The 96,435-nt window shown below is 47.5% G+C and carries 88 protein-coding genes, 1 other RNA gene, 1 pseudogene and 1 riboswitch (1 of these 91 cut by a window edge); of the genes and pseudogenes, 74 read left to right on the forward strand and 16 right to left on the reverse strand.

Annotated elements, in window-relative coordinates:
- A protein-coding gene (locus BLA28_RS29610; RefSeq protein ID WP_044966794.1) for a 2-isopropylmalate synthase crosses the window boundary here: on the forward strand, positions 1-1,293 show its 3' portion. Its footprint begins 699 nt before the window's first position; only the last 1,293 of its 1,992 coding nucleotides appear in the window; the start codon falls outside the window, past its left edge; its stop codon occupies positions 1,291-1,293.
- Positions 1,294-1,347: 54 nt separating this feature from the next.
- Here BLA28_RS29610 and BLA28_RS29615 read toward each other — a convergent pair whose 3' ends face one another.
- Positions 1,348-1,908: a TetR/AcrR family transcriptional regulator gene (locus tag BLA28_RS29615; RefSeq protein ID WP_009252967.1), complete on the reverse strand. Its 561-nt coding sequence runs from the start codon at positions 1,906-1,908 to the stop codon at positions 1,348-1,350.
- A gap of 191 nt (positions 1,909-2,099) precedes the next feature.
- On the opposite strand from BLA28_RS29615, the gene BLA28_RS29620 reads away from it, so the two are divergent.
- Complete coding sequence (locus BLA28_RS29620; protein WP_009252966.1) at positions 2,100-2,474, forward strand: MerR family transcriptional regulator; 375 nt, start codon at positions 2,100-2,102, stop codon at positions 2,472-2,474.
- 5 nt (positions 2,475-2,479) lie between these two features.
- On the opposite strand, the gene BLA28_RS29625 is transcribed toward BLA28_RS29620, so the two are convergent.
- Complete coding sequence (locus tag BLA28_RS29625) at positions 2,480-4,393, reverse strand: sensor domain-containing diguanylate cyclase (RefSeq protein WP_069159393.1); 1,914 nt, start codon at positions 4,391-4,393, stop codon at positions 2,480-2,482.
- Positions 4,394-4,618: 225 nt separating this feature from the next.
- Here BLA28_RS29625 and BLA28_RS29630 point away from each other — a divergent pair, with 225 nt between their 5' ends.
- The 5 genes from BLA28_RS29630 (at position 4,619) to BLA28_RS29650 (ending at position 15,740) form a co-directional block, all read left to right on the forward strand.
- Positions 4,619-5,038 carry a hypothetical protein gene (locus tag BLA28_RS29630; protein ID WP_069159394.1) on the forward strand — a complete coding sequence of 140 codons (420 nt, stop codon included), beginning with the start codon at positions 4,619-4,621 and terminating at the stop codon, positions 5,036-5,038.
- Positions 5,039-5,061: 23 nt separating this feature from the next.
- Entirely contained in the window at positions 5,062-10,191 is a 5,130-nt protein-coding gene (locus BLA28_RS29635; RefSeq protein ID WP_069159395.1) for a DUF4132 domain-containing protein, read from the forward strand.
- Between the two features lie 12 nt (positions 10,192-10,203).
- Entirely contained in the window at positions 10,204-12,903 is a 2,700-nt protein-coding gene (locus tag BLA28_RS29640) for a DEAD/DEAH box helicase (RefSeq protein WP_069159396.1), read from the forward strand.
- Positions 12,896-15,049, forward strand: a complete 2,154-nt coding sequence (locus tag BLA28_RS29645) for an ATP-dependent helicase (protein WP_069159434.1) — start codon at positions 12,896-12,898, stop codon at positions 15,047-15,049. Before BLA28_RS29640 ends, BLA28_RS29645 begins: the two co-directional genes overlap by 8 nt.
- A gap of 106 nt (positions 15,050-15,155) precedes the next feature.
- Entirely contained in the window at positions 15,156-15,740 is a 585-nt protein-coding gene (locus BLA28_RS29650) for an SOS response-associated peptidase (protein ID WP_044972625.1), read from the forward strand.
- Positions 15,741-15,842: 102 nt separating this feature from the next.
- Here BLA28_RS29650 and BLA28_RS29655 read toward each other — a convergent pair whose 3' ends face one another.
- The gene (locus BLA28_RS29655) at positions 15,843-16,163 is read right to left on the reverse strand and encodes a hypothetical protein (protein WP_009252959.1); all 321 of its coding nucleotides are present in this window, start codon (positions 16,161-16,163) and stop codon (positions 15,843-15,845) included.
- 36 nt (positions 16,164-16,199) lie between these two features.
- Complete coding sequence (locus BLA28_RS29660) at positions 16,200-17,498, reverse strand: DNA polymerase Y family protein (protein WP_069159435.1); 1,299 nt, start codon at positions 17,496-17,498, stop codon at positions 16,200-16,202.
- A 216-nt stretch (positions 17,499-17,714) separates the two neighbouring features.
- Between BLA28_RS29660 and BLA28_RS29665 the strand changes: the two genes are divergently transcribed.
- The 5 genes from BLA28_RS29665 (at position 17,715) to BLA28_RS29685 (ending at position 21,570) form a co-directional block, all read left to right on the forward strand.
- Positions 17,715-17,903 carry a FeoB-associated Cys-rich membrane protein gene (locus tag BLA28_RS29665; protein WP_069159436.1) on the forward strand — a complete coding sequence of 63 codons (189 nt, stop codon included), beginning with the start codon at positions 17,715-17,717 and terminating at the stop codon, positions 17,901-17,903.
- A 20-nt stretch (positions 17,904-17,923) separates the two neighbouring features.
- The gene (locus BLA28_RS29670) at positions 17,924-18,385 is read left to right on the forward strand and encodes a transcriptional repressor (protein WP_081330232.1); all 462 of its coding nucleotides are present in this window, start codon (positions 17,924-17,926) and stop codon (positions 18,383-18,385) included.
- A 165-nt stretch (positions 18,386-18,550) separates the two neighbouring features.
- Positions 18,551-19,618, forward strand: coding sequence for an alcohol dehydrogenase (locus BLA28_RS29675; RefSeq protein ID WP_069159398.1), 1,068 nt, complete (start codon positions 18,551-18,553; stop codon positions 19,616-19,618).
- Positions 19,619-19,964: 346 nt separating this feature from the next.
- Positions 19,965-21,149 carry a serine hydrolase domain-containing protein gene (locus BLA28_RS29680; RefSeq protein ID WP_069159399.1) on the forward strand — a complete coding sequence of 395 codons (1,185 nt, stop codon included), beginning with the start codon at positions 19,965-19,967 and terminating at the stop codon, positions 21,147-21,149.
- A 163-nt stretch (positions 21,150-21,312) separates the two neighbouring features.
- Complete coding sequence (locus tag BLA28_RS29685) at positions 21,313-21,570, forward strand: HPr family phosphocarrier protein (RefSeq protein ID WP_009252953.1); 258 nt, start codon at positions 21,313-21,315, stop codon at positions 21,568-21,570.
- Between the two features lie 122 nt (positions 21,571-21,692).
- On the opposite strand, the gene BLA28_RS29690 is transcribed toward BLA28_RS29685, so the two are convergent.
- Positions 21,693-22,265 carry a TetR/AcrR family transcriptional regulator gene (locus BLA28_RS29690; RefSeq protein ID WP_071699679.1) on the reverse strand — a complete coding sequence of 191 codons (573 nt, stop codon included), beginning with the start codon at positions 22,263-22,265 and terminating at the stop codon, positions 21,693-21,695.
- A gap of 227 nt (positions 22,266-22,492) precedes the next feature.
- Here BLA28_RS29690 and BLA28_RS29695 point away from each other — a divergent pair, with 227 nt between their 5' ends.
- The 6 genes from BLA28_RS29695 (at position 22,493) to BLA28_RS29720 (ending at position 29,202) form a co-directional block, all read left to right on the forward strand.
- Positions 22,493-24,598, forward strand: a complete 2,106-nt coding sequence (locus tag BLA28_RS29695; protein WP_069159400.1) for an efflux RND transporter permease subunit — start codon at positions 22,493-22,495, stop codon at positions 24,596-24,598.
- Positions 24,599-24,600: 2 nt separating this feature from the next.
- Positions 24,601-27,012 carry a YhgE/Pip domain-containing protein gene (locus tag BLA28_RS29700; protein ID WP_069159401.1) on the forward strand — a complete coding sequence of 804 codons (2,412 nt, stop codon included), beginning with the start codon at positions 24,601-24,603 and terminating at the stop codon, positions 27,010-27,012.
- On the forward strand, positions 26,982-27,182 hold the full coding sequence (locus BLA28_RS29705) for a DUF6718 family protein (protein WP_069153282.1): 201 nt from the start codon (positions 26,982-26,984) through the stop codon (positions 27,180-27,182). The genes BLA28_RS29700 and BLA28_RS29705 overlap by 31 nt, the downstream gene beginning before the upstream one ends.
- A 205-nt stretch (positions 27,183-27,387) precedes the next feature.
- A complete protein-coding gene (locus BLA28_RS29710; RefSeq protein WP_069159402.1) occupies positions 27,388-27,936 on the forward strand; it encodes a DUF402 domain-containing protein in 549 nt (182 codons plus the stop codon).
- Positions 27,933-28,478, forward strand: a complete 546-nt coding sequence (locus tag BLA28_RS29715) for a GNAT family N-acetyltransferase (RefSeq protein ID WP_069159403.1) — start codon at positions 27,933-27,935, stop codon at positions 28,476-28,478. Before BLA28_RS29710 ends, BLA28_RS29715 begins: the two co-directional genes overlap by 4 nt.
- A 403-nt stretch (positions 28,479-28,881) precedes the next feature.
- Positions 28,882-29,202 carry a hypothetical protein gene (locus tag BLA28_RS29720; RefSeq protein WP_141703000.1) on the forward strand — a complete coding sequence of 107 codons (321 nt, stop codon included), beginning with the start codon at positions 28,882-28,884 and terminating at the stop codon, positions 29,200-29,202.
- A 101-nt stretch (positions 29,203-29,303) separates the two neighbouring features.
- On the opposite strand, the gene BLA28_RS29725 is transcribed toward BLA28_RS29720, so the two are convergent.
- A complete protein-coding gene (locus BLA28_RS29725; RefSeq protein ID WP_044972988.1) occupies positions 29,304-29,888 on the reverse strand; it encodes a helix-turn-helix domain-containing protein in 585 nt (194 codons plus the stop codon).
- Between the two features lie 368 nt (positions 29,889-30,256).
- On the opposite strand from BLA28_RS29725, the gene BLA28_RS29730 reads away from it, so the two are divergent.
- The 17 genes from BLA28_RS29730 (at position 30,257) to BLA28_RS29810 (ending at position 44,006) form a co-directional block, all read left to right on the forward strand.
- On the forward strand, positions 30,257-32,785 hold the full coding sequence (locus BLA28_RS29730) for a glycyl radical protein (protein WP_069159437.1): 2,529 nt from the start codon (positions 30,257-30,259) through the stop codon (positions 32,783-32,785).
- Positions 32,786-32,808: 23 nt separating this feature from the next.
- Entirely contained in the window at positions 32,809-33,600 is a 792-nt protein-coding gene (locus BLA28_RS29735; RefSeq protein WP_069159438.1) for a glycyl-radical enzyme activating protein, read from the forward strand.
- Between the two features lie 54 nt (positions 33,601-33,654).
- Positions 33,655-34,029 carry a BMC domain-containing protein gene (locus tag BLA28_RS29740; RefSeq protein ID WP_044972986.1) on the forward strand — a complete coding sequence of 125 codons (375 nt, stop codon included), beginning with the start codon at positions 33,655-33,657 and terminating at the stop codon, positions 34,027-34,029.
- Positions 34,026-34,493, forward strand: coding sequence for a EutP/PduV family microcompartment system protein (locus BLA28_RS29745; RefSeq protein WP_069159405.1), 468 nt, complete (start codon positions 34,026-34,028; stop codon positions 34,491-34,493). The genes BLA28_RS29740 and BLA28_RS29745 overlap by 4 nt, the downstream gene beginning before the upstream one ends.
- Positions 34,494-34,656: 163 nt before the next feature.
- Positions 34,657-35,460 carry a class II aldolase/adducin family protein gene (locus BLA28_RS29750; RefSeq protein WP_009252941.1) on the forward strand — a complete coding sequence of 268 codons (804 nt, stop codon included), beginning with the start codon at positions 34,657-34,659 and terminating at the stop codon, positions 35,458-35,460.
- A complete protein-coding gene (locus tag BLA28_RS29755; protein WP_069159406.1) occupies positions 35,460-36,011 on the forward strand; it encodes a GlcG/HbpS family heme-binding protein in 552 nt (183 codons plus the stop codon). Before BLA28_RS29750 ends, BLA28_RS29755 begins: the two co-directional genes overlap by 1 nt.
- Complete coding sequence (locus BLA28_RS29760) at positions 36,002-37,393, forward strand: aldehyde dehydrogenase family protein (protein ID WP_069159407.1); 1,392 nt, start codon at positions 36,002-36,004, stop codon at positions 37,391-37,393. Before BLA28_RS29755 ends, BLA28_RS29760 begins: the two co-directional genes overlap by 10 nt.
- Before the next feature lie 67 nt (positions 37,394-37,460).
- Positions 37,461-38,672 carry a zinc-dependent alcohol dehydrogenase gene (locus BLA28_RS29765; protein WP_069153535.1) on the forward strand — a complete coding sequence of 404 codons (1,212 nt, stop codon included), beginning with the start codon at positions 37,461-37,463 and terminating at the stop codon, positions 38,670-38,672.
- 22 nt (positions 38,673-38,694) lie between these two features.
- Positions 38,695-39,009 (forward strand): BMC domain-containing protein, encoded by a 315-nt coding sequence (locus BLA28_RS29770; RefSeq protein ID WP_009252937.1) that lies wholly within the window; start codon positions 38,695-38,697, stop codon positions 39,007-39,009.
- A 50-nt stretch (positions 39,010-39,059) separates the two neighbouring features.
- Positions 39,060-39,335 carry a BMC domain-containing protein gene (locus tag BLA28_RS29775; RefSeq protein ID WP_009252936.1) on the forward strand — a complete coding sequence of 92 codons (276 nt, stop codon included), beginning with the start codon at positions 39,060-39,062 and terminating at the stop codon, positions 39,333-39,335.
- 19 nt (positions 39,336-39,354) lie between these two features.
- Entirely contained in the window at positions 39,355-39,717 is a 363-nt protein-coding gene (locus tag BLA28_RS29780; RefSeq protein WP_069159408.1) for a BMC domain-containing protein, read from the forward strand.
- 240 nt (positions 39,718-39,957) lie between these two features.
- Positions 39,958-40,236 (forward strand): BMC domain-containing protein, encoded by a 279-nt coding sequence (locus tag BLA28_RS33545; RefSeq protein WP_025483876.1) that lies wholly within the window; start codon positions 39,958-39,960, stop codon positions 40,234-40,236.
- 70 nt (positions 40,237-40,306) lie between these two features.
- The gene (pduL, locus tag BLA28_RS29790) at positions 40,307-40,909 is read left to right on the forward strand and encodes a phosphate propanoyltransferase (protein WP_390577024.1); all 603 of its coding nucleotides are present in this window, start codon (positions 40,307-40,309) and stop codon (positions 40,907-40,909) included.
- A 96-nt stretch (positions 40,910-41,005) separates the two neighbouring features.
- Entirely contained in the window at positions 41,006-41,272 is a 267-nt protein-coding gene (locus BLA28_RS29795; protein WP_009252932.1) for a EutN/CcmL family microcompartment protein, read from the forward strand.
- Positions 41,273-41,294: 22 nt separating this feature from the next.
- Positions 41,295-42,623, forward strand: a complete 1,329-nt coding sequence (locus tag BLA28_RS29800; protein ID WP_069159409.1) for a 4Fe-4S dicluster domain-containing protein — start codon at positions 41,295-41,297, stop codon at positions 42,621-42,623.
- 44 nt (positions 42,624-42,667) lie between these two features.
- Positions 42,668-43,216 carry a BMC domain-containing protein gene (locus tag BLA28_RS29805; RefSeq protein WP_009252930.1) on the forward strand — a complete coding sequence of 183 codons (549 nt, stop codon included), beginning with the start codon at positions 42,668-42,670 and terminating at the stop codon, positions 43,214-43,216.
- A gap of 22 nt (positions 43,217-43,238) precedes the next feature.
- Positions 43,239-44,006, forward strand: a complete 768-nt coding sequence (locus BLA28_RS29810; RefSeq protein ID WP_044972980.1) for a DeoR/GlpR family DNA-binding transcription regulator — start codon at positions 43,239-43,241, stop codon at positions 44,004-44,006.
- Here the strand turns inward: BLA28_RS29810 and BLA28_RS29815 are convergent.
- Entirely contained in the window at positions 43,981-44,973 is a 993-nt protein-coding gene (locus tag BLA28_RS29815) for an AraC family transcriptional regulator (RefSeq protein ID WP_009252928.1), read from the reverse strand. The genes BLA28_RS29810 and BLA28_RS29815 overlap by 26 nt on opposite strands.
- 212 nt (positions 44,974-45,185) lie before the next feature.
- On the opposite strand from BLA28_RS29815, the gene rhaB reads away from it, so the two are divergent.
- The 8 genes from rhaB (at position 45,186) to thiD (ending at position 54,897) form a co-directional block, all read left to right on the forward strand.
- Positions 45,186-46,592, forward strand: coding sequence for a rhamnulokinase (gene rhaB / locus BLA28_RS29820; RefSeq protein WP_069159410.1), 1,407 nt, complete (start codon positions 45,186-45,188; stop codon positions 46,590-46,592).
- 121 nt (positions 46,593-46,713) lie between these two features.
- Entirely contained in the window at positions 46,714-47,970 is a 1,257-nt protein-coding gene (locus BLA28_RS29825; protein ID WP_069159411.1) for an L-rhamnose isomerase, read from the forward strand.
- Positions 47,971-48,285: 315 nt separating this feature from the next.
- Positions 48,286-49,455, forward strand: coding sequence for an AAA family ATPase (locus BLA28_RS29830; RefSeq protein WP_009252925.1), 1,170 nt, complete (start codon positions 48,286-48,288; stop codon positions 49,453-49,455).
- Positions 49,445-50,203 carry a hypothetical protein gene (locus BLA28_RS29835; RefSeq protein ID WP_081330227.1) on the forward strand — a complete coding sequence of 253 codons (759 nt, stop codon included), beginning with the start codon at positions 49,445-49,447 and terminating at the stop codon, positions 50,201-50,203. The genes BLA28_RS29830 and BLA28_RS29835 overlap by 11 nt, the downstream gene beginning before the upstream one ends.
- A 105-nt stretch (positions 50,204-50,308) precedes the next feature.
- A riboswitch (TPP riboswitch) is annotated at positions 50,309-50,415 on the forward strand.
- Positions 50,416-50,561: 146 nt separating this feature from the next.
- On the forward strand, positions 50,562-51,869 hold the full coding sequence (gene thiC / locus BLA28_RS29840; RefSeq protein WP_069159440.1) for a phosphomethylpyrimidine synthase ThiC: 1,308 nt from the start codon (positions 50,562-50,564) through the stop codon (positions 51,867-51,869).
- Positions 51,870-51,886: 17 nt separating this feature from the next.
- Positions 51,887-52,780 carry a hydroxyethylthiazole kinase gene (gene thiM, locus BLA28_RS29845; protein WP_069159412.1) on the forward strand — a complete coding sequence of 298 codons (894 nt, stop codon included), beginning with the start codon at positions 51,887-51,889 and terminating at the stop codon, positions 52,778-52,780.
- Positions 52,770-54,074, forward strand: coding sequence for a thiamine phosphate synthase (thiE, locus tag BLA28_RS34600; protein WP_069159413.1), 1,305 nt, complete (start codon positions 52,770-52,772; stop codon positions 54,072-54,074). Before thiM ends, thiE begins: the two co-directional genes overlap by 11 nt.
- Positions 54,043-54,897, forward strand: coding sequence for a bifunctional hydroxymethylpyrimidine kinase/phosphomethylpyrimidine kinase (gene thiD, locus BLA28_RS29855; protein WP_069159414.1), 855 nt, complete (start codon positions 54,043-54,045; stop codon positions 54,895-54,897). The genes thiE and thiD overlap by 32 nt, the downstream gene beginning before the upstream one ends.
- Here thiD and BLA28_RS29860 read toward each other — a convergent pair.
- Positions 54,877-55,263 (reverse strand): M48 family metallopeptidase, encoded by a 387-nt coding sequence (locus tag BLA28_RS29860; RefSeq protein WP_044972975.1) that lies wholly within the window; start codon positions 55,261-55,263, stop codon positions 54,877-54,879. The genes thiD and BLA28_RS29860 overlap by 21 nt on opposite strands.
- A gap of 250 nt (positions 55,264-55,513) precedes the next feature.
- Here BLA28_RS29860 and BLA28_RS29865 point away from each other — a divergent pair, with 250 nt between their 5' ends.
- The 7 genes from BLA28_RS29865 (at position 55,514) to BLA28_RS29895 (ending at position 61,815) form a co-directional block, all read left to right on the forward strand.
- Positions 55,514-56,872 carry an MATE family efflux transporter gene (locus BLA28_RS29865; protein WP_071699680.1) on the forward strand — a complete coding sequence of 453 codons (1,359 nt, stop codon included), beginning with the start codon at positions 55,514-55,516 and terminating at the stop codon, positions 56,870-56,872.
- A gap of 27 nt (positions 56,873-56,899) precedes the next feature.
- Complete coding sequence (locus tag BLA28_RS29870; protein WP_071699681.1) at positions 56,900-57,547, forward strand: thiamine diphosphokinase; 648 nt, start codon at positions 56,900-56,902, stop codon at positions 57,545-57,547.
- A 149-nt stretch (positions 57,548-57,696) separates the two neighbouring features.
- Positions 57,697-58,221 carry an RNA polymerase sigma factor gene (locus BLA28_RS29875; protein ID WP_009252914.1) on the forward strand — a complete coding sequence of 175 codons (525 nt, stop codon included), beginning with the start codon at positions 57,697-57,699 and terminating at the stop codon, positions 58,219-58,221.
- 3 nt (positions 58,222-58,224) lie between these two features.
- On the forward strand, positions 58,225-59,052 hold the full coding sequence (locus tag BLA28_RS29880) for a hypothetical protein (protein ID WP_071699682.1): 828 nt from the start codon (positions 58,225-58,227) through the stop codon (positions 59,050-59,052).
- Positions 59,040-59,912, forward strand: coding sequence for an ABC transporter ATP-binding protein (locus tag BLA28_RS29885; protein ID WP_009252912.1), 873 nt, complete (start codon positions 59,040-59,042; stop codon positions 59,910-59,912). The genes BLA28_RS29880 and BLA28_RS29885 overlap by 13 nt, the downstream gene beginning before the upstream one ends.
- Positions 59,909-61,006, forward strand: coding sequence for a hypothetical protein (locus BLA28_RS29890; RefSeq protein WP_071699683.1), 1,098 nt, complete (start codon positions 59,909-59,911; stop codon positions 61,004-61,006). Before BLA28_RS29885 ends, BLA28_RS29890 begins: the two co-directional genes overlap by 4 nt.
- Complete coding sequence (locus BLA28_RS29895; RefSeq protein WP_071699684.1) at positions 61,003-61,815, forward strand: hypothetical protein; 813 nt, start codon at positions 61,003-61,005, stop codon at positions 61,813-61,815. The genes BLA28_RS29890 and BLA28_RS29895 overlap by 4 nt, the downstream gene beginning before the upstream one ends.
- A gap of 19 nt (positions 61,816-61,834) precedes the next feature.
- Here BLA28_RS29895 and BLA28_RS29900 read toward each other — a convergent pair whose 3' ends face one another.
- Both BLA28_RS29900 and BLA28_RS34840 read right to left on the reverse strand, forming a co-directional pair.
- Positions 61,835-62,545, reverse strand: coding sequence for a YitT family protein (locus BLA28_RS29900; RefSeq protein ID WP_071699685.1), 711 nt, complete (start codon positions 62,543-62,545; stop codon positions 61,835-61,837).
- 194 nt (positions 62,546-62,739) lie between these two features.
- Entirely contained in the window at positions 62,740-62,790 is a 51-nt protein-coding gene (locus tag BLA28_RS34840; protein ID WP_408607644.1) for a DUF6783 domain-containing protein, read from the reverse strand.
- On the opposite strand from BLA28_RS34840, the pseudogene BLA28_RS34745 reads away from it, so the two are divergent.
- Both BLA28_RS34745 and BLA28_RS29910 read left to right on the forward strand, forming a co-directional pair.
- Positions 62,770-62,940: pseudogene (locus BLA28_RS34745) on the forward strand (DUF6783 domain-containing protein). The gene BLA28_RS34840 and the pseudogene BLA28_RS34745 sit on opposite strands and share 21 nt — an antisense overlap.
- Before the next feature lie 269 nt (positions 62,941-63,209).
- On the forward strand, positions 63,210-64,064 hold the full coding sequence (locus BLA28_RS29910; protein ID WP_071699686.1) for a MerR family transcriptional regulator: 855 nt from the start codon (positions 63,210-63,212) through the stop codon (positions 64,062-64,064).
- A gap of 100 nt (positions 64,065-64,164) precedes the next feature.
- Here BLA28_RS29910 and BLA28_RS29915 read toward each other — a convergent pair whose 3' ends face one another.
- From BLA28_RS29915 to BLA28_RS29925, 3 genes are all read right to left on the reverse strand, one after another.
- On the reverse strand, positions 64,165-65,943 hold the full coding sequence (locus BLA28_RS29915) for an ABC transporter ATP-binding protein (protein WP_009252907.1): 1,779 nt from the start codon (positions 65,941-65,943) through the stop codon (positions 64,165-64,167).
- Positions 65,944-65,947: 4 nt separating this feature from the next.
- Complete coding sequence (locus BLA28_RS29920; protein WP_071699687.1) at positions 65,948-67,690, reverse strand: ABC transporter ATP-binding protein; 1,743 nt, start codon at positions 67,688-67,690, stop codon at positions 65,948-65,950.
- 427 nt (positions 67,691-68,117) lie between these two features.
- On the reverse strand, positions 68,118-69,287 hold the full coding sequence (locus BLA28_RS29925) for a cation diffusion facilitator family transporter (RefSeq protein ID WP_071699688.1): 1,170 nt from the start codon (positions 69,285-69,287) through the stop codon (positions 68,118-68,120).
- A gap of 252 nt (positions 69,288-69,539) precedes the next feature.
- On the opposite strand from BLA28_RS29925, the gene gpmI reads away from it, so the two are divergent.
- The 15 genes from gpmI (at position 69,540) to BLA28_RS30000 (ending at position 87,062) form a co-directional block, all read left to right on the forward strand.
- Positions 69,540-71,081, forward strand: coding sequence for a 2,3-bisphosphoglycerate-independent phosphoglycerate mutase (gene gpmI / locus BLA28_RS29930; protein WP_071699689.1), 1,542 nt, complete (start codon positions 69,540-69,542; stop codon positions 71,079-71,081).
- Between the two features lie 186 nt (positions 71,082-71,267).
- Positions 71,268-71,669: a GntR family transcriptional regulator gene (locus BLA28_RS29935; RefSeq protein WP_044972965.1), complete on the forward strand. Its 402-nt coding sequence runs from the start codon at positions 71,268-71,270 to the stop codon at positions 71,667-71,669.
- Positions 71,662-72,567 carry an ABC transporter ATP-binding protein gene (locus BLA28_RS29940; RefSeq protein ID WP_071699690.1) on the forward strand — a complete coding sequence of 302 codons (906 nt, stop codon included), beginning with the start codon at positions 71,662-71,664 and terminating at the stop codon, positions 72,565-72,567. Before BLA28_RS29935 ends, BLA28_RS29940 begins: the two co-directional genes overlap by 8 nt.
- Positions 72,539-74,728, forward strand: coding sequence for a DUF6449 domain-containing protein (locus tag BLA28_RS29945; RefSeq protein WP_071699691.1), 2,190 nt, complete (start codon positions 72,539-72,541; stop codon positions 74,726-74,728). Before BLA28_RS29940 ends, BLA28_RS29945 begins: the two co-directional genes overlap by 29 nt.
- Before the next feature lie 80 nt (positions 74,729-74,808).
- A complete protein-coding gene (eno, locus tag BLA28_RS29950) occupies positions 74,809-76,113 on the forward strand; it encodes a phosphopyruvate hydratase (protein ID WP_009252897.1) in 1,305 nt (434 codons plus the stop codon).
- Positions 76,114-76,582: 469 nt separating this feature from the next.
- Positions 76,583-77,494 (forward strand): ABC transporter permease, encoded by a 912-nt coding sequence (locus BLA28_RS29955; RefSeq protein ID WP_009252896.1) that lies wholly within the window; start codon positions 76,583-76,585, stop codon positions 77,492-77,494.
- A 13-nt stretch (positions 77,495-77,507) separates the two neighbouring features.
- Positions 77,508-78,584, forward strand: a complete 1,077-nt coding sequence (locus BLA28_RS29960) for an ABC transporter permease (RefSeq protein WP_009252895.1) — start codon at positions 77,508-77,510, stop codon at positions 78,582-78,584.
- A 4-nt stretch (positions 78,585-78,588) separates the two neighbouring features.
- On the forward strand, positions 78,589-79,596 hold the full coding sequence (locus BLA28_RS29965; RefSeq protein WP_009252894.1) for an ABC transporter ATP-binding protein: 1,008 nt from the start codon (positions 78,589-78,591) through the stop codon (positions 79,594-79,596).
- The gene (locus tag BLA28_RS29970; RefSeq protein WP_044972963.1) at positions 79,589-80,572 is read left to right on the forward strand and encodes an ABC transporter ATP-binding protein; all 984 of its coding nucleotides are present in this window, start codon (positions 79,589-79,591) and stop codon (positions 80,570-80,572) included. Before BLA28_RS29965 ends, BLA28_RS29970 begins: the two co-directional genes overlap by 8 nt.
- Before the next feature lie 104 nt (positions 80,573-80,676).
- Complete coding sequence (locus tag BLA28_RS29975) at positions 80,677-82,473, forward strand: peptide ABC transporter substrate-binding protein (RefSeq protein ID WP_069159424.1); 1,797 nt, start codon at positions 80,677-80,679, stop codon at positions 82,471-82,473.
- Between the two features lie 172 nt (positions 82,474-82,645).
- Positions 82,646-82,885 (forward strand): preprotein translocase subunit SecG, encoded by a 240-nt coding sequence (gene secG, locus BLA28_RS29980; RefSeq protein ID WP_009252891.1) that lies wholly within the window; start codon positions 82,646-82,648, stop codon positions 82,883-82,885.
- Positions 82,886-83,013: 128 nt separating this feature from the next.
- Positions 83,014-85,194, forward strand: coding sequence for a ribonuclease R (gene rnr / locus BLA28_RS29985; protein WP_069159441.1), 2,181 nt, complete (start codon positions 83,014-83,016; stop codon positions 85,192-85,194).
- Positions 85,157-85,624: an SsrA-binding protein SmpB gene (smpB, locus tag BLA28_RS29990; protein ID WP_009252889.1), complete on the forward strand. Its 468-nt coding sequence runs from the start codon at positions 85,157-85,159 to the stop codon at positions 85,622-85,624. Before rnr ends, smpB begins: the two co-directional genes overlap by 38 nt.
- 70 nt (positions 85,625-85,694) lie before the next feature.
- Positions 85,695-86,039, forward strand: a transfer-messenger RNA (tmRNA) gene (ssrA, locus tag BLA28_RS29995).
- 204 nt (positions 86,040-86,243) lie between these two features.
- On the forward strand, positions 86,244-87,062 hold the full coding sequence (locus BLA28_RS30000; RefSeq protein ID WP_069159425.1) for an alpha/beta fold hydrolase: 819 nt from the start codon (positions 86,244-86,246) through the stop codon (positions 87,060-87,062).
- Between the two features lie 121 nt (positions 87,063-87,183).
- Here the strand turns inward: BLA28_RS30000 and BLA28_RS30005 are convergent, their stop codons facing one another.
- From BLA28_RS30005 to rbr, 3 genes are all read right to left on the reverse strand, one after another.
- Positions 87,184-87,396 carry a DUF3006 domain-containing protein gene (locus tag BLA28_RS30005; protein WP_009252887.1) on the reverse strand — a complete coding sequence of 71 codons (213 nt, stop codon included), beginning with the start codon at positions 87,394-87,396 and terminating at the stop codon, positions 87,184-87,186.
- A gap of 77 nt (positions 87,397-87,473) precedes the next feature.
- Entirely contained in the window at positions 87,474-88,661 is a 1,188-nt protein-coding gene (locus BLA28_RS30010; protein WP_081330228.1) for a ComEC/Rec2 family competence protein, read from the reverse strand.
- A gap of 141 nt (positions 88,662-88,802) precedes the next feature.
- Positions 88,803-89,399, reverse strand: coding sequence for a rubrerythrin (gene rbr, locus BLA28_RS30020; RefSeq protein WP_009252885.1), 597 nt, complete (start codon positions 89,397-89,399; stop codon positions 88,803-88,805).
- Positions 89,400-89,638: 239 nt separating this feature from the next.
- Here rbr and BLA28_RS30025 point away from each other — a divergent pair, with 239 nt between their 5' ends.
- The 7 genes from BLA28_RS30025 to BLA28_RS30055 all read left to right on the forward strand — a co-directional run bounded on the left by BLA28_RS30025 (position 89,639) and on the right by BLA28_RS30055 (position 96,049).
- Entirely contained in the window at positions 89,639-90,034 is a 396-nt protein-coding gene (locus BLA28_RS30025; protein WP_009252884.1) for a hypothetical protein, read from the forward strand.
- A 12-nt stretch (positions 90,035-90,046) separates the two neighbouring features.
- Entirely contained in the window at positions 90,047-90,886 is an 840-nt protein-coding gene (locus BLA28_RS30030) for a DUF5685 family protein (RefSeq protein WP_009252883.1), read from the forward strand.
- Positions 90,879-91,619, forward strand: coding sequence for a DnaJ domain-containing protein (locus tag BLA28_RS30035; RefSeq protein WP_044972959.1), 741 nt, complete (start codon positions 90,879-90,881; stop codon positions 91,617-91,619). Before BLA28_RS30030 ends, BLA28_RS30035 begins: the two co-directional genes overlap by 8 nt.
- Before the next feature lie 37 nt (positions 91,620-91,656).
- Positions 91,657-92,181, forward strand: a complete 525-nt coding sequence (bilS, locus tag BLA28_RS30040) for a flavodoxin family protein BilS (protein ID WP_044972958.1) — start codon at positions 91,657-91,659, stop codon at positions 92,179-92,181.
- Between the two features lie 111 nt (positions 92,182-92,292).
- Positions 92,293-93,657 carry an MATE family efflux transporter gene (locus BLA28_RS30045; RefSeq protein WP_009252880.1) on the forward strand — a complete coding sequence of 455 codons (1,365 nt, stop codon included), beginning with the start codon at positions 92,293-92,295 and terminating at the stop codon, positions 93,655-93,657.
- 158 nt (positions 93,658-93,815) lie between these two features.
- Complete coding sequence (locus BLA28_RS30050) at positions 93,816-94,499, forward strand: response regulator transcription factor (RefSeq protein WP_009252879.1); 684 nt, start codon at positions 93,816-93,818, stop codon at positions 94,497-94,499.
- Positions 94,496-96,049: a sensor histidine kinase gene (locus tag BLA28_RS30055; RefSeq protein ID WP_016360271.1), complete on the forward strand. Its 1,554-nt coding sequence runs from the start codon at positions 94,496-94,498 to the stop codon at positions 96,047-96,049. The genes BLA28_RS30050 and BLA28_RS30055 overlap by 4 nt, the downstream gene beginning before the upstream one ends.
- Positions 96,050-96,435: the final 386 nt, after the last annotated feature.

The raw sequence follows: 96,435 nt of genomic DNA on the forward strand, positions 1-96,435 counted from the left end.
TACAGGGACAGCGTGGTTTTGAGCGTACATCCTCACAATGACAGAGGCTGCGGAATCAGCGATGCGGAATTTGGGATTCTTGCAGGAGCGGACAGAGTGGAAGGGACGCTTTTTGGAAACGGTGAGAGAACCGGTAATGTGGATCTGGTCACATTAGCCATGAACATGGTATGCCATGGCGTGGAATCCGGCCTGGATTTCAGCCGCATTATGAAAGTCAGGGAGAATTACGAGCTCTTGACCGGTATGAAGGTGGATGAAAGAACGCCCTATGCGGGGGATCTGGTATTTACCGCGTTTTCCGGTTCCCATCAGGATGCGATTTCCAAGGGTATGGCCTGGCGGAATGAGGGAAAAAGCGGAAGTAAATGGACGGTTCCTTATCTGCCGGTGGATCCCAAGGATGTGGGAAGAGAGTATGAATCCGATGTCATCCGGATTAACAGCCAGTCGGGAAAGGGCGGCATCGCTTTTATTCTGAAACAGAATTTTGGGTTCTCCTTACCGGATGGAATGAAGGAAGAGGTTGGGTATCTGGTGAAGGGAGTTTCCGATAAGCGTCACCAGGAGCTGGCTCCGGCGGACATTTATCAGATTTTCAAGGAAAATTATATTTCACCCAGAACGGTCTTTCAGATTCCGGAGTTCCACTTCCGCCAGGAAAATGGGATTACCGCGCAGGTAACCATCGAACAGGGAAAGGAAAGAAGAGTGGTGGAGGCCTCCGGCAACGGCCGTCTGGATTCGGTAAGCAATGCGGTTAAGATGTATTTCGGAATCGATTATGAACTGGCGGTTTATGAGGAACATGCGATTTCCAGGGGGTCTTCCTCCAAAGCAGCGGCCTATGTGGGGATTTCCTGCAAGGGCAAGATGTATTGGGGCGTGGGAATTGATGAGGATATTATTAAAAGTTCTGTGGCTGCGCTTGTATCAGCGGGCAATAAGCTGGCGGAAGGTGAAAATTTTCAGGAAGGCAGGGAGGAAAGAGTTGTGGATATTATCAAATATATAAACGGACATTATGCGGAAGTAACTTTGGAAAATCTGTCGGAGAATTTTAATCTTTCCAGACCTTATATTTCAAAATATATCAAGGATAAGACAGGGATGAATTTCCAGGATGTGGTAAGAGAAGCCAGAATGAGAAAAGCCAGAACGCTTTTGAAGGAATCAGGACATTCGGTGGAATCGATAGCTGCGGATGTGGGTTATGAGAGCGTAGAGCATTTTAACAGACTGTTCAAAAAATCCTATGGGATAACTCCCGTACAATTCCGGGTACAGAAATAAACGGATTTAATAGAGTCAGGAAAACATAAAAAGAAAGGCCCTGCGGAGGATTGGCTAATAAAGAATTTTCCGCAGGGTTTTTTCGAAAAAGTCGCAGTTTTTATGTCCGGCATGAAGAAGGACGATAAGGTGATGGAATACGAACTGAAGAAATTCCTCCTGTGTGTATTCCTCCGACCATACGGACTCGGAAATGGAGGTATCCCTGTGGAGAGCCTTGCGGAGAACATCAAGAAGCACCTGGAAACATTGGTCTTCCAGCTCCCGGCCTCTTTTTTTATCCTCAGGAGGCATGGTCTCCAATTGAGTCAGCCAGTCCTTTTCGAATTCAGAAAGCTGTTCATTTATCAAGGCATAATACTGGGACACAAATTGCGGGAAACAGGTGCTCTGTGGTACCATCCCGGACAGATTCTGTATGACATCAGCCCAGAAGGAATTCACAACAGCAAAAATAAGCTCTGTTTTGTTGGGAAAGTAATTATAAAGAACACCTACGGAAATAGAGCATTTCCGGGCTATATTACGGATATTTACTTTATGGATGCCTTCGGTACGGGCTATTTCCATGGCAGTGTCAATAAGCTCCTGACGGGATGTAACATTCTTGTTCATCTTTTTTCCTCCTATTGAACCATGCTCATTATATAAAGCTTACCTTTTGATGTCAAGTATTCTGCAGTTAAAAGTAAACAGAAGGTCTGTGCAAAGGGCTCTTTGTAAAAAAATGATTGACTTGGAGTTAAGTCCCGGTGGTATGATTAGACAGAGTTAAGTGATTCTTTTTAAGAGAAAGGCGGGCAGTCATGACTATTGCAGAGGTAAGTAAGAAATATGAGATGTCTCCGGATACACTGAGGTATTACGAACGTATCGGCCTGATTCCCCAGGTACCCAGAAATAAGAGCGGAATCAGGGATTATGATGAAAATTCCTGCCGCTGGATTGAATTGATGAAGTGCATGCGCAAAGCGGGCGTGCAGATTGAAGCCTTGATAGAATATGTGTCTCTGTTTCAGCAGGGTGATTCCACTGTCAATGCCAGAAAAATGCTGCTCATAGAACAGAGGGATCAGCTGCTGGCGAGGATGGAGGAAATGCAGAAATCCCTGGACAGGCTGAATCAGAAGATCGACCGTTATGAACAGGGACTTATGCAGGCGGAAAAAAAGCTGCACTGACAGTGCTATTCCCGGAAGAAGGAATATCTGTTTTTTCCCAGCCGCTTTGATTCATAGAGGGCCGTATCCGCATTTTTATACAGGGTATCAAAATCCGTGCCCGCATCAGGGTAGAGTGCAATACCTATGCTGGAGGTTATATTCCAGCTGGAGGAATGATAGCTGCAGGTCTGTCTCAGGGAAGAAACAAGCAGTTCTGCTTTTGCTATTGTCGATTCCATATCATTAACAGGAATAAAAACCACAAATTCATCACCGCCGATACGTCCGAGAATGTCATCGTTGCGGAAATTGCTTTTCATGATATCTGTAAAACGGATAATTACATAATCGCCAAAATCGTGCCCATGCAAATCATTGGCCTGCTTGAAATTATCAATATCGAGAATGAAAAAAGCATACTTTTTTTCCGGATTAAGGGTGAGGGCGGCGCTGATATGCTGTCTGGTAGCGGTTTTGTTAAGAAGCCCCGTCATTTCATCCGTCTGGATTTTCTTTTCCGTTTTCAGTTCATGCCGTTTTTCCGCATCAATATTTTTCCGGTAGGTGAACATATGGATCGAATGATCTTCCGTGCATAAATAAATATATGCGTCGATGCGCATCCAGAAATAACCGGAGTCATCCAGGCTTATCATGAAGTCATACTGCAGATGGGTATTATTGCTTCTGTAATTCTTCATGACATTTTCCGGAGAGAACATGGAAATGTAGCCTTCCCGGTATTCCTCCTTGATCTGTTTTTCCGCTATAACGCGCAGCGCCTTGTCATAAGGGGTATTGGCCGGGACACCCAGGCTTTCAAAGTATCTCTGGGTACTGACCCCGGCGGCGCGGTTTTGAGTGATGTTCAGTTCATAAATATTATCATAAAGCTGTTCCGTTGCCTTTCGGAAGGCTTCTTCTTTTTCCTGGGTCAGCCTGAGAATATGTTTGTTGAATTTGCCGATGACAAAACCGATAACAAACAGGATGATCAACAGTATGGCGGCTATGGCGACTGCAGTATGATAAAGCTGTTGGCGCAGTTTGGCAATCAGGCTGGGGGGATCCTGCTCTACAATCAGATGCCAGGAAATTTCCGGGATATAGCGCGCCACAACATAAGCCCGTTTCCCGGAAGGAGCGGAGCCGGAAGACCAGAGGCTTTTTGATGTCCCTTCTTCTTTCCAGCCAAGCAGTTCGTCGCGGATATCTGTCAATCCATTTTCTTCAAATAAATTTAGATGCTCATATCCGGAATGCTCGGAGGAGACTTCTATCATTCCCTGTTCATTGATCAGATAGGCATTTACATCAAAATCATTCTGATATTCCCTGAGAATAGTCTGAAGATAATCTACACGAAGCCCGACACCAATAATTCCTATGGTATTATCCTTTTCATCATATATCTTGCAGTTCACGAAAATAGTGATGTCGTTATTAGCATTGACCACTTCATCGTTATCCACATTGAGAGAATAATCTTCAGAATCCTCAAGCATCGCGTAATACCAGACATTTTCCGGGTTATTCCTGGTCAGGATCCGGTCAAGGCCCTGAAAATTATAATAACGCCCGGAGGCTGTGGAAATAAGAAAAACGGAATCAAAGCCATATTTTTTCTGATAGGCGCCAAGATATTCCTTCAGGGGCTCGATATAGCTGTCGTCCTCCAGGCGTCCGGCTTCCCCGGCAAGATAATTTTTCAGGAAGCTGTCATTGGCCATGGTCAGGGATACGTTTACCGGTTTTGTAAAAATTGTGCTCAGCTGGTAGTAAATGCCTTCTGAGGTCAGGTCTGTAATCTGCTCCACATTTTCCAGTGCGGAGCTGTAGTTGGCGCGGTAGCTTAATATAGCGGTTAACAGGAAGCCTGCGAGGATAATCAGGCATACCAGAATATTGGTTTTTATAAGAATGTTTTTCTTTGACATGGATGACTCCTTCCCGATGCACTTCATATATTGTAAGGCATAGAATGAGAGCTTGCAAGAGAATCGTGTCGGTTAAATCCATTCTCTTTTCCGAAATAATAAAAATGGATTTGCGATTCTGATTGTTTTCTTTTTGTTGCCGGCCTGTACCGCCCCGTTGTATAATAAAAAGAAAGTGTCAGAGCCGGGCAAAGTACTGGTGTATGGGAACAGGTGGATACATATATGAAGGTGAAAATTCAGGTAAAAAAACTGGGCAAAAACCACAGTAAGATAACTCCGGTTTTTTATGATTATCCGGAAAACGTGGATACGGTACGAAGGCTTCTGGAAGAAACCGTGCGCATTAATCTGGAGGAATATGGGAAGAGACGCAGGCATACGGAGGTGGAGGCTGTGCTGTCAAAGGAAAGCATGGAAGAACAGGCGGGCGCCGGAAAGATAACCTTCGGCCTTTCTTTTCAGGACAAGGTGCCGGATTACCGAAAGGCAGCGGAGAATGCATGCCAGTGTTTTGAAGATGGGATAGCTGTGGTGTTTCTGGACGGGAAAAAGCTGGAAAGACTGGAGGAAAAAATAAGCCTTCAGGAAAACAGTGAACTTGTATTTGTAAGGATGACAATGCTGGCAGGAAGAATGTGGTAGCAGCTACAGGGAGAGGCAGAAGGATGGAATATAATTATCAAAGCAGACAGAAGCTTGTGGAAGCTTATAAGGGAAAATGGAAAAGGAAGCTGATTCTTGCTTCCGGGGATACCAAAGAAGCGATGGAGCAGATGGAGAAATTCGGACAGTACAGGCCGGAAGTAAACGCCTTCTTAAAAGGGGTGGAGGCGAAGTTTGGCGACGGGGGCTTCCTTACGCCTTCCGAATTTATGCGGAAAAAATATAAAAAGCTGGTTGACCTTTATGCGGGCAAAGCCTTCGCCGAGGACTTTTATTATATCATTGATAAGTTTAACCAGTTTCCCTATTCCCACAGTGTTTACCGCAGATCGGTGCGTACCAAATCGTATTTGCCGTGCCTGGAGCATGTCTTCCGGCTGCTGTATGCATGCCGGGTGATGAATTTTTATGAGTGCACGCTTGCGGATTATCTGCTGGATCGGCTGCCCGAGGAAAAGCTGGACTATAAGAGACATCCGGTTTACGGTTTTACGATGCAGTATCTGGATGATTTGATTGCGGCTGCGATTGACAGGGGAGATGAGGCGGTGACAGCGGCGGTGAAGGATATCCTGCTGAGTGACAACAATACTGCGGTCATCACCGTTGACTTAATAAGGGGAATTATCAAAAGCTCCAGTGCGTCTCTTCACCGGCTCCTTTCGGATTTCCTGCTTGCGGCCAGGCTTCAGGAGGGAGTGAGGCAGGCGATCTGTGAAAATGCGGACTGCGGAACTGTGGAAGCTTTTCAGACGATTTTCGCCGCCGTATGTGAGAATAACCTGATCCGCTTTGCCTCTGTAAAAAGGGCGGTGGCTGTCTGGACAGGAATCTGCGATGTGGAAAATGCGGATCGCATCTCGGATAAAATGCTTGTTCTCATGAAGGACGCACTCAACGATCCCGGAGCAGCACAGACTTATATAAGCAGCAATGACAGCATCCGGATTGGGATAGGACTGTGGACGCTGGCCTTTTATGAGCTGCAGGATGCCATTGGGGTGATGGGAAAGTTTCTGGAGCATGGAACGAGAAATCAAATCCTGACCATGTCTTATTTTAACCGTACTCTGGAATGGGAAGCGTTTACGGGGATTACGGCGAGGAAGGCCATACTGCAGTTTGCATCGGATCCTGAGATGGCAGCGGCCTTTATGCCCACTTATCTGAGCGGGGTGGAGGAGTATGTCAGATATGCGCTTGGCGGCAGCAGGCCGGGGAATACAGGAGAAAAGACATACATGCCGATTCCTCTTAACTGGCTGTTTGGAAGCAGGGAGGAGGCTTTGGAGCACTATAGCGTGCTGAAGAGCCTGCTGGAAGGCATGAAGAAAAAGAAGCTGGAATTTGTACCGTGTGTTTTCCCGTGGTATGGGGTTGAACTGTCGAGAGGACAGCTTATCAAACGCATGTGTGTGATAGCATATGCCCTGGAAGATTCGGCTTTCATAGAAGATGCTGCCGGAAAAGTGATGGAAATCGATATCAGCGGTACTTATGAGAGCCGGTCGAAATGGGTGGAGCTGCTGCTTCACAGCCCGGAAAATGAACGGCAGAAGGCTCTTCTGCTTTCTTTCCTGGGGGATAAGGAGACGATGACGAGAAAGACGGCCTTCCGGCTTGTGGAGGAGCTGGAATTATCCGATGCGGATTACCGGGAGCTGGAAGGGCTTTTGAAGTATAAAAAAGAAGATATCAGGCAGAATGTCCTGAAGCTGCTGGAAAAACAGGAGGATAAAGGACTGGAGGAATCAGTGAAGCGGCTGCTGGCGTCTCCCCTGCCGGCTGTCAGGGAGGGCGGCCTTACTTTGGTGAGAGAGGCACGGATCAGGGGAAGATCCGAAGAACTGCTGGAGAGACTGGCAGAAGAGGCCGGAAAGCTGGAAGGAAGCTCGGATAAGGAACAGATTCTTTTGGAGGAGGTCAGAGGCGAATCGTCCTCCAGCCAGATATTGGAAACGGAAGGGTATGGCCTGTATCGGAAGGATGTGACGCCTGTGTGCCCGAAGCCGACGGAGGGAAGGGAAAATCTCCGGGCTTATTTCCGTACGGATCCGGGCAGGCTGGAGGAAATCATCCGCAGCCTGTACGCATTGCTGGATGAAAATGCAGACCTGGAATATAAGGCGGCAAACGGCTATGAGATGCTTTTGGGGAATCATCTGGTCATGACCAGCCATGATGCCTCTCTTACTCTGGCGGACCGTTATCCCTTCAAAGAGCTTTGGATCCGCTTTTATCAGGAGCATATCGGGGATCCCCATTTGGTTAAGCTTCTTCTTCTGGCCTGGAGCAACGGGCTGGGAGAAGGATACAGGGTGAAGCGACAGGAAACGCTGCTCCGGTACGAGAAAATGCTTTTGGGAGATATCGTAAAATTCAGAATACCGCAGAAACAGGGTGTACAGCACGGATACGGAAACAGCCCGCACACAGTGCTGACCATATTGAACAGTATATATGGGGAAACACAGGGACGTTGTGCGGCCCTGGAAATGGCGGCGCTGATAGCGGATGAGATTCCTGCGGAGGATTTGTGGTACGAGAAAATAAAGGATACCCGGTATTACTATGTATCGGATCCCGGTGAATTTGCCCTGACGGATATTACCGCGGTCAACAGTATGATCCGTTCTCTGGCAGTGTGGAAAACAGAGGAAGAATTCAGGGAAGGTTTTTTTGCCCTGTACCGTCTGGATCAGCTTTTTGACTATAATGCCCATAGCAGTACCGGCTATTACTCTTATAACCGTAATTCCCGTACCCTGCTGACCATTTATGAATATATCAGGGCCTTTCAGCTGGGACTGATTCCTGCGGATACGGTTTACAAGGCGGCTTTTGAAACGATAGGCCTCGGCGTTTCCCTGGAGGATCTGTCACGCCTTGTTTCGGAGCGGCTGCTTCCTTATGATAAAAACAGGCTGTCCGCCTATCTGTCGGAGGAAGAGCTTGTGGAGGAGAAAGTAAATCCGGAGAATCCCTTTGTGAAGCAGGGAAAGGAGTTTTTCTTCCGTATTACCGATACGATTCTGGATGTGGAACTCAAGAGAGGGGATCTTCCCACTGTGTTTTCATCCAGTATATCCTCTATCAAGCGTATTTACGGCATGGAGCGTATGATTGATATCCTGAAGGCTCTGGGAAATGACAAGCTGGATCGGTCCGCTTATTATTACTGGTCGGGGAGCCGGACGGGGAAAAAGGAGTGTCTGAGCTATCTGCTTCAGATATGTTACCCTCTGGAAGGCGAGGATGCCGGAAAGCTGAAGGCCCTGCTGAAAGGAACTAAAATAAAGGAACAGAAAATCATTGAAACTGCCATGTACGCGCCCCAGTGGCTGGATATTATAGAAGAATACCTGGGCTGGCCCGGGCTGAAAAGCGGCTGCTATTATTTCATGGCTCATATGAACGAGAGATTTGATGATAAAAAGAAGGCGATGATAGCCCGGTATACGCCGCTTTCCCCGGAAGAACTCAATAACGGGGCCTTTGATTTGAACTGGTTTGAAGAGGCGTATTCGCTGCTGGGAAAAGAACGCTTCGACAGGCTGTATGATGCCGCCAAATATATTTCCGACGGAAGCAAGCATGCCCGGGCAAGAAAATATGCGGATGCTGCCCTGGGCCGGGTTACGGCGGAGGAAATGGAACCGGTAATCCGGGAGAAAAGGAATAAAGATCTGCTGATGAGCTATGGTCTGGCGCCTGCCCGGGAGAGGAGGGAGCTTCCCCACCGGTATGAATTCCTGCAGCAGTTTCGGAAGGACAGCAGGCAGTTCGGCGCACAGCGCCGGGCCAGTGAAGCGCTCGCCGTATCGGTGGCAATGAAAAATATGGCCACCAGGGCCGGTTTTGCGGATGTAACACGCCTTACCCTTGCCATGGAAACGGAGCTGGTAAAGGAATACCGTCCTTATTTTGATAAAAAAGAGGAAGACGGAGTCTTTCTGCAGCTAAAGGTGGATGAAAACGGAAGGCCGTCGATTGCGGCCGAAAAAGCCGGAAAACCTTTAAAATCGGTACCAGCCGGCTTGAAGAAGAACGCCTATTATCTGCAGCTGAAGGAAATCCATACGAAGCTTAAGGAACAACATTCCAGGTGTGTGAAAATGTTTGAACAGGCCATGGAGGAGAGAGAAGCTTACCGGTATGAGGAACTGCAGGCTCTTTGTGAAAATCCCGTAACGAGGCCGGTAGTGCAGAGCCTTGTGTTTATCGGGGCGGAAAGGGAAGAATCTGCCGGAAGCCCGGCGATTGGTTTCCTGAAGGCGGAAGGGCTGTATGACTGGGAAGATAAATGTACGCACCCTGAAGGCGGGGAGCTGTTCCGGGTGGCGCATCCTGCGGACTTTTACGAAGCAGGCTGCTGGAGAAAGTATCAGAAGAAGCTGTTTGCGGAGGAGAAGAAGCAGCCTTTTAAGCAGGTTTTCCGTGAATTATATATCAAGCTTCCGGAGGAACTGGACAGAACCCATTCCCTCATGTTTGCCGGAAACCAGATTCAGCCTGCCAAAACGGCGGCCTGCCTGAAGACCAGGCGCTGGGTGGCGGACTATGAGGAAGGGCTTCAGAAGATTTATTATAAGGAAAATATTATCGCCCATATTTATGCCCAGGCGGACTGGTTTTCACCCAGTGATATAGAGGCTCCGACCCTGGAATGGGTGGAATTCACCCACAGGAAAACAGGGGAAAGCATAAAGGTAAAGGATATTCCTGCCATTGTATATTCCGAGGTTATGAGAGATGTGGATCTTGCGGTGAGCGTAGCCCATGCGGGCGGAGTGGATCCGGAGACCAGTCATTCCACTGTGGAAATGAGAAAGGCCATTGTGGAATACAACCTGCCTCTTTTCGGCATAGACAATGTTGTGCTGGAGGGAAGCCATGCGCTGATAAAAGGCAGCAGGGGGAATTACAGTATTCATCTGGGAAGCGGCGTGATCCACCGGCAGGGAGGGCATCAGATTCAGGTACTGCCCGTTCATTCCCAGAGCAGAGGAAAGCTGTTCCTGCCGTTTCTGGATGAGGATCCCAAAACGGCGGAGATTATGTCCAAGATCGTATTATTCGCCGGAGATACTAAGATCAAGGATCCTTACATACTGAATCAGTTACAGGAATAACAGGAGTTGTAAATGGAAATTAAGGATCTCATAACATATACCAAGGAATATCCGGCGAGGGAAGCCATATATTCCGATTTTCCCGAAGATATGCTTCCGGAGCTTTCCGCATATCTGAAAAAACAGGGGATTTCGGGATTGTACTGCCATCAGGCGGAAATGTTTGAAAAAGCGCAGGAAGGGAAGAATCTTGTGATCACAACGTCTACCGCCAGCGGAAAAACGTTAAGCTTTCTTCTGCCTGTGCTTCAGGAAATACTGAAGGATCCGCTGGCGCGGGCCGTATTTATTTATCCGACCAAGGCGCTGGCGGCGGATCAGTACCGGGCGATTCAGCCGGTGATTGATTATTTCGGGGAAAACCGGATTTCGGCAGGAGTTTATGACGGGGATACGCCGGCAAGTGAGAGGAGCAGGATCCGTAAAAATGCGAACCTGATACTCACTAATCCGGAAATGCTTAACGGGGCATTCCTTCCCAATCACAGCAGATATGGATTTGATTTTATTTTCAGCAATCTGAAATTTGTGGTGATCGATGAACTGCATACCTACAGGGGGGCTTTCGGCTCTCATCTCGCCAATGTGTTCCGGCGTCTCGGGAGAATCTGCAGATATTACCGTTCTTCCCCCAGGTTCCTGTGCAGCTCGGCCACCATCGCCAATCCTGTGGAGCTGGCGGAGGAGATATGCGGGCAGGAATTTACCCGGATTTCCAGAGACGGTTCACCGGCCGGGCCAAGAAGATATGTATTTCTCCAGCCTCCGGCTATTAAGGGAAAGGATGGAAAAAATTACGGACAGGTTTCTTCCACGGAAGTGGCGTCCCATCTGATCCCTCAGCTGGTGGAGGCGGAAAGAAGCTTTATTGCCTTCACCAAATCCCGGAGGAACGTGGAAGTTGTTTTGAAGGAGTCCTCGGATATCCTGGAATCGGAAAGCTTTTCCGGAACGGGCAGGAAGGATAAAATATCCGGCTACAGGGGCGGCTATACGCCCAATGAACGGAAGGAAATCGAAAATAAAATGGTATCCGGAGCTCTGACAGGCCTGATATCCACCAATGCGCTGGAGCTGGGGATTGATATCGGAAAGATCGAATCCACGGTACTGGTGGGCTATCCCGGTACCAGGGCCTCCTTCTGGCAGCAGACAGGACGGGCGGGGAGAAACGGAAAGGGGTGCGTGAACTATCTGATTCTTGAGAACCTCCCCTTTGATCAGTATGTAGCCGTGAATCCGGACTGGCTGTTCGGAGGAGAGAGTGAAACGGCGATTGTGGATAAGAACAATCTGCTCATCGAGCTGGCCCATATCCGGGCGGCCGCTGCGGAAATGCCTCTGACACTGGACGACATCGCCCTGTTTCCTGATTTGGGGGAGGCCATACCGGTTTTGCTGAAGGTAAAGGAAGTGGACAGCCGGGACGGAAAGTTCGCCTGGTCGGGCGGAGCGTTCCCGGCAGGGGATTTCAGCCTGCGCAATATCGACAAGGCCAGGTATAAGCTGATAAATCAGGAAAACGGCCGGGAAATTACGGAGATGGACGAAATGCAGGCCTTCCGGGAAATCCATGAAGGCGCGGTATATATGCATGACGGGGTACAGTATCAGGTAACCTCCCTGGACAGGGAAACAAGGATTGCATCCGCGCAGCCCTTCTTTGGAAATTATTACACCATGCCGGGAGGAGAAACGGAAATTTCCGTGATACACAGCAGCCGGGATACGGATTATGGACGGACGCGCATATCCTTCGGGGATGTGAACGTGCATACCATGGTTTCCATATACCGTAAGCTGCAGTTCCACAACCACCAGAATCTGGGCTTTGAGCAGCTGCCGAAACCTCTTTCCAAGGATTTCGATACGGAAGGGGCCTGGATTGCCATACCGGATAATGTGTCCGCCGTCTACCGGAGGCTGCTGCAGGTGAAGGAAGACGGGAAAATCATTCGGAACAATCACTTTGAAGGATTGGCCTATGCATTGAAAAATGCGGCAATGATGGTGACGATGACAGAACGGGAGGATATCGGTACGGCGGTTTCCGGTGATATGAGCGGCGGGGAGTGGGATCCTGCGCTGTGGCAGGAGGATTCTCTTCCGCCCGGAGAGGAGACCGCGTTGTTTTTTTACGACCAGTATGAGGGCGGACTGGGGTATGCGGATAAAATAGCGGATTTTATTCCACGGATCATAGATAATGCAATAACGCTGGTGTCAGGCTGTCCCTGTGAAAACGGCTGTGCAGCCTGTATCGGTGACCACTGGCTGGATAAGAGCCTGGTTTTATGGGGACTGAAAAATCTGCTGGAGGAGTCGGCGCCGCCGGCAGAAATCCGCCTGAACCGTCATCGGGAAATTCCTTCCCTTCAAAAGCCCTTTCTTTTGAAGGAATTGGGGGAACCGGAGAAATGGATGGAGTTCTGCACATATCTGAAAGAAAAGGGAGATCCTTTCGCTTCCTTTTTAAGTATGTCGCCCGGTGCCGTTCTGGAAGGGAATACTCTCAGTCTGAGCACTGCCAACCGTTTTTACCGGGACTGGATTATGGAAAAGAATAATTATAACAGCCTTCTGAATATTTTCCGCTATTATACCCAGGCTCCCGGAGATCTGAAGCTGGAAATCCGCCTGACGGAAAAGGAAGATGGGGAGGAAAGGAAGCAGATACAAAAGAAGCTGGAAAAAGGAGTATTTCATGGGTGAGTTTGTGATGCCCGGTTATCTGAATGAATATCAAAGGAAGGCGGTGCTGGACAAAAGCAGCGCCTGCCTTGTTAATGCCAATGTGGGGAGCGGCAAAACCACGGTCCTTACAGTGAAAATAAGGTATCTCCATGAATCGGCGGATATAAGCTACCGGGACATGGTGGTGTTCACCTTTACCAATAAGGCGGCAAATGAGATAAAAGAGAGGCTGGCGGCATCGGAAGAAGCCTCCAATCTGCCTGATATGCGGTATTTCGGTACCTTTCACAGCGTGGCGCTGCAGCTTCTGCGGGAGGTCCTGCCTGTGGGGCAGTTGGGCTATACTGCTGATTTCCAGGTGATGGACCCGGAAGAGGAGCTGGATTTGGCACTGGAACTGATTCGGGAAAGAAAGCTGCAGATCAAATACAAAAACCGTCTGAAAAAAAGACTGGAACAGGAGACGGCAGGTACCCCGGGACGGAACAGTTCCCGTATTCAGGACGATATGCCGCTCCTTCAGGAAGCGCTGAAGGAAGAAAAAAAGAAAAGAGACAGGATGAGCTTTTCCGATCTTCTTTTTAACACGGAGCAGCTGCTGGAAGGTACGGAATGGAAGCCGCAATGGGTGATTATTGATGAGGTACAGGACTGCGACGCCCTGCAGCTGCGTCTGATTCAAAGGCTGGTGGACAAGGGGGCGTCTCTTTTTGCCGTCGGGGATCCCAATCAGGTGATTTACAGCTGGAGGGGCAGCGCCTGCAATGTGTTTTATACCCTGCGGTCGGCTTATGATGCTGTGGAGCTGTCCCTGCCTGTAAACTATCGTTCCAGCGAAACGATTCTTCAGGCAGCGGGCGCTTTCGCGCAGAACGGCGGCGGGTTTACCGGCAGCAGGCAGGGCGGAAGCAAAATCGTGGTAAAAAACCACTATGATCCCTTTCAGGAAGCCTGTTATCTTGCGGATCGGATCCGGGGGCTGGTGCAGGATGGGATTCCCTTCAGGCAGATAGCTGTTTTTTACCGGCTTCAGAACCAGTCCGGGGTACTGGAGGAGGTGTTCGCCCAAAACGGAATCCCCTTTCAGGTGTCGGTCAAAAAAACGATCCGGGATATCCCTGTGCTTTACTGGATGCTCCAGGTTCTGCGTTTTTCCCTGAATCCCAAAGACAGAGGGGCGGGGATTTATGTCCTGAGCCATAAAGAGTATGGGGAACGCAGAGCGGGCAAGCCTCTTTCCGAGAAGGCAGCTTCCTCTATTCTGAAGGAAGAAAAGACGGAAGGCTGCCCTCTGTATGAGAGGATGACCGGTTTTTTGGAAGCTTGTCCGGAGATAGACAGCCCGGAGGCTTTGTATTCCTATTTTGATCTGGACAGCTATATCCATCCCACCTCGCGTACCTGGCAGGAGGACAGGGATTCCCTGCTGATGCTGTTTCAGACGGCTTTTGAGACGCTTCCTTTTCGTGAAAACGCTCTGCTTCATGGAAATGCCCTGCGTCAGGGAAGCGATCTGCTTCACGGAGAATCTCCGCAGCCGGAAGGAGAGGGACAAACGGCTTTGGAGGCCGCATGGAGGGCATTTTTGAATACCTCCGTATTGTACGGGATTTCGGTGAAGAAAGAGGACGAAGAAGTGGACGGTGTGAGGCTGATGACGCTGCATGCTTCAAAGGGGCTGGAATTTTCCCATGTGTTTATCATTGGAGTAAACTACGGGCTGATTCCTCTGCGCACACGGGATTTTGAGGAGGAAGATGAGGAGAGGCGGCTGTTTTTTGTGGGAATGACCCGGGCAAAGGATTATCTGGAGCTTTCCTTTTATACCAATCCGGAAAGCAGGGTGATGCCGGGGGAAAGCCGGTTCCTCAGAATGATTCCGCAGGCTTTGGTTGAAAACGATGCGGCAGGCGGGGCGGAAAATGATCTGCAGACCCTGAAAAAAATGATATTGGAAGAAAGAGCGGCAGGAGAGTCGGCAAAGAAGCCGGAGCCAAAGGAAGAAGCGCCGCAGGAAAGGTATATTACCCACAGAAAATATGGGAAAGGGAAGGTCGTCGCTGAGGATGAGGCTGTGCTGACGGCTGAATTCCCGGGTTACGGAGAAAAGGAATTCCTGAAGGCTTTCTGCGGAATGGAATATACGGAAGGCTCCGGAGACTGAGGAATGAATTCCTGATTTTGTGTAAGAATATAAAAAGAAGCTTTGACAGAAAAACGCTTCTGCGGCGGACAAAACCGCAGAACAGGAAAATCCCGGAGGACAGGCGATGTGCGGAAGATATTATATCAATGATGAAACGGCGAAAGAAATAGAGAAGCTTATCCGGCAGATTAACGACAGCCTGCTGCTCGCCTGTAAGGAAAGGGATGTATATCCTTCCGGAAAGGCGCCGGTAATCATCGGACAGAACGACCGGATGCTGGCGGAAGAATTTACGTGGGGCTTTCCCGGCTTCGATAAAAAAGGTGTTATTTTTAACGCCCGCAGTGAAACGGCCCTGGAAAAGAAGACATTCCGGGACAGTGTGAAGGAACGGCGCTGTATTATTCCGGCAACGGGTTTTTATGAATGGTCGGAAAAGAAGGATAAATATTTTTTTCGCTCCCCGGATCACAGAGTACTGCTGTTTGCCGGGTTTTACAGGCAATATGAGGGCAGTGAACGGTTTGTGATACTGACCACGCAGGCGAATGCCTCTTTGGAAGGAATCCATCACAGGATGCCGCTGATCCTGGAGCCGGAGGAAGCGGAAAGCTGGATGTTTGATTCGGAGGCCACGGATATCCTCCTCCATAAAAAGCCGGGGCTTCTGGAAAAAGAGGTAAAAGGGCAGCTTTCCCTTTTTGATTAGGCGTTCTGGCTGCCGCGCCGCCCTTGCTGTCCTCCCTGGCCCCGCCCGGCCGTTCCTGCCGTCTCCCGGTGAGGCGGTAGGAACGGCCGGGCGGGGCCAGGATCATGGGATTTCGCTTAAGGTCCAGCGGCTGTCTTCCGGATAATACTGGAGCAGGACATTTACCACGAGGCCGTTTACGAGGACATCACAGTCGAATTCATAGGAAGGGATTCCGGCATAAAGTTTTTTGGAAGAATGGTTTACGTGGATTTTGCTGAAGGTGCGGACCAGCCCTTCTTCATCCTGCATTTTAAAAAGAATGGGAATGATCTGACCGGAAGCGGTCGTCCAGCTGCAGCAGGCGATCTCTTTCCGGTTTTTTTTCGGCCTTTCTTCCGTTTCGTGATTGTAGTTAATATCGTTATCCGTATGAATGAGCAAGGCTTATGTCCTCCTTTCTTTATCCTTTCCGAAAGCTTATAAAAGACTTTCCTTTTCGTAATCCACATCTAATTTTTCACGGGTAATACCGCCTGACATGTGATCCATGGCATTTTGTTTTACAAAAACGGCCCTTTTGAGAGAATCGATACCGTAACGGCTCCGAATCCGGTCGGCCATGGCGTCCGCCTGCTCCAGCTTTTCACAGCAGGGAATGTCGTCCCTGTAGAAGGGGGACAGTTCCATATCCAGTAAATGCAGCTGCCGGTAATCCGCGTTGTCCCGTACATGGTTCGTATGGATTCCTAGATGCCGGATTGGCGTGCAGCCGTCCCAGGATTCACGGAAGAGCTCCAGGGCGGTATGATAAATTTCGTTGGTGATGTTGGTGGGGGCGGGCAGGGTTTTCTGGTGGGAGCAGGATGAAAAATCCGCATATTTAATGCTGACGGCGATCACCTGGATTTTGACCTGGTCCCTGCGAAGGCGCATGCCTATGGTTTCCGCGAGGGAAAGCAGTACAAGGCCTGCGGAAACCGTGTCGCATATATCAAAAGCGATGGTGGTGGAGTTCCCATAGCCTTTATTGGGCGGAACAACGCTTTCCACCTGGGCGCAGTCCCTGCCGTTGGCATAATTCCAGATAACCTCCCCATAAGACTTGAAATGAGTCCGCAGCAATTCCCTGTCCGTGTGGGCCAGTTCGCCGATGGTAGAAATCCCAAGCCTGCGGAGCCGGGAAAAAGAGGCTCTTCCCACAAAGAAAAGATCGGTGACCGGTAGCGGCCACATTTTGCGGGGGATTTCCTCCGGGAAAAGGGTATGGGTACGGTTGGGCTTTTGAAAATCAGAGGCCATTTTTGCCAGAAGCTTATTTTCCGAAATCCCGATATTCACTGTAAAGCCCAGCTCTTCATGAATCCTCCGGCGCAGCGTATCCGCCGTCAAAAGAGGATCTCCCCAGAGAGACTGCGTGCCGCTCATATCCATAAAAGCTTCATCAATACTATACTGCTCCACACAGGGAGTGTATTCCCGGAGAATATCCATAAATGCGCGGGAGCAGCGGCTGTAAAGCCGGTAATGCGGAGGAACCACAAGCAGATCAGGACATTTCTGACGCGCCTCCATCAGGCTTTCCCCGGTATGGATCCCGCAGGCCTTTGCGGAAAGGGATTTGGCCAGGACAATGCCGTGCCTCTTACTGGCGTCGCCGCCCACCACACAGAGCTGTTCGCGCAGATCCGTCCTTCCGCCCAGGTGCTTCAGGCGGTATACCGCTTCCCAGGACAGGAAAGCATTATTTACATCCACATGAAAAATAATTGGTTTCATGAGAAGAGTATATGCCAGAACGTATGTTCTGTAAACAGGAAATATAAGGGAATCAGGCGGCATCCAGGGGAATCAGGAATATGGATGGCGGCGTTCCTTTTTTTCTCTTCCCTTAATTGCAAAAGAAAGGATTGACAAAAAATAAAAGTTAGCTTATACTAACTGTAGATGGATTAAATGATAACCATTCTCAAAAAGAAAAAGGAGATGGAAAATATGACCTTTCTCATAAATAACATTGGAACCATATTAACAGGAGCAGTTCTTCTTATCATTGTGGCATTGGTGCTGCGCACCATGATCCGGGATAAGAAAACGGGAAAAGGCGGCTGCGGAGGTTCCTGCGGGGGCTGTTCCAACGCATGTGCCTGCCATGGAAGCGTAAAAAGCGGCAAGGTAAAATGAAACAGACAGGAGTGAATCGAATGATAAAAGAAAAACAGGATAACAGAGAGTTTATGAAAAACGCCGGACGCAGGGACCGTATTCTTGCGGAACTGAAAAGGAACGGCTTCCGTATTACCAACCAGAGGAAGCTGCTTGTGGATATTATTCTTTCGGATGAATGCTCCTGCTGTAAGGAAATTTATTATAAAGCCGTACATGAGGATCCCTCTATCGGAATTGCCACCGTATACCGCATGGTAAAAACGCTGGAAGAAATTGGAGCCATAGACAGAAAGAATTTATACCGTATTTCCTGTGAAGAAAACTGCGAGTTCCAGGAGGGCTGCATTTTAGTCCTGAAGAATAAGGAGAAGGTTAAGCTTTCCATGGAAGACTTTAAGGAAGCGGTTAATGAGGTGCTCCGCAGAAAAGGGTACCGGGAGGCCGACGGGGTGGAAGCGGTCATCCTTAAGGACTGCAGTATGGTGGAAGGTGCATAAAATCAGAAGAAACAGATGGAACACGGAAAAAACATCCGCAGTGCCATCTGTTTTTATTTGCAGGCCGGGCTTGCGGAGGGAATGTCCTGGTGGTATACTTTGCTGTGTCGCGGCAGTGTCTCAGAGGAGGAGACTGCGGGATGAAAAGAATAAGTGAGGGCTGTTATGAAGGCGGTAGTGTATAAGGAAAAAGGGGTTTTCAGTCTGGAGGAACGCGAGGTTCCTATGATTAAGGATCCGGGGGATGCTGTTGTCCGGGTGACATTATGTTCCATATGCTCCAGCGATATTCATATTAAGCATGGAAGTGTGCCGCGGGCGGCTGAAGGAGTTATCGTGGGACATGAAATGGTTGGGGAAGTGGTGGAAGCCGGACCGGGAGTGAAGAAATTCAGGGCCGGCGACAGGGTGAGCGTTAATGTGGAAACCTTTTGCGGGGAATGCTTTTTCTGCAGGAAGGGTTTTGTGAATAATTGTGCGGATGAACAGGGCGGATGGGCGCTGGGGTGCCGCATTGACGGCGGGCAGGCGGAATACGTGCGGGTGCCTTTTGCCGATAACGGCCTGAATTTGATTCCGGAGAATGTGAGTGATGAACAGGCTCTTTTTACCGGGGATATTTTGGCTACCGGCTACTGGGCGGCGCAGATCAGCGAAATTCATAAAGGGGATACGGTGCTGGTGCTGGGAGCGGGTCCTGCAGGGCTGTGTACGCTTATGTGCGCTGCGCTGTATGAACCGGGAGCTGTTGTCTGTGCGGATATCAGTGAGGAACGCCTGGAATTTGTGAAAAGCAGAGGGCTTGCGGATCGGGTAATCAATCCCGGAAAAGAGGATGTGGAAGCGGTTTTGAAGGAAATGACGGAAGGCAGGGGCGCCGACGTGGTTATCGAGGCGGCAGGCGGGGCGGACACTTTTCAGTTGGCATGGAAGGCGGCGCGGCCAAACGGTATCGTATGCATAGTGGCATTGTATGAAGAGGCACAGACGCTTCCGCTGCCCGATATGTACGGTAAAAACCTGACCTTTAAAACAGGAGGCGTGGATGCCAATGCCTGTGATGACATTCTGGCCCTGATCGCCGAAGGACGGATTGATACCACTTGTATGATAACCCACAGATTTTCTCTGGATGAAATCATGGAGGCTTATGATATCTTCGAAAATAAGCGGGATCATGTGATGAAAATTGCAGTGGCTCCTTTTCAAAAGGAAAGCGCTGTGAGAAAATAAGTACATAACTCACCCTTCGCATATGCCTCTATCCCCTCCGGCCAGTGATTTGGGGACTGCCCTCCGGTTGGATTTCCTCCCCGCCTTCTGCCGGCCATGCAGGAATCCTTACAGGGGACGCTCTCGCTCGGATAAACACGCAGCGGTACTAAGGCCGCAAAATACGCGGCCTAAGGACCGGCGAGTTTATATGCCCCTTACAGGAAAACCTGCATGGCCGGCAGAAGGCGGGGAGGAAATCCAACCGGAGGGCAGTCCCCAAATCACTGGCCGGAGGGGATAGAGGCATATACGAAGGTTGAGTACACAACATAAACAGAAAACAAAGGGGAAGGAAGACGCAGAAATGAAAGCAGAAATCAAAGAAAAAATGCAGGAAATGCTGGACGCGGCAGTTGCTGATAAGGAACTGGCAGGCGGAAGCATGCTCATCAGGCAGGATGGGGAGGAAATATGTTATCTGGAAAGCGGTATGGCGGATAAGGAAAAGGGAGAGGCCATCCGCAGGGATCATATTTACCGTCTTTATTCCATGAGCAAGCCGGTGACCGGGGCTGCGGCCATGATACTGTTTGAGCAGGGAAAGCTGGATTTGGCTGAGCCGGTTTCTTCTTATCTGCCGGCCTTTAGCGGGCAGATGGTGGAAGAAAACGGCAGGCTGGTGCCGGCGGAGAGAGAGGTTACGGTTAAGGATCTGCTGGGTATGACCTCCGGGCTTGTGTATAATGGAAATCCGGGACCGGCAGGAGAATATGCCACAGAGGTATTTAATCAGGTGGATGAAAGACTGCTGACGGCTCAGGCCATGACAACGGTGGAAATAGCGGAAGCGCTGGGCAGAGGGCCTCTGAAATTCCATCCCGGGACTTCCTGGCTTTACGGGACTTCCGCGGATGTCCTCGGAGCGGTGATTGAGGCGGCGTCCGGCATGACATTCGGCGCTTTCCTGGAAAAGAATCTTTTCGGGCCTCTTGGGATGAAGGATACGGGATTTTTTGTGCCGGAAGAGAAGAAAGGGCGTCTGGCGGCGGCATACCGGTTGGATGAAAATGGGGAACTGGTGAGATACGAAGAGAACCATCTGGGAATAATCAACGCCATGGACAGGCAGCCGTCATTTGAATCAGGCGGGGCCGGACTAGTTTCCACGATTGATGATTATGCACGGTTTGCCCAGATGCTGCTGAATGAAGGGGAACTGGACGGCAGACGGATTCTTCAGCCTGCCACGGTACGCTTTATGACGGCAGGACAGCTCGACCAGGTACAGCGGGCGGCATTTGTCCGTAACTTTTCCAATATGCCCGGCTTTAGTTATGGGAATCTGATGCGGGTAATGAAGGATCCGGGGCAGTCCGTAACCCTGAATCATGTGGGAGAATATGGCTGGGACGGATGGCTCGGCTGTTACTTTGCCAATGATCCGGCGGCCGGGATGACAATGCTTTTTATGATGCAGAAAACGGATTCCGGCCTCACATCGGTAGTCCGCAGAATGAGAAATCTCTTTATAAGCGGGACAGAAGAATAACGGATTCGCTATAATATGATAAAGGTGCACAAAAACCTTTCATAAATGCAAAAAATATGTAAAATCGCACAATGAATTGACGATAAATGACAGGAATACTTGTGCGGTGTGTATGCATATGATATAATGTTTGTGTAACAAGGGGCATTATGGAGGGCATTTTATGAGAGAATTTGATCACACGGTACGATCGGTTGTTGGGCTGCACCCGCGTGTGGCAGGGGTAATGATGCATCTTGTAAGGGATTTTGAGAGTGATGTTATTCTTACGGATGGTGACAGGAGCGGTAATCTGAGAAAGCTGCTGGGGATCCTGCATATGAACATCCGGGAAGGGGACAAACTGCACTTGCAAATTTCCGGGAAGGATGAAGAAGTGGCCTATCAGGAACTGCAGGCATTTATGTCACAGAATTTATAACGGGCTGTCTTTTATTGAAGATAGGAGATGGGAACGCGAGTGGTAAAAAGGGCTTCCTGCCGCTGACAGACAAGGAATAAAACCTGCTGTCCGCATGGCGGGAAGCCTTTTTATATAAAAAACTAAAAAACCGGGTTGATAAAGCCCTGTTTAATTAAATCACCGGCCAGTATGGCAATTTGCTTGGGAGTCTCCGGAGTCTCTTTGTTAAGCCAGGCTTCAACCAGTCCGATACAGCCGGATACCAGAAAAGAATAGTAATAGTCAAATGCTTCGGAAGGCTGCTGGTTTGCCCGCCAAATCTGAAGGATGCGCTGCTTTACCACGTCTTTCATCCGGTTTATAAAGGTGAGATCCCCATGAGGGCCCATCAGTGCCTGGGCCGTCTGTACGTTGTCATAAAGAAAGGTGAAGATATCCTCCAAAATGGTATAGATGGTATCCTCCGGCACGATTGTAAAATCCCGGTTCAATATTTCATTGAATTCAGCGAAAAGCTCATCCTCTACTTTATTCAGCATATCGTAGACATCTCTGTAATGCAGGTAGAAGGTACCCCGGTTGATATCGGCGAGATCGGAAAGCTCCTTGACGGAAATATCTTTAATATCCTTTTCTTTCATCAATGCCGTCAGACATTCCAGAAGATGCGCTTTTGTTTTCCGGACCCGGCGGTCGGTTTTTGCAGGTTCCATATCATTCCTTCTTTCATGAGGCGAACTTTCCAGCGTACAGGTTTTGGCGCAGAAATATTAAAAAAATATAAAAAATAAACATAAAGTCCAAAAATGTTCATTAACAAACACAAATATGAACACTGATTATTGTATTAGATAATTATAGTTAATATAATTTAGAAAAGCAAGAAAATGAACAGTTGTTGAGTAATAAAATAGAGTTGAGTAAATTGAGGAGTGAAAAAATGGAACGATATACCCAATTTTTACTGAAACATAAGAAGCTTATCATAGGTGTATTCGTTTTGGCAGCTGTCCTGTGTGCGGTTCTTTCCGGTCTGGTGGGTGTGAATTATAATTTTGCCGATTATCTGCCTGACGATGCCGCTTCCACCAGGGCGCTCGAGGTGATGGATGAGGAATACAGCCAGTCCGTGCCTAATATGAGGGTGCTGGTATATGAAGTTTCCATTCCCCAGGCGCTTGCGTATAAAGAAAAGATAGCGGATGTGGACGGCGTGGAAGAGGTCAACTGGCTGGATGATGCGGTAGATATTTATGAACCGTTGGAACTGGCAGAACAGAAGACGGTGGAGGATTGGTACAAAGACGGAAACGCACTGTTCAGCGTAACTGTCGATGAGAAAAAGCAGGACAGTGTGATACCTGCAGTAAGGGAGATTATCGGAGAAGAAAACTGTATGTCGGGTACTGCGGTGACCTCGGTTCTGGCTCCGGTAAATACCTCCGTAGAGGTGCAGCAGATTATGTTTCTGGCTGTTCCCATTATTTTCTTGATTCTTATTCTGACCACCAATTCCTGGTTTGAACCGGTGCTGTTTATGATAACCATCGGAGTGGCGATCCTGATAAACCGAGGAACGAATCTGATGTTCGGAACCGTTTCCTTCGTGACCAATGCGGCGGGAAGCGTACTGCAGCTGGCGGTATCCATGGATTATTCCATTTTCCTCCTTCACCGGTTTTCAGAAAACAGGGAAGAGGGCCTGCCGGTGGAAAAAGCGATGATCGAAGCGGTAAAGCAGTCTGTGGGGAGCATTCTTTCCAGCGGACTTACGACAGTTACCGGCTTTTTAGCCCTGGTGCTCATGCGTTTCAAAATCGGGCCGGATATGGGCTGGGTTATGTCGAAGGCCATTGTCTTAAGCCTGGTGAGCGTGTTATGTTTCCTTCCGGCGCTGGCTATTTCCACATACCGGTTGATAGATAAAACACAGCATCGTACCTTTGTTCCCAAATTTGATAAATTCGCCGGCATGGTCATGAAACTTCGGATCCCGGCGCTTGTGCTTGTCATTCTGATACTGCCGGTTTCCTTCCTGGGGCAGATGAAAAACGACTTCTTTTATGGAGGAAGCCAGGTATACAGCACGCAGGCCACACAGATGGGCCGTGATATGGAAGCTATTGATAAAATGTTTGGTTCTTCCAATCCGGTAGTGCTTATGGTGCCCAAAGGAGATATGGAGAAAGAAATCGCCATGAATGAGGAACTGAAAAAACTGGACTGCGTAACAAGTGTTGTTTCCTATGTGAATTCCGTAGGGAATGCCATTCCTTCCTCTTTCCTGCCTTCCGAAACCGTATCCCGTCTTTATTCCGCCCATTACAGCCGGTTTGTCATTACCATGGAAGCGGAGGAAAAGGATCCGGACTGGTATGAAAAGGTGAATGATATCCGGAATATAGGTGAAAAGTATTATGGTGATAAAATCCAATATGCAGGAGATTTGGTGAGCACCGAGGATCTGAAAACTACGATTACCCAGGATAACGCCAAAGTGAATTTCCTGGCTATTGCCTTTGTATTCTGTATTTTGCTGGTAAACTTTAAGTCCCTGTCCCTGCCGGTTATTTTGACGCTGGTTATAGAATCCTCCATCTGGATCAACCTGGGAATCCCTTATTTCCGGGGACAGACATTGTTTTATATCGGATATCTGATAATCAGTACCGTTCAGCTGGGGGCTACCATCGATTATGCCATCCTGTTTTCCGATCGGTATATGGATTTCAGGAAAACACTTCCCAAAAAGGAAGCGGCGTTTATGACTCTCAGGACCTGTACCATATCTATTCTTACGTCCGCCGCCGTACTCACTCTGGCAGGAGTGATACTGGGAAAGGTATCCACCAATGGCGTATTGAGTCAGCTGGGAATACTGATTGGACGGGGAGCGGCGCTGTCCTTTGTTTTGGTTATTTTTGTTCTGCCGACTCTGTTGATCCTTTTTGACAGAGTGATAAGACGGACGACTCTGCACTGTGATTTTTTCAGAAAAGAAAAGGAAATGGCGGAAATTGGTAAAGCAGCAGATAAGGAGGAGTGACTATGAAAAAATATAGAAACCTTGCAGTAAAGAGCACAGCCTGTATTTTGTCGGCGGCCATGCTGTTCGGCAGCGGGTTTTCCGCGGTGGCAGCAGGTTCTGATATACCGAAAGATGAAAACGTATATGTGAACCTGAACCAGGACGGAAGTGTGGACGGCATTTATGTGGTCAATGCCTTCCGGCTGGAAAAGGAAACGGATATTGTGGATTACGGAAAATACGATTCCGTAAAAAATCTTACCACGGATGAGGAACTGACCAAAAAGGGAGATACGATTACCACGACGGCTCCCACAGGTAATTTTTTCTACCAGGGGAACCTGAAAACCAAAGAAATGCCATGGGAAATCACAATTCATTATTATCTGGACGGAAAAGAGATGCAGGCGGATGAACTGGCCGGAAAGAACGGAAGCCTGAAAATAACCATACATGTAGGAAAAAATGACAGTGTGGATGAAGAATTTTTTGAAAATTACCTCCTTCAGGCTACCGTAACCATGAATATGGACAACTGCAGCAGCCTGAAGGCGGCGGGAGCCACAGTAGGCAACAAAGGAACCTCCAAGCAGCTGGTTTATAATATCATGGCAGGCCAGGAAAAAGATATCGTCATTACGGCAGATGTCCTGGATTTTGAAATGGATCCAATAAGCTTCCAGGGAGTTCCCATGTCCTTTGATCTGGACAGAGATACTTTATCCATGGATAGCCTGTATGATAAGACCGGTGAGATAAAAGATGCGGCGAATGAATTTTCCGATGGCGCAGCAGAATTATCCGATGGAGCCGGTGCGCTTAAGGATGGCGCGGCGGATTTGAAGGATGGGGCAAACAGCCTTAAGGAGGGGATTGAGAGTTACGCGGATGGCGCATATTCCCTGGGAGACGGCGTCGATACCCTGAAAGACGGAACGGACGATCTGGCCGACGGAGCCAGTGAACTGGCCGATGGTATTTCCTCTTTGAAAGAAGGCGTGGATAAACTGGCCGGAGGCTATAATGGAGACGAAGGCGCGGCTGCCGGAGCGAAGAAGCTGGCGGAAGGGGCGGATAAGCTGAAGAGTGGAGCCGGGAAGTTGAGTGATGGGGTTAATTCGCTGGTGGGGATGATGCAGGGGATTGGAAAGACGGATCCGCTGACGCAGGAGAAGAAGGAAGAGCTGGTAGGGCTTGCCCAGAAGGTTGGATATATCGAAATAACGGATACTAATTCAGTGAATGCAATAACATTAAGTGGGTTGTCCAAATATTTGCAGGCTCAAATAATAGGTATATTATCTTCTCAGGGAGGGGGTAATGCCATATTAGAGGATAAGGATTCGCTCAAACGTCTGCCGGAGGAGCAGGGGAAAAAGGATATACAGGATACAGAAGAAACTGAAACGGCAGATGAAACCGATGCGTCGGAAGAAACAGAAGAGACAGAAGAAACAGAAGAAACAGAAGAAACAGAAGAAACAATGACGGCTGAGGAAGAACCGGAAAGTACGGAAGAACCGCCGAAAAGTGCGGAGGATTCAGGGAAAGAAAGCAATTCAGAGGAAGATCAAGGCGAAGCGGATGCTGCAGTTTCCAATGTAAAATATGAGAAACGATACAATGCCTATACCCTGGCAACACTGGATTATCAAAGAAAAAACTGGAATGACGATAGAACGAAAGTAATGATAATACAGGCGGCGGATTTAGGAACTCTTCCAAATCCTGGTGATGCCTTAGTAGAATTGCTGGTAGCAAAAGCAGGTGTGGATCAGGCTCTTGGCAGCTATTTAGCCATAGGGGGAATTCAGGGTAAGCTCGATGATCCCACCGTCCAGGCCCAGTTCAAACAGCTCACCGAGGGCGCTTCCGCCTTAAAAGACGGTGTCGCTTCCCTTGCAGACGGAGCAGGTTCCCTCGCGGATGGAATCAGTCAGTTGGCAGACGGCACCAACCAGCTGCAGTCCGGGGTATCCGAATTAAATGACGGAGGCTGGGAACTGGCAGATGGTACGAAGGATCTGCAGTCCGGAGTATCTGATCTGGCGGATGGCGTGAAAGAACTCACAGATGCTTCCGACGATCTGAAAGACGGATCCGGTCAGCTTGCGGATGGAACCGGTGATTTATTTGACGGAACCAGTGATTTGCTGGATGGCGTGGGAGAACTGAAGGACGGAACCGATGAATTCAAAGAAAAAACTTCAGACATTGATGAGAAGATTGATGAAGAAGTGAATAATGTAATAACCAATTTTTCGGGAAGTGATTTCACTCCGCTTTCCTTTGTCTCGGATAAAAATACAAATGTTAATCTGGTGCAGTTCATCATGAAGACCGAGGGGATTAAGATACCTGAAAAAGGGAAAACGGAAACAGTAGAAGAGCCGCTTACCTTTTGGCAGAGGCTGCTGAACCTGTTCCGGTAATTATGGAGGAGAGTGCTAAAGCGGGGACGTTGGAGGCTTTAAGAGCTGACGGAGTACAGATTGTAATTTTGGATGAACCGGAAATTTATTCGGAATATGCACCATACACTTATATAGATGATATGAAAGAATTTATTGATAAGGTAAGTCAATTGAATCGAGTAGCGTAATTCATCAAGTAAAAAATGTGTAAAGCCGCCGCCATCCGTATCTCAGATCGTAGTAAAAGTCATTTATAACAGAAAGCACTGTATATCAGAAATATAAATATACAGCGCTTTCTTTTTACTTATTACACTGGTATAATTTTAGCCAAGCGGAATTTATCTACATAATAACAGCAAAGAATGTTAAGATATTAAGGAGATATCTGATATGTATAAATGCAGACTTGTCTATGATGAATGGAAATGCATGAAATCGAAAGAACAAAAAGGAAAATTTATTAAAACAGAGGATTTTGTCGGATATATTGGTGATTTGAGAATACATGAAGTAAGTGAAAAACAAATATGGAAATATCGAGATAAAGATATCATTGTTTGCGATAATCAGTACAGATGGCTATCTATTATGCCGAAGGATGATTTCTACTGCATTACAGTTATGATGAACCAGCTAAATGAAATACAGGTTTGTTATATTGATATGATTGAAAGTCAGGGAATTGATGAGGATGGAATTCCTTATTTTATAGATTTGTATTTGGATTTAGTGGTGTATCCAACGGGAGAAGTTATCGTTGATGACAGGGACGAGTTGGAAGAGGCCTTCAACCAAAAAGAAATATCAGATGAACAGTATGAACGGGCAATAAAAACTGCTCAAAAGTTACAGCATGACATGTTAAATGACTATTGTATGTTTGAAAAAAGAATATTGGAATTAAGAACATTACTTGATATAAAGGAGTATTTATTTTGAAATACAATAAGAAGATAAGATTAAAGAACAACAAAGAATGCTGTTTGAGAAATGGAAATGAAAACGACGGACAGTCTGTATTTGAAAACTTTAATTTAACTCATTCCCAAACAGACTATTTGCTTTCCTATCCGGACGAGAATAGTTTTGATGCCGAACAGGAGAGTAAATTCTTGAAGGAAAAGTCCGAGAGTGAAAATGAAATAGAGATAATTGCCGTGGTTGACAATGTAGTTGCAGGAACTGCCGGGATCGAAGCAGTAGGCACGAAGTACAAGGTAAAGCATCGTGCGGAATTGGGTATTAGTGTCGCCAAAGAGTTTTGGGGATTGGGAATCGGATGGGCATTAATGAATGCCTGTATTGAATGTGCGAGAAATGCGGGATATGTACAGCTTGAACTCAATGTAGTTGCTGAAAATACAAGAGCAATAGCTATGTATGAAAGAGCAGGCTTTGTTGAATACGGCAGGAATCCAAAAGGTTTTCAGTCTCGAAAGACAGGATTTCAGGAACTTATCTATATGAAAATGGAATTGTAATGTATATACAGTAATCTCTCTTGGGTTAACTCTTGAGAGTCGGTTATCAATTTATCGGGAATCTGTACCATATAAAAAGTCGGAACGGGAGGATAATATTATTAAGAAAAAGATTTTATTACCCATAGTAATTTTACTCATTGCACTGTCGGCCGTTACAGTATGTTATGCCGGGGACATTCCGGAAAGTCTGCTTAATAGTGATTCTGCACAGGTCTATTTTGGTGAAATTATTGATATTGACGGTGAAAGTATTACCGTAGTCCAACGTCAAAATATTAAAGGCGAATTTTCAAAGGACAGCGTACAGACTTATGAGAAGTATATAGCCCAAAGCCCTACAGTCGGCGAGATATATCTTTGTGGTTTTCTTGATGAAGATAATCCCCTGTACATATGGCAGGTGTCAGGTTTAGAATTGAACAATTTGAAAATTGTAGATGCTGCGGCAAATTCAATGGCAGAGAGAATGCAGAATTATATCAATGAAGGAACTTTTACGGAAAAAGAACTGGAAAGACAGGCAAAGGCAGAAATAAACAATGCTGATGAAACGGAAAGCATTCCGATAGATACAGCAGATGCAGTGGCCGCTGATAATTCTGCGGCAGAAGTTTCCGGCTGTCCCGGAAATATATTAATATTTGTTTTAATCGTACTGGTAATTATTGCAGCAGTTGTTTTTTTGTTTTTAAAAAAAGGAAAGGGCATCAGATATAAATAAACAGGAATAAGAAAATATGCGCAATTTATAATCTGAGACGCGGAAGGCAGCAGCTTTCCGCGTCTCTTTGAAGAATTCACAAAAATAATTCAAACCCTTTGTCAGATCCTCCGCCTCATAAGCCCATGTTTATTGCAATAAATATACAGACAGCCATGCCCTCTGAGCCGGAACCGGCCTTCCGCATTTTGCTCCGGATAAAGCTTTAAAAGTTCCAGTCTGCCGGAAGTCACCCAGGCAATAAAGGAAATATGATGTGACTTACTCATTTCATGGTCTATGGTGACATAGGATTCATCCTCCACCTGCTCAATTGCGATGGTATGGGCGCTGTCTGTTTCTTCAGCCTCCTCAGGAAGCAGAGTAATGCCGCAGCAGCTCACCACACATTTCCCCATGGCATGGATAACATTTCCGCATACGGGGCAGATATAGAAGACACTGCGAAGCATATTCCCCATTTTATTCTGATTTGTCACATAGTCACCACTGAGTAGCTCGGCAACGGAGATGTCCAGAGCTGCAGCCAGAGGCTCCAGCAGGCTGATATCGGGATAGCCTTTTGCGGTTTCCCATTTGGAGATGGTTTTGTCGCTTACGCCTAATATCTGAGCCAGTTCTTTCTGGGTGATTTGTTTTTTCTCCCGAAGAACCCGGATAGTATTTCCGGTAATATAATGATTCATTTTTTATCCTTTCCGCTGTCAGAAACAGCACACTGATTGGAAAAACAAAGCTGTCTTTCTTTATTCCAAGCATAAGGGAGATGAAAACGGATTGCAACCTACGCTTCGTGGAGAGGTACAGTTAAAAATAAAGCCTACAACAAAACAACAGATGCATGGAAAGAAAACAACAAAAAACAAATATAAATCATGAGGTATTTATTGACATTTTGGACCGCAGCAACTATACTGATTATGGAAAACCACATAAAAGATGCCTGCTTTTGGGCAAAACATAAAACAGCGATATGCAGTACGATATAATGCCTTCCGGTATGAGAATTTTTCAGTATATGTTACCGGGAGAGAACTATGGAGGGAAATGCAGGATGAGCAGTAAATTCAACACCGATCCTACAGCCAAATCGGAACGTATCTCCAGGCTGGTTGAAAACCTGTACCGTAAGATGCCGGAAATTGAGCCGGACAGGGCGGTACTGCTGACGGAAAGCTACAGGGAGACGGAGGGCGAACCTATTATTATGCGCAGGGCCAAGGCCTTTGCCCATATTCTTGCCCATATTCCAATCACTATCCGTGAGGAAGAGCTTGTGGTGGGAAGCTCCACACTGGCGCCCAGAGGCTGCCAGACCTTCCCGGAATTTTCTTATGAATGGCTGGAAGCGGAATTCGATACGATCGAAAAAAGGAGTGCGGATCCCTTCTATATTTCCGAGGATACCAAGAAAAAATTACGGGAAGTACATAAATACTGGAAAGGGAAAACCACAAGCGAGCTTGCTCTTTCCTATATGGCGCCGGAAGCGGCAGCTGCGATTGAACATAATATCTTCACGCCGGGGAATTATTTTTATAATGGTGTGGGACATGTGACCGTCCAATATGAAAAAGTATTGGAAATCGGTCTGGAGGGCATTATCAGGGAAGCAGCCCGGGAACTGGCCGCCTGTAATGTGGGCGACGGGGACTATGCCAGAAAGCACTGCTTCCTGGAAGCTGTAATCATGAGCTGTGCCGCCGTTATCGGTTATGCAGGCCGTTATGCCGCACTTGCAAAACAGGAAGCCGAAGCCTGTACGGACAGGAAGAGAAAAGAGGAACTGCTGCAGATAGCTTCTGTCTGTGAAAGGGTGCCTGCCAGGGGAGCGCGCAGCTTCCATGAGGCCTGTCAGAGCTTCTGGTTTATCCAGCAGCTGCTTCAGATGGAATCCAGCGGGCATTCCATTTCTCCGGGACGTTTTGACCAGTATATGTATCCTTATTATCAGAAGGATATGGCAGAGGGAAAAATAACCAGGGATGAAGCCCAGGAACTGGTCGACTGTATCTGGGTAAAACTGAATGATCTGAATAAGGCGAGAGACGCCGCCAGTGCGGAAGGCTTTGCTGGCTACAGCCTGTTCCAGAATCTGATTGTGGGCGGCCAGAATGAAAATGGAGAGGATGTGACCAATGATTTATCCTTCCTGTGTATCTGGGCCTCCGCCCATGTATTCCTCCCGCAGCCGTCCCTGTCCGTCAGGGTATGGAACTGTACGCCTCATGAACTTCTGGTGGAAGCGGCCAAACTGACAAGGACCGGAATCGGACTTCCGGCTTATTATAATGACGAGGTGATCATTCCCTCCCTGATGAACCGGGGGCTGACCCTGGAGGATGCCAGAACCTACAACATCATCGGCTGTGTGGAGCCGCAGAAGGCCGGCAAGACCGAAGGCTGGCATGACGCCGCATTTTTCAATATGTGCCGCCCGCTGGAGCTTGTTTTCTCCAACGGAAAAGATAAGGGAGAGCAGGTGGGGCTTGCCACCGGCCCTGTGGAACAGATGGGCACCTTTGAAGAATTTTATGATGCATACAAAAAACAGATGGAGTACTGTATCAGCCTGCTGGTAAATGCGGACAATGCTATCGATACCGCCCATGCGGACCGCTGTCCGCTGCCTTTCCTTTCCAGTATGGTTGATGATTGCATGAAGAGAGGGAAAACCGTTCAGGAAGGCGGCGCTGTTTATAATTTCACAGGCCCTCAGGGCTTCGGAATCGCCAATGTGGCGGATTCCCTGTATGCAGTCAGAAAGCTGGTATTTGAAGAAAAGAAAGTGACCCTTTCGGAATATAAGAAAGCCCTTGCACTGAATTTCGGAAAAGGATTTGATTCCATCACCGTTCAGGAGATGACGGAAGAGATAATCAAAGAACTCGCGAAGGCGGGACAGCAGCCCAGCCAGGCTCAGATTGCCGGTATCGTAAAAGGAATTATGAATACGGAAATTCCCGACAAGGACAGAGAGCTTTGTGAAAAGCTGCTTGCCATGATTGACGAAATCCCCAAATACGGCAATGATATCGAAGAAGTGGATTCCTTTGCCAGAGAGGTGGCCTACACCTATACCAAGCCCCTCCAAAATTACAGGAATCCCAGGGGCGGGATTTTCCAGGCAGGCCTGTACCCTGTGTCTGCAAATGTGCCGCTGGGAGCCCAGACAGGGGCTACCCCGGATGGACGTCTTGCCCATACCCCTGTGGCGGACGGCGTTTCTCCTACGGCAGGCAGAGACATCCATGGCCCTACGGCGACGGCAAATTCCGTTTCCAAACTGGATCACGGCATAGCTTCCAACGGAACTCTGCTGAACCAGAAATTCCATCCTTCCGCATTGAGCGGGGATGAGGGGCTGAATAATTTCGTGGCTCTTATCCGTTCTTATTTTGATCAGAAGGGAAGCCATATGCAGTTTAACGTAGTGGACAGAAATACGCTGCTGGATGCCCAGAAGTATCCGGAAAAGTATCAGCATCTGGTAGTGCGTGTGGCAGGCTACAGCGCCCTCTTTACCACCTTGTCGCGTTCTCTGCAGGATGATATCATCCGCAGGACGGAGCAGGGGTTCTGATGGCAGGAAGAGAGGAAAGTGAAATGGATTACCTTGATACAACCGGCCGTATTTTTGACATACAGCGTTATTCCATTCATGACGGCAGAGGGATCCGCACCATTGTATTCCTGAAAGGCTGTGTCCTGCGGTGCCGGTGGTGCTGTAATCCGGAGTCCCAGGAATACGGGATACAGACCATGATGGTGCAGGGAAAGCCGAAGATTATCGGTGAGGATGTAACGGTCCGGACGGTAATGGAAACGGTGGTAAAGGATCGGCCTTATTACAGACGTTCCGGAGGAGGCCTCACTCTTTCCGGAGGAGAAAGCCTGTGTCAGGCGGATTTTGCGGCGGCGCTGCTGCGTGCGGCAAAGGAAGCCGGAATCAATACGGCGATGGAAAGCATGGCCTGCGCTCCTATGGAGACTATCGACAAGCTCCTTCCCTGGCTGGATCAGTATCTGATGGATATCAAACATATGGACAGCGGGAAGCATAAGGAATTTACGGGAAAAGGCAATGAACTGATGCTGGAGAATGCCCGTAAGATCGCGGAGAGCGGGAAGACGGAGCTGGTTATCCGGGTGCCGGTTATCCCCACCTTTAATGACACGGAAAAGGAAATCGAAGAAATTGCAAGGTTTTCGGATACCCTGCCCGGCGTGAAGCGTATTCACCTGCTTCCTTACCATCGGCTGGGACAGGATAAGTATGAAGGCCTGGGCCGGGAATATCTGATGAAGGATATTCTTCCGCCTGCGAATGAACATATGGAAAGCCTGAAAAGGGCAGTGGAACGGGTGAGCAGCCTGGACTGCCATATTGGCGGCTGAGTGTGAAAAGAATTATGGAATTCATGTCCGCTGAAGCGGACAAGGAGTATAAAAATGGAATTTGAAAATTATAATCCGGAAAGAAAACAGAGAATTGTCCAGGAACTGGTTCCGGGCAAACAGATTACGCTGGCCCATATCATCGCCAGTCCTGACGGGGAGCTGTATGAGAAACTCGGGCTGGATCCGAGAGTGGAGCTGGACCGGGCGGCTATCGGGATCATGACGGTAACCCCGGCGGAAACGGCTATTATCATGGCGGATATCGCCATCAAATCTTCCGGCGTGTCTCTGGGCTTTGTGGATCGCTTCAGCGGTTCCCTGATCGTGACCGGAACGGTGTCTCAGGTGGAGGCGTCCACTATGGCGATTCTGGAGTATACGGCAGACAAACTGGGTTATGAAGTCTGCGGCATAACACGGACATGAAAAAGATCATTCTTATCGGAAGGAGCGGCGCGGGGAAAACCACTCTGACACAGGCCCTGAAGGGGGAAGAAATCAAATACCACAAAACCCAGTATGTGAACTATTTCGAGTGTATTATTGATACCCCCGGGGAATATGCCCAGACCCATGAACTGGGATATGCGCTGGCGCTGTATTCCTACGAGGCGGATGTGGTGGGGCTTCTGCTGTCCGCCACGGAACCCTACTCCCTGTATCCTCCCAACATTACCTGCATGGTAAACCGGGAAGTGGTGGGAATTGTGACCCAGATCAATGAACCGAAGGCCGATCCGGAAAGAGCTGCCAGATGGCTCCGGCTTTCCGGCTGCAAAAAGATTTTTTACGTGGATTCCACAGTGGGAACGGGCGTTCCGGACATCCTTTCTTATCTGAGAGAAGAGGAAACGGAAGAAATCAGTACAAACAACAAAAACAACAGTTGAAAAACTGGATAAAACAAATAAAAACCACATGAGAAATGTTGACATGTGTTGTATTTGGGGCTATAATGAACAGGAAAAGCAGTCAGAATTTTATCATTCAGAATACGCATAAGGATGCGGACATATTTTTACGCCGCGGGAAGGCGGCAGAATGGAGGAAATAATGCAGAACGAGTATGAACTTAAGAAATTGATGTGTGACATCGGAAAGAGAATCTATGACCGTAACATGGTGGCGGCCAATGACGGCAACATTTCCGTAAAGCTCAATGACAATGAATTCCTTTGCACCCCCACAGGTGTTTCCAAAGGCTTTATGACACCTGATTTCATCTGCAAGGTGGATGCACAGGGAAATGTAATCCAGGCGAACAAGGGCTTCCGTCCTTCTTCCGAAATTAAGATGCATATGCGTGTATATCAGAAACGTCCTGACGTGGGAGCCGTGGTACATGCCCATCCTACATTTGCAACCTCCTTCGCTATTGCAGGTATCCCGCTTACACAGCCTATCATGCCGGAAGCGGTTATCGCTTTGGGATGTGTTCCGATTGCTGAGTACGGCACCCCTTCCACAACGGAAATTCCCGACAACGTGGAAAAATACCTTCCTTACTATGATGCGGTTCTGCTGGAAAGCCATGGCGCCCTTACATGGAGCACTGATTTGACAGCGGCTTATATGAAGATGGAATCCGTGGAATTTTATGCAGAGCTTCTGTACAAGTCCAGAATGCTGGGCGGACCGAAGGAATTCGATCAGGCTACGATTGAGAAACTGTACGAAATCAGAAGAAAAATGGGTCTGCCCGGAAAGCATCCCGCAGATCTGTGCCAGAATAAGGGCAGGAAAAACTGCCATAACTGCGGAAACGGCTGTGGTTCCGTATCCTCCCCCGCATCCAAGGATGTAAGCGAAGATATGGTAGCTGAAATCGTAAAAAAGGTCATGGAGCAGATAAAATAATGGACGAAGAGCTGATTGCAAGAACTGTCCGCGAAGTCCTGCAGGAGATAGGCCGTATGGAAGCATCTGCGGAGAATTCCGTATCCATGGATGCGAAGACGGCTGTGAATGGATATATCCATGGATACATCCATGGAATGTCTCTCAGGCTGGCCGAAGCGCTGGCGGCAAAGGTGGAGGAAAAGGCAGAAGAGCTGGGAATGCGGGTAGTTACCGCCGTCGCGGACGAAGCCGGACATCCGAAGCTGGTGCGCAGTATGGACGGAGCTTACATAGGAAGTCTGGATGTGGCGGTGAATAAGGCTTATACATGCGCGGCTTTTCAGATGTCCACTGCGGTGCTGGGAGAGCTTGCCCGGCCGGGTGAACCTCTTTACGGCATCCAGCATACGAACGGCGGCAGGATTGTGATTTTCGGCGGCGGGGAACCGCTTGTATATAACGGCAAAATAATAGGAGCTCTCGGCGTCAGCGGCGGAACAGCCGAACAGGACACCAGCCTCGCGGCTTATGGAGCGTCCTTGTTGAAGGAGGTAATCTCGTGCCTGTAAGTGAAAGTATGGTACAGGATATTGTGAAGGAAGTGGTTGCCAGAATGCAGCTTTCCGGCAGTGCCGGGACAGCACAGCACGGCGTGTTCACAGATATGAACCAGGCGATTGAAGCGGCGAAGGAAGCGGAAGCCAAAGTACGCTGCATGACCATGGATCAGCGTGAACAGATCGTCTCCAATATCCGCAGAAAGACTCACGAGAACGCGGAGCTTCTTGCCCGTATGGGTGTGGAAGAAACCGGAATGGGCAACGTGGGCGACAAGATTTTAAAGCATCACCTTCTGGCGGACAAAACCCCCGGAACGGAAGATATAACAACGACGGCATGGTCGGGGGACAGAGGACTTACCCTGATCGAGATGGGGCCCTTTGGCGTTATCGGAGCCATTACTCCCTGCACCAATCCCAGTGAAACCGTCCTGTGCAACAGCATGGGCATGATAGCGGCAGGAAACACAGTAGTATTCAACCCTCATCCCCAGGCAATCAAAACTTCTATTTTTGCCATCAACATGGTAAATGAAGCTTCCCTTGAGGCAGGAGGGCCGGATAATGTAGCCTGTACGGTGACCAGGCCCACACTGGAAACAAGCAATATCATGATGAAGCATAAAGATATCCCTCTGATTGCCGCGACAGGAGGACCGGGAGTTGTTACCGCGGTTCTTTCCTCCGGAAAAAGAGGAATCGGCGCCGGGGCAGGAAATCCGCCCGCACTGGTGGATGAGACTGCCGATGTGAGAAAAGCGGCGGCCGATATCGTAAACGGATGTACCTTTGATAATAATCTCCCCTGTATAGCGGAGAAGGAAATTGTGGCCGTGGACAGCGTGGCCGATGAACTGATGAATTATATGATCAGCGAACAGGGATGCTACCTGATTTCCAAAGAGGAGCAGGATAAACTCACCGCGACTGTGATAACCCCTAAGGGGCTGAACCGGAAATGCGTGGGAAGGGATGCCAGAACACTTCTTTCCATGATCGGCATTCAGGCTCCGGAAAATATCCGCTGCATCGTTTTTGAAGGGGAAAAAGAACATCCGCTGATTGCAGAAGAGCTGATGATGCCTATCCTGGGACTGGTAAGGGCAAAGGATTTTGACGATGCGGTTGAAAAGGCCGTCTGGCTGGAACACGGCAACCGTCATTCCGCTCATATCCATTCCAAAAACGTGGATAACATCACCAAATATGCCAAGGCAATTGATACGGCGATTCTGGTTAAGAACGCACCTTCCTATGCGGCTTTGGGATTCGGAGGAGAAGGCTTCTGTACCTTCACCATTGCCAGCAGGACCGGTGAGGGCCTGACGAGCGCAAGCACCTTCACTAAGAGAAGAAGATGCGTCATGTCAGACAGCCTCTGCATCCGCTAAAGGGCAGAACGTGCAGACATGCCGGTAAAAAAGGCATGTACGCCGGAAGGCAGGAAAGGAAAAGAAAATGGACGTTAATGCAACAAATATAGAAGAGATTGTAAGACAGGTCCTTAATAGCATGGAAGGGCATACCGGCGCGGGAAAAAGCGTATCCGGAAATGTGGCGGGAGAAATCCCGAAAACAGCCCGTGTTGCCATGCTTACAAGCCTGGAGCATTATGACATTAAAGAATTCCCCATCCCCGAGGTAGGGGATGACGATATCCTTGTTAAAGTGGAGGGCTGCGGTATCTGCGGTACCGACGCCCATGAATTCAAAAAAGATCCCTTCGGACTGATTCCCGTAGCCCTCGGACATGAGGGAACCGGTGAAATCGTAAAGATGGGGAAAAACGTAAAGAAAGACAGTGCCGGAAATGATCTGAAGATAGGAGACAAGGTTGTAACCTGTATGATTTTCAAGGATAACCCGGATATCACCATGTTCGATCTGAACAAGCAGAACGTGGGAGGCGCGGATGTTTACGGCCTGCTTCCCGATGACGATATCCATCTCAACGGCTGGTTTTCCGATTATCTTTTCATCAGGGGAGGCTCCACCGTATTTAAGGTAAGCGACCTGGATTTATATTCCAGAATCCTGATAGAGCCCTGCGCCGTTCTGATTCATGCGGTGGAAAGAGCGAAATCAACCGGTATCCTCCGGTTCAACAGCAGGGTAGTGGTACAGGGCTGCGGTCCTATCGGCCTGATTTGTATCGCCATTCTCCGTACGATGGGAATCAATCATATCGTAGCTGTAGACGGAGAAGAAAAACGTCTGGAATTCGCTAAGGAAATGGGTGCGTCCGATACGGTAAACTTCAAGGATCATAAGGGCATTGAAGCTCTTGCAGGAGCGGTGGAAGCCAAATTTGACGGACATCTGGCAGATTTTGCATTCCAGTGCACCGGTTCTCCGTTTGCCCATGCTAATATTTACAAATTTATCCGCAACGGCGGAGGGCTCTGCGAGCTGGGATTCTTTATCAATGGCGGCGATGCCACCATTAATCCCCACTTTGACATCTGCTCCAAAGAAATCACAATCGTGGGCTCCTGGGTATATACTCTTCGGGATTACGCCACCACATTTGAATTCTTAAAGAGTGCGAAGAAGGCCGGGATTCCCATTGAGAAGCTCATTACCCACACCTTCCCGCTGGATGAAATCAATGAAGCGCACAGAACCAATCTGGCGATGAGCGGTCTGAAGATTGCGATTATCAATCAATAAACAGTGTTAGGAGGCGAAGCCCATGGGAGAAGCCGTAGGAATTTTGGAAGTATTTGGTCTGGTATGTGCATTTATGGCGGCAGATGCCGGATGTAAGGCAGGCAATGTGCGGCTGGAGCCTTTTGATAAAAATAAGCCGGCCAACGCAGACAGCCTTCCGGTCCCCCTGCTGGTAACCATCAAATTCAGAGGCAGCATATCCGACGTGGAAGCTGCCATGGAAGCGGGAGAGCGGATGGCAAAAAGCCTTACCGGAGTCGTGCAGAAGCATATCATTCCCAGGCCCACAGAGGATACGGAAAAAATGTTGAAGCTCTGCGCATTTGACAAGTCATAACTGGTTATGTCACAATAAAAAAGAAATGTAAATTAGTGGAGGAAATTAAAATGGCACAGGAAGCATTGGGAATGATAGAAACAAGAGGTCTTACCGCAGCAATTGAAGCGGCGGATGCAATGACCAAATCAGCAGAGGTGACTCTGGTGGGAACAGAGAAAATCGGTTCCGGTCTGGTAACCGTTATGGTACGCGGCGATGTTGGAGCTGTTAAGGCTGCAGTAGAAAGCGGATCCGCAGCGGCAGGCAAGCTTGGCGAACTGGTAGCAGCACACGTAATTCCGAGACCGCATTCGGATGTAGAGAAGATTCTGCCTTCTATCTGATAATTAGGAGAAAACGTTCATGGGGAAATCATATGGCCTGATAGAAATAACAGGAGTGACAGCGGCGGTGGATGCCCTTGACATTATGTGCAAAGCGGCGGAAGTGACTCTGGCAACCTGGGAAAGAAAACTGGGCGGAAGGCTTGTAACCATTATTGTGGAAGGCGATGTGGCGGCGGTAACCGCAGCCGTGGAAGCGGCAGCTCATGCGATTAAACCGCTGGTGGCTTCCGGGGTGATTGCCAACCCCCATGAAGAGATTGTCGGATTGGTGAAGCGCAGTTCAAGCCGTTTTATGACCGCTTCCATAGAAGCCGGGGTTGAGGCTGAGAATCCGGCAGGAGGAATGCTTTCGGAGGAAAGCTATCTTCAGGAGGTATAGGCAAGGGGCAGCGCGCCCGCCTGCCTAATGCCGCTTTTGCCGTAGCTGCGGCAATGAGGAGGAATCATGCCAGACAGTAATAATAAAGATAAGACAACACAAAAGGAAGCCGGACAGAGTGCGGCAGCTTCAAAAAGCAGTACGATTAAAACAGCACGCAAAACAACGTCCGGGACAGTACAGAAAGCCGAAAAGGCGCAGATAAAAGAAGAACCAGTTGTTAAAAAGGAGGAAAAAAGAATGTCACAGGAAGCATTGGGAATGGTGGAAACAAGAGGTCTTGTTGCAGCAATTGAGGCAGCGGACGCTATGTGCAAGGCTGCAAATGTAGCTTTGGTAGGAACAGAGAAAATCGGTTCCGGTCTGGTAACCGTTATGGTACGCGGCGATGTAGGAGCTGTTAAATCCGCAGTGGAAGCAGGCGCAAGCAGCGCAGGCAGACTGGGCGAATTAGTGGCTACCCATGTAATCCCCAGACCTCACACTGATGTAGAGATGATTTTGCCCAAGGTAAAATAATTCTATAATCTGAAGAAAAGTGGGTGTGGCTGTGGAGACGAATCAAATTGAACTGATTACCAGATTGGTAATGGAAGCCATGGAGAAGGAACCTGCCGGAAACGGGTTTATGGTTCCCGTAGGAGTATCCGCCAGACATATACATCTTACCCAGGAGCATGTGGAAATCCTGTTCGGCCCCGGATACCATCTTACCAAAAAAAAGGATCTCATGGGCGGGCAGTTCGCTGCCAACGAGCAGGTGACCATAGTTGGGCTTAAGCTGCGGGCCATTGAAAACGTAAGGGTTTTAGGGCCTGTAAGGAAAGCCTCCCAGGTGGAAATTTCCGCTACGGACGCCATGAAGCTGGGAATCAAAGCCCCGATTCGGGAATCAGGCGACGTGGCAGGAAGCGCAGCGATCGCGGTGGTTGGGCCTCAGGGAGCAATCTATCTGAAGGAAGGCTGTATCGTGGCTATGAGACATATACATATGTCGCCCCGGGATGCGCAGGCAGCAGGGGTAAAGGACGGTGACTACGTTTCTGTAAAAGCAGACAACGAACGGGGAACTGTTTTTGACCACGTTAAAATCCGTGTGGATGACAGCTTTACGCTGGAAATGCATATCGATACGGATGAAGCGAATGCGAGCAGGATCGCTACCGGAGATACCGTAAAAATTGTCCGCTGATGGAGTTGTTAACCGTCTCCCGGTATTCTTATTCTTTTTGTCTGGAATACCGGGAGATTTTTTTAACAGGCTGCCGAGGCAGGGGAAAGAGGAAATATGATAGTCGGTAAAGTAACAGGAAGCATTGTTTCCACGAGAAAAAGTGAGAAGCTGATAGGAAATAAATTGATGATTGTAGAGCCTCTGGAGTCGATGAAAAGCCATGCGGACAGACTGGTGGCTATCGATAATATCGGCGCAGGAATCGGAGAATACGTGCTTGTAGCCCAGGGAAGCGCGGCCAGGATCGGCTGTGATATGGAAGACGCCCCTGTGGATGCCGCAATAGTGGGAATCATTGATGATGCCAGCAGATTAGTGTGATTCCGGGAAAGTGGAGCAGGCTATGGATTGTAAAGACTTAAGCAGTATGATAAAAGAAAATGGGATAGTGGGCGCAGGCGGCGCAGGCTTTCCCACCTATATGAAAATTGATGAACGTGCTCAGATCATATTATTGAACTGCGCGGAGTGTGAACCGCTTCTGAAGCTGCACAGACAGCTTCTTGAAAAGTATGCGCAGGAAATACTGGAAACATTCCAGCTGGTGGCGGATACCGTGGGAGCGGAACAGGCCATCGTAGGAATCAAAGGCGAATATAAGGACACTGTGGCGGCATTAAACAGGTGCATTCACCGTTTCCCTAAGGTATCACTGCAGCTTCTTGACAGCGTATATCCTATGGGGGATGAGGTAGTGCTCATTTATGAGGCGACCGGAAGGGTTGTCAGGCCAGGGGGTCTTCCCATAGAAGAAGGCATTGCTGTCTTCAATGTAGAAACGATGTATAATATTTACAGGGCTTTGAAAAAAAATAAGCCCGTTACGGATAAGCTGGTAACCATAGTGGGTGAGGTGGAAAGTCCGGTGACCATCCGTGTTCCTCTGGGAACGGCGCTGCAAACCTGTGTGGAATTTGCGGGCGGTGCGACGACAGCGGATCCGGTCTTTCTGGTGGGCGGCCCTATGATGGGAAACATCAAAGGGGCGGATTCTCCGGTGACCAAAACGACCAACGCGGTGCTGGTGCTCCCGAAAGAACATTCCCTGATTCAGAAGAAAAACCAGAATCCGGCGATAGGCCTGAAGCGTGCTGCATCTGCCTGCTGTCAGTGCCAGGCGTGTACGGACTTATGTCCAAGGCATGCGCTGGGACATCCAATCGAACCTCATAAGTTCATGCGTGCGGCCGCGAACAGGGATTTCAGGGATGCCAATCCTTTTGTGAATACGTTTTTCTGCAGCTCCTGCGGTTTATGCGAGCTGTATTCCTGCCCGCAGGGCCTGGCTCCGAGAAGCCTGATGGCTGAATATAAGACTGGCCTGAGAAAAGCGGGATTAAAGCCTCCCGCGGACGTACTTCCCACCCCGGTGAGAGAGTCCAGAGAATACCGTAAGGCTCCGGAAGAACGGCTGGAGGCGAGATTAGGGCTGTCTGCTTATGACAGGGAAGCGCCTATTGAGGATGAAGTGAAAAAGGTGAATGTGGTGGTTATCCCTTTAAACCAGCATATCGGTGCGCCGGCGGAGCCGGTGGTATCCGTGGGAGATGCGGTGGAAAGAGGACAGATAATAGCGGCTGCGGCCAAAGGATTAAGCGTTCCGATTCATGCATCCGTCAGCGGTAAAGTAACCAAAGTGGGCGGCGGTGAGATCACTCTGACTGTGTCATAATCATCAGAAAAGCGGCGAAACGCGCAGATGAGAGGTAAAGATATATGAGCAAGGCTATTGGCATGATTGAATTTAAGACGGTTTCCGCGGGCATTACCGCTGCGGATGCGATGGTAAAGACGGCGGATGTGGAGCTTCTGGAGGCACAGACGGTCTGCCCGGGTAAATATATTGCTTTAATCAGCGGATCCTTAAGCGCGGTGAATGCGGCGGTGGAAGCTGCAGGAAAGGTGAGGGAGGAGGAGCTGATAGACAGCTTCGTCCTTGGCAATCCTCATGAAAGTATCTTCCCGGCTATTTACGGGGCTACGCAGATTGATAAGATCAGCGCCTTCGGCATACTGGAAACCTACGATGCGGCATCTATTATTGTAGCTGCCGATGTGGCGGCCAAAACAGCTATTGTGGATCTGATTGAACTCCGTATCGCCAAGGGAATGTGCGGGAAATCATATCTGATATTGACCGGAGAGGTTGCGGCGGTGGAAGCAGCCATAGAAAAAGCAAAACAATCAGTGGCAGGCAATGGAATGTATCTGGATTCTTCCGTGATTGCCCATCCGGACGAACAGATCTGCCGTTCCATTTTATAAGGCATATAAGGAAGGGTTGCTTATGTTAGCAGTAGAAAGAAGAAATCTGATTCTCGAAAAGCTGCAGGAAGATAAAAAGGTTATTGTCAGCGAGCTCAGCCAGGAGTTCCAGGTGTCCGAGGAGACTATCCGAAGGGATTTGGATAAGCTGGATAAGGATGGGCTGGCGGTAAAAAGCTATGGCGGGGCGGTATTAAATGAAAATACCAGCCTGGATATGCCCTTTAATATCCGAAAGAAAAATAATCCTGCGGGAAAGCAGAAAATAGCAAAGATTGTAGAGACTCTCATCGAAGACGGCGATCATATCATACTGGATCCCAGCACCACCGCTGTGTTCATTGCCAAAGCGCTGAAGCAGAAGGAGCGCCTGACAGTAATCACCAATTCCATCGAAGTGATACTGGAGCTTTCCGATGTGGCGGACTGGAATATCATTTCCTCCGGCGGAAGCCTGAAGGAAGGGTATCTGGCGCTGGTTGGGCCGAGGGCCATTGAAGGCCTTGGGGCTTTTAACGTGGAAAAGGTGGTTCTTTCCTGTAAGGGCTTGGATATGGAAAAAGGGATTACGGACGGAAATGAACTTTTTTCCCAGGCGAAGCAGACCATGCTGAAATCAGCCAAGCAATGTATCCTGGCTGTGGATCACACCAAATTCGGAAAGGTTGCTTTTTCCAAAATCTGTGATATCAATCATATCCATATGGTGGTTACCGATGAAAAGCCGTCTGATACCTGGCTTGAGCTTTTTGAACGTTCCGGCATCACCTGCCTGTATCCTGAGAACTGACCGAATCATGTGACAGGCGGTAGGAGCGCGGCGTCATACCGAACTGCGCCCTGAATATCCGGTGAAAATAACTTGTGTTGTCATAACCCACAGACGCTATAATTTCCTCCACGGGAAGTGTTGTTGTGGTGAGCAGAAAGGCTGACTGGTTCAGCCTTTTTGTCTGCAGTAAATTCTTGAAAGTCTTTCCTGTCATCCGGCTGATCAGCCTGCTTAAATAATAAGCCGGTTCCTTCAGCTGCGCGGAGAGTTCGTCCAGCGTGGCTGTCTTATAATTTTCCTCCACATATTTCATGGCGGTGAACACCATATTCTGTTCGTGCTGCCCGGGATCGTCCTGATTGATCTTATCCGTATGGTTTAAAAGCTGGATAAACAGAAGCCCCATGGTAGTCTGGTTGATGTTCCTGCGGTTAGGCTGGCGGTAAACCAAAGACCAGATGAGATTTTCCACCAGGTTCTGTATCGGCAGGACCTGACTGACATGGAAATGCAGGTAATCCGTAAAGCTGCGGTTCTTTTTCAGGGCTCCCACCAGAAATTCCTGCAGGGCACTTCGTTCATCTATCATAAGAAAGGTCCTGTCAAAAAACTCGGGAAGCACAATAAAATTTACGGCGATGTCCTCTTTCCCGGCAGGCAGGATTTCCTGTGTGGCATTCTGATTCAGAAACAAGAGATCACCGGTATCCAGAGTGACTTTTGTGGTGTCATTGATGATGTGGGTGGTGGTTCCGCTGCACATGTAAATGATTTCAATATAATTATGCTTGTGGCGCGGGAAGTGCACAAAACGGGTATGAGGCCTGATATCAATCAATTTCCCGGCATCCAGCATCTGGCTTCCGTCCACGATAAAATCATCGGCGGCTGTATAAATACTTTTCTGCACTTCCGTCTCTCCCGCAAGGATTTGTTCTTCTTCCGGTGAAATCACCTTCAGTTTATCTAAAAGTTCCTGGTTCATCGTTTCCCTTCCTTTATACGCGTATATACTATTGCCATTTTATCATTTCAGGCAGAGTAAGTCAAAGAAGCTGTAAAGAAAGCACCTGCAAATAAGGACGGTAAATTTGCAATCACCGTCCTAAAAAAAAGAACGGCAAAGGAGTATAATAGACTCAGTGAAGTCGGGATTACAAAGAGTGGCGCCAAGTCACGGGAAGGAAGGGGAAGATTATGGCTGAATATTATCTTGCGGTAGATATCGGAGCTTCCAGCGGCCGGCATATTCTGGGGCATCTGGAAAACGGCAGAATAGAGTTGGAAGAGGTCTACCGGTTTGAAAACGGTATGGATAAAAAGGACGGTCATCTGTGCTGGAATATCCCCAGGCTGTTTGAAGAGATCAAAGCGGGGCTGAAGGCCTGCAAGGCGGCGGGAAAAGTGCCTAAGTCCATGGGAATTGATACCTGGGCGGTGGATTATGTGCTGCTTGATGGGGAGAACAGGATACTGGGCAATACATATGGCTACAGAGACGGAAGAACAAAAGGAATGGATAAGGAGGTTTACAGGATCATTCCTGAGGATGCCCTGTACGCCAGAACCGGTATCCAGAAGCAGATTTTCAATACGATTTATCAGCTGATGGCGGTGAAACAGCAGGAACCGGAAAACATGGAAAAGGCGGAATGGCTGCTGATGCTTCCCGATTATTTCCATTTCCTGCTCACAGGAAATAAGATGTCTGAATATACCAATGCAACATCCACACAGCTTGTCAGCCCGGAAACCAGGCAATGGGACTGCGAGCTGATTGAGAGGCTGGGCTATAAGCCCTCGATATTCCGGCCGCTTCACATGCCCGGAACGGTGGTGGGGCCTTTTTCCAAAGAAGTGGAGGAAGAAGTGGGCTTCTCCTGCGAGGTGGTAATGCCTGCCACGCACGATACGGCATCCGCGGTCATTTCCGTGCCGACGCTTACGGAGGACTGCCTTTACATAAGCTCCGGGACATGGTCCCTGATGGGAATTGAAAATGACAGAGCTATCTGTACGCCGGAAAGCAGAAAGAGGAACTTTACAAATGAGGGCGGTTATGAATACCGTTTCCGTTATCTGAAGAATATCATGGGGCTCTGGATGATACAGTCCGTCCGCCATGAACTGGAGGATAAATATTCCTTTGCCCGGCTTTGTGAGATGGCGGAGAAGGAAAGTGATTTCCCTTCCCGCGTAGATGTTAATGACGACGCTTTTCTTGCGCCTGATAATATGACGGAGGCGATCAAGACTTACTGCAAAAAGCATGGATGGAAGGAACCGGAAACGGTCGGACAGATTGCCGCAGTTATTTACCAGAGCCTGGCGGACAGCTATGCTGAGACCGTCCGGGAAATTGAATCGCTGACAGGAAGGCATTTTGAGGCTGTTAATATCGTGGGAGGCGGTTCCAATGCGGCCTATCTGAACCAGCTTACCGCGGATAAATCCGGCCGCACCGTTTACGCCGGGCCGGGAGAAGCGACGGCTATCGGCAATCTGGCGGTACAGATGCTGAAGGATAATCAATTTGCAGGACTTGCACAGGTCAGGGCATGTATTTATGAATCCTTCGGTGTGGAAAAGTATGATCCCAGCTGACAGCAGGCAGGTATTAAGAATAGCAGGAATGGAGCAGTGCCGGAGGGCAGTAATCTGAAAATAGAAAACAGAAAGCACGTGTCAAAAACGTGTTGTCCGAAAAGGACGGAAAGGAGAATTCATGAACGTAAAAGAGAGATATGAATCCGCAAAAGAAATGTATGCGGCAGTGGGGGTAGATACGGACAAGGCCGTGGAAACTCTGGAGAAAATTGCAATTTCCATGCACTGCTGGCAGGGGGATGACGTAACCGGTTTTGACCAGAAGGGGCCTCTTACCGGAGGAATCCAGGCTACCGGAAATTATCCCGGAAAGGCAAGGACACCGGAAGAGCTGATGGCGGATATTGATAAAGTATTCAGCCTGGTGCCCGGTAAGCATAAACTGAACCTGCATGCCAGCTATGCGATTTTTGAGGACGGCGAATTCGCGGACAGAGATAAGCTGGAGCCCAAACATTTTAAGAAATGGGTGGATTTTGCCAAAGAAAGAGGAATCGGCCTGGATTTCAACCCTACCTTCTTTTCACACAGCAAGGTAGTGGACGGACTCACTTTATCCAGCCCTATTGATGAAGTCCGCAGCTTCTGGATTGAGCATGGAAAAGCATGTGTCCGCATTTCCCAGTATTTTGCTGAGGAGCTCGGAATCCCCTGCGCCATGAATATCTGGATTCCTGACGGCTATAAGGATATCCCCGCAGACAGAATGGGCCCCAGAGCCAGATTTAAAGATTCCCTGGATCAGATTTTATCCATTCCTTATGATAAATCCAAGGTACTGGTATGCCTGGAATCCAAGGTGTTCGGCATCGGACTGGAATCCTATACCGTAGGATCCAGTGAATTCACCATTAATTATGCAGCTAACAACGACATTATAAGCCTGATGGATAACGGACATTATCATCCTACGGAGCTTGTATCCGATAAGATTTCTTCCATGCTTCTGTTTAATGAAAAAATTGCCCTTCATGTAACAAGGCCGGTACGCTGGGACAGCGACCATGTAGTGCTGTTTGATGATGAGACAAGGGAAATTGCAAAGGAAATCGTGAGAAATGATGCTATCGACCGTGTCCTTCTTGCCCTGGATTTCTTCGATGCCAGCATCAACCGTATTTCCGCATGGACGGTTGGCATGAGAAATATGCAGAAAGCCCTTCTGTATGCCCTTGTTTCTCCGAATAAAAAATTCAAAGAGCTTCAGGATACCAATCAGTTTACCGAGCTGATGGCTATGCAGGAAGAAATGAAGATATATCCTTTCGGCGATGTATGGGATTATTTCTGCGAGAAGAACAATGTGCCTGTCAAAGGGGAATGGTTCAAAGAAGTGAAGAAGTATGAAGAGGAAGTTCTTTCTAAAAGAGCATAAGACATCAGGAGAATAACCTTGGGAATATCCGAAAAAAAGTATCTGGCAGGGTGAGGATATTTTTGCTTGATTTTAGGAGGATAAAGAGTAGGAGTACGAAGATAAAATCGTACTTCTATTTTTTATCTTCAAGTTTCTTACAGATTTCTTTTACCTGAGACTGACATTTCTTTTCATCCAGGTTATATATAAGATTCAAGATGAGCACGTAAAAAAAATACGATTAAGTATCGAAAGAGAGTAAAAAACTTGCATTAAATTAGCGCGGATGGTATATTATAGTAAAAAGAAAGGTAATGCCATGGGAGGTCAGTTATGCTTACGAAAATTACGATGAATAATTTTAAGTCCTTTAAAAATCAGACGACAGTTGATCTCACGAAAACAAATTATACGGTTTTGCCTAAAAATGTATCAGAGAATGGTGTTCTGAAAGGGTGCATGTTTGTTGGGGCAAATGCTTCTGGTAAATCCAATATCATTCTTTCAGTGAAGCTGCTTCTGGATCTTTTGTTCTCAGAGAGAAGTATTAATTCCGGTATGTTTAAGTGCATGTTTGGAACGGGATATAGCTATTCGTTGGTTTATGATTTCCTGATTGATACAAAGAAGGTTAAGTATGCAATAGAAGTCGATACCAGAAAAGTTGGAATTACAGAAAAGTTGTATGTTGAGGATCAGCTTCTTTTGGACCGTATTGGAGTTTCTGCAAAGTCTTATATTGCTGAGAAAGCTGGGAATTTTTATGATGAAAGCGATGTAGGTAAGGATACTCTATTCCTTAGAACATTGTATTTTAATACAAAGTTTGCATCTAATAAGATTTTGGTTAAATGGATGGATTACCTCAAGAATTCTGTTTATATCAATATGTTTGATCAGGTGATTCAATCCTACGGAAAAACAGATTTGTCCTTGGCTCAGTATTTGGATAGAGATGGATGTAATGAGATTAATGATTTTTTTACAGAGTATAATTTTGAGCAAAAGGTAGAGTACGCTCATTCAGCAGAAGGAACAAATTATAGAATTATAGCAGGAGATGATGAAAAGGAGAAATCGATTTTCTTCCGTAGAAAGGACGTGGATGTGCCGATTCCATTTGTAGAGGAATCCATGGGAAACCAGAATCTGCTCCGGTTGCTGCCGGCCTTTTTGTATGTTCTTAAAAAAGGGGGAATGCTTCTGATCGATGAGTTCTCCAGTGGCTTTCACAATCAGCTGGAAAGTTTGATGGTACGCTACTTTATGCAAAAATCAAAAAATGCACAGATGATTTTTGTATCGCATTCTACGAATCTTTTGTCGAATTCTATTCTCCGGCCGGATCAGGAGTATACTGTGGAGTTTCATGGTAATGAAGGGAGTTCTATTCATAGAATTTCATCGGATCAGCCGCGTTCTGCTCAAAATGTGGAAAAGATGTATGTGAGTGGAGTGTTTGGCGGTATTCCTTTGTATCATGAGGTGGCGGATGAGAATTAACAAAGAGAAACGAATTGGTCAGGTTCTGTTTATCGTAGAAGGCAGCAGTACAGAATTCAATTATCTGTATAAGATATTCTGCGGACTCTTGGGATATAGCTATGTTGCAAAGAAGCGAAATACGCCTGATTACTATGTAAAAGACAGCGATCCCTATTCAAGAGTGGCTGTTGTAAATACGAGGGAAAGCAATATTCGGGATATTAGTGAGAATCCGAAGTATCTGGATGAAGTGTTTGATGTGCTGAGAGAACGATATCATTTTCCGGTGGAACAGTCGGCTATTTATTATTTATTTGACAGAGATCCTGAATCGAATACAAATATAGAACTGATTGAAAAGTATATTAAAATACTTGCAAATCCCTATGACAATGAAGATGGGGAGCAGGCGGGGCAGTTGCTGTTGAGCTATCCGAGCATTGAAAGTTTTATAGTTTCTAACTTTATTGATGAAACCATAAATTTATATTTTGGTTTGGGCAAGGAAGTAAAAAATTACATCGGAAAAAATAAACAGATTCAGCTTAATAAAATTTCTGATAAAACGTTAATAAAAGCAGCATATGAGTTTATGAATTATCTGACGGCAGAGGAAATTACATGGGATATTGATGACTTTGCACCTGCGAGTTTTGCTGTATTCACAAAGCAGGAAGCCAACTATTTATTAGGCGGCGGCTTCCGGTTATTTTCTATGCTGACACTGGCTTTATTCCAGATGGGAATTTTAGAGTTGGACAAGTAAATACAGGAATGAAGTAGTACTTTTCAAGCTCATTTGACAAAGAATGGCAATCGTGATATGATTTCCAGCAGAAACAACAATCGGATCATTCCGAAGTTGTAAAATACATATGTTCAGGGGAGCTTGTGAGCAGGCTGAGAGGAAGTAATCCAACTTCGACCCTTAAACCTGATTTGGGTAATGCCAACGTAGGAAGAAGTGAGAAATCAGCTTATCGGCGGAGTATACCTATATGGGTATGCTCCGTTTTTTTTCGTATGAAAGGAGTCCTGCCCGGAAGGGCGGCCGATGGCTTCCGGGCAGAAATACACAGGCATTCCCAACAGACAGGTCCCCGGACAGGAAAGAAGGAATAAGGATGAATTATGCAACACAGATGGAAGCTGCACGCAGGGGGATTCTCACCGAAGAAATGAATGCCGTTGCGGCAAAAGAAAAAATTCCTGCAGCACAGCTTGTAAGCCTTATGGCGGAAGGAAAGATAATCATTCCCTGCAATAAGCGGCACAAATCACTGGAACCGAACGGACTTGGTTCTATGCTGAAGACTAAAATCAACGTGAACCTGGGAACCTCCAGAGACATGACGGATTTGGAAATGGAGTATGAAAAGGTACACAGAGCTGTGGAAATGGGGGCGGAGGCCATTATGGATCTGAGTTCCTTCGGGGATACCCGGAAGTTCAGAAGGCACCTTACGGAGAATTGTCCGGCCATGATCGGTACGGTTCCCATTTATGACGCGGTGGTTTATTACCATAAGCCGCTGAAACAGATTACCGCCAGGGAATGGATTGATATTGTCAGGATGCATGCGGAGGACGGAGTGGACTTCATGACAATCCATTGCGGCATTAACCGGGAAACAGCACATAAGTTCAAGAAGAACAAAAGGCTGACGAATATTGTTTCCAGAGGCGGTTCCATCATATTTGCCTGGATGGAAATGACGGGGGAGGAAAATCCTTTTTACGAATTCTTCGATGAAATACTGGAAATCTGCCGGGAATATGACGTGACTTTGAGCCTGGGGGATGCCTGCCGTCCCGGCTGTCTCGCGGATGCTACGGATGCCTCCCAGATAGAAGAACTGATCACTCTGGGGGAATTGACGGAAAGAGCGTGGAAAAAAGCGGTTCAGGTTATGGTGGAGGGCCCCGGACATATGCCGCTGAATCAGATCGCCGCGAACATGGAAATCCAGAGGACTCTCTGTCATGGCGCACCTTTTTATGTGCTGGGGCCGATAGTGACTGATGTCGCCCCGGGGTACGATCATATTACCGCCGCGATTGGCGGTGCTGCTGCGGCTGCTGCGGGGGCCTCGTTTCTGTGCTATGTGACCCCTGCCGAGCATCTGCGTCTTCCTGATGTGGAGGACGTGAAGGAGGGGATTATCGCCGCCAGGATTGCCGCCCATGCAGCGGATATCGCAAAAGGGGTTCCGGATGCCATGGAATGGGATAATTCCATGAGCGCGGCGAGAAAGAAGCTGGACTGGAAGGAAATGTTCCGGTTAGCCATGGATCCGGAAAAGGCGGAAAGATACCGGGAAACATCTATGCCGGAAAAAGAGGATACCTGCAGTATGTGCGGCAATTTCTGTGCAGTGAAAAATATGAACCGGATTCTTGATGGTGAGATCGTATCTATTTTTGAAGAGTAAAAGGGAGGATGGGATAAATGAAGAAGGGACAAAAGGAACTGGCTATATTGGTGGAAAGAGTGAGGGAACGGACACCTCTGATCCATAATATTACGAACTATGTTACCGTAAATGACTGTGCCAATATTCTGCTAGCCTGCGGCGGTTCACCTATCATGTCTGATGAACTGCAGGAAGTGGAGGAAATTACATCCATATGCGGAGGCCTGCATATCAATATCGGGACATTAAATCAACGCACCATTCCGGCCATGAAGGCGGCCGGAAAAAAAGCGAACGCCTGCGGGCATCCGGTGCTTCTGGATCCGGTCGGGGCCGGGGCCAGCCGCCTGCGGACGGAAACGGCGGAGGAATTGCTGAAAGAAGTAAAATTTACAGCGATCCGGGGGAATATTTCCGAAATCAAAACCCTGGCCCTGGGAATGGGGACGACCAAAGGAGTGGATGCGGACAGTACGGACGCGGTGACGGATGCCACGCTGGAGGCGGCAGTCATATTTGCCGCAGAATTTGCCCAAAGGACCGGAGCCGTGGCAGCGATTACCGGTGCGGTGGATATTGTGACGGATGGCAGGGAGGCTTTTGTCATAAGCAACGGCCATCCCATGATGAGCAAGGTAACAGGTACCGGTTGTATGCTGTCCGCCATGATGACGGCTTATCTTACGGCAAATCCTGACCATCCCCTGGAAGCAGCCGCAGCAGCGGTATGTGCCATGGGAATCGCAGGGGAACAGGCCTATAAGAGGCTCACACCACAGGAAGGCAACGCTGCCTATCGGAATCATATTATTGACGCCATATATCATATGGACGGGGAAACGCTGGAAAAAGAGGCGGAAGTACGGAAATATATATGGGAAAAGGATGGGATGAAGCCTGCTTCCGGGGAGGACAGCCATGAAATGTGACAGAAAGACAATGCTTCTTTATGCGGTGACCGACCGGGCCTGGACAGGAGAAAAGACACTGCTTACGCAGGTCGAGGAAGCGCTGGCAGGAGGTGTAACCTGTGTCCAGCTTCGTGAAAAGGATATGCCAAAGGAGCAGTTCCTGGAAGAAGCGGAGAGTATAAAAAGACTTTGCCATAAATATGGTGTCCCTTTTATAATTGACGATGATGTGGAGCTGGCCGTACGCTGCGGCGCGGACGGGATCCATGTGGGACAGCATGATATGGAGGCAGGCGCGGTCCGCCGGAAAATCGGAGACGGCATGCTGCTGGGCGTATCAGTCCAGACTGTGGAACAGGCAGTGAAAGCCGAGAAAAAGGGAGCGGATTACCTTGGTGTGGGCGCTGTGTTTTCCACTTCCACGAAAACGGACGCACAGGAGGTTTCCCTGGATACCCTCCGGGAAATCTGCCGGGCGGTGTCCGTACCTGTCTGTGCAATCGGAGGGATACACAAAGGAAATATGCATTTGCTGCAGGATACGGGAATCGATGGGGTGGCTTTGGTGTCGGCCATCTTTTCCAGTCCCTGCATACAGAAGGAATGCAGGGAGCTGCGGGCCCTGGCAGAGAGACTGAAAAGGAAAGGGGCTATTTTTGATGCGGACGGAACCCTGCTGGATTCCATGTCTGTTTGGGATACCCTGGGTGAAAAATATCTGCGGAAAAAGGGTATTGTTCCGGAAAAGAACATCAGGGAAACAATAAAAAATATGAGTCTTCCTCAGGCCGCGGTCTATTTTCAAACTGCTTATGGGATCGCGGATACAGAAGACAAGATTATAGAGGATATTAATGAAATAGCGGCATCCTTTTACATCAATGAGGTGAAGCTGAAGGAAGGCGTGAAAACGGTTCTGGACAAGCTGAAGCAGAAAAACGTAAAGATGTGTGTGGCGACGGCTACGGACAAAGGGCTGATTGAAAAGGCACTTGAGAGAAACGGAATCAGAGATTATTTTGAGGCTGTTCTCATCTGCACGGATGTGGGCGCGGGAAAGGATGAGCCGGTTATCTTCCGTAAGGCCGGGCAGCTTCTCGGAACCGCAAAAGAGGATACCATTGTAATTGAAGATGCCCTGTATGCTGTTAAGACGGCGAAAGAGGATGGTTTCCCGGTGGCGGCTGTTTATGATCCGTCAGCAGAAAAGGAGGAACCGGATATCCGGGAGATCTCAGACTTCTACTTCCGGTCATTTAATGAAATGGAGAGTTATCTGAATGAAAAAAGTTCTTACGATAGCGGGCTCTGATCCCAGCGGCGGGGCAGGTATACAGGCAGATATAAAGACCATTACGGTACATGGCCTCTATGCCAGCGCCGTTATAACCTCACTGACCGCACAGAACACCACAGGGGTATATGCGATTTCCGATGTGGAGCCGGATTTTATAGCCGCCCAGCTGGATTGTGTATTTTCCGATATTTTTCCTGATGCCGTAAAAATCGGCATGGTATCCGGGGAAGAAATATTGGAAGTAATCATGCATAAGCTGAAGCAATACCGGCCCGGCAATATCGTAATCGATCCGGTTATGGTATCCACCAGCGGCCGGGAGCTGCTTTCTTCCCGGGCGCTGAAGCTTATGGAAGCAAAATTGCTGCCCATGGGAACTCTCATCACTCCCAATATCCCTGAAGCGGAGATTCTTACCGGTTTGTCTGTCAAAACCGAAGAGGATATGAAAAAGGCGGCAAAAGAGCTTGCTCTTCGGACAGGAGCTGCGGTATTGGTGAAAGGCGGGCACCGGAAGAGTGAAGCGGCGGATATTCTGTTCCGGGACGGCTGTTTTACCCGTTTTTCCTCTCCCCGGATAGATAATCCCAACACTCACGGTACGGGCTGCACCCTGTCATCTGCCGCGGCCTGTCATCTGGCGGAAGGAAAAAGCCCGGAGGAGAGCATAAAGCGGGCGAAAGAATATCTGAACGGCGCACTGAAGGCTAAGCTTGACCTGGGAAAAGGCAATGGGCCGCTTAACCATATGTATGCGGTAAAGCAGGAAGGCATAAAGGAAGAGGTGAAGGTGGATAGGATAAAGGAGTGCCCTGAATCAGGTATCCAGAACAAATAATTCCATCCCATGCTCCTTCAGCCATTTTTTCTGTTCTTTATAATCAGGCATTACTTCAGCCACCGCATTCCAGAAATTCCGGGAATGATCCATATGCTTCAAATGGCATAATTCATGGACAACAACGTAATCCAGCACCTTGGGAGGGGCCATCATCAGGCGCCAGTTAAAGGAAAGGGTCCCGCGGCTGGAACAGCTGCCCCAGCGGGTGTGCTGCCCGCGTATGGTGATGCGGCTGTAGGTGCCGCCTGTAAATTGATGATAGTAAGACACTCTCATAGGAAAATAGGATGCCGCCGCCTGGCGGTATCTTTTTTCAAAGGCCTGTTTCTGGGAAACGGTCATGTCAGCAGGAAAAGTAAGCATAATAACCTCGTTTTCTGTCTTAGGGCAGGGAATATCGGGCGGGCAGAACCATAAGGTCGGCAACACCGGGCCGTGAATTGTAACTAGGAAAATATACAATTATAGATTTTATCACAAAATCTTTTCATTTTGGGAAAAAATTGCTACAATAGATAAGAATGTATGTAAAGGATGTATCCTGGGAAGTGTTTTTGGGGATCGTGATAAAAAAGAGAAAGGAAGGAATCCCCGGCACGAGGATGGAAAAAGAATGGAAAAAAGAAAATCTCAAAAATGGAGCATGCTGGAGGGAACTCCGGGAATTGCGCTGTTCCTCTTTGCTCTCCCTTTGATTTTAGGCAATCTGTTCCAGCAGTTTTATAATATGGTGGATTCCATGATTGTGGGACAGTTTGTGGGAGAAAATGCTCTCGCGGCGGTGGGCGCTTCTTATGCGCTGACCAACGTGTTTGTTATGATTGCCATAGGAGGAGGAATGGGAGCTTCCGTAATAACGTCGCAGTACCTGGGCGCCGGTGATACGGAAAAAATGAAAACCTCGGTTTATACGGCTCTTCTGACCTTCCTGGCGGTTGGAAGCCTGCTGGGAATTTTCGGCTTCCTGATGAACCGGCAGATCCTGCTGTGGCTCCATACACCGGATAATATCATAGCGGCGGCAGGCACCTATCTGGGAATTTATTTTTTGGGAATGCCGTTTTTGTTTATGTATAATATTCTTTCTTCCATGTTCAACTCGTTGGGAGATTCCAGGACGCCTTTATTTCTGCTCATTTTTTCTTCTGTGCTGAACGTGTTTCTGGATCTGTGGTTCGTACTGCAGTTCGGAATGGGTGTGGCAGGGGTGGCGATCGCCACGGTTATCGCCCAGGGGACGGCGGCAGTGATTTCGTTTTTGCTGCTTATGCATCGTCTGAACGGGTTTGAGACGGAAGAGGCAGTGCCCAAATATGATGTGGGAATTTTGAAATCCATGGTAAAAATAGCGCTTCCGTCTATTCTGCAGCAATCCATTGTTTCCATCGGGCTGCTGCTGGTACAGTCTGTGGTAAACGGATTCGGTTCTTCGGTTTTGGCAGGCTATGCGGCCAGTACAAGGATAGAATCCATTTGTATCGTGCCCATGATATCAACAGGAAACGCCATGTCTACCTTCACAGCCCAGAATATGGGGGCGGGCAGGCCGGAGCGTGTCCGCAGGGGATACCGGGCGGCATATGCGATTACCGGAGGCTTTGCACTGCTGATTGGACTGATTCTGTTTTTCTTTGATAAGCAGATTATCGGAGCCTTTATGAACAGCCAGAGCGGCGGGACAGCATTTGCTACCGGAACGGGATATATATCCTTTATGAAATTTTTCTTTATCTTTATCGGCCTGAAGGCGATTACGGACGGAGTCCTGCGGGGAGCGGGAGATGTGATGGTGTTTACACTGGCTAATCTGGCCAACCTGGCTGTCCGGGTTCTGGGCGCATTCCTTTTTGCGCCTGTAGTCGGGGTAGCGGCGGTATGGTATGCGGTACCGGCGGGATGGGCCATTAATTATATGATTTCTTTATGCAGATACCTTACCGGAAAATGGAGTAAAAAGAGTCTGGTGAACTAGCCGGATAACAAGAAAAGGAGAATAACTATGGCAGGAAGATGTGTGATTATCGGTGCGGGGGACCTGAGTGTTTCGGAGATCCCGCTTCATGAAGGCGATTATGTAATTGCAGCGGACGGCGGTTTTTCCTATTGCAGATATCTGGAGATAGAACCGGATTTGATCCTGGGGGATTTTGACTCTGTGGATGAGCGCAATATGGAAGATATCATGGAAATGCGCGCCCGTTACCCGGAAAAGGTGAAGGTACTTCCTGTGGAGAAGGATGATACCGATATGCTGGCAGCTATTAAAGAAGGCCTGAATAAAGGCTTTGAGGAATTTGTCATCTATGGAGGCCAGGGAGGCCGGCTTGCCCATACCATGGCCAATATACAGTGTCTTAATTACCTGAAGGAAAAAGGGGCGAAAGGATATCTGATGGACGGAAACGGCATGATTCTGGTGGCCAAAAATGAAACCGTGCGTTTTAAGAAGAACCTGGAAGGCTTCCTGTCTTTGTTTTCTCTGGGGGAAAAGGCGGAAGGGGTCACTATCGCCAACATGAAGTATCTTCTTGATAAGGCGGTTGTCACCAATGATTTCCCGATTGGGGTAAGCAATGAATTTATCGGAAAAGAAAGCAGTGTCACTGTGGAAAATGGCACGCTGCTGATTATGATAGACTGGAACTGAATGGAAACGGCAGAATTGTTATTTGATAAGCTTAAAAAAGCAGGAGAGAAAATCTTCTGCTTTTTTAAAACCTTTTTTCTCCCAAAACAGTTATATAAGGTGCAACGGTTCCAAACGCTGCAATCAATAACACAAAAGGGGCCTCTTTCGTGGATAAAACAGGAAAAACCAAAGGAATACATAAAGGAAACAGTCTGCTGCCGGAAGAGGCGGCGGAAAAATATTATGACGACATCTACCGGTTCTGCTGCTATCAGACAGGCAGTACGGAGGATGCCTATGACTGCGCCCAGGAAACCTTCATCCGGTTTATCCGCTATACGGACAGTTACAGGGACAGAAATCTGAAGGGCTATCTGCTTACGATAGCCAGAAATGTCTGCCGTGACTATTTTAAGCGGGCGGCCAGGGAACAGGAATTTATGAAGGGACAGCTGGCCAGGGCGGAGGAAGAAAGCAGGGAAGAACAGACAGACGAGTCACAATACCAGGAGACACTGCTTTCAGCGCTTACGTCTTTGCCTGAAATGCAGAGGGAAGCCTTAATCCTGTATTATTATGATGAACTCAGCATACGGGAAATAGCCCGGATTACGGAAACAAATGCGGCAACGGTAAAGTCCAGGCTGCATCAGGGGAAGCTTAAGCTTAAGAAATATTTGGAGGAGGCCTGACAGATGGGGAATAAGAAACTGAAACAGCAGACGAAACAGGAGTGGACCAGACAGGAGGGAAGACAGCTCTTCGGAGAAGGACCCGTGGCCGATCCTGTTCGAAAAGCCGCCGCACTGCAGGCAATCCGTCTGGAAGCCGAGAGAAAGAAAGTGAGCTGCAGGCCTTCTCTGCCGGAGATTTTCCGGAATGAGCTGTCCTTAATATCCGTTAATTACTGGTATCTGCAGGCTGTGCTGCTCTGTGTGGGAATATGGCTGTCCGGCAGGGCGGATAGCCTGTATGGTCCGGAAAGCCTGCTGACAGAGGCCGGAATCAGTCCGGAGATGTTTTTGCTTCCTGTTTTGTCCGCCCTGCTGGCGCTGACAGGAATAACAGGCTTCGGAGAGCTTGCCAAATGTTTTTCCTGCCGCATGGCGGAACTGGAGCAGAGCTGTTATTTGAACCTTCGTCAGCTGATGATGGTGAGGATGGCGATTACCGGAGCGGTGAATCTTCTTTTTCTGGGCTGCTTTATAGGAATATCCCAGGGCAGACTGCAGGCGGGGCTGATTCGGATAAGCCTTTATCTGATGACGCCGTATGTGTGCAATATGCTGCTGTTTTTTACTGCGTTTACCTTTATGCGTTCAGGAAGGAAACTTTTTCAGGTAAGCGTTCTTCTGGCAGCAGGCTTTCTGTCTTTTCTGCCGATGCTGTTTCCGGGACTGTATGGAAAAGCCGCTGTCGGACTGTGGGTGGCCGTTCTTCTGGGGGCCGCCGCACTCATGGCTGCGCAGATGCTATACCTGACTAAAGAATTGGATAGAGGAGAAAAAATATGCTGGAACTGACATTAAACCAGGTGACAAAAAAATATAAAGATCTATGCGCGGTAGACCATGTGGAAGCTGTTTTCACCCATGGCGTATACGGGCTGCTGGGAGCTAATGGTGCGGGAAAAACAACGCTGCTCCGGCTTATGTGTGATATTCTGAGACCCGACGAGGGGGAAATCCTTCTGGATCGGAACCCGATTAATCGGCTGGGAGCCTCATACCGGCGCTTTTTGGGTTATCTGCCGCAGGATTTCGGATTTTATCCCGATTTTACCGCAGAACGGTTTCTTTTATATATGGCAGCGCTGAAGGCGCTCCCGTCATTGGAAGCGAAAAGAAAGACTGCGGAGCTGTTGGCCATGGTAGGGCTGGAGGACAGTAAAAATAAGAAAATCAAGACTTTTTCAGGAGGAATGGTACGCCGTCTGGGAATCGCGCAGGCGATGCTGAATGATCCGGAAATCCTTATCCTGGATGAACCCACAGCAGGCCTGGATCCCAAGGAACGTATCCGCTTCCGGAATATTATCAGTTCTTTTTCCAAAGACAGAATTGTTATCCTCTCCACCCATATAGTATCCGATGTGGAATATATTGCGGATGAGATCCTCCTGATGAAAAAAGGCAGATTCCTGCAGCAGGGGAGTGTGGAAAATATTACGAAGCAGGTTCAGGGGCGGGTATGGGAGCTTGTGACGGATCATGCCGGCGCACAGCGGCTGAACGGGCTTTATGCGGTGAGCAACCTGAAAAATCAGGGAGATAAGGTAGCCATGCGCATCCTTGCGCAAGATTCTCCTGCACCCGGGGCGGTGTGTGTGGAACCTGTATTGGAGGATGTTTACCTGTATTATTTCAGGGAGGAGGCAGAATGATGCTGCTGCGCACAGAAATGGAAAAATTATGGAAACGGCCGGCCCTGTGGATTGGTTTTGCCGTTTCCCTGCTGGTAGGAGGTTTCCTTACCTGGTCCATGCTGCCGATGGTATATACCGGGGAGGGCACGATTTCAGGTCTGAAGGCAGCTGCATATAACCGGCGCCTTGCGGCTGAATATGAAGGGTATCTGACGGAGGAAAAGACGGAAGCCATTATCAGACGTTTCGGTTTTGCCCGTTATGATGAGGAGGGAGGCTGTGTATACGGAAACTTCCTGAATCGCTTTGTTACGGAAAAAATGACGGATTACAGCGGGGATAAAAGAAGAGCGGAGAGACTGATTCCCTTGTCGGCGAAAGACGGCTGGCTGGGAGCCTGTACCTATAAGGACCATATTTATTTTGCCTATACGGAAGGCTGGGATGAGCTGTGGGAGATTTTCATGGGATTAGCCGTGGTCTGGGGGATCACTCTGGTTGTTTTGCTGTCTCCTGTGTATTCTTCCGATAGAATGCTTCGGACGGCTCCGGTGATACGGGCGAGTGCGGAGGGAAGGCGCAAGATGGTAGTTGCCCGGCTCGCCGCCTCCTGGATTGTGGCTGCAGGCGGTTATTTACTTATAGGGGGGCTTTTCTTTCTTATATGCGGATTGATATATGGCTTTGAAGGGCTTAAGGCAAATATGCTCTGTCTGGGCGCCATGCCTTATATATGGCCGGAATCGGTAACCGTGGGAGCTTTTTGGGCCGGAGCCTGTCTGCCCCGTGCCGTATTGGGTATCACAGTACTCGTGTTTTTCCTGTCCGGTATTTCCGCTTATTGCGGCAGATCCTTAACTTCCGTGTGCCTTTCGGCCCTCCTGTTCGCTTTTCCTGTTATCAGAAAAATGCTGTGGATACGTACGTTCCTCACGCCTCTTTTTTCTTTATTGGTTAATGGAATGCCCTTTTATATGATGATACCTCTTTATGAAGATGGCAGGAAGGCATTTTGGATATTACAGGCAGTCGTGGCCATGCTTTTCTGTCTGGCGGGCTTATGGATGGTTTACAGCGGCTGGTGCCGAAACCGAAAGGAGTACGGAAAATGAGATTATATCTGTTTGAACTGGAAAAGATAATGAAAAAACCGCTGCATTTCGCCGCGGTTTCCGGATGCGCTGTATTTACGTTTGTTTTATGGTGGATGTATGCTGACCAGGCGGATTACAGCATGGGAGAGGGTGCGGCTGCCGCCTTGCTGCTCCTGGGAGTACACGGGCTGTTTGCGGCGCTGCTGGCCATGCTGTTTACCTCTCCTGTATTTGCCGAAGAATACAGCTGCAATATGGAAGGGCTGCTGTGGACATCCGTAAAAGGAAGAAAAGAAACAGCCTGGTGTAAGGCAGCGGCGGCGCTCACCATAGCGCTGGCGGTTTATATCAGTTTTCTTGCGGCGGATCTTATATTCGTCTGTTGTGTATGGGGAGCGGGAAACTGGTACGCTGGCCTGGGACAGCCGGCGGCAGCATGGCTGGATACCACACTTACGGTAACGCTGGGAACGGCAACAGCAACGGCTGTCTTAACAGGAATCTGTTCCCTTCTTCTCATAGCGGGCGGAGCATACGGTATCTCTGCTTTTTCGGATACGCCGTTCAAAGCGGTGAGTATATTGGGAATCTCCTACTTCGCAGGAGGGATTCTGTTTGACTGGGGCGACAGGGCGGGGATACCGCTTGCCGCGAGAATTTTTTCCTTTAGTCCGGCGGTTCTGTCCGGTTTTCAGATGTATAAGAAGCCATGGGAGGAACAATGGTTTGCCGGAGGGTATATACCGCTTGTGCCTGTGGTGACAGCGGCGGCATGTATCATACTGTTTACCCTGGGCTTGCGCAGGTTCGGCAGAGGCTTAGTCTGAAAGTTCCATCTTGCAGGGCTTATTCCGAATCCTCCGGCCCGGGCAGGGGCTGTTTCCCGGCGGCGAGGCATGAAAGCTTCTTTTTCCATGCCTCTATGCTGAAGTCCTGGATAAAGTCAATGAGCAGAGAGGAAATGGTTACGGTAACGAAGGAATAAGCAATCCTGCCAAGCGGTATATAAGTCAGGGAGAGAATGAGCACCGTTATGTCGGTTGCCAGATAGGCCCGGGCTATTTTACAGTGTGTGAGTTTGGCGATAACCATTGCCAGGGCATCATCCCCTCCGCTGGAGGCCTTCTGCCTGACCACAAGACCCACGCCGATTCCTACGAAACAGGCTCCGGCAACGGCGGCCAGAAGCGGGCGTGAGGTCAGGTCGGGAAGAAGAAAGGGCAGGCTTTCCCACAGCTTCAGGAAGCCGGCAAGGCATAGTGTTGCGGCGATGGAGCGGATGAGAAATTCTCTGCCCAGATACCGGAAGCCAAAAAGATAGCATAGGGCGTCCAGCAGAGGAGACAGCAGGGCGGCAGGTATGGCAAACCAGTAGTTGAGCAGCAGAATCATGCCAAGGACGCCGCCTTCTGTTATGTGGACGCGTTTATGGATATTCACCATGCCGAAGGCCAGAATTGCGGTTCCGGCCAGAATGGATAAAACAGTTTTCAGAGGGAAAATATCCTTTAGGGTTTTAAGGGTTTTCCTGTAATTCTTTTGTAAAAGTGTGCGCAAAGTAAAACCTCGTTTCTGTCTTTTATTTTTTGCGGGTCTTGAGTGGGGGGATATGAGTGCAGATAAAAAAAGTGAGTGCCGCCGTCCGTGTCCCGGATGCCCTCCGATGCGGCCCGGCTTCCTCACGGCCCTTATCCCCGGTACGAGCCGCCGCCCTGCAAGGTTCCTTATAGGGGACGCTTCCGCTCGGATAATCACGCAGCGGTACTAGAGTGTGTTTGAAAATTCATTCCCGCAATCTGCACGCTCCACTTTGCGTGGAATATGTTCCAAATTCAATCAACGTAGCCCGCTACGCCTCATGAATTTGGAACATATTCCCCACAAACTGTAACGCACATCTTGCAGAAAGCAATTTTCAAACACGCTCTAAGGCTGCAAAATACGCAGCCTAAGGACCGGCGAGCTTATAACGCCCCTGAGAGGAATCCTTGCAGGGCGGCGGCTCGTACCGGGGATAAGGGCCGTGAGGAAGCCGGGCCGCATCGGAGGGCATCCGGGACACGGACGGCGGCACTCACTTTTTTTATCTGTACCCGGTACGTAATTTTTGGGTGCAAAAAGATTATAAACTCTGGTATAATACTAAGGTCAATTATTTTTTGTATTTTTATACATGAATGCTTTAATAACTCATTTTAAAAGAGAAGACGGGAGTGGTAACATGAAGGATTATTATACCATCAGTGAGATTTCAAAATTGTATGGAATCGGAACGGATTCTCTTCGTTATTATGAAGAGATTGGAGCTCTTGAGCCGAAGCGGGGAAAGAATAACTATCGTTTGTATCGTCTGAAGGATATCTGCCGGTTAAATACGATTCGGGATTTGCTTCAGCTGGGCTTTTCTATGAAACAGGTAAGGGCATATCTTGATGATATGAATCTGGAAAATACCCTCCGTATGCTGGAGGATGAAAAGAAAACTATCCGGGAGCAGCAGGAACAGTTGAGGCTTGTGGAAAAATCCATAGAGAGAAGAATGGCGCACATTCAGAAATACAGGGAAACAGAAGAAAACTCTTATCGTCTGATATCTTGTTCCGACAGATATTGTCTGCGGCTGGATGAGGATATAACGAGGGATGAAGAGGTTGATTTCGCCATAAAAAGGCTGCAGAAAAGGCATGAAGACAAAATACGCAGTATAGGGGATCAGAATTTCGGAGCCAGTCTTTCTCCTGAGGATGTGAGAAATGGTGTTTATAATCTGTTTCATTCCGTGTTTTTTATTCTTCGGGATGGGGAGTGTGGGGAAGGGAAAGTGCAATTGGGAGAGGGTGTTTCTCAGGAAGGGTATGATTTCCTTTTGCCGGAAGGGACCTATTTGAGCACCTTTTATCGGGGGGAATACCGACAGTCGCCGCAGCGGGCGCTGGCGCTGCTGGAAGAAGCCTCCCGCAGAGGATTAGAGATAACGGGGGATATTCTGGAGCTGTATCCGGTTGATAACCGATACACAATGAAAACGGAGGAATTTGTCACCGAACTGCAGATACGGGTGAAAGAACGGAATTAGAACGGAATCAGAAAAGAATGAAAAAGCAGCCTTCGGTCGGATAAAATGACAGAAGGCCGCTTTTTTTGTGTGCCCGGCGGGCACATGTTATGTTTTCCTGTTAGATAACATTTTTGAACTGGCTCATATATAGCTGATAATAAGCCCCTTTTCTGGCCATCAGCGAAGCTGCGTTTCCTTCTTCCACAATGGTGCCGTTATCAATGACAAAGATACGGTCTGCCTTCTGGATAGTGGAAAGCCTGTGGGCTATTACAAAGGAAGTGCGGCCTTTCAGCAGATTTTCGATGCCGGACTGTACCAGCAGCTCCGTTTTCGTGTCGATACTGGAGGTCGCTTCATCCAGTATCAGAATGCGGGGATCCGATACCATGGTCCGGGCAAATGCAAGCAGCTGTTTCTGGCCGATGGACAGGCCGCCGCCTCTTTCGCTTAAGAGGGTATCATAGCCTTTATCCAGCTTCATGATGAAATCATGGGCATTCACGGCTTTGGCCGCGGCGATGATTTCTTCGTCCGTGGCATCCAGCTTTCCGTAGCGGATGTTATCCTTAATGGTTCCTGAGAACAGGAAGTTATCCTGGGTCATAATGCCCATCTGATGCCGCAGGCTTTCGATAGATACCTCTCTGACATCGTAGCCGTCAATATAAACATGGCCTTCCTGAATGTCGTAGAAACGGCTGATCAGATTGACAATAGTGGTTTTGCCGGCTCCTGTGGGGCCGACCAGCGCAATGGTTTCTCCCGGATTGATGTGGAAGCTTACCTGATTCAATATTTTAGCTGTGCCGTCATAGGAGAAAGTTACCTTATCAAAAACCACATCTCCCTGAATCTGGGGAAGCTCCCTCACTCCATCCTGATCGGTGATAGCAGAGGGGGTATCCATGATTTCAAATACTCGTTCCGCACCCGCTATATTGGTAATCATCTGATTATAGAAATTACTCAGGTTCATAATAGGATGCCAGAACATGGAAATATAGGTTCCGAATGCGATGAAGGTACCGATGGATACCTTATCCACTCCGATTATGATAATACCTGTAAAATAAAGGGAAACAATTCCCAGGCCCCAGCAGAAATCGATGACAGAACCGATGGCGTCATTCAGGCGGACCGCATGGATAAAGGAATCCCGGTGCTCCTTTGTCAGCTCCCGGAAGGTTTCCATGGTTTCTTCTTCGGCCCCGAAGCTCTGGATGATCCGGATACCGGACAGATCTTCGTGGACAAAAGCATTCAGGTTGGAAGATTTTTTCCGGTGGATCTGCCATCTTTTGTGAGAGCGTGTCTGGATATACCAGATGCAGACCGCCATTAAAGGAAGACTGACCATGGAGGCCGCCGCCAGCCCCGGGCTTTTTACAAACATAATTGCCACTACCGCGCAGATGGTGATAAAATCCGGGATCAGAGTGGTGACACAATTGGACAGTACATCCTTCAGGGAGTTGATGTCGCCGATAATACGGGCGAGAATTTTTCCTGTGGGACGGCTGTCAAAGAACTGGAAATCCAGGGTTTGGATATGGGTATACAGCTCCTGGCGGATGGTGACAAGGATGCTGTTGCACACTTTTGCCATCACATACATACGAAGCTTGATTCCCAGGACCATAATCAGGTTCAGGACTATGGCAAATAGGATCAGCCGTCCCAGTCCCGTAAAATCCCCCGCAGTGATATAATCATCCACCGCGGACTCCATGATCAGAGGATTTAACAGGGTTACAACAACGCAGAACCCCATGATGAACAAAACACCTACGATCTGCAGCTTATAGGCGAGCAGATATTTAAAGAGGCGTCCCAATGTGGCCATTTTCCCGACTTCTATAGTTTTTTCGTCATCTCTGTAAGAATTAACAGGCATGTTTTTACGCCTCCTTCCTTTCCTGGCCGGTGCCGAGCACACTATATTGTGCCTGCCAGGTTTCATAGTAAAGCCCCTTCTGGGAAAGAAGGCTTTCATGTGTTCCTCTTTCCTTAATAGAACCGTTTTCCAGCACGATGATCTCATCCGCATTTCGGACCGCGCTGATACGGTGGGCAATAATCAGCTTTGTGGTTTCGGTAAGCTCCAGCAGCGCCTGCTGGATAGCGTATTCCGTTTCCATATCCAGAGCGCTTGTGGAATCGTCCAGGACCAGAATCGGATTTTTTTTGGCGATGGCGCGGGCGATGCTGATACGCTGCTTCTGTCCGCCGGAAAGGCCGACTCCCCGCTCCCCGATCACCGTTTCATATTGTTCATCCAGCTTTTCAATGAATTCACTGGCCTGGGCGCAGGCGGAAGCCCCGCGTATTGTCGATGCGTCCACCATACCCCTTTTTCCCAGCTTTACATTTTCGCTGATTGTGTCGGAAAAGAGGAAAACATCCTGCATGACAAGAGAGATATTGCTTCTCAGCTGTTTTAAGGATAAATTACGGATGTCAACGTCATCCACGTAAACATTTCCGTCTGTAGCGTCATACAAACGCTGAAGCAGCTGGATGATAGAGGTCTTTCCCGCGCCTGTGGCGCCCATAATGCCGATGGTATTGCCGGGCTGCACACAGAAAGAGATATCATGAAGGATTTCATAACCGTCTTCCTTATGAAAGGACACATTCCTGAATTCCACCTTCCCTTTCACTGCGGGAAGTATTTCAGGAACCTCAGGTTCCGAGATAGAAGGCTTTACATTATATATTTTTCTGATTTTGCGGTAGCTTCCCACGGCAGAGGAGAAGTCATTGGAAAGCCAGCCCAGCATTTCCATGGGCCATACGATGTTCATGGAATATTCCACAAAGGCGCTCAGGCTTCCGATACTCAGCTTGCCCTGAATGACCAGCCCGCCTCCGAAAAACAGAATGATCAGTGGAAGAAGCTTTGTTATCAGTGAAAAGTAAGGATAATATTTTACAAAAACCTTGGACTGACGCATATTCAGTTCATAATAACGGTTATTGTGAGACAGAAACTTTCCGATTTCAAATTTTTCCCTCGCAAAGGCCTTAACGGTACGCACACCGGCCAGATTTTCCTCCGCCACCGTATTAAGAACGGCGTTTTCTTCGCTGATATCTTCATAAATAACTCCCAGGCGGCGTTCCTCGAGAATGGCAATGGTACCGGTGATCAGCATGGCGGCGGTAGGAATCAGCGCCAGCTTCCAATTCAGGCGGTACATACAGAAAAGCACGATGCCGGTATGGAAAACCACTTCAAGGATGAGCATGCTCACATAACTGACCGCATTCCAGATTCGGTCGATATCATCCTTGACGCGGGACATCAGTTCTCCGGTGTTGGTTTTGTCAAAATAATCCGCGCTCAGGGACTGTATATGGGAAAAAAGGTCCTTTCGCATATCAGTTGCGATGGAAGAGCCAATCCGGTCAAAAGTGAACTCTTTGGTATAGCCGAACACACATCGGCCGGCGCCCACAATAAGGATACCGCCCAGCAGGTATTTCAGGATTTCAATCCGCCCGCCTACGATAACATCATCGATAATATGCTTTGTGAGCTGTGGTGACACCATATCTAAGGATACGGCGATTACCATGGAAACGAATCCGAGAAGATAACCGAATTTGTGTTCCATTAAGTAACTGGATAACTTTTTCATAATTGTGATAGATCCCCCTTATGTAAGATTGTAAACCGGGAAAATGAAAGAAAAGAAAGAGGAAGCAGAATATGCTTCCCGGCGTGGTGAAGGCAGTAAAACGGCCTTGGGAAATGTCCCTGCCAACAGGCAGAGGGATGTATTTCCACAAAAAAACCACGCCAGAATTACCTGTCGTGGTAAAATGCCGCCTTAGCCCTTTATGAATAAGAAATACGGTATAAAATCCCGTAAGATCTTAGAAAGTGAGCGAAGCGTTATAATACCAAGAGGCAATCCCCAGTCTGTTCTCATTGTCCGATGCTGCAGTGATCTTTCTGTTTCCGTTCGACATAGGTTTTACCTCCTTTTCTTAATATTTGTTTCGGTTACAGAGTACTTATACCTTACCACGGTGCCGTGTGTTTTGTCAATTCCCTTTTTATAATTATGTAGTATAATCCCGATCCAGATTTATTACAGCATAATAGGAGGGATCCAGGCCGCGTATTTTCTCTTCCATAAAAGAGGTGATTTCGGAATCGCTGTATTGGAAGTGGAAGGGGACAAGAATATCAAATATGATATTGGTATGTGTGGGCCCTTTAACGATACGGAAATCATGCAGGTTGAGAGAAGCGTCCAGCTCATGGAGAAAAACAGTGGCTTTTTCTTTCAGCTCCTGTGTCTGGGCGTCATCATTCATAACAGGATCCATATGAATGACCGCTTCACAGTGGAGCTCCCGGTTCAGATCACGTTCGATATTGTCTATGGCGTCATGCAGACGAAGCATGTCTCCCGAGGCAGGAACCTCCGCATGCAGGGATATCATTACCCGGCCCGGTCCGTAATCGTGTACGACCAGATCATGGATTCCGAGGACGTTGGGATTGCTGAGCACAATGGATTCAATCCGTTTTACAAAGGCTTTTTCAGGAGGCTGTCCAAGCAGGGGGCTGATGGTATCTTTCGCGGCGGAAAAACCGGCATAGAGTATGAAGATACCTACCAAAAGGCCGCACCAGCCATCGATATGAAGGCCGGTAAATTTGCCAATCAGGGTTGCTGCAAGCACAACGGCTGTGGAGAGCATGTCGCTGAAGCTGTCCGTCGCTGTTGCCAGCATGGCGGAACTGGCGATTTCCTTCCCTGTTGAGCGGTTGTACAGGAACATATAGAATTTGACAGCGATGGATATAAGCAGGATGATAATAACCAGGGGAGTGCATTCCGTATCCTCCGGGTGCAGGATTTTAAGAAAGGAAGACTTTACAAGCTCAAATCCCATCAGCAGGATCAAAAGGGAAACCAGCAGCCCTGTGAGATATTCGATTCTTCCATGGCCGAAGGGATGCTCCGTATCCGGCTTCTGCCCGGCCATTTTAAATCCGATCAGTGTGAGCAGGGAGGAACCGGCATCGGAAAGGTTGTTGAAGGCATCCGCGGTAATGGCTATGGACCTGCTGATGGACCCGGCTAAAAATTTCCCTGCGAACAATAAAATATTAAAAGCAATTCCGATCCCGCCGCACAGGATCCCATAGGCCTGTCTGACAGCGGGCTGCTCTGTCTGATCATAATCCTTTATTAATATACGTGCAAGAAGACGCACCATATGATAACCTCCTATGTACAATAAATAATAATAAAAATAATCCGTTTCCGGTATTCCTCATTTTAACATTTCTTCCGGAAATTACAATCCCCGTCGTCAATTATTCCTGCGGGCAAAAACGTATTGCGCCTTTGGCGGAAAACGTGTATAATTTCAGAGGAATAAGCCGGAAGCGTGCAGCCGACGGTCTTATTATAACAGTTATCAGGATGTAACATTTACATTTTTATATGGTAGAAAAAGGAGAAAAAGATGAGCAAGAAACCAGTAGTATTAATGATTCTTGACGGCTATGGCCTGAACGACAAAAAAGAAGGAAACGCTGTGGCAGAAGCAAAGACGCCTGTCATGGACAAGCTGATGGCAGAGTATCCTTTTGTAAAGGGAAATGCAAGCGGGATGGCGGTAGGACTTCCTGACGGACAGATGGGAAATTCCGAGGTAGGGCATCTGAACATGGGTGCCGGCCGTATCGTATATCAGGAGCTGACAAGAATTACGAAAGAAATACAGGACGGCACTTTCTTTGAAAATCCGGCGCTGCTGGATGCGGTTGCCAACTGCAGGAAGAATGATTCCTCTCTTCATCTGTACGGTCTCGTATCCGACGGAGGTGTCCACAGCCACATTACTCATATTTACGGCTTACTGGAACTGGCAAAGCGGAATGGCCTTAAGAAGGTATATGTACATTGCTTCCTGGATGGCCGTGATACGCCTCCGTCCAGCGGCAAGGGATATGTGGAGCAGCTGGAAGCGAAAATGAAAGAAATCGGCGTTGGTGAAGTAGCCTCCGTTATGGGACGTTATTACGCCATGGACAGAGATAATAATTATGACCGTGTGAAGCTTGCATATGATGCCCTGACTAAGGGTGAAGGCCTGACAGCCCAGAGCGGCCCGGAAGGGATCCAGGCTTCCTATGACAGAAATGAAACGGATGAATTCGTGAAACCTACCGTAGTAACAAGAGACGGCGCGCCTCTGGCAACGGTTCAGGATAAGGACTCCATTATCTTCTTTAATTTCCGCCCGGACCGTGCGAGGGAAATTACCCATGCATTCTGTGATGATGATTTCAGCGGCTTTGCAAGGGATAAGAGACTGGATATCACATATGTCTGCTTTTCAGAGTATGATCCCACCATTCCCAACAAGGAAGTAGCTTTCCACAAGGTGGATATCACCAATACCTTCGGTGAGTGGCTGGCTGATAATAATATGACCCAGGCCCGAATTGCGGAAACAGAAAAATATGCCCATGTTACATTTTTCTTTAACGGCGGCGTGGAGACTCCCAATAAAGGGGAGGAAAGAATCCTCGTGAATTCCCCCAAGGTCGCTACCTATGATCTGAAGCCGGAAATGAGCGCATATGAGGTATGCGGCAAACTGGTGGAAGCCATCAAGTCCGATAAATACGATGTGATTATTATTAATTTTGCCAATCCGGATATGGTTGGCCATACCGGTGTGGAAGGTGCTGCAATCAAGGCAGTGGAAGCCGTGGATGAATGCGTCGGCAAGGCAGTGGAAGCGGTAAAGAGTGTGGAAGGCGTAATGTTTATCTGTGCGGATCACGGCAATGCGGAGCAGCTGGTGGATTACGAAACCGGTGCGCCTTTTACCGCACATACGACGAATCAGGTGCCTTTTATCCTTGTGAATTACGATCCGGCCTATACTCTGAGAGAAGGCGGATGCCTGGCTGATATTATTCCTACCCTGATTCAGGTTATGGGAAAAGAACAGCCTGCGGAAATGACAGGAAAGTCCCTGCTGATTAAGAAATAAAGAATTGTGAATTCGGAATAAATCCAGGAAAGGAAATCTTTGCTTTTGTCTAAAAAAAGCGAAGATTTCCTTTTTTTGTAACAATTCTGTAACAAATTATTGCTATAATTGCCTGAATGTGGTACATTAAGTGTACCAGTATAATTAGTACACTTGACACAGCATTTACATGCAGAAAGGAGTCCTATGATTATACTTGATTATAAGGATGCCAGGCCAATATATGAGCAGGTGGTGGACAAGTTCCAGAAGCTTATCCTGACAGGCGCATTGGAACCAAATACCAAGATGCCCTCGGTCAGGAGCCTGGCGGTGGAGCTTTCCATCAATCCAAACACGATACAGCGGGCTTATTCAGAGCTGGAACGGGAAGGTTTTATATATACGGTAAAGGGCAGGGGGAATTTTGTGGCTTATGACGAAAGCCTGCTGCGTTACCGTAAGGATGAAATATACAGAAAACTGGAGGAAATTGTCAGGGAGGCCGGTGAAATAGGGATAAGCCGGCAGGAACTGTCGGATTATTTGGGGGAACGGCAGGAGAAGGTCCTGCATGTAACTTCCGGGGAGGATTTTTGCTATGATTGAGATCAAAGATGTATCAAAGCAGTTTGGCAAAACCAGAGCGGTGGATCATGTAAGCTTTTCTGTAAAAGAGGAAAATGTGTTCGGTTTAATCGGAACGAACGGAGCTGGAAAAAGTACAATGCTGCGTATGCTTGCCGGAGTGCTTAAGCCGGACACAGGCCTGGTTTTAATTGATGGCATGCAGGTATATGATAATGTTAATGCAAAGAAAATGTTTTTCTTTATTGGAGACGAGCCTTACTTTTTTTCCAATGCAACTCCAAGAGACATGGAAAAATACTACAGCAGTGTTTTTTCGGCATTCAGCAGAGAGTCCTATTATCTGTATCTGGCGAACTTCGGTCTGGACAGCAGAAGGAAAATAAATACCTTCTCCAAGGGAATGAAAAAGCAGCTGGCCCTTATATGCGGGATCTGCTCCGGAACCAAATATTTATTCTGTGACGAGACCTTTGACGGGCTGGATCCGGTTATGAGACAGGGAATCAAAAGTATTTTTGCCCAGGAAATGGAGCGGAGAGGCCTGACTCCCATAATTGCCTCCCATAACCTGCGCGAGCTTGAGGATATTTGCGACCATGTGGGCCTTCTCCATCACGGAGGAGTGCTTCTTTCCAGGGAACTGGAGGATATGAAATGCAATATACAGAAGGTGCAGTGTGTCTTTTCCTCAGAGGAGGAAGCCGATAAGCTGCTGTCTGTCCTTGATATAGTTAAAAAAGAAAAAAGAGGTTCTCTGCATACCCTGACCGTAAGAGGGGGCAGAGATGAAATCCTGGCGCAGTTCGCCGCGGCGGAGACCTACTTTTACGAGGTCCTGCCTTTGTCTCTGGAAGAAATTTTTATCAGTGAAACGGAGGTAACCGGTTATGATATCAAAAAACTCCTTCTGGGTTAGGATAAGGGAAAATCTGAAGAGACGGGGCTGGACCGTTCTTCTGTGTATGCTGTCCATGTTCCTTGTGCTGCCGGTTTGCCAGGCTATGGCTATTTCTGTGGACAGGAAGAATGTGGAAAATGGCACGGTCTATTATATGGGCATTTTCGACGGACCGGAATGGGTAGCCCGTAATTTCATGAATGCCGTTTCCTTCGATCAGGTTCTTCTTATCATAACGGCTGCTTTTGCCGTACTGTTTGCCATTCAGGGGTTTTCCTGGCTTTACAGCCGTAAAAAAACAGATATGTACATGAGTATGCCGGTTTCTTCCGTAAAAAGGTACATTACCATTTATCTGAATGGAATCGGAATCTATGGGGTATGTTATTTCTGTGCCCTTCTGCTCGCTTTTGCGGTGGGGGGAGTGCTTGGGGCGTTTTCCGTGAAAACTATACTGTTTGGGTTAGGCGGTTTCCTCTGCAATATGCTGTTTTTTACAGCCGTTTATAATCTTTCCATCATGGCGGTGATGCTGACGGGAAATGTACTTGTAACCCTGATGGGCTGCAGTGTATTTCTCCTGTATGAATACATGATACGTTTCCTTATGGACGGAATGCAGAGCGCCTTTTTCAGAACCTATTGTTCCTTTGGAAATACGACCAGTAATTCCTGGACTTCACCTGTATTTACATATCTGAACGGAATCAGTGACATGTCCAGCTATCTGTGGGGAAACGGGAGCAGGTACATGGTAAGCTTCCTGGAAAAGCTTGCGGTGATAGCCGTTCAGGCCCTGGTTTATGGAATAACGGCATATGTACTGTACCGGAAAAGAAAAGCGGAAGCCGCCGGTATGGCTATGGCCTTCACGAAAAGCAAAAGTGTGATTAAGCTGCTGCTCATGATACCGGTTACCCTGCTGGCAGGGCTGTGGTTCAGAGGGCTTTCCGGAGACAGTGTGTTTTTCACCGTATTGGGAATGCTTATCGGCCTTCTGCTGAGTCATGGGCTCATTCAGATAATTTATGAATTTGATATCCATTCCGTATTAAATAAAAAATGGCATATTCTTGCTGCAGGAGCTGCCGCAGCCGCGATATTCTCTGCCGTATATTTTGATTTTACCGGATATGACACATATATACCGGAAACGGATGAAATTGCCAGCGTGGCGTTTACCTTCCGGCAGGATATTTATGGCTTCAGCAATTATGAAAGGCTGTTTGAAAAAAATATTTATTACAGCAATCATGAGGAATATATGCTTTCGCACATGGAATCTGAGGATACCAGGACGATTGAAGCGATCAGGACCCTGGCTGCCAGAGATCATGAAAAGGAAGTGGATATGAACTTTTATGATGACAGCAATGTTGTCGTTTATCTGAAATACAATCTGAAAAACGGGCGTTCTTTATGCAGGGCTGCTGCGGTGGATCTGGAACAGTCCCTGCCTGAGATGGATACCATTTTTGCAGACCGGTCTTACCAGTATAACCGGTATCAGATAAATGATCCTGTCATGACGGAGAATGCAGATCTTCTGAAAGCTGTTTTCAGCAACGGGCTGGAGGAGGTGTCCTATCTGGGGGATATGAGCCGGCTGCTGAAGGTTTTGAGTGAGGATCTGGATGATTACAGCTGCAGCATGATGATGAATCAGCTGCCGGTGGGCAGCCTGAGCTTCAGATACCATGTGGACGGAGAGCCGGAGGGCAATTATTATTCCTGGACTTATCCGGTATATCCGGACTTTGAGGATACCATATCTCTTCTGAAGGAACAGGGCGCATATAAGGAACTTGCTGAAGATTATACCTTTGTGGATGCCGGCCGGGTGGTCAGTATCAGTGTAACCTGCTATAATCTGAAAGAAAGTGATGTTTTTTATTCCAAAAATGGCGGGCGTTCGGTGAGTTATTCCAATGAACAGATTATTACAGAAACATTTACGGATGAAGAGGACATAAAGAAAATCTGTCCTGCATTATATCCCCGTTCCCTGATGGATATTTCCGGCTCCGGCATAACAGGGAGACTGCAGGATGATAATTATGATATCAGTGTTACCTTCAAACCTGGAATGGGACTTACGTCATCCAATGTCGGGTTTGTACCGATAATGGATCGTATCCCTGCGTTCGTGATAGAAAAAACAACTGCAAAAACGGAATAATCAGGTTAAAAATACCTTTTTCGGAAAATACTATGAAAGATAGTACTGGCTGTCAGACGGCAGCAGAAAGTGAGGAAGGTATGCATTTATATTTGGAAATTACGGACGTACATGCTAGAGAAATTCTGGATTCCAGAGGAAATCCTACGGTAGAAACAGAAGTAACACTGGAAAATGCGGTTACAGGAAGGGCGGCGGTTCCATCCGGAGCGTCTACCGGACAGTTTGAAGCGGTGGAACTGCGTGACGGGGAGACCAGATATTTTGGACTGGGGGTCCAGAAGGCCGTCAAAAATGTGAATACGAAGCTGAAGGCGGCTCTGTTAGGGAAGAATGCTCTTTGCCAGCTGGAAATAGACCGTATTCTGATGGATGCGGACGGAACGGACAACAAAAGCAACCTGGGAGCCAATGCGACGCTTGGCGTTTCCATGGCAGTGGCAAAGGCTGCCGCCAAAGCACTGGAAATTCCGCTGTACCAGTATCTGGGAGGAATTCATGCGAGACAGCTTCCTGTCCCCATGATGAATATCCTTAACGGAGGAAAGCATGCAGATAATACGGTAGACCTCCAGGAATTCATGATCATGCCGGTCCAGGCGGAATCCTTCCGGGACGGCTTACGCATCTGTGCGGAAATCTATCATAATCTGAAGAAGATCTGCAAGGACAGAGGGCTTTCTACAGCAGTAGGAGATGAAGGCGGTTTCGCTCCCAATCTGGGCAGCTCTTCCGATGTCCTTCGTCTGATAGTGGAGGCGGTAAAGGCCAGCGGTTATACCCCCGGACAGGATATCAAGATAGCTATCGATGCAGCTGCCAGTGAATTATATGATGAAAAATCAAAACGGTATTACTTCCCCGGAGAAAGCAGAATGAGCGGCCAGGAAGTATACAGGGATTCCGAAGCCATGGTGGAATATTATGAGGAGCTGGTACGGGAATTTCCTATTTTGTCCATCGAAGACGGGCTTTTTGAGGATGACTGGGACGGCTGGAAGATGCTCACCGCAAGATTAGGGGATAAAGTACAGCTGGTGGGAGATGATCTGTTTGTCACGAATACCAAAAGACTGGATGCGGGAATAAAGCTGGGTGTTGCGAATGCCATACTGATTAAGGTCAATCAGATCGGCACGCTTTCCGAAGCCTTTGAAGCAATCAGTATGGCCCAGAAAAATGGATATAAAACAATTATTTCCCATCGCTCCGGAGAAACAGAGGATACTACGATAGCGGATATCGCCGTTGCGGTAAACGCCGGACAGATTAAAACAGGCGCTCCCTGCCGTACCGACAGGGTTGCCAAATATAATCAGCTTCTGAGAATTGAAGAAGAGCTGGGATATGCCGCATGCTATAAAGAGCCTTTCAACAAAATTTAGTGTACATTCCCTGAATTACAGTTATATTTAATAGAAGAAAAAGAAGCCCGGCATACAGATACCGGACTTCTTTTTTGTTATACAAAAAAACGAGCCTCTTCCACAATTTGTACAATTGTGGAATATTTTTTTGGAAAATCTTGTTTTAAATCTGAAAAATCTTGCATCGGCCATCGGATTGTGGTATATTTGTAAAGCTGGTATGATATGATCTGTGTAAAAGTTAAACAGAGAAAGATATGGCAGCATTAAAGCTTCGTGGGGAACTATGGGCTGATGCAGACATGAGACGGCTGGCTCGCCAGGCGTCATTGTTTAGTGCCTGTATGTCCGCAGGAGAATCATACTTGTATTTCTGCGGAGGACAACGGGATAATAGGTCATTTTTCTTTAAACAGCCATTGCTGTCACCGGATTACATTGCACAGTATTGCCAATGGCCAGTACAAACAGAAAAGGAGTGTTTCAGTTGACAAAATACGTTGTAAAGAGAATCCTTCTCGCTATAGTGACTATTTTGATTGTCTGCGGCATCACATTCTTTGCTATGAATGCGATACCAGGCGGGCCGTTTGATGGAGAGAAGGCAGTATCTGCGGAGGTTAAGGCCGCACTGGAGAGAAGGTACAATCTGGATAAGCCTGTGCCTGAGCAGTTCGTGATTTATATGAAAAATCTTCTTCATGGTGATTTTGGTATCTCCACCAAAACAGGCCGTGATATCAAAACTCTGATTTTTGAGTCCTTCCATGTATCAGCTAAGCTCGGCGGTATGGCAATTCTCGTAGCGCTTGCTTTTGGTCTGGTGTTCGGCAGCCTGGCGGCTTTGACCAGGAATAAGCTCCCGGATCGTCTGATCATTTTCTTTTCCACTTTGTTTACATCCCTGCCCAGCTTTGTTTTTGCCACATTGCTGCTGCTGGTATTCTGTGTACAGCTGAAGCTGATACCGGTATGGGATGCCAACCATCAGAATTATGTTCTTCCGGTTATCGCGCTGGCGGCTTATCCGATGGCATACATCACCCGTCTGACCAAGACGAGTATGCTGGACGTAATGGGGCAGGATTATGTGCGTACGGCAAGAGCGAAGGGTGTGGCCCGCTGGAAGGTTATATTTAAGCATACTTTAAGGAATGCGTTAATTCCTGTTATTACTTATGTGGGACCTATGACGGCATCTATATTGACCGGTTCTCTTGTTGTGGAGAAAATTTTCACAATCGGCGGACTCGGGGCAAAGTTCGTGGATGGTATTACCAACCGTGATTATCCCATGATCATGGGTACGACAATTTTCCTTGCCGTGCTGATGGTTACTATGAATCTTTTGACAGATATCGTCTACAAGCTTGTAGACCCTCGTATTAAACTTGATTAGGAGGAGGCCAGTAATGGATAAGAAAAATATAGATGAAATGCCGAAAAAGTCTCCTTTGAGCTTACAGATAGATTTACAGAAATTTGAAAAAGCGACAGATGAAGAGAAGAAGCAGCAGGATGTGATGAGCGAGTCCGTTTCTTTCTTCAGGGACGGCATGCGCAAGCTGATGAAAAACCCGCTTGCTGTGGGAAGTATTGTTGTACTCATATTGATTGTTGCCATGATTCTGATCGTGCCCCATGTGGTTCCTTATTCCTATTCCCAGATCATTTCTGTGAATGGCAAGCGTGATAAGACCGCGTCCAATATGGCTCCGTTCCAGTATTCAGAGAAAGAACAGGCTTTTATTGATGAAGGCGGCGAAGTATTTCCCCATATCATGGGAACGGATGAAATGGGACGTGATTATTTCGTCCGTGTTGTATACGGAACAAGAGTTTCCCTTACCGTAGGTGTATTTGCCGCGATCATCGTTCTTATTATCGGTGTCCTGTACGGCAGTATATCCGGTTATTTCGGCGGGAAAACAGACCTTATTATGATGCGTATTGTAGATATTATATATTCTCTTCCGGATATGCTTATGGTAGTACTGCTGTCCGTAGTGCTCCGGGAGGTTCTGAACATTGATCAATACCCGGCCTTGCAGAAGCTGGGCACCAATATGATTTCCCTGTTTATCGTATTCGGCCTTCTTTACTGGACAGGTATGGCCAGACTTGTACGTGGACAGATCCTTACCATCAAGCAGAATGAATATGTGCTTGCGGCAAAGATCAGCGGTGCGAAGTCCGGAAGAATTATCCGCAAGCATATTCTTCCCAACTGTATCAGCGTTATCATTATTTCCGCAGCGCTGCAGATACCGTCCGCGATCTTTACGGAAAGTTTCCTGAGTTTTATCGGTCTGGGCGTTCAGGCACCCATGCCTTCCCTTGGTTCCCTTGCAAATGCTGCGAGAGCGGGAATAAATGTTTATCCCTACAAACTGATCTTTCCGGCTCTTATGATCTGTCTGATTACACTGGCATTTAACCTGCTGGGAGATGGTCTGAGGGATGCATTTGATCCGAAATTAAGGAGGTAATAAAATGAGTGATAGTATACTTTCGGTAAAAGAACTTCGTACCTCCTTTTCAACAGATAACGGGGAGGTAATGGCTGTCAACGGTATTTCCTTTGATCTGGACCGCGGAAAAATCCTGGGTATTGTAGGAGAATCCGGTTCCGGTAAATCAGTTACAGCCTATTCCATTATGCGTATCCTGGAAAGCAACGGCGGTATTAAAGGCGGCCATGTGTTTTATAAGGGCGATGATATCACTAAATTTTCTGAGAAACAGATGAGAGAATTCCGCGGAAAATGCTGTTCCATCATTTTCCAGGATCCCATGACCAGCCTGAATCCTGTATTCACGGTTGGAAACCAGCTGAAGGAGGCAATTGAGCTTCACACGGACAGGAAGGGAAAGGCAGCTGAAGAACGTGCTGTGGAAATGCTCACTCTGGTAGGGGTGAATGAACCGGAAAAACGTGTGAAACAGTATCCTTATGAGCTGTCAGGCGGTATGCGTCAGCGTGTTATGATCGCCATGGCTCTGGCCTGCGAACCGGACATACTGATTGCTGATGAACCTACCACAGCGCTGGATGTTACCATTCAGGCACAGATTCTGGAACTGATGCAGGATCTGCAGAAGAAGCTGGGAATGGCTATTATTATAGTTACCCATGACCTGGGTGTTATCGCGGATATGTGCGATGAAATTATCGTTATGTACGGCGGACGTGTGTGTGAAAGAGGTACGGCTGAAGATATTTTCTACCGTCCTCATCATGAATATACCAAGGGCCTTCTGCGTTCGATCCCGAATGTAGACAAAATCGGGGAAAAACTGATCCCTATTCCGGGTACGCCTATTAACCTGCTGAATATGCCCAAAGGCTGTGCTTTCTGCCCGCGGTGTGAAAACGCCATGAAAATCTGTATAGAAGAAGTTCCTCAGGAAATGCAGATGCCTGACGGACATTACGCATCCTGCTGGCTGAATGTGAAAGAAGCGATGGAGGCAAAGCAAGGAGGCGGAAAACATGAGTAAAGAGGCAAAAACGAAGAAAAGCGAATATCTTGTTGAGGTCAATGACCTGAAACAGTATTTTCCTATAAAAGTCGGTGTTATGAAAACGATTCCGCTGAAGGCTGTAGATGGTGTATCCTTTGCCATCAAGCCCGGTGAAACTCTGGGAATGGTGGGAGAATCCGGCTGCGGCAAGACAACGGTAGGACGTTCCCTGCTGAGGCTTTATACGCCTACAGGAGGAGAAGTGTTTTACAATGGGGAAAAGGTGGATGGATCCACCATCGGGCATATGAGAAAAGAAATGCAGATGGTGTTCCAGGATCCTTATTCTTCATTGAATCCCCGTATGACAATTGAGGATATTATCGGAGAACCTCTGGATGTGCATAAGCTCTATTCATCCAAAGGAGAACGCCGTGATAAGATCATAAATCTTATGGAGCTGGTAGGCCTGAATGCGGAGCATGCAACCCGTTATGCTCATGAGTTTTCCGGCGGACAGCGGCAGCGTATCGGTATTGCAAGGGCGCTTGCAACCGATCCCAAGTTTATTGTCTGTGATGAGGCAGTAAGTGCCCTGGATGTTTCCATTCAGGCACAGGTTATAAATATGTTTGAGGAACTTCAGGATAAGCTGGGTGTGGCATATCTGTTTATCGCCCACGACTTGCTGGTGGTTCATCATATTTCCGACAGAATTGCTGTAATGTATCTGGGAAGAATTGTTGAGATTGCAGATTCCAATGAATTGAATGACAATCCGATTCACCCTTATACGCAGTCTCTTCTCAGTGCAGTGCCTTATCCGGATCCTAAAATGGCCCGGGAAAGACATCGTATTGTTCTGGAGGGGGATGTTCCCAGTCCGCTGCATATGCCGAGCGGCTGTTCATTCCGTACCCGCTGCAAATACGCTACGGAGCAGTGTGCTAAAGAGTGTCCGAGTCTGAAAGACAGAGGGAACGGACATCAGGTTGCCTGCTGGAATAAGTAGCAGAAATCCCTCAGCTTTTAATTTGATACAATTTGTTCTTCTTATTAAGGGAAGAATATTGTATAAGAAACCGTATCTATTTTATTCATGGGAGGTAATAATTTATGAAGAAAAAGTACTTGGCATTAGCTCTGGCTGCTTCATTAGTTGTGAGTACTCTGGCTGGATGTGGATCCAAAGGAAACACTACAGAGTCACCGGCAGCTCCGGCAGAAACCACAGCAGAATCTTCAGCAGATACAAGCGCTGAAGAATCAACAACTGCAGACGCAGGTTCGGCAGCACATGGCCCGTCCAGCGAAGCAGCACCCGCATGGGAAGAATACAATGCAAGAATCGCTGCTATCAGAACAGAGACAGATCTTGCAAAGCGTGAAGCTCTTATGCATGAAGCAGAAGATGAGCTGATGAGCACATGGGCAGTTATTCCGCTTTACTATTACAATGATGTTTATCTTCAGAAGACCGACGTAGACGGCATTTATGCAAACCTTTTCGGTTTCAAGTATTTCGGTTATGCAACAACTCCGACCAATACACTGGCTCTTCAGATCGCATCTGAACCCAACAAACTGGATCCGGCTCTGAACTCTACAGTAGACGGTGCATGCCTTGCAATCCTGGCATTTTCCGGTCTGTTTATGTATGATGAGAACGGACAGCTTGTTCCCGATCTTGCAGAAAGCTATGAAATGACAGAAGATGGCCTGAGCTATACCTTTACAATGAAGGATGGCCTGAAGTGGTCTGACGGCACAGAGCTGAATGCAAAAGATGTTGAGTACAGCTGGCAGAGACTTGCAAATCCTGATACAGGTGCTGACTATGCGTACCTGACCACCGTAATCGCTACCAAGGATGACGGTACTCTGGATATTGAAGCTTCTGAAGACGGAAAGACATTCAGCGTTAACCTGGTTGCTCCTTGTGCATACTTCCTTGACCTGTGTGCATTCCCTGCATTCTATCCTGTTCCTCAGGCTTCCGTAGAAGGAGCTGACGGATATGCTGATAACCCGGGTGCATGGTGTACAGAAGCTGGTTTCGTATCCTCAGGCCCGATGGTTTGTACCGGATGGAAGCACAATGAATCCATGACCTATGAGAAGAACCCTAATTATTATGATGCTGACAGAGTTACTCTTGACAAGATCGAATTCATGCTGAGCAGTGATGATACAGCAATTTACAATGCATTTGTAGATGGTTCCCTGCAGTTTGCAGATACCATTGCTACAGATATGATGGCTACTGTAAAGGATACTCCTGAATTCCACAAGATCCCTACTCTGGGAACCTATTACTGCGGATTCAATGTAAACAGCGATCTTTTTGCAGGCAAGACTGTTGAGCAGGCTGCTGCAATGAGAAAAGCTATGTGTCTGTTAATTGACCGTCAGTACATTGTTGACACAATTGCACAGGCAGAGCAGGAAGTTGCAAATACCTTCATTCCTACAGGAATGTCTGACGGAAACGGCGGAGAATTCAGAAAGAATGACGACGATTACACCTATCCTCTGGAAGACAAGGTTGGTTACTATGATACGGATATGACAGATGCCAACATGGAAGAAGTTCAGGCTCTTCTTGAAAGTGCCGGATATCAGTTCGATGAAAGCGGTATGCTTTCCGCTGAAACTCCTATCAGCATGACTTATCTTACCAATGATTCTGAAGGTAATGTTAAGATTGGTGAAGCGATTCAGCAGGATCTTGCAGCTATCGGTATCAATGTAACTGTTGAGACCCGTGAGTGGTCCGTATTCCTTGATGAAAGAAAGCAGGGACAGTTTGACTTCGCTCGTGAAGGCTGGCTGGCAGACTACAACGATCCTATCAATATGCTGGAAATGTGGGAAACCGATTCTGGAAATAATGATATGCAGTTTGGTAGATAATCTGCGGATTATTAACAGAAAAATAATATTTGTATAATAAAAGTAGCCTGTGCGCTCTGGTGTAGCGCACGGGTTATTTTTTAAATTATTCACTTATTTTTAAAAAAATTGTATTGTAAATATTTGCTTTCTATGGTAAACTTACAAGTGCTCGGTGTTAGGAGGTGTAGAAATGGCAGTTTTGAGAATAATATTAACGGTGCTTTTTATTATAATTTGTATTGCATTGACAGTTTTGGTACTGATGCAGGAAGGCAAGGCAGCTGGCCTGGGAGCTATCAGCGGTGCAGCAGAGACATACTGGGGAAAGAACAAGGGACGTTCCATGGAAGGAACACTGGTTAGAGTTACCAAGTACCTTGCAGTTTCCTTTATTGTTATTGCGGCCATCCTGAACATATCCAAGTTTTAACTACCAAAGCACTCTTGTATGCAAACAGGGGTGCTTATTTTTTGGCAGTGAACCGGAAGCTGTTATGCTGCCTGCTGCTTAAACCCGCGGCTTGCTGCGGGGTATTTGATATGAGAAACAGAGGAATTATGACACAGAATAAAACAGAAATCCGTAAAATGCGGATACTTGACCTTATGGAAGAGCCCAGCTATGTTCCTATGAGAGAGAAGGAGCTCGCCTGTATTATGCAGGTGGATCCGGAGGACAAGCCGGAATTAAAAAGAATTCTGCAGGAGCTTCTTACAGAGGGCAAGATTCAGATTAATAAAAGAGGACGGTATTCCAAACCGGAGCAGCAGCTGCTTACCGGAGTTTTTACCAGCCATCAAAAGGGCTTTGGCTTTGTACAGATTGAAGGCAGGGAAGAGGACCTTTATATCCCTGAGGATCAGGTGAATGGAGCATATCATCTGGACACTGTGGAAGTGCGAATCCTTCCGGAACGTCACGGACAGCGGCAGGAAGCGCAGATCGCCCGTATCCTTGCAAGAGGGACTACTCATGTGGTGGGAACCTACCAGAAGAGCCGGAACTTCGGTTTTGTCATTCCGGATAATACGAAGCTGCCGTCAGACATCTTTGTATCCCAGGAGCGTTCCAAGGGGGCTGTCAGCGGTTCCAAGGTAGTGGTTGAAATAACGGATTACGGCGGAGCGAAAAGACGCAGCCCCGAAGGAAAAGTGGTAGAAATTCTGGGACATATTAATGATCCCGGCGTGGATATTATGTCCATTGTAAGGAACTTTGATTTGCCGGAAGCTTTTCCTGAAAAAGTGATGAATCAGGCAGAAAGGTGTGCCCCTGAGGTTACGGAGGCAGACAGAGAAGGAAGACTGGATTTAAGGGATTTAACAATGGTTACAATAGATGGGGAAGATGCCAAGGATCTGGATGATGCGGTCAGCCTTACCAGAGAGGGCGGCAATTATTGCCTGGGAGTCCATATTGCGGATGTTTCCAATTATGTGCAGGAAAATTCCGCATTAGACAGAGAAGCCCTGAAACGCGGAACCAGCGTTTATCTTGTGGACAGAGTCATACCCATGCTTCCCCATGCATTATCCAATGGTATCTGTTCCCTTAATGCGGGCGAGGATCGTCTGGCGCTCAGCTGCCTAATGACGGTGAATCCCAAAGGCGAAGTGACAGATTACCGGCTGGCGGAAAGTGTAATCCATGTGAACCGGAGAATGACATATACCAGCGTTGCCAGGATAATTGAGGATCAGGATCCGAAAGAGTGTGAAGAATATAAGGAACTGGTGCCTATGTTCCGGGATATGGCCCGTTTGTCTTCCATAATCAGAAAAAGAAGACAGAAGAGGGGAGCTATTGATTTTGATTTCCCTGAAAGTAAAATTATTCTGGACGAAGAGGGACATCCCCTGGAAATCAGGCCTTACGAAAGAAATACAGCTACAAAGCTGATAGAAGATTTCATGCTTCTTGCCAATGAAACGGTAGCCCAGCATTTTTACTGGCTGCAGGCGCCTTTTGTTTACCGCGTCCATGATAATCCGGATCCGGAAAAGATACACCGGCTGAGTCTGTTCATCCATAATTTCGGTTATTCCATGAAAGCCGGACAGGAAGAAATCCATCCCATGGAGCTTCAGAAGCTGTTGAATAAGATAGAAGGAACACCGGAAGAGGCATTGATCAGCAGACTGACTCTGCGCAGTATGAAGCAGGCAAAATACAGTACTGAGTGTACCGGACATTTCGGACTGGCAAGCCAGTATTACTGTCACTTTACCTCTCCCATAAGGCGTTATCCCGATTTGCAGATCCACCGCATAATCAAGGAACAGCTTCGCGGGCGGCTTGTGGAAAGCAGAATAACCCACTATGAGCAAATTCTCCCGCAGGTGGCAAAACAGTCCAGCCAGATGGAACGACGGGCGGATGAAGCGGAACGGGAGACGGATAAGCTGAAAAAGACCGAATTCATGGAAAAGCATATCGGTGAAATATACGAGGGAGTTATTTCCGGCGTGACGGCCTGGGGGCTGTATGTAGAACTTCCCAATACCGTGGAAGGGCTTGTTCATGTATCCATGCTGCCGGGTGATTATTATTACTATGACGAGGCAGCCTGTGAGATGAGAGGAAGCCAGACCGGAAGAACCTATAAATTAGGGGAAAAGCTCCGGGTAAAGGTGAAATTTGCAGATAGATTTACAAGAACCATAGATTTTATACTGCCATATGAAGAAGAGGGGATTGACGATGGCGAAGGAAGCAATGAAGCTGGTAGCAAACAATAAAAAAGTATATCATGATTTTTTCGTGGATGAAAAGTATGAGGCGGGTCTTGTGCTGCATGGGACGGAAGTAAAATCACTCCGCATGGGCAAATGCAGCATCAAGGAAGCCTTTATTGCCATCGATAAGGGTGAAGTATTTATAAACGGAATGCATATCAGCCCTTATGAAAAGGGTAATATATTCAATAAGGATCCGCTTCGTGTGAGAAAGCTTCTCATGCATAAATCCGAGATCATGAAGCTTACGGGCAAGGTGGCGGAAAAAGGTTATACCTTAATGCCTCTCCAGGTTTATTTTAAAGATGGAAAGGCTAAAATGGAAATAGGGCTCTGCCGCGGTAAAAAGTTATATGACAAGAGACAGGATATAGCCAAAAAAGATGCCAGAAGGGAGTCGGAGAGAGAATTTAAAGTGAAAAATCTTTATTAATTAAAGTCTCCGCTTCTTGACAGCAGACACAAAGATGTGTATACTAACGATACTGTTTACAATTGAATATGGGGTAGTCAAGGTTTCGACAGGGGTCTTGCAGCTGGAGAAGCTATCCGCAGGAATGCGTTAAATCCAAACCTAAAAATAAACGCTGAAGACAATACTTTAGCCTACGCAGCAGCTTAATGCTGCGTTGTCTGACTTAGAGCACCTACACTTTAAGACCCAGGCATCGAATTTGTAGGAAACGACACAGGCAAAGCTTTGAGCCTGTGGGCGTAACATGAAGCTACTGAAGTTAACCGGATGTCAATTTCCGGTTATCGGAGGGAATGATTAATAATTGACTATGATAGTAGAAGTACAGGGAATGGGCTTTTGGACACGGGTTCGACTCCCGTCTACTCCACTTTAAAATGGGTACGCAATATTGAACAGCTTTACCGGCTGGCAATACTGCGTACCTTTTTTATGCGGTAGACGGGAGTCGAACCCGTGTCCAAAAGACTGCTCCATATCCTGAGACAAAGCGCGGACAAAAACCATTATAACCGGAAGTACATGATTCCTCTTTCAAAAAAATGCATAATATAACAAAAAGGTATAATGGTGGATTATGTATTTTGTAAAAGCATCGGATGATGTAAGTATCGCTGTATATGATTATAATCCGAAAGGGAAGAAGACAGTTTTTCTGGTTCACGGATGGCCTCTGTCCCATCTGATGTATGAATATCAGCTGGAAATGCTGTTATCCTGCGGATATCGTGTCGTTTCTGTGGATTTGAGAGGTTTTGGAAATTCGGATGTGCCGGCCTATGGTTATTCCTACGATCAGATGGCTGATGATATTTACCGTGTAATCTGTGCCCTCCGGCTGAACCGGTTTGTTCTTGTGGGCTTTTCCATGGGAGGTGCTGTAGTGCTCAGGTATATGAGAAAATATCAATGTTACGGGGTGGAGCGTCTGATACTGCTTGCGGCGGCAGCGCCCTGCTGGACACGGAGGGAAGGATTTCCATATGGGCTCACAAGGGAATACGTGAACGGATTGATAAGGCAGGCCTGTACGGATCGGCCCAGGCTGGCCTGGGAATTCAGCCATGAACAGCTTTTTGCAAGCTGTCAGTCAGAACAGATAAAAGACTGGTTCGGGGATATCGCTCTTTCGGCGTCCGGTATCGGTACGGTCCAGGCTGCCATTTCCCTGAGAGATGAAGACGGACGGAATGATTTGGAGGCAGTTAATGTACCTACCGTTATTATTCACGGAAAAAAGGATGTGGTGGTATCCTCACAGCTTGTGGAATATCAGCATATGGAGATTGCCGGTTCCAGACTGTTCCAGCTGGAGAACAGCGGCCATGGAATCGTGTACGATGAGCTGGAACGGTTTAACGATCTGTTTTTGCTTGCGGTGGAAGGGGAAGAATAAGCTTTTTACAAAAAACAGGCAGCCGTCTCTTACGAGATATCTGCCTGTTTTTACTGTACACCCGGCAGGGCATATTTACAGATGTGATAAGCTGCGATTGAGATAAACCGCCAGATAAAATTCAGCCGAATAATTTCCTGCGCTTTTCTTCTATTTTCTTTTTCCGTTCCAGAGTGGCCTCTTTGTCCACCTGATAGACACCGTCGGTATACAGAATGACATCCCCTTCTTTGGCGTCAGATGGGAGCTGGCTTCGTGAAATAAGAAGCATGGTACGGTCTTCCTGTTCACATACGGCATTGCCTTCTTCAAATCTGTCAATAATGTATTTCATAATTTTCCTTTCTTCCATATCGGCGTAAGCCTTTTACGGAACATATGGATGGCCCGGACAGTATGGCGTCCTATGTATCAGGGATTGCACTGACTGCACGGCGCATAACCCATTCCGATGACTTCATCCCGGCTTCCGTCGAAATAAATTTTATTGGATTCCTTCATCTTTTCCACGGATGAACAGTCGGGAAGATGGAATTTCATACTGTTTTTATTTAACACATATGAATTGCTGTCGGCGATTGTTTTTTCTTCAGAAGCTGATTCATCAGACAGTATTCCGGTATCGGCGGAAGCGCCGGATCCGGTATTCCACGTTATTACGGAACCGTCGGAAGTGGCTGTCAGGGTTCCCTGTTCGTCCGTCCTGTAAACCGTTATACCTTCGGCTGCCAGTTTATCCATGGTTTCCCGATGCGGATGGCCATAACTGTTGTCTTTCCCGCAGGAGACCACCGCTATGGACGGAGACACTGCCTGCAGAAAAGAATCGCAGGTTGAAGTGGAGCTGCCATGATGTCCAAGCTTAAGGACATCAGCCTTCAGAATCAGCCCGCTTTCCACAATAGCCTCTTCAGAAAGCGTTTCCGCGTCGCCGCACATAACAAAGGCATTGGCTCCGAAGGTAAGGCGGAGCCCCACGGAAAGATTATTCAAATCGCCGGCAGCTGCAGCCTGCTGTTCGACCTCTTCTGTGGGAGATAATATGGTAAAGGACGCTTCTCCCAGCTGATATACGGTTCCGGGAACAGGCTTCGTTACCTTCAGATCCTTATCAATCAGGGCATCCAGCACATCCTCATAGGTCCGCGTGGTATGAGAGACATCGGGCATGATAACTGTGCCGATATCAAAGGAATGGATCACATCATCCAAGCCTCCGATATGATCTTCGTGGGGATGAGTTCCTATCAAATAAGCAAGACGGCTGATTCCAAGGGACTTAAGATACCGGACGACTTCCGCTCCGGTTTCATTAGTGCCGGCATCCACAAGCATACATTCCTTCCCGGATTGGATGAGAATGGAATCGCCCTGCCCCACATCAATAAAATGAACCTTTACGGTACCGGAAATATCCTGGAGTGTATTTCCTTCATCCCCGGAAGAAACGGATCCTGAACCGGAAGGCTGTATCCCTGTGCATCCGGAAGCCGAAAGAAGAAAGGCGCACAGGAAAAAAGACAGGACAGCACGGAGGGGCAATTGGGGGTGGAGCCTGCTTTTCCTGAACTTATCAGGTCTTTTATGTTGTTTTTTCATGTTGTAAATCCTCCTGAAAATCTATCATATAACAGATTGTCCGGGAAGGAAAGCAGGAAAATATGTATTTCGGTTTACTATATTAAGATAATGGGTCAAAATGCCGGAAAGAAAAAGAGCTCGTTCTTTCCGGCAATTATTTTACTCTGAAAAAGGAGACATGGACAGACGGATAAAATATCCTTTGTCATGATCACAAACAGGACATTTTTCGGGTGCGTTGGTGCCGGTATAGACATACCCGCAGTTGAGGCAGATCCATCCGGTTTCCACATCCGAAATGAAGAGCTTGTTCTGCTCCATAAGCTGGGCGAATTTACCAAAACGATCACCATGAGTTTTTTCTATGGCGGAAATCATATGGAAGGAAGCAGCCACCTTATCAAAACCTTCTTCTTTGGCTTTGTCACCGAACACTTTGTAAATGGGATCATATTCCTCATATTCATTATGCTGGGCGGACAGCAGCAATTGTTTTACATCAGGATAAATATCAACCGGGTAGCCTCCGTCCACCACGATTGTTTCACCGCTGAGTTCTTTCAAATGATTGTAAAAGATCTCCGCATGTTCTTTTTCCTGATTTGCGGTAAAGGTAAAAACTGCTTCAATGACATGGAGGCCGTCTTTACGTGCCTGTGAGGCCGCAAAGGTATAGCGGTTCCTGGCCTGGCTTTCCCCTGCGAAAGCCCTCATCAGATTATCTTTCGTTTCGCTGTTTCTAAAATCCTTGGACATTTTTTTCACTCCTTTATCAATGAACTGTGTTTGAGGTACATCTGAGCGGCACAAAACTGCACAGATGGAATATTTTTAGTATGGTCATATGGGAAAGGTTTATACTTTTTTAATAGTAAGTTTTCAGCCAGTTAATTGCAATTTCCGGTGACAGAGGTAAAATAAAGGACATAAACATCATACTGCCCGGGCCTGATTCAGTCCCGGGCGCGTGTATAGGTGCGCGGATAGGAGAGAGAATGAAAGAAAAGCTGATACGTTTTATGCAGGGACGATATGGAGTGGACCAGTTTACCAAATTTCTTATGGGAGTGGCGCTGGTCTGTATGATTCTTTCCCTTTTTACAAGAAGCATGGTATGGTCATTTTTAATTCTGCTGCTTCTGGTCTATTGTTATTTCCGCATGTTTTCCAAAAGTATCACCAAAAGATATGCCGAAAATCAGAAATACCTGCAGATGACAGCCGGTATCCGGAGAAAATGGGCCTCCTTTCAAAGGGATATGAAAGATCGGAAAACGCATCATATATACAAATGTCCCGGATGCAAACAGAAAATCAGAGTTCCCAGGGGAAAAGGAAAAATAGCGATCCGATGCCCGAAGTGCCATACGGAATTTATTAAGAAGAGCTGACGGGAGAAAAGCATGTTCGGTTATGTAATTGTGAATAAACAGGAAATGAAGTTCAAAGATTTTGAAGTTTACCAGTCCTATTACTGCGGATTCTGTCAGGAGCTTAAGAAACGGTACGGGGTGAAAGGCCAGATCACAGTAACCTATGATATGACCTTCCTGATTTTACTGCTGAAGGGTCTGTATGAAGTAGAGGATAAGGTGGACGGCTGTAAGTGTATTGCCCATCCTTTTGACCGTCATCCGACAAGAGCAAATACGTTTACGGAGTATGCCGCTGATATAAACATATTGATGACTTATTATCAGTGCATGGATGACTGGGAAGACGAGAAAAAGGTCTGGAAAAGAGGCTATGCGGGAATTCTGAAAAGAGCCTTTGGCGAAGCGGCGGCGCGTTATCCCAAAAAGGCGGAGGAGATTTCCGGACAGATGCAGCTTCTCCATGAGTGTGAAAAGAAAAATGAAAAAAATCTTGACATTGTAGCGGGATGCTTTGGTAATATAATGGCGGAGATTTTTGCACTCAAAAATGACGAATGGGAAGAAGAACTTCGGAAAATGGGATTTTTCCTGGGGAAATTTATTTATCTGATGGATGCCTATGAAGATATCGAAAAGGATCGGAAGAAGGGGAATTTTAACCCTTTTCTTTCCATGTGCGGTGAAAATGGTTTTGACGATGAGGTCTACCATATTTTGCGGATGATGATGGCAGAATGCTCCAGAGCTTTTGAAAAACTCCCTGTCCTTCAGAATGTTGATATTCTGCGGAACATCCTTTATTCCGGTGTTTGGTGCCGGTATGAGATGGTAAAGGGCAAAAGAAAGGAACAGCAGGAAAATGCGTGATCCATATCAGGTACTTGGTGTGTCCAGGGATGCATCAGATGAAGAAATAAAGAAAGCATATCGAGCATTAAGCAGAAAATATCATCCGGATGCCAATGTGAATAATCCGAATAAGGAGCAGGCAGAGGAAAAGTTCAAGGAAATCCAGCAGGCTTATCAAAGAATCATGGATGAAAGGCAGAGAGGAACGAGCAGCTACGGGAGCAGTTCTTCCTCCGGAAGCTCCGGAGGAGGCTATCAGGACTTTGGAGGCTTCGGTGATTTTGAGGATTTGTTCGGCAGTTTTGGCTTTGGCGGGCAGAGCTACCGAAGGGCGCAGAGCAATGACGGCGGTGATGAATATACGGTTCATATGAAAGCCGCTTATAATTATATTCAAAGCAGACATTTCCGGGAGGCTCTCAATGTGCTTTCCGGAATCAGTGACAGAACGGCCCAATGGTATTATTACAGTTCCATAGCGAATTCCGGGCTGGGCAATAACGTGATTGCGCTTGACCATGCGAAGAAGGCGGCGGCTATGGAACCCGGGAATCAGCAGTACAGAGTGTGGCAGCAGCAGATGGAATCCGGCGGAAGCTGGTATCAGACCCAGCAGTCTCCATACGGAATGCCTGCGATGGACGGCAGCAACTGGTGCCTGAAGCTGTGTATTGCCAATCTCATCTGTAACATGTGCTGCGGGGGCGGAGGATTATGCTGTGGAGGCGGTATTCCAATAGGACGTTTTTAACGCGCAAGCGGATGGAAAAAAGAAAGGAGTACGTAAAATGGAAGTAATGGTTATTTATTCAAGCCATACGGGCAACACCAAAAAAATAGCTTCCAGTATATTTGCGGCAATCCCCGGTGACTCCAAGGATATGCAGTCTATAGACGAATATAGTGGAAAAGATGCGGAGACCTATTTTGTCGGTTTCTGGACGGATAAAGGAACCTGCGATATGCGGGTGGTGGATCTGCTGTCTGAGCTGGAAGGAAAAAATGTGGCATTATTCGGCACCTGCGGAATGGGGACAAATGAAGAATACTACAAAAGTATAGAACAAAAGGTAAAGGTCTGGCTCCCGGAGGACTGCAGATATCTCGGGGCATACATGTGCCAGGGGAAAATGCCCATGCAGGTCCGTCAAAAATATGAAATGATGGAAAACAGCGGAATGGAAGAAGCAAAAGTAAAGGCGATGCTCCGTAATTTTGACGAGGCGCTGCTGCATCCCGATGCGGAGGATTTAAAGAATGCGGCGGCTTTTGCAGTCAATGTCATGGACAGACTTAAAAACAGAGAATGCTGAAAAACAGGCCGGGATATAAAGTCCCGGCTAATTTTATGTAAAAAATGTTTGTAATCTGTATTCCGATATGTTATACCACATATAGAAATATGTGAAAAGCGGGGATTGAACATGACAAAGGATATGACCAATGGAAAACCGATAAAATTGATACTGGGGTTTGCAGTGCCTCTTTTATTGGGAAATCTGTTTCAGCAGTTTTATAATCTGGTGGATACTGTAATTGTGGGAAAGGTTCTGGGAGTGAATTCACTCGCGGCAGTGGGGAGCACAGGCTCCATTAATTTCCTGATAATCGGTTTCTGTATGGGCATCTGCAATGGATTCGCCATTCCTGTTGCCCAGAGCTTCGGCGCCAAAAATGATAAAACACTGAGAAAGTATGTGGCTAACAGTACCTGGCTGGCCCTGCTTTTTGCGGTGATTATGACAATAGCGACGATAATACTCTGCAAACCTATTCTCCGGCTGATGCGGACGCCGGATGATATATTTACGGGAGCATATACCTATATTGTGATTATTTTTGCCGGTATTCCTGCCACCATTCTGTATAATATGGTTTCCGGTATCCTCCGGGCCATGGGAGACAGCAAAACGCCCCTGTATTTTCTGATCCTTTCCGCTTTTCTGAATATCTTCCTGGATCTATTCTGCATCATAGTCCTGCATATGGGAGTGGCCGGAGCGGCGGTTGCAACCGTGGTCTCCCAGGCGGTATCAGGTGTCAGCTGCCTGCTGTATATGAGGAAAAAATTCGATATTTTACATATCAGGAAAGACGAATGGAAACTGGAATCCCAGTATGTGAAGAATCTGTGCAGCATGGGAATTCCCATGGGGCTGCAGTATTCCGTCACTGCAATAGGAAGCGTTATCCTACAGAGTGCGGTAAACTCCCTGGGCTCCATTGCCGTAGCCTCCATGACGGCTGCCAGCAGGATCGGCGGATTTTTTGCATGTCCTTTTGATTCGCTCGGTGCCACGATGGCTACTTTTGCAGGACAGAATATGGGCGCGGGCAGGACGGATCGCATCAGACAGGGAATCCGCTCTGCAAATATGATAGGAGCAGTTTATGCGGTGGTGTCCTTCTGTATCATCGCGCTGGCAGGCGGAAAGCTGGCACTGCTGTTTGTGGACGGTTCGGAAGAAGCGATTTTATCGAATGTCAAGCTTTTCCTGCTCTGCAATTCTATTTTTTATTTCCCGCTGTCGCTGGTGAACAATATCCGGTTTTTAATCCAGGGAATGGGCTACAGCATGCTTGCTATTTTATCCGGAGTCAGTGAAATGATAGCGAGAGCTTTGGCCGGATTCATTCTGGTTCCTGTTTTCGGGTTTGCGGCTGTGGGCTTTGCAAGTCCTCTGGCCTGGGTAATGGCCGATGTGTTCCTGATCATTGCTTATTATAAGGTGATGGAAAGGACGGAAAAGCTTTTTAAAGAAGGGCGTCAGCTGGAAAAGGTGGAATAAGGAAGATCCGTTCCGGCAGGCAACTACATGGAAAAGGCGGAAAAAGGCCGAAAAGTTCACATGTTTTTCATAAATATCTGTTACACTGTAAGTAAAGCGGATGAATGACTTTGAATCATAGGAAATCGCCGGTTCCTGCCGGCAGAATCGAGGTTGTTATGGAACGGACAAAAATTCTTGTTGTGGATGATGAAAGCAGAATGCGCAAGCTGGTGAAAGATTTTCTCCAGAAAAATAATTATGAAGTGCTGGAAGCCGGAGACGGCAGTGAAGCGCTTGATATTTTCTTTGAACAGAATGATATTGCATTGATTATACTGGATGTGATGATGCCTAAAATGGACGGATGGCAGGTATGCAGGGAAATCCGTAATTATTCCAAGGTCCCCATTATTATGCTGACGGCAAAGGGGGATGAAAAGGATGAGCTGCAGGGGTTCGATTTAGGCGTGGACGAATATATTTCCAAGCCCTTCAGCCCCAAAATCCTGGTGGCCCGCGTCGAGGCTATTCTGAGAAGAGCGGGAAAGGCTGCCAGCGGTGACGTGATGGAGGCCGGCGGCATTCATCTGGATCAGGCGGCTCATATGGTTACTATTGACGGCCAGAATGTGGAATTGAGCTATAAGGAATTTGAACTGTTGACCTACTTTATGGAAAACAAGGGAATCGCCCTTTCCAGAGAGAAGATTCTGAACAATGTATGGAATTATGATTATTTCGGTGATGCCAGAACCATAGATACTCATGTGAAAAAGCTGCGCAGCAAACTGGGAGTCAAAGGAGATATGATAAAGACTATCTGGGGCATGGGCTATAAATTCGAGGTTGATGAAGCATGAGATATTCGATCAGAAAGCAATTTGCCTGTATATTTATCGGATTAATGGCCGGCACAATTTTATTGTGCTGGTTTATTAATAATACCTTCCTGGAAAAATATTATTTTCATAACAAACAGACCGTGGTTATGGATGCTTACAAACAGATGAACGCTGCAGCCCAGAAGGGAAGCATTAACTCGGATGATTTTGATATCCATCTTCAGCAGCTCAGCGCCAGATACAATATATCCATTCTTGTTCTGGATGAAGACTCCGAAACCATACGTGTAAGCGGAGGGGATCCTTCCATTCTGAAAATTGAATTGTGGAATCATGTTCTTTTTGACAGTATGGACAGTGGCGGCGGCAGCGTATCGGACCGGCCCGGCAAGAATCAGGGACAGAAGTACGGTGAAAATACAATTGCTAATAAGACTCTGGTGCGTAATGAAAGTCCTTTCTATATAGTACAGCTGGTGACAAGCAACCGGGTCAGCATGGATTATCTGGATATGTGGGGATTCCTGGATAACGGGAATCTGTTTTTTATAAGGACAGCGCTGGAAGGCATCCGGGACAGCGTTGATATTGCCAACCGTTTTCTTGCATATGTAGGGATAGCGGCGACAATCGCCAGCGGTATCATAATATGGATTGTCACCAAAAAGGTAACGGATCCTATTCTGGAGCTTGCCCGCATTTCCGAACGTATGACCCATCTGGATTTTGATGCGAGATACCAAGGAAAGAGTTTTAATGAAACTGCCATACTGGGAAACCATATCAACCAGCTTGCGGATACCCTGGAAGCGACCATATCTGAATTGAAAACTGCGAATAATGTATTGCAGAAGGATATCGAGAAGAAAAATGAAGTGGACGAGATGCGTAAGGAATTTCTTTCCAACGTTTCTCACGAACTGAAAACTCCCATTGCGCTGATCCAGGGATATGCGGAAGGCCTGAAGGAAGGAATTAATGACGATGATGAAGAGAGCAGGAATTTTTACTGTGATGTTATCATAGATGAATCCGGCAAAATGAATAATATGGTAAAGAAGCTTCTAACATTGAATCAGTTGGAATTCGGAAATGATGTGGTATCGATGGAGCGGTTCGATATTGTTACCCTTATCAGGAATTATATTCAGTCGGCGGATATTCTCATTAAACAGAATGAGGCGGCAGTCCGTTTCGAAAAGGAGGAGCCGGTTTATGTCTGGGGTGATGAATTTAAGACGGAAGAAGTCTTTATGAACTACTTCACCAACGCATTAAACCATTTGGACGGAGAAAGGGTAGTGGATATTAAGCTGAGCCAGGAAGGAAAAAAAGTAAGGATATCTGTTTTCAATTCCGGGATACCCATACCGGAAGAATCGCTTCCTCATTTGTGGGAGAAATTTTATAAAGTGGATAAAGCGAGAACGAGAGAATATGGAGGCAGCGGTGTCGGCCTTTCCATTGTAAAAGCGATCATGGAATCCATGAACCAGAAATACGGAGTTGTGAATTACGAGAATGGTGTGGAATTCTGGTTTGAGATGGAGAAGGTGGGAGAAGAGTAAGTTTTTATCAGTGATAAGTAAATAACAGAAGTGTAAAGAAACCGCTTGTTTTCAGGCGGTTTCTGTTATTGCAGAAGCCATTGTAAAATCTTTTGTAAAAAAATGTAAAAATATGATTGACAAAGTCGAACCGGGATGATAGAATCATTTTTGCTGCCGGTCAAACCGGTAACATACATAAATAAAAAGTTAAAAAAAGTGCTTGACTGGCAGAACAACATGTGATAAGATATCAACTGTTGCGGCTGAGAAAGCAGCACACAGAACCTTGACAAATAAACAGTAATGCAACCCTGAAAATTCTAAAAAAGAAAATTCAGAGAACAAGTTTTAAAGCTTCGAGAGAAGACCTTTAAGACACCCAAAAACAGTAAGAAATGTTTGGA

The sequence above is a fragment of the Eisenbergiella tayi genome (assembly GCF_001881565.1).
Lineage (GTDB): Bacteria > Bacillota > Clostridia > Lachnospirales > Lachnospiraceae > Eisenbergiella > Eisenbergiella tayi.

Coding starts and splice junctions, on each gene's coding strand:
- BLA28_RS29750 (WP_009252941.1), top strand. CDS start 34,657: ATGCAGAACGAGTATGAACTTAAGAAATTGATGTGTGACATCGGAAAG.
- BLA28_RS29810 (WP_044972980.1), top strand. CDS start 43,239: ATGTTAGCAGTAGAAAGAAGAAATCTGATTCTCGAAAAGCTGCAGGAA.
- BLA28_RS29915 (WP_009252907.1), bottom strand. CDS start 65,943: ATGCCTGTTAATTCTTACAGAGATGACGAAAAAACTATAGAAGTCGGG.
- BLA28_RS29800 (WP_069159409.1), top strand. CDS start 41,295: ATGGATTGTAAAGACTTAAGCAGTATGATAAAAGAAAATGGGATAGTG.
- BLA28_RS29890 (WP_071699683.1), top strand. CDS start 59,909: ATGATGCTGCTGCGCACAGAAATGGAAAAATTATGGAAACGGCCGGCC.
- BLA28_RS29625 (WP_069159393.1), bottom strand. CDS start 4,393: ATGTCAAAGAAAAACATTCTTATAAAAACCAATATTCTGGTATGCCTG.
- BLA28_RS29745 (WP_069159405.1), top strand. CDS start 34,026: ATGAAAAAGATCATTCTTATCGGAAGGAGCGGCGCGGGGAAAACCACT.
- BLA28_RS29680 (WP_069159399.1), top strand. CDS start 19,965: ATGAAAGCAGAAATCAAAGAAAAAATGCAGGAAATGCTGGACGCGGCA.
- BLA28_RS29975 (WP_069159424.1), top strand. CDS start 80,677: ATGAAGAAAAAGTACTTGGCATTAGCTCTGGCTGCTTCATTAGTTGTG.
- BLA28_RS29945 (WP_071699691.1), top strand. CDS start 72,539: ATGATATCAAAAAACTCCTTCTGGGTTAGGATAAGGGAAAATCTGAAG.
- thiD (WP_069159414.1), top strand. CDS start 54,043: ATGAAAAAAGTTCTTACGATAGCGGGCTCTGATCCCAGCGGCGGGGCA.
- BLA28_RS29770 (WP_009252937.1), top strand. CDS start 38,695: ATGGGAGAAGCCGTAGGAATTTTGGAAGTATTTGGTCTGGTATGTGCA.
- BLA28_RS29895 (WP_071699684.1), top strand. CDS start 61,003: ATGAGATTATATCTGTTTGAACTGGAAAAGATAATGAAAAAACCGCTG.
- rnr (WP_069159441.1), top strand. CDS start 83,014: ATGACACAGAATAAAACAGAAATCCGTAAAATGCGGATACTTGACCTT.
- BLA28_RS29815 (WP_009252928.1), bottom strand. CDS start 44,973: ATGAACCAGGAACTTTTAGATAAACTGAAGGTGATTTCACCGGAAGAA.
- BLA28_RS29615 (WP_009252967.1), bottom strand. CDS start 1,908: ATGAACAAGAATGTTACATCCCGTCAGGAGCTTATTGACACTGCCATG.
- BLA28_RS29830 (WP_009252925.1), top strand. CDS start 48,286: ATGCTTACGAAAATTACGATGAATAATTTTAAGTCCTTTAAAAATCAG.
- BLA28_RS29620 (WP_009252966.1), top strand. CDS start 2,100: ATGACTATTGCAGAGGTAAGTAAGAAATATGAGATGTCTCCGGATACA.
- secG (WP_009252891.1), top strand. CDS start 82,646: ATGGCAGTTTTGAGAATAATATTAACGGTGCTTTTTATTATAATTTGT.
- thiC (WP_069159440.1), top strand. CDS start 50,562: ATGAATTATGCAACACAGATGGAAGCTGCACGCAGGGGGATTCTCACC.
- BLA28_RS30055 (WP_016360271.1), top strand. CDS start 94,496: ATGAGATATTCGATCAGAAAGCAATTTGCCTGTATATTTATCGGATTA.
- BLA28_RS29765 (WP_069153535.1), top strand. CDS start 37,461: ATGGACGTTAATGCAACAAATATAGAAGAGATTGTAAGACAGGTCCTT.
- BLA28_RS30035 (WP_044972959.1), top strand. CDS start 90,879: ATGCGTGATCCATATCAGGTACTTGGTGTGTCCAGGGATGCATCAGAT.
- BLA28_RS29685 (WP_009252953.1), top strand. CDS start 21,313: ATGAGAGAATTTGATCACACGGTACGATCGGTTGTTGGGCTGCACCCG.
- BLA28_RS29690 (WP_071699679.1), bottom strand. CDS start 22,265: ATGGAACCTGCAAAAACCGACCGCCGGGTCCGGAAAACAAAAGCGCAT.
- BLA28_RS29910 (WP_071699686.1), top strand. CDS start 63,210: ATGAAGGATTATTATACCATCAGTGAGATTTCAAAATTGTATGGAATC.
- BLA28_RS29640 (WP_069159396.1), top strand. CDS start 10,204: ATGGAAATTAAGGATCTCATAACATATACCAAGGAATATCCGGCGAGG.
- BLA28_RS29970 (WP_044972963.1), top strand. CDS start 79,589: ATGAGTAAAGAGGCAAAAACGAAGAAAAGCGAATATCTTGTTGAGGTC.
- BLA28_RS29710 (WP_069159402.1), top strand. CDS start 27,388: ATGTATAAATGCAGACTTGTCTATGATGAATGGAAATGCATGAAATCG.
- BLA28_RS30000 (WP_069159425.1), top strand. CDS start 86,244: ATGTATTTTGTAAAAGCATCGGATGATGTAAGTATCGCTGTATATGAT.
- thiM (WP_069159412.1), top strand. CDS start 51,887: ATGAAGAAGGGACAAAAGGAACTGGCTATATTGGTGGAAAGAGTGAGG.
- BLA28_RS30050 (WP_009252879.1), top strand. CDS start 93,816: ATGGAACGGACAAAAATTCTTGTTGTGGATGATGAAAGCAGAATGCGC.
- BLA28_RS30030 (WP_009252883.1), top strand. CDS start 90,047: ATGTTCGGTTATGTAATTGTGAATAAACAGGAAATGAAGTTCAAAGAT.
- BLA28_RS29780 (WP_069159408.1), top strand. CDS start 39,355: ATGGGGAAATCATATGGCCTGATAGAAATAACAGGAGTGACAGCGGCG.
- BLA28_RS29960 (WP_009252895.1), top strand. CDS start 77,508: ATGGATAAGAAAAATATAGATGAAATGCCGAAAAAGTCTCCTTTGAGC.
- gpmI (WP_071699689.1), top strand. CDS start 69,540: ATGAGCAAGAAACCAGTAGTATTAATGATTCTTGACGGCTATGGCCTG.
- BLA28_RS29885 (WP_009252912.1), top strand. CDS start 59,040: ATGCTGGAACTGACATTAAACCAGGTGACAAAAAAATATAAAGATCTA.
- BLA28_RS29805 (WP_009252930.1), top strand. CDS start 42,668: ATGAGCAAGGCTATTGGCATGATTGAATTTAAGACGGTTTCCGCGGGC.
- BLA28_RS29725 (WP_044972988.1), bottom strand. CDS start 29,888: ATGAATCATTATATTACCGGAAATACTATCCGGGTTCTTCGGGAGAAA.
- BLA28_RS29635 (WP_069159395.1), top strand. CDS start 5,062: ATGGAATATAATTATCAAAGCAGACAGAAGCTTGTGGAAGCTTATAAG.
- smpB (WP_009252889.1), top strand. CDS start 85,157: ATGGCGAAGGAAGCAATGAAGCTGGTAGCAAACAATAAAAAAGTATAT.
- BLA28_RS29630 (WP_069159394.1), top strand. CDS start 4,619: ATGAAGGTGAAAATTCAGGTAAAAAAACTGGGCAAAAACCACAGTAAG.
- BLA28_RS30045 (WP_009252880.1), top strand. CDS start 92,293: ATGACAAAGGATATGACCAATGGAAAACCGATAAAATTGATACTGGGG.
- BLA28_RS29925 (WP_071699688.1), bottom strand. CDS start 69,287: ATGGTGCGTCTTCTTGCACGTATATTAATAAAGGATTATGATCAGACA.
- BLA28_RS29670 (WP_081330232.1), top strand. CDS start 17,924: ATGATAAAAGAAAAACAGGATAACAGAGAGTTTATGAAAAACGCCGGA.
- BLA28_RS29825 (WP_069159411.1), top strand. CDS start 46,714: ATGAACGTAAAAGAGAGATATGAATCCGCAAAAGAAATGTATGCGGCA.
- BLA28_RS29730 (WP_069159437.1), top strand. CDS start 30,257: ATGAGCAGTAAATTCAACACCGATCCTACAGCCAAATCGGAACGTATC.
- BLA28_RS29935 (WP_044972965.1), top strand. CDS start 71,268: ATGATTATACTTGATTATAAGGATGCCAGGCCAATATATGAGCAGGTG.
- thiE (WP_069159413.1), top strand. CDS start 52,770: ATGAAATGTGACAGAAAGACAATGCTTCTTTATGCGGTGACCGACCGG.
- BLA28_RS29665 (WP_069159436.1), top strand. CDS start 17,715: ATGACCTTTCTCATAAATAACATTGGAACCATATTAACAGGAGCAGTT.
- BLA28_RS29740 (WP_044972986.1), top strand. CDS start 33,655: ATGGAATTTGAAAATTATAATCCGGAAAGAAAACAGAGAATTGTCCAG.
- BLA28_RS29755 (WP_069159406.1), top strand. CDS start 35,460: ATGGACGAAGAGCTGATTGCAAGAACTGTCCGCGAAGTCCTGCAGGAG.
- BLA28_RS30010 (WP_081330228.1), bottom strand. CDS start 88,661: ATGAAAAAACAACATAAAAGACCTGATAAGTTCAGGAAAAGCAGGCTC.
- BLA28_RS29735 (WP_069159438.1), top strand. CDS start 32,809: ATGGATTACCTTGATACAACCGGCCGTATTTTTGACATACAGCGTTAT.
- rbr (WP_009252885.1), bottom strand. CDS start 89,399: ATGTCCAAGGATTTTAGAAACAGCGAAACGAAAGATAATCTGATGAGG.
- BLA28_RS29865 (WP_071699680.1), top strand. CDS start 55,514: ATGGAAAAAAGAAAATCTCAAAAATGGAGCATGCTGGAGGGAACTCCG.
- BLA28_RS30025 (WP_009252884.1), top strand. CDS start 89,639: ATGAAAGAAAAGCTGATACGTTTTATGCAGGGACGATATGGAGTGGAC.
- BLA28_RS30005 (WP_009252887.1), bottom strand. CDS start 87,396: ATGAAATACATTATTGACAGATTTGAAGAAGGCAATGCCGTATGTGAA.
- BLA28_RS29795 (WP_009252932.1), top strand. CDS start 41,006: ATGATAGTCGGTAAAGTAACAGGAAGCATTGTTTCCACGAGAAAAAGT.
- BLA28_RS29920 (WP_071699687.1), bottom strand. CDS start 67,690: ATGAAAAAGTTATCCAGTTACTTAATGGAACACAAATTCGGTTATCTT.
- BLA28_RS29940 (WP_071699690.1), top strand. CDS start 71,662: ATGATTGAGATCAAAGATGTATCAAAGCAGTTTGGCAAAACCAGAGCG.
- BLA28_RS29645 (WP_069159434.1), top strand. CDS start 12,896: ATGGGTGAGTTTGTGATGCCCGGTTATCTGAATGAATATCAAAGGAAG.
- BLA28_RS29695 (WP_069159400.1), top strand. CDS start 22,493: ATGGAACGATATACCCAATTTTTACTGAAACATAAGAAGCTTATCATA.
- pduL (WP_390577024.1), top strand. CDS start 40,307: ATGGAAGCCATGGAGAAGGAACCTGCCGGAAACGGGTTTATGGTTCCC.
- BLA28_RS29775 (WP_009252936.1), top strand. CDS start 39,060: ATGGCACAGGAAGCATTGGGAATGATAGAAACAAGAGGTCTTACCGCA.
- BLA28_RS29660 (WP_069159435.1), bottom strand. CDS start 17,498: ATGAAACCAATTATTTTTCATGTGGATGTAAATAATGCTTTCCTGTCC.
- BLA28_RS29835 (WP_081330227.1), top strand. CDS start 49,445: ATGAGAATTAACAAAGAGAAACGAATTGGTCAGGTTCTGTTTATCGTA.
- BLA28_RS29700 (WP_069159401.1), top strand. CDS start 24,601: ATGAAAAAATATAGAAACCTTGCAGTAAAGAGCACAGCCTGTATTTTG.
- BLA28_RS29675 (WP_069159398.1), top strand. CDS start 18,551: ATGAAGGCGGTAGTGTATAAGGAAAAAGGGGTTTTCAGTCTGGAGGAA.
- BLA28_RS29650 (WP_044972625.1), top strand. CDS start 15,156: ATGTGCGGAAGATATTATATCAATGATGAAACGGCGAAAGAAATAGAG.
- bilS (WP_044972958.1), top strand. CDS start 91,657: ATGGAAGTAATGGTTATTTATTCAAGCCATACGGGCAACACCAAAAAA.
- BLA28_RS29860 (WP_044972975.1), bottom strand. CDS start 55,263: ATGCTTACTTTTCCTGCTGACATGACCGTTTCCCAGAAACAGGCCTTT.
- BLA28_RS33545 (WP_025483876.1), top strand. CDS start 39,958: ATGTCACAGGAAGCATTGGGAATGGTGGAAACAAGAGGTCTTGTTGCA.
- rhaB (WP_069159410.1), top strand. CDS start 45,186: ATGGCTGAATATTATCTTGCGGTAGATATCGGAGCTTCCAGCGGCCGG.
- BLA28_RS29965 (WP_009252894.1), top strand. CDS start 78,589: ATGAGTGATAGTATACTTTCGGTAAAAGAACTTCGTACCTCCTTTTCA.
- eno (WP_009252897.1), top strand. CDS start 74,809: ATGCATTTATATTTGGAAATTACGGACGTACATGCTAGAGAAATTCTG.
- BLA28_RS29870 (WP_071699681.1), top strand. CDS start 56,900: ATGGCAGGAAGATGTGTGATTATCGGTGCGGGGGACCTGAGTGTTTCG.
- BLA28_RS29880 (WP_071699682.1), top strand. CDS start 58,225: ATGGGGAATAAGAAACTGAAACAGCAGACGAAACAGGAGTGGACCAGA.